The sequence below is a fragment of the Clostridium cuniculi genome, from assembly GCF_004353185.1.
GTDB lineage: Bacteria > Bacillota > Clostridia > Clostridiales > Clostridiaceae > Clostridium > Clostridium cuniculi.
This window is the reverse complement of the sequence record NZ_SMUS01000003.1, coordinates 1-115,343: the sequence shown is the minus strand read 5'-3', so window position 1 is coordinate 115,343 and position 115,343 is coordinate 1. Positions and strand designations below refer to the sequence as shown.

Below are 115,343 nucleotides of genomic sequence, written 5' to 3'. Positions count from 1 at the left end.
AATATCAAATAACATATCATTGTCTTCAATTTCAGGTATAAACTTATATGGTGGAATAATTTTATTATCTTCATCTAATAACCTTAATAAGCCTTCAAATCCAACTATATCTTTGTTTCTAGGATTATAAATAGGCTGATATTGTAATAAATACTTATCGCTATTCATTCTATATTTAATTTTTATTTTTATTTTCCGCTTTTTTATTTTAGGAATTATTAATTTTATAATTACAATTAAAAACAATATAATTAATATTATACTTAAAATTAATCTTCCAATTAATTTTTTATTATAGTCTTCATCGAAGTATTTATCCTGAAGTTTTTCAAGCGGATTATACTTTTGTGAAGTATATTCTTCAATGACTTTATCTATATTCTCTAAAATATCCGAACTCTTTTTATTACCACCTATATAAATTTGTTCACCAGCAAATTTATATAGCATTTTATATGGACTTTTTTTATACGCATTATCTACCATTAAATCAATTTTATCTTCTTTCATTAATTCTTCTAATATTTTGTAATTTTCACCATACACAATTTTAATATTAATATTACTTACTTCAAAGAATTTTAAAATCCACTCTGCATTATAATCAGCTTCAACTAATCCAAGTATTAATTCATTATTTGATTTTAAATCATTCATACTAATATTTTTTGTACTAAAAACTCCAAATTCTTCTTGAGAAATACTTTTATTGTTAAATATTATGTCTTTACTTTCCATAATACTGATAGGTAATCCAAGCATAATATCTATATCACCATTTTCTAACTTTTCTAGTCCATCAGAAATATTACATACAATATATTCATATTCAAAATCGTATTTTTTGAGTAATAAATTTAAAAATTCGTAATAATACCCTCTAATTTCACCATTTTCTTCGATGTAGACATAAGGCTCATATTCATATACACCTATCTTAACTACATCTTTTGATTTTATTTGTTCGGAATATGGATTTATTGAGAGCATGTCTAAAATTGAGATAATTAATATAATTGATATAAAGTATTTAAATTTTATTATAATCTCCTCCAATTCCTATAATATATATTTATTTTTAAAATTTTCCTTATTTAGTATAACTTATCACACTGTTTTAAATCAATATTTTTTCTTTATCGACAATAATTTCACATTTTCCTTTATTATAGTTAATATAAAACTATCTATTTTTATATGCTTTATAACTTATTTAAATAATTATAAATAAATGTTTTTTCTTTTACTTATTCTAGGATATTAATTTTTTGTCTTCTTTGACATAGTCGCTACTTAAAATATAAATTTAAAACAACCCCTTGTTTATAACAAGAGGCTGTCCATAACTAAAATAATATTCCTAAAATAATATTCCTAAAATAATATTCCTAAAATAATATTCCTAAAATAATTGTAAAAATATATGTTACATTTAATAAAACAAAATTTTTAACTGCTAATACAAAAGTATCCTTCTTTGATTGCACTGTATAAAATAATTTTATATTTTTATTAATTGGAATAAATACTAATAATACTAATAAAGATATTATAGGTAAAACTTTTAAAATAACTCCTATAATTATTCCAACAAACCCTATGTAATATAAATATTTAAAGATATTTAAGGCATTTTCTTTTCCTATGTATATTGGTAAAGTAAATCTCCTATTTATAAAATCATCTTCAATATCACAAATATTATTAGCTAACATTATATTTGCTATGCCAACAATTAATGGAATACTTATTATAAATATAGACATAATAACCTTTAAGTTAATGATTAATTTTAAATTACCTTCTAATATAGATATATTTAATATTTCTTTATCAAATATATGTATATATACTGCTAAAAAAGTTATAAAAAATCCCATTGTCACTCCTGAGAAAATCTCACCAAAAGGAGTTCTTGAAATTGGAATAGGTCCAAAAGAATAAAAGATTCCTATTGTAAAACATACTAATCCTACTAGTAAAATTATTATATTTGTATTTAAAAATAATATTATTCCTAATGATGCTGATAATATTAGCATACCTATAATAATTCCTAAAACAGTTTTAGGTTTAAGTCCATATTTTGTTATAGCATTATGTTCTTCATATCCAAATCCCTCTTTTTTTATAGCTTTAATATAATCAACATAATTATTTATTGCTGTTACAGTCATATCAAAAATTATCATTGATAAAAAAAGTAATATAGCATTTTTTGTATTAAAATTATCAAATTTGTATAAGGCAAAAGCTGTTCCTACTATGTATGGAATAACGCTAGCTACTTTTGTTTGAATTTCTACTAATTTTAAAAAACTTATTATCCCCATTAAAAACCTTCTCCTTGGTTATATTTTTTACCTATAAAATTATATCACATATAAGGCTTTTTTTACCATTCATTATCCTATTATTTTATCTTAATCATTTTTTATAAAATAAAATATACCCACGAAAATTATAATTTTCGTGAGTTTCATAGTGATAGTAAAGCGTAAGAATTATACTCACGATTAAACATTTATATAGAATTATTCTTCAATCAATCTATTTAAATCCAATAATACTTTGTATAATTAATAAGCTAAATATCTAAATTCTATACTAGTTATAGCTACTGGACCTGCAAAATCATCAGTAGTTGGAATACGAGCAATACTCAATAATGCAAAATCTTCTGCTCTAATAAAATCATCTAATTTGAACTCTAGAACATAATGATTATATTGTTGATTACCTGGTGAATTTTGAACTGGAATATTGTTTCTATTAACAATTTTTAAATCATCTATATCTATTACTCCATTAACCTTAGTAAATAATGATGAAAATCTAATTGAAAATCTACTTCCAGTTGGTGTACTTGAATTATCACTTATTAAATGCACAAATACTTTAGCATTTCTGCATCCCTTTTTAGCATCTCTTGGAACACTAAAAGTTAATGAATACTCATCTGTATCACCTTGAGGCATAAGCCATCCTAATATAAAAATCCCTGAATCTCCAAGTTGTTCAGTATCAGATCCAGTTGTATTAGCATCATTCATGTTTCCAGCGTTGAATATTAATGATTTATATTCTGGTTCTTTATAATTAAAATCATTTCCCATATTAAAATCCCCCCTTACTTAATATAATATATTCCGTATTTATAATTATGTTACTGATTTTATTAGTATTTGATTATTACTTAATATCATCATAAAGTGCCTCATTTTTTCCCCTTCATATTTACTAAAAAAGTAATACTGAGAGAAATAAAAACCTTCTCCTTGGTTATATTATTTATCTTTATATATCAAAAAGGAGAACTAATTTTAATTAGTTCTCCAAACACTCTCTAAAGTAATACTTTCTTATAATATATCTATTAAGCTATAGGTGCCATAAGAATTTTTCCTGTTCCACGATATACATTAACAAACCCTTCTCCTGAAACAGCTGATCCCACTAAACTTTTACTAGATTTCTCAACTCTAAAATCTAAAGATTTAGACCATGCAATAGCAAAATTACCATCAATTCTAACTTCATCATTTTCTAAATTAATTTCTATAAGTTCATCTCTTGGAACAGGACTTTCTAATACAGCTACCCCCTGTCCTTCAAGACATAAATTAAATAGTCCTTCATTTCCAAGCATTGCTGAAGAAATATTAGTTCTTGCTACTACTTTCTGCTTAATTTTAGACTCACAAGCAAGGAAAAGCCCATCATCAAGCACTAAGCCATTCCAATCAGCAACATCCTCAAGAAGTATATGTTTATAAGTAGGTTCTAAAACTAATAATCCACTTCCTTCATATTTAGGCTTAATTGCAGATTCCTTTGTTACTTTTGATGAAATAGCTTTACCAAAAAAATCTCCTATGCCTTTAACATCAGCCGCCATTTTTACATTTCCTGCTGTCCATTGCATTGCTCCAGCACTTATTGTATAAGCATTCCCATTTAATTCAATTAAAACCTGTCTCTTTCTAACATTCATTTCAGAAGCAAAGTATGCATTAATTGCACTTGCAGCATCAACACTTAAATCCTTTTTATATTCAAGAACCTTAACTCCACCCTTAGAAGAAATAACTTCTACATTTTTATTGTCATATAAATTTTTACACGTAATCATCATATACCTCCATATACCATATATTACTTTTAAACATTAACAATTATATAATCTTAATCTATAAACTTCAATCTATATAATTTAACAAATTTCTTTTTCATTTATCTTTTACCTATCTACTTTTCATAATTTTTAAATTATTATTATGAAATATTAATTTCAATATAGCAATCTTACTTTTAAAAATAATTGCTTAATTTGATGAAATTATACAGCTTTGATATACTATTCTAAAAAACATAATAGGAGGAAATAAAATGACTGAAGAATATAGCTATAAAGAAGATGTAAGCTTATTTACAAAAATTCTTTCTGAGGAAGCAGATAAATTATTATCTAATGAAGATTTAACTGTTGTATATATTGGTAGAGAAACATGCCCATACTGTCGTAAATTTGCTAAAAAACTTAGTGGATTAGTTAGTGAAATTAATACAACTATTTATTATGTAGATAGCAATAATTTTTCTGATAATGAACTTAATTCATTTAGAGAAAAATATAATATTGTAACTGTTCCTAGTTTTATTGTTCGTAAGAATGGAGAAATTGAAGTTCGTTGTGATTCTTCAACTCCTGAAGATGAAATTTTAGAAATGATAAAATAATTCAGAACTTGATGAGTTATTATTTATGTTAAAAGATTAAGAGCTTCAAATCTATGAAGCTCTCTTTTATTTAATTTATTATTTTTTCTTAGATAAATACTGAATTGCTATACGATTTTCCGGTTTATTATCAAATAAATAAATTACTATTAAAAAAATCCATTCAAGAGGTTTCATTAAAAAGTATACAAAATCAGCTGTATATTTAGAATTTATATGCTTTGCAACTGGATATCCATACTTATCATAAAAGCTTCTTACTACATAATGAAACTTAGGAGTTTTCTCCTCAATTATCTGCTCAAAGGCATTTGCAATACATAACTGTCTGTTTACTACAATATACTTTCCACCCCTTCTTCCAAGCCTTATTGGTTTTACAATTTCTTCATGACCTCCTGCTGCCACAGTGCATAAATAATGTCCATCATATTCAAGATTTTCAGCTGGTATCTTTGTAGACAAATTCCACTCTGCAGTTTCAGTAAATGCTTTTATTATACTATCAGGTGCTTGGCCAAACAATACTAATATTCCAATTAATATTCCAAGCAATGGCACCATAAAAATAAGTGCTAACCATGGCCAGTTTAGTGCATTATTTAATATTTTATTACATAAGTTAATTAATTTATTATCCTTTAAACCCCTTTCCTTATCCTTGTATTCTGAATTCCATTTAATAACTATATCTTTTATAACTTTAATAAATATTACTATAATGTTCAGTGGAAGTAATATAAGTATTAAATTTAAAGTATTAATCTTAAATACTTGACATATCCACAGTCCAGCTACAATTATTCCAATATATAAAGCCGACATTGATAATACTAGAACTAAAGGTGGTAGCTTATTTATTTTTGTAAATCTTAATACTAAGTATCCTAATATAGCAACTAATATAAAGATACATATGGTTAACATCATTTCTGTTGCAATAGGTGTATGAATTTCAAAGTGAAATATACTTTCATCCCAATCTTTATATGTTATATTGGGTAATCCACTAGCTAAATATATAAACATAAAACAGCTTCCTATTACCATGGTAGTAACTTCTACTTTAATTTCTTCCCTTTTAATTTCTTCATCTTTTTTCAAGTTAAATAAATATATTAAATTAAGTATTGATAATAATACTGGAAATACTGAAAATCCACCTACTAAAATTCCAATCATCAATATAGAAAACATAGTTTGAAGAATTTCATATAAGCTAAGATTGTTTGATATTAAAATAATATATAGTAAACAAATACCATAGCCAATAACAATACTACTACTTAATGCAGTTATTACAGGTTTATTTTTAAAAGCATTTATATATCTTTTAATCATTTTTTCTCCCCCTAATTTACTTACTATACTCTTATTATACATCATCTTTATCATTTGGGATATATTGTAAGTTTTTCACTTCTTTATTATCTTTGATTAATACTGATTTAAATCAGAAAACTTCATAAAAAAAGAGAACTAATTTTAATTAGTCCTCTAAACAAACTTTTACTTTAATTATCTACTTAACCCATTTAAAATTTTCTTTACCTGCACCTAACTCAAAATGATACTTAACAATTCCTAAATCTAACTTGCTATAAAATGCTGTTAATGCTTTAGCTCTTACTTCATTTCCTTCTAAAGTAATTAAAAACTTTTGTTGATTCATAGCTGTAGGTGCTAAACATGCTGCCTCCATACCTTTTTTAAACCAATCTGGCATTACTCCATCTACTTTAGAAAGCTCCTCTATAGATTTACTCTTGTGGGCAACCCCTTGAGTTTCTCCATAACCTAATGCTATTACACAGCATAGTTTTTCTCCTTTTTCAATTTTACAAACAGTATTGCCTTTACTAAAAGTAAGTGCTACCCAACATGTATTTAATCCTAATTCTGCTGCTTTTAGAACTACCTTCTCACCATAATATCCACACTTTTCTTGAAAATCATCACTCTTCTTACCTACTATAGCAATATAATTTTTTACATTATTAAATTTTCCATAGTGAGCCATAAAACTGTCAAAAGCCTTAGGTTCTTCTGTACATAATTGAATATTTAATCCACTCTCACTGTTACATTCTTTAATAACTTTTAATAATTCATTTTTTGTGTTTTCATCAATTTTTTTATCAGTATATCTACGAACAGAATGACGCTTTTCCATTACTTCAAAAATTCCCATTTTTAATTCCTCCACTATTTATATTCTTTATATAAAATCTTTATTAGATTCTATTTCTATCTCACTTTTAGAACATTCTTTTTCTGACATTTCATCAATTATTTCATTTATTCTATTCATTAAATTAGCCAACTGTTTCCATACAGTTTCATCAGCACTTGCATAATAATAGTTTTTTGTACCTTCTCTATACATGTTTATGATTCCAGCTTCTTTAAGTATTCTTAAATGGTGTGATACAGCTGGTCTTGAAAGATGGGTTTTCTCTGTTATTTCACCAACTCGAATTCCATGCACCTTGCTTTCAAGTAATACTATTATAATTCTTTGCCTTGTTTCATCACCCAAAGCTATAAAAGCCTTTTTACAAGCTTTTAATTCTTTAGCAAGTTCAAGTCTTCTTTCATAACATTTTTCCATCTAAAATTCTCCTTTTTGTATATCATTTTTTATAAAGTTATTAAACTTTCCTTTACTTCTGGATCATGAGTGGCGAACACTCCTACGCACTCTTTTTTATGCACCATATTCCTAATCCACTCTAATGATTTAATCATATCTTCTTTATTAACTAATGGTCCTGGCATCCTTAAACTTTCCCATGAATCCTTAGCATATCCACAATCTCCCGTAATTAAAGCAAATTTATTATTGTTTTTTACCATAACTACAATATTTCCTTTTGTATGTCCTTTTGCATCTATTAATAATACTGTTCCATCTCCATAAACATCATATGCTCTATTAAATGGACCATATTCAGATTCTTCCATTTTAAAACTTTCTATATTTACTCCACTCCAAAATCTCTTAGCATATCTTACATTTCCTTTATTTATTGCTTTAAATTCCTCTTCTGAAATCATTATTTTTTTAGCATCTTTCACTAATTTAAGACCACTTGCATGATCACAATCCATATGAGTAAGAAATACATAATCTAAATCTTTAGTTTCTATATTAAGATTTTTTAGCTGCTCATTTATAGCTTTACCTTCTGGTAATTTAGGCTTACTTGCCATATATAATGGTGCTGATAAATGTTTTATAGGGTTACTCCTAACATCAGTATGCCATCCAGTATCTATTAATATATTGCCTTTTGGATGCTCTATTAAATAAGCTGTAACAGGTAACCATATTCTTATTTTTTTACTTCTTCCTATGCCTGTATATGCTATAGGATTTTTAGATACATCTCTAAATGGTACTGCTGGATCAACTCCAACTTCACCACAATTTAGTATATGAAGTTTAATTTTATTTTTCATAGTTACTTTCTCCTTTGTAAATATATTAAAAGTACTTTTAAATGGTTTAATAATTTATACATTAGAACCATTATATCATTTAACCTTTTTTTATAGTTCAATGGTAAAGAAAATCGATACGAATAAAATTAACTTAGTATCTCTAAATGAAAAATACAAAAATCCTCGGCAACACATTTATGTATTGCCGAGGATTAAATTATATATTCAAAAATTACGTAAACTTTGACTAGAAGCATCCTTTTATCTTAGTTATTAATTCATTGTATTCTTCATCACTTAATAATACTTTACCTGGATTCATTTCAAACATTTTTCCCCAAGCAGGTCCATCTACATACTTAGGAACTACATGAAAATGAAGATGTTTCATTGTATCTGCAAATGCTCCATAATTTATTTTATCTGGCTTAAAAGCTTTTTGAATTGCTTTCGCAACTTTTCTGACATCATTCATAAATGCTGTTGCTTCTTCTTCAGTTAAATCTGTAATTTCACTTTTATGTCCCTTGAAAGCTACATTACATCTTCCTTTATAAGTTTGTTCTTTAAATAAATATACTGTTGATACCTCTAAATCACATATTTTAATCATTAAATCATCAAGTTCTTTACTCTTTGAGCAATAAAAACAATTTTTATCAAAATCCATATACTTATCCTCCTAATTATTCATTTAAATTTATTTGTTGAATTTCTATCTAATGATTTGCAACAACAACTTCCTTCCAAACTTTTTCATATTTATATCCAGTAAGATTTTCAACAATTGCTTTTGTTTCTGGATCAACATCATCTTTTGAACCACCAGCTTTTAAACTATCAATTTCATCTACTAATATTTGATGAGTACTTCTATTTAGCTTGAAAGTTATAGCAAATTAAATTTTTAACCCTTTTTAATATATTTCTTTCTATATTTATAGATAAACTTAACTAACACATAGCAACTTTTATTAATGTAAATATCATATATAAAACCCCGTGTATATGTTTATAATAGACTAAAAAATTATTTTCTTCTACTTCTTATTACTACTGTTTAGGCTATGCTTAATCTTAGTTAATTACTTCGATATTTACATTATATATAACAATTTATAATTTTTACTATTTTTCTTGCTTGAAAAATAACAAAAATTGCTATATTGTATATTTATAATAATTTTGGGGAGTTTTAAAATGAAAAGAAAAATATCAACATTTTCATCACGACAAGTAATGAACTCAGAGGATTTTGAATTTTTTCATTATTCCGATAATGTTCCTATAAACGTTGAATATCATAATCATGACTTTTATGAAATATTCTTTTTCATCTCTGGAAAAGTAAAATATGTTATTGAAGGGAAAACATATACCCTTAAACCTAATGATATTCTTCTAACTAATAATAAAGAGCTACATAAACCTATAATTGAAAATGGAATGAACTATGAACGAATTATTATTTGGATTAGTCCAAGCTTTGTGAAAACCATTGAAAATAATGAAACTGATCTTACACTTTGTTTTGATAGTTCATCAAAACACCATCACAATCTTCTTCGTCCAAATATTGATCTTTTTCATGTTATTAATAAAATATATGAAAAACTTGAAAAGGCTTGTAGTAGCAATGATTATGGTGATAAACTTCTTAGAAAAGTTTATATAACAGAACTTTTAATATACCTAAATAGAGCATATTTTGATACATCAAAAGAAATTGATATCGACATTGAACATAACTCCAAAATAAGTGATGTGTTGCAATATATAAATGAAAATTTATGTGAAGATTTATCTCTTGACACATTATCTAAAAAATTTTATATAAGCAAATATCACTTAAGCCGTCAATTCAAACAGTATGTTGGATTTACTATTCATCAATATATTATGAAAAAAAGACTAATTATTGCTAAAATTCATTTACATGATGGAGCTTCTATCAATTCTGCATATATTTATAGTGGATTTAATAATTATCAAAATTTTATAAAAGCTTTTAAAGATGAGTTTGGATTATCTCCAAAAAAATATGTTGCATCCCTTAATGAAAATAAATTATAACATACTACTTTATTATTATTCCTAAATGCTATTTACAAACAAAATAACCCAGCAAAATCAAATTTATTCTTTTACTGGGTTTAATAATATAAAGGATAAAGTATATGTTTTATCTAATTTTATGTTTAATTCAATACCTCTATTTTATTAATCTTTTAAATTCTCCTTACTCCACTCATATAATTCATCTAATATCGGAATAAACTTCTTTCCAAGTTCATCTAAAGAATATTCAACTTTAGGAGGTACTTCTTGATATACATATCTTTTTACAAAACCATCAGCTTCAAGTTCACGTAACTGCTTAGTTAACATTGATTCAGTAATATTATCTATTTCTCTATATAATTCTCCAAATCTCTTTGTACTACAATGTAATTTCCAAAGAATTATAATTTTCCATTTACCACCTATTAATTTTTGAAGCTTATTTATAGCACATCCTGTCTCTTGTTCATCTTTTTTATTTTTCATAAATATTCCCCTCATATAAAATATATATTTAATCTAACGATTACAAATGATTTTATATTATTTATAATAAAAACTCAAATACTATCTTTTTTAGTAGTACCTATTAAAAATATCAGTACTTGTACTAAAATTATGTATATGATAATATCGATGAATGATATTAATAAAATTTAGTTAGGAGAGATAATCATGCATTATACAGGACCAATATATAGACCTCCATATGAGGCATATACACCATTACTACAAATAACGATTGGCTGTTCACATAATAAATGTAAATTTTGTAGTATGTATAAAGATGTACAGTTCAAAGTATCACCTATGGAAGAAATTGAGGCAGATTTGTCTGAACTAAGAGATGCTAATCCAAATATAAAAAGAATTTATTTGTTAAATGCTGATCCATTTGTATTAAGCTTTGAAAAATTAAAACCTATTATTTTAAAAATAAAAGAATATTTACCTAAGTGTGAATCTATTTCAATGTTTGCTCGTATTTCAAATATAAAGAATAAATCAATTGATCAATTAAAAGAATTACGTAGTTTAGGTATTACTGACTTATATATGGGTCCAGAAAGTGGTGATGATGAAACTTTATTAATGGTAAATAAAAATCAAACATCTGCAGATATAGTAGAACAATGCCAGAAATTAGAAGATGCAGAAATTAAATATGTTGTTTCATTTCTTAATGGACTTGCTGGTTCTAAACGTAGTAAAGAGCATGCAATAGAAAGTGCTAAAATATATAATCAGCTTAAGCCTACATATATCGGCAGTGGCGGATTAACTCTATTCCCTGATACTGATTTATATAGAGCAAAACAGATAGGTGAATTTGATGACTCAACTGAATTAGAAAGATTAATTGAATTAAAAACTTTTATAGAACATTTAAATACAGATACTTATATACTTTCTCATCATACATCTACAGTATATCTTCAAGGAAAGTTCCCAGAAAACAAACAAAAAATGTTAGATCAACTACAATATGCAATCGATAATTTTGATTATGTTAAACATCAACAGCATAGAAATAGTACACATACATTATAGGATTTTTTAAGTTTATTGATTAAACTTTAGAATGACAATTAAACAAAAAAAAGAAGAGTACATTCACTCTTCTTTTTGTATCTAATTATTTTAATCTTCTTTTTTTATTTTATTCATTTTTGAATTTAAATCAAGTAGTTCTTCCTTTGTAACTTTAACTTCAGCTGCACTAAGAAGAGTTATAAGTCTAAGAACTGTAAAACTTCCAAGCATTTTCATCATAGCATTTGGTTCGTTGCTTTCTTTTTTCTCAGCACCCATCATACCTGACATTAAAGGATTGATAAAATCACTGAATATTTTATCAGCTTCTTCCGAGTCCATAATTTTAGATACTTTATCATTAAGAGAGAAATATCCTTCTGGTGAAGTAACATCAAACCAGTTTAAAATTGCTCCCTTTTCTTTTAAACGATACTCTTCATTAAAGGTTTCTACTTTACGAATGAAACTCTCATCCTTACACTCTCCAGCTATAGCTACTAAAGCTGTTTCCCCTATATTAGGTACTTCAAAATAGAAGAAGTGTTCAGGTGAACTTTTCTTACCAAGGCTCTTACCGTTAGCAAATAATTCTACTTCAGGTTGATTTGAGTAAACCGTAACTTTTGTAGTTTCTTCTACTCTATCAACATATCTTTTACCACAGATGTGTACAAAAGGTTCATCTGATAACCAAGCTTTATAAGCATAAAATGAATCCTTCTTATATTTACGATCAAAAGTAACTAATCCCTTATGGTTTTGACCATTTTCTCCACCTTCATTACGTGAATCTGCACCAAAGTCAAACATATTCCATACATGTGTTGCCCATAAATATTTTCTTGAGAATAATTGTTTAATTAACTCTTCATGATAATATGCTTGATATTCTTCTGTGTAATCACCTTGTTCTGGATTAGATGTATGCCAATTTAATGCTTCACAACCATATTCACTACATCCTATAGGAATGTTTGGGTATTTTTCATGGAATCTATCAAACCACGGTCCATTTTCAGATGTATCTCCACCATACCATCCGAAATAATGGTTGTAAGATACTGTATCTGGAATTTGAACATATGGATCATCCATACTACACATAGATACACAAGCCATTGTTGTAAGTCTTGTTTTATCCATTTCATGTGCTAAATCATTTAAAATTACATGATTTTCTCTTAAATCTTCAGTAGATTCTCCTGACATAGTAATTTCATTAGATAATCCCCATACAACAATTGATGGATGGTTATAATTTTGAATAATTAATTCTTTCATTTGTGAAATTGTATTTTCACGACCATTTATCATATGTGTAGAAATATATGGAATTTCAGCCCATATAACCATACCTTTTTCATCACATAAATCATAGAAGTATTGATCATGTTGATAGTGAGCAAGACGAATTGTTGTAGCTCCCATTTCACATATCATATCCATATCTTCTTCATGATGTTCTGGAAGTAATGCATTACCAATTCCCCATCTATCTTGATGACGAGATACACCTCTAAGCGGATATTCTTCACCATTTAATATAAATCCAAGCTCAGGATCGATTTTAAAAGTACGGCATCCAAATCTAGTGCTAACATTATCTAAAATTTCATCTCCTTTTAAATATACTTCTGCTGTATATAGATATGGATCCTTTTTACCATGCCATAGGTGAACATTTTCAATCTCAAAACTAACTTCTGTTTCTAAAGCAGATGTTTCTTTTTCAGCAATTGTATTTCCCTCTGCATCTTTTAATATATAAGCTAATCTTTGATTTTCCATTGCATTTGTTACAAATACTTCTACTGAAACCTTAGCATCTGTACCTATTACTTCTGGAGTTACCTTAATACCAGGTCCACCATAATATTCTAAATCAAAATGTGAATTTTTTACTGCAATAATATTTACATCACGGTAAATTCCACCATAGAATGTGAAGTCTGCATGTTGTGGATATACTCTATCATTTTGTGCATTATCTACTTCAACTACAAATAAGTTTTTATCTTCTAATACATCAGTGATTTCTACTCTCCACGTAGAGTAACCTCCATCATGATGTGCTAATTTATTTCCATTAACATATACTGTTGCAGAAGAATTTGCTCCTAGGAATTCTAAATAATATTTATCTCCATTTGGTAAGTCCATTCTTTCTAATTCTTTTGCATAATAAGCTGTTCCTCTATAAAGGTCATTTCCTCCATCTTGTCCATCAATATCATTCCAAGTATGAGGTAATGTAACCCAATACCATCTTTCTGGCATTACACTTGGTACTTCTTTAGCTTCTTTCGAAAATGCCCATTTAGTATTAAAATTATAAATTGCTCTCATATAGTTCTCCTCTCAAATCTTGATATTTAAAGCAAAGCTTTCTTCTCAAATTAATTGCTTTTACTTTATATCACTCCTTATAAAACAAATCTGAATACATTTTCATAAGTAGTGCCTTAATTATATCAAAAAAAATCTTTTGTTTATTCAAATATCCGTCTATAATATTTATATATCCGACATTTTTATTTTTTTATCGCTTTATTAATGTAAAATTTTAATTATATAAAGGAGCCTTATTTATGCAATTAGATATCGTAGATTTCGCAAAAAAATTACTTTCTAAATGTATTTCTGTTAAAGTTAGATATTTTCAAAAGTCCCAATTAGATTCTTTTATTTTTGAAGACTATTCGGACTTTTCTTCTATGAGAGACTACCATCTTCTTAAGTGTATAAAACAATATTTAAAAAAATGTAAAACTTCTACAATTACTAGTGTTATTACTCCATTTCATACTCAATATTACATATTATGTATCTCTAAAGAAAAAGATTCACATCTTATGATAGGCCCTTTTTTAGAAGATCCTATAAATGATAATTTATTTTTTTCTATTATGAATAACCTAAAACTTAACTTAGATTATACTTATAAATTAAAATCATATTATCAATCTGTCCCATATATTGATACAACAACAGTATTTGAAATTTTATCTACTATAAATGAATATGTTTCAGAAACTCCACTTGATTCTCATGTAAATACTATTGATTTAAGCATTCTTCCAAAGCAAGATTCTAGTTATAGTTTATTTATAAAAGATATAAATCGTAATTCTATGTACAAAACACTTGAAAGTCGATATGCTGATGAAGATAAACTGTTATCTTATATTACAAGTGGTGATATAGCTCTTGCCCAATCTCATATTGAAAAAAACTATTTAAAATGTTTAGAAATTATTCGTACTAAAGATTCAGTAAGGAACACTAAAAATCTATTATTAAGTGCTAATACTTTATTTCGCAAGGCTGCACATAATGCTGGTGTACACCCTATATATTTAGATGAATTATCGGGAAAATGGGCAATAAAAATAGAACATTCATTATCATTTGAAGAACTTAATACTATTCAACTGCAAATGATTAATTCTTATTGTCTTCTTACTAAGAAGCATTCTCTCTTAAAATATTCACCATTTGTAAAACAAACTATTGAATTTATTAATTTAAATCTTTCATCTAATCTTACAGTAAAAAAAATTGCTTCTGAAATAGGACTATCTCCTGATTATCTAACTCGTTTGTTTAAAAAAGAATTAGGAGTTAATATAATAACTTATATAAATCAAAAACGAATTTATACTTCTTTAAATTTATTAAAAACCACCAATCTATCTATTGTAGAAATTGGTGACTTAATTGGTTTAAATAATACTTCTTATTTCTATACTTTATTTAAAAAACAAATAGGAATATCTCCAAAACAATATAGAAGTAGTTTAGAAGCTAATTAAAATTCAAAATGGAGGATTCCAAATTAGAATCCTCCATTTTTTTTATCATCTAGTATCAAAAGTTATTTTGATACAGCCCCTTTATACTATACACTTAACATTCCCAATCCCATCCTCATTTATAAGTCAGCATATGGTATAACTTTAATTCATTACTTTACTCTTGTAACAATACTGAACTCAACTTTAATTATTTGCATATTGGTTCGGTATACGCTCTCTAAATATGATACTATTATAATTGATTTATATTGTTATAACCTCTTCAATTTTAATATCTTATTTAAATTAAATAACTTTATAGAGTTCTTATACATAATATTATCATACTCTTCTTTACTTATCATATCTTTTAAGTCATTAAAATATTGTTGATATAATGATGTCTCACCTTTAGGATTATGATGATAAGTATCAACTCCATCTATAGGATTATCACTACCAAATAATATTTTTTCACTACCAAAGATTTTTATTGCTTTTATAACACTTTCTATTGGTACCCATGCTGTATCACCATATAAATTAGGTAATTTTGAAATATAATTTATAGCATTTTCATTATCAGTTCCAAGTTCCATATGCCCCATTATAAAGTTAACCTTAGGGTATTTAAGAGCCATATTATAAACTCTTTCTGGACTTGCTTCATCACATCCACCAGTATGTATAAGTACTGGAAGATTAAACTCTTCTGCTAAATCTAAATATTCATATAAATTATTTGAATCAAATGCTAAATGTGAATGATATGGATGCATCTTTATTCCATATATAATATCTAAATTATCTATTATATATTGTTTAAACTCACCACTTAATCTTTCACTTTCTGGTCTAATCCATGGCATTACCCCTATTTTATCTGGATATTTTCTTGCAAAGTCTATACTTCTTTTTAATGATTCAATCTGAGTATGTTGCATTTCCTTTGGAACCTCTTTAAAATTGTGATCATATCTTACAGATTCAGTATTTGAAACTATACTAAAATCTATATTATACTTTTCCATAGATTCTAACACCATATCCTCTGTCATATCCCATCCTAGCGCATAACCTATATGCACATGCATATCTATTCTCATTTTTACTCTCCCCTATCTAGTACCAGATTATATTATCATATTTCATACATTAAACGTATTCATATTTTATATTTGTAATTATAAATGTAGAATTTTATCTTGTTCATAATAATAATTTTCTTAATTACTATATAAAATACTAGAAGCATTATAATTGTATTTTATTGTATAAACTTCATATTTATCTTATCATATTCTTATAGACTATTTATATATGGGGGGAAAAAATAATGTACTTTGATCCATTTTTTAATATTATGCAATTTTTAGTTCCTATCTTTTTTTTACTTATATTTCTTGTTATTATATTTACTCTTATTAAAGGTATTAAGGAATGGAACTATAATAACAAACAACCAATAGTTCCTGTAACTGCAACAATTGTATCTAAAAGAGCTTCAGTATCGCATAATCACCACACTGATAATCACATGTCAACAACCTCTACAACATATTATGTAACATTTGAATATACTAATGGCCAAAGACAAGAATTTCACGTAAATGGTAACCAATATGGATTGCTTGCTGAAGGTGATAAAGGAACTTTATCATTTCAAGGAACAAGATTTATAGACTTTAAAAGAGAGTTTTAACAATAAAACTTGTTAAATTCAGTGAATTAGAGTAAAACAACTTCTTTGACATATTTCAATAAAAAGTGAAAAAGATAAGAACAACCTTAATTTATTGTCCTTATCTTTTTCTTTTTATTTCTCCTGCAAGTATGAATCACAAATCATTTCAAGATTATCTGTAATGCAAGAGAAAACACGATAAAAGTTTTCTCTTTCAGCCTCATTTAAACTTCTAGAAGCCTTGCTAACTGCTTTAGCAATAACCTCATTTAACCTATTATTTATTTCTTTGCCTTCTGATGTAAGTATAATTCTTGTACGATATTTGCGCCCAGAATCTGTTTCAGCAGGTTCTACAAAACCTTTTTCAGTAAGGTCAACAATTGCTCTGGATACAGCAGCCTTATCTTCAATACACAGTTTGCATAATTCCTTAGCGGTAAGTCCTTCTGGATTTTTACCGAGATAGTACATATACATCACATAGTTGGCTTTTAACCCCATACGCTCTGTTTCAACAAATTTAATTTTTTGAATGCACTTATATGCTTTTGTGACAGAAGTTGTAAATTCCTCGAAACGTTCTATAAGTTCAATCATAAGTATCATACCCTTCTTTTTATTTTAAGCAACTTTTGAAAGAATAGTATATTTATTTTCTTTTAAGTCATTTGCAGAAGCATATATAAATAATGATAATGCAAGTACAAATTGACCTGGATAATATGTACCAAGACATAGATAATTTGTTCCTGGAATATTTCCAAACATGTTTAACATCAGCATAAAGTCTGATATAAAGAATAAAATACTTCCTATTACAATTGTTATATTTGTAGAGTTCTTATCCTTTAATAAATTTGAAATTGCCTTACCAACCATAAATGAAATGATAAGAGCATAAACGCAACATACACCTTGCATTAAAGTACTTCCAAAATCTAAAAATGGCGTAAATAATATAATAGATAATGCAAATACAGAAATAATAATTCCACATATTAAATCTTTACCATTTATTTTTCCCAACATACAATAAGCTACAAAATAAAATATGTGACCAATTGCAAATACTGCTGTACCAGCATAGAAATTAAGTACAAGTAATATATCGCCTAGCATAGCACATGTTAAGGCAACAATTAGCCATATTGGAAACTTTAAATTTACTTTATTTTTAATACAATACCAAAGATTTATAATTCCTTCTACAACAAACATAATACTAGCAATAGATTTAGCAAATAACCCACCGCCAAACATATACCAAACATCAAAAATTAATATAAGCATTAGCATAATGGCATTTGCCGTAATAAATGATTTTTTCATATTTTTTCCTTTCAATTCAATGTTAAATTATTTTTGTTGATTTATCAACAAAAATAATTTAACATCAATTTGTTGATTCGTCAACAAATTCATTTCTTTACTTTCTAGTTTTATTATTTATTAAAGGAGCCAAATAAATAAAATTTCTCAATTGCATCCGTTAATCCACTTGCTGCTAATCTACCTGTTTTTTCTCCGTCTACCATACCACAAATTGTAGCAATAAATAATTCTGTAAGAAAGGAAACATTAAAATCAATTTTTAAAACACCTTTTTTTTGTCCATTTAAAAAGAAGTAATCTAATGCTTCAATATATTTATTCCAATATTCTTCATCTATGCTAAGCTGAAATCCTTTTGTAAAACGTAAAAATTCCTTATTTTTATAATGAGCATTTATTAATAACTTAAACCCTTCCAAAAAATCAGAGTAATCATCTTTAGCTATAAATATAATTTCTTCAAGGGATATTCTTGCTTTTTCAATTAACATCTTTTCAAGATTATCTCTTGTACCACAAAATCTATGTAGCGTAGCTTTACTAATCCCTATTGATTCTGCAAGTTCTTTTATTGTACTTCTAGGATTATCAATTATTGTTACTGCTAAGCTTTTTAATAACTGTTCCTCTTTAGTTGTACTCATATTCACTCCTCCTACTATTAATTATAAATTCATTATATATTGTAGGCTCAAATCTCTCAATGACAACTCATTTTTTATTTATACTTAAAAAGTATTGAAGAAACAGTTAACTTTCATATATTAGCTGAATAGTAAAAAGAACTTATTTATTATTTAGCAAAACTTCTAGAATAGCAGACTCCCCTTGATTACCTAATCCTAAAGATTCAGCTTCTTTATATAAATCTACAATTCCTTCCAACAAAGTAGTTGGTATATTTGCTGATTTTGCTGTATTAACAGCAATTAATGAAGAATCTTTAAATCCACTTACTGTTGCTAATCCTTGACTATAATCTCTGCGAAGAAGATTAGGTAATACATACTCTGAACCTGGTACAAACATTGAAAGTTGCATTTTTAAAACTTCCTCTGGTATATTAAGCTTTATTGCCGCCGCAGTAGAGAATATTACTGCCATATTCATAAAAAGATTACTAAATAAAATAGGAGTTTCTGCCCTTGATGCATCACCTATTCGTCCAACATGATGTGTCTCTCCAACCCCACTTAAAATTTCTTTCCAAAACTCCTCAACACGTTCATCACAAGCTAAAAGAAAATACCCTTGACTATCTTCTACTTGATCTGCATTATTCATTATTGATAGCTCTGCTAAATTCCCACCAAGCTTAATAACTTCATTCGCAATAGACTCTATTTCTTCAGCATTTGTTGTAGCAACATTTAAAATATTTTTCCCTCTTATAACTTTTTTTGTTTCTTCATTAAATAAAATTTCTTTTACTGCATCCCCATCAATTACTACTAAAATAGAAGCATCTGCCTCTTTTATAGCTTCAGCTGGAGATAAGGCCTGTTTTGCTCCTAATTCAACTAATTGTTGTGTTCGAGCTACTGTTCTATTATAAACAATTAACTCATGCCCCTCCTTTAATAATCCCTTAGCTAGGCCTGTCCCCATTGTTCCAGTACCTAAAATTGCAATTTTCATTATTTGACCTCCTGTTAATTTAATATTTTAGAATTACTCACATTATACTTAAAAATATCTTCTGAGTCAATATTGTCTCAAAATATATTTTTTAGCATCACTTTTTTATAAATTAAAGTTACTATTCTATCTTTTCTTATCCAAATTTAGTAAAAACCTCATTTACCTATTGTACAATTCATTATTTTTGCTTATAAAATAGAATAAAAAGAAGAAGCTGTATCAGATCGAATTAATAAATCCAATCTGATACAGCTCCTTTTAATACTTTACATATAATTGATTATTTACTTTAATAAATTTAATTTAAAATCACAAATAAATCTTCTGGTTTAGCTTCCATAATGCTTTTAGCTAATTCTTGTCTTAATGATAATAATTTTTCTTGATCTTCTTTTTTCATTTCAACATTTTCAGCCTTACACTTATGTGCTAATTTAGAATACTCCATAAATTCATTTGGTATTATACCTTCTTTTAAATATAATTTAATTATTTTATCATTATATCCAATTTCAAAGTAGTATCTACCCCCACCTGGAGCTACTTGTCCCATTTTATCTTCAGCATATTCTAAATCTAATCTTAACTGATTATAAGTTTTTACACGCATAACCATTTCACTTGCATCTATTATTCCTCTTCCATTAGCACCTATTCCACTGTAAAAGCTAAAATTCCCTCTTGTTGGAATATCATCACTAAGCTTAGGAAAAGTCATTAACATAATTTTAAAGGCTAATGCTGCTCCACCTATCATTTGTTTTCCATGATATTTTAGTATATCTTCATAAGTAATTTCTATTATATCATCATTATCTCTAACTCTAATTTTTTCTTGTATCATTTTAGTTCACCTATTATATTAATCTAAGAAAAGCTTACTTGTATCAAGTTTTTCTTCAATCATTTCTGTCTCGTACATAAAGTCTGCTACATTTTGGAATGCTTTTTTATCTTCTTCTGTTATTTCAATATTGAAATCATATTGCTTGTACATTTCTTCAACTGCAGCTCTATCTAAATCAAGTTCCTTAGCAACAATATCCATAGTTTCATCATAATTATTTTCTATATAATCAATAATTTCAGCTTGAGCATTCATAAATATTTCTACTTCTTCCTTATGCTCATTGTAAAAATCTTCTCTAACTGCTACTGCAATGATAGCATCTGTTAATCCTTCTCCATTAGTAACTAAATTATATCCTTGTTGCTTTGCTTTATATGCCGTAGGACCTGCTACTAATGCTGCATCAACACTTCCACCATCTAATGCTGCTTTTGCATCAGCTATAGACATATTTACATAGTTAACATCCTCAATAGTCATTCCTGCTTCTTCAAGGTATGCCACTAATAATTGATGTAAATTTGTTCCAACTGGTCCTGCTATAGTTTTTCCTCTTAACTCTTCAGCAGATTTTATATTTTCATCAGCTGAGTACATACAAAATGCTTCTGGAGATCTACTATACATATTTAATACTTTTATATCAGCATTATTAGCCGCAGATAAAACTACAGATGTTCCTCCAACTGCATATAATATATCTACATCTCCTGATGCTAATGCTTGAGTTTGATCAGATCCTGAAGTTAATTCAGCATACTTAATTTCAATATTCTTACCATTCTTACTAAACTCTTCTTTAAAAATTTCTTTATTTTTTTGTATTATACTTGGCACATTTAATGGTGATGTTACATGTGTTAATACAAGTTCAGTTAAAGCCTCATTTGATGATACCTCACTTGATTTATTACTTGTACAACCTACCATAGATGTTATAATCGTTACCATAGCTAACGCTACTGCTACTTTTTTTCTTATTGCTTTCATTTTTATTCTCCTTTGTTTATTTAAACGACTTTTAAGTCATTCATTATTTTCTTTTTTAAATCTAAATACTTTTCTGATAGTAAATCTCTTTTATCACTTTCTTCATGAATTTCATACTCTGATTTAATAATACCCTTTTCAAGAATTACTATTTTATCTCCAAGAATAAGAGCTTCATCTATACTATGTGTTACAAATAAAATAGAACATAATGTTTTTTTATGTATTCTTAAAAGTTCTTCTTGCATCTGCTTTCTAGTAAAAAAATCTAAAGCTGAAAATGGTTCATCCATCATTATAAAATCTGGATTATATGCAAAAGCTCTTGCAATAGATACTCTCTGTTTCATACCACCAGATAACTGACTTGGATAAGCACTACAAAAACTTTCTAATCCAACAGTTTGAATTATTTCATCAATTTTTTTATTATCCACATCTTTATTTTTTATACCAAAAGTAATATTCTTTTTTACATCTAACCATGGCATTAATCTATCTTCTTGAAATACATATGCTTTTCTTTTTAAGTTAGCTCCTTGAATATCTCCTTGTTCAAATTTTTCTATTCCCGCTACAAGTCTTAATAAAGTTGTTTTTCCACAGCCACTTCTTCCTAAAATTACTGTTATTTTATTTGATGGTATATTCAAATTAATTCCATCTAAAACTTTTATACACTCTTTTTCAACATTATAAAACTTATTAACATTAACTAACTTAATCCCATCCATTTTTTTCAGATCCTTTCAAAGATTTATTAATTATAAATGCAAATAATCTATCAGTTAAATAACCTACTATACCTATTACTAAAATTCCAACTATTACTTTATCTGTTCTAGACATTTGTTGGGCAAATAAAATCATATGTCCTAATCCCGATGAAGCTGCAATCATTTCTGCACCTATTATTGCTCTCCAACTATATCCTAAACCAATTCTCATTCCAACCAATATATCAGACATAGCATATGGTAACATTATCTTAAAAAAACTATTTACTTTTGAATATCCATATACTTGTCCAACTTCTAATAACTTTTTATCACAACTTACAAATCCTTTTACTGTATTTAAATATATAGGGAAAAAGGCTGTTAATACTATAATGGCTATTTTTGTTGTTTCTCCTATACCAAACCATAAAATTAATAATGATATTAAACTTAATGGTGGCACATTCTTTAAAAATTGAACAATAGTTTCATAGTAATCATTACATTTAGGTAAAATAACTCTTACCATTGCAAGTAAAAATGCTGATAGTGTAGCTAAAAAGAACCCTTTAAAAACTCTTATGTAACTTATATAAATATCCTCAAATATTTCTCCTGTTTTAATCATTTTACATAAACTATCTAATACTTTTAGTGGTGATGGTAAAATATATGAGCTAACCAACTCCATTTCTGTAACTACTGCCCATATAAAAATAATTACTATAATAGAAATTGATGTTTTTATTGCTTTACTTTTATTCATTTATTAATACTCCATCTCCATTATTACATCCATTATCACAATAAAGCATTTCTACTAAATTGTTTTCATAATATAGATTATTTTTAAAACACTCTTTTATATTATCTTTACCAGAAATACTCTTAATTTTTACTCCTAAAGAATCAAAATATCCCAAAGGAATAGGACTACAATCAATATAATTATTTTTTAGATTTTCTTTACTATGTAAGCTACTTAAAAATTCCTTCCAACTTATAAATATAGTTTCATCTAAGTTTAAACGATTTCCATGAACTGCTAAACTTTCACATGGTGTTGTAATTATTTTTCTTTTACCTTTTAACTCTTCTCTATTTGCAATCTCCATAGCACAATGTATTAAAATAGGTTCAATTTTAGGTATTATAACCTTTTCATCATCTACATATTTTTCTATCTTTTCAATAGCTAATGGACATCTTCTATCTAAAATAGTTAAATTAGTTTTATTAATAACTTCCTTATATTTTTCCTTAACAATTCCATGCCAATCCTTTTCTACTCCTATTCGTTTATAGTTATTTTTAACTAAAACTTCATTTAATTCTTCTTTATTGTACATTTTATCCACAACAGGATTTATAAAAATATATTGCATAATATCACCTCTTTTGAATTACTTGTACATTATACTAGAGAGAATAATGATATTCAATATCAATTAATAATGTTTTTGTTAATTTTCTTTTAACGTTTATAGATTTTTATAAATTTTTTCTTTCTTTTACCACTTTACCCAATAACTCGAAACCTTATTTTTCCTTGATTTTACCTTTATATTTTCCAATTTTCCTGTAAATAACTATATTTTCTATATGGTTACATTTATAAGCAAATTAAATACTTTAAATACAATTGTATTATCAATTGATAATTAATGTATTAATTTCTATATTGTACTATCATAAATCATTTCTTCCTACTTAAGTAAATTAAGCCTTATTTCAATAAAAAAAGAACTAAACTTAATTAGTCCTCTAAATTAATAATTTCTTATGATATATATTAAAACTACATTAAGATATAGATAACATATGAATATTTATAGATTTTCATAAATTATACCTTCTCTAAGTCCTATGGCACTTATAATAAACTTTTCTGAATTAAAATATTTAAGCATTAACAAAATAGCTCCCAGAGGTGCTGCAAATATTTCAGCTCTCTTTTTTGATAAACCCTTAAATTCACTTCTTTCATTCATAGGTAATTTTAAAAACTCAACATATATTTTAGAAATCTCATCTCTTTTCATACTATAATTATGAAGTAATTCTTTGGGATAATCTTCATCACCCTTAGATACTCTCCCTATATGTTTTGCAATACCACCAATTCCAATTACATTCAATTCATTATTTTTCTTTAACCAAGATATTTCATTAAGTTTATCATAAATAAATTTATTCAGTTCAATCTCCTTTTCTTTACTTTCAAGATTATTAAACATCTTAGTAAGAGGAATACTTCCTAATGGTAAACTTATAGTTTCTTTAAGCTTTCCATTTTCCATAAGTGTAATTTCCATGCTGGAACCACCTAAATCTAATAAAATAGCATCTTTTTCTATCATTGAATTTTTAATTGCTAAATATCCATACTTCGCCTCTTCCAATCCAGATAAAATATTTACTTTTAATCCCAAATCCAACTTAACTTTATTACATATATGATGTTTATTTACAGATCTTCTAATAGCTTCTGTTGCAACAACATATATTTCTCCAACGTCATATCTTTCACATATATTTTTAAATACCCTTAGTACATTAAGAAGTATATGTAGTCCATTATCAGCCAAGTAATCACTTTCTGTTAAATAACTTCCTAATCTAATTGTTCTTTTTTCTTCATTAAGTACTTTAAATGTTGAATCTCCATTTATTTCATAAATTATTAACCTTACAGAATTTGATCCAATATCTATTATTGCTTTTATTCCCACCTTACTCACCTCTTATTTAACAAACCCCCAATTATTATCTTTTATTTAAAATTTTAACATAAATTTATTTTTTCTTTTATTAAATTTTATAATACTATATTTAATTTTATTTCTTATAAATAAAATTAAATATAAATATATTAAAAATGATATTCTATAGTTGCCGTATTCAAAAAAATATATCCTTTCTTTATAAAATTTTCAGATGCAAGTAAAAAGCTCAAGAACCTTAACTCTTGAGCTTTTTATATAACTACTTCAATCTTTATATAATAGAAATTTTTTGCAAATATTCAACTGTAAATAGTATATCTCCATATTGATCTGCAATAAACTCAACAACTGCATCCGAATTATTACCTATAATTCTTGAAAAAACTACTATATAATCTTTTATATTTTGTACTAAGTTTTCCTTATCTCCTAAAAACATTTTTAAAAATACACTGTATCTCACTAATATATATTCTAAAATTATAAGCTCTAAACCTATAGCTATTTCTTCTATATCTTCATTAATACAATTACCTAGAACCTTAGTTACAATACACTTTTCAATTAATTCATTATGCTTATTAAAGTAATTAATAAATTCATTCCACAACCCTATTAATTCACTAGTTTTTATTTGTCCTCTATAAATCTTCATAGAAACCTGTGAAATATCATTTAATGAACTTTTCAACACGGGAACATTTTTATAATTTTCTATTATATCTAAAAACAAGTTATTAATTTTCCTAAATATTTTATTATAATCATTATTATCTTCTAATGCTTCTTGTAAAATTATATTATTATACTTTCTAAGCTCATCTAAAACAATTTCTTCTGTAAGTTCTTCATTATCTAAAATGTTTATCAACATTCTGTAACTTATAAGAAGCTTACTTTCAATATTTAAATTTTTCTCTTTAATTATTTTTATAATAGTATCTCTTATTTTTATTTCTATTGGTAGGTCAGTATCCTCATCATTATCACATTTTACTAATATTATTTCTTCTTTAACTTTATCTATAATATCTACTACTTCTGGACATGAACATGATAATGTAAGCTCCCTTATTTCTTCAAATGTATTTTCTATTCTAGGAAACTTTTGACAGGTTAATGATAAATATTCATCTCCATTATTTTTTACAATATTACATAGTCCTTTACTATCTAAAAATGGACATGTTTCACTTGTTCTCTTATCAACAATTATATAATCTTCATCTACAAACTTTAATCTACTTAACATGTCCTTACATTTATTCTTTTCTTTATTCCATTTCTCATATGTATTACTATCTATATTAATATCCCATCCAGAACAACATGTAAATTTACATTTCTCTGCTATACATTTAAAGTTATTATAGCCTATCATTCTTTTTTCTATAGTATTCCTTTTATTTTCATCCATCGTATCTCAACTCCATTCATATAATTTCATCAATGGAACTATCTTATATTTACTTTTTATTACTATCATATTTAATAATTTTATTAATTCTCTTATTATAAGCTATATATGGCATAAAATTAAATATAAATACAATTAAATCAACTAAAAATAGTCCTTCAAGTAATACAAATACAGGTTTAATAGTAATTAATGATATAGTACTCATTCCAATTAATATTAACCCTATTATTAAAGAATATATTGATCCTTTTTTAGTAGTATCTCTAATTCTAGTATATTTATCTATCTCTGACTCTTTATCGCTATATATTGGTTTAGTGCCAGCTCGAGCAGAAAAAATGTGTATATAATTTCCTACAGAAACTACTTGATTCCAACCAGCTTCTTTAAATATGTTAAAATATTCTTCATCAGCTTCTCTTTGATAATCCAAATTATAAATTATATCTTGTGGTTTATCTTTTTTTAACTTATAAAAAAAGCCACCGGTAATACTTTCTAATAACCACCCCTCTTTAGCATATCTATTTAATTTTTCTAAATCTGTTTCTTCACTAAATGCTAATCCACTTATAATGACATATTTATTTCTCATTTATCCCTTACCTCTCTACTTTAAAAAATTTTCTGCAAACTTAATCATCATCCTCTTTCGTTCTATCTCTTTTAAAAGCATTTCTCTCCCTTTATCAGTAATTTTGTATACTTTTTTATTTTCATCACTTTCACAATTTAGTTTAACTAAATCCGCTAATAATAGTTTTTTCAATGTTGTATAGAGTGATGCTGGACCTATAGTGAACTTACCATCTGTCAAATTTTCAATAGTCTTCATAATTAAATATCCATGTTTCTCTTCTACTACACTTGATAAAATATAAAAAGCAGCATCTGTTAATTCACCAACATTAATAGAATCTTTTCTTGCCATATCTACCTCCGTCACTATATCATTAAATGATATATCAATAATCAAACTATATCATTAAATGATATAGTTGTCAAATAAATCCATTTATAATTTTTAAAACAAAAAAAATCAGCAAGTTATTATACTTACTGATTTTTTTAAAAAGTAAAATTACATTATCTCTTTATATCAATAACATTTTGTATTAATGCCTTACATCTTCCACAACATGTTCCAGCACCAGTTTCTTCTCCAACTCTTTCTACTGTTTCAGCTCCATTTTTCACAGAGTTTACTACATCTTCAAGAGAAACATTTTTACATCCACATACAGAAGCTAATATTTTTTCAATTTCTCCTGCACATCTTCCACAACCAGTAGCTGCACCTGTCATCTCTTTTATTTCTTCTAAAGTTCTTGCACCTGCTATCATTGCCTTTCTTATAGTTATATAATCTACATTTTTACAATGACATATTACTCTATTTCCTGCCATGATAAATCCTCCTGTTTTAATAAATATTCCCTACAATTCTAAATAATTCTACAAAATAAGTCAATATCCATATACATTTATTTCATTTATGCTGATTCACTATACTTATCTATAGTTAAAATCTTACTTCTATTAGCTTTTATCATAAGAATAATTGCCACTACTAAGGCAACAACCTCAGCTATTGGAAATGCAAGCCACATTATATTTATTCCATTTGAAAATTTAGAGAATAGCCAAGCAAGAGGTAATACAACAACACATAATCGTAAAAGTGAAACAACTAATGAACTTATTCCACATCCTAATGCCTGGAAAACACCTTGAATTGCAATGCTACATCCTGCAAATAAAAATCCCACTGAAATAACACGTATTGATAAAATACAAAGTCTTGCTGTTTCATCTGATAAACCAAATAAATTAACTAAAGGCACTGCAAAAATTTGAAGTCCTATAGTTCCAATAATCATTATAATACTAGTATATAAAATACCATATTTAATTCCCTGTTTTACTCTCTTATGATCTCCCATTCCATAGTTAAAAGCTACAATTGGAGTAATTGCATCCCTTAAACCTAATGCTGCAAATAATATAAATTGTTGTATCTTGTAAAATACTCCATAGGCTGTTACTGCTGCCATAGATACTGCTCCAAATATAATATTTACTCCATATGTCATAAATGACATTAAAGCTTGCATTATAATAGCAGGAAGACCTACAACATATATTTCTTTAACTATTTTTTTATCTAATTTTAAATAAGCTATCCCATTTGATATTTCTTTGTTCTTTTTATAATGGAAGTACATTGCTATTAACATAGATACTACTTGTCCAATTACAGTTGCATATGCAGCACCAGCAATACCCATTTTAGGACAACCAAACCATCCAAATATTAATATTGGATCTAGTACTATGTTTGTTATAGCTCCTACAACTTGTGCTATTGTAGAACATACTGTTTTTCCTGTTGATTGTAAAACCTTCTCATAAATAGAAAACATAATCATCCCAAATGATAATAGTGTACAAATCATTAAATAAGTTTTTCCCATTGATAAAATAACAGTATCAGCAGTCTGACTCTTTAAATAAATATCAATTCCCAATATTCCAAATATAAAAAAGCATATATAAATAATAATACCTAATGATACAGCATTTCCAGCAACTCTTGCTACTTTCTTAGGTTCATTTTGCCCAAGTGTTTTTGAAAGTAACGCATTAACACCTACCCCTGTTCCTATTCCAAATGCTACGATAAGCATCTGTATAGGAAATGCTAATGTAAGAGCATTTACAGCGTACTCTCCTGCATGAACTATTCCCCCTGAGTCTTGTATTCTAGCTACAAATATACTATCAACTATATTATAGCAAGCTTGTAATACCATTGATAAAACTATTGGTATCCCCATACTAAGCATAACTTTTGGAACTGCTATTGTTCCCATTTTGTTCATTTTAATTTCTTTCTCCAAATTTTCTCCTTTCATATAAAATAGCTTTTTCGGAAAGCTATTACAACCCTAGTAGTAACAACTTTTTCATTTTTAACGAAAAAAAGAAAGCGCAAATCCATCTGGATTTACGCTTTCTTGCTACTCGACTAAATTTATTTTATATTATATTCTAAAATTTGTCAAATATCTTTTTAGCTAATATCATTACTAATTATTTTTCTTATTATAAATATGTGAAGAACTGTCTCTAACTATCTATTGGATTAATAAATGATATATTATCCATTAATACAATATAGAAAGTTGGAGGTACATTATCATCTATTCCTCTAATCCATATTAAATCATTATCATCTGCAATAACTCTTCCCTTAACTGGATTATTAGAACGATCTATTGCATTAACCCCTATATCAAAATTTTTAGTATCTTGATTAAAAATAAATAATTCTAATAACTCTCTATTACTATTAAATCTACTTTTATGAGGTAATGGAATAAATGAATACACATTGTTTAATTGCCTTAAAAATTCATCTAGCTTATCAGGTTTTACTACTAATGCAACTGCCACTATATCTGTTACTGGAATAAAAGTTTCTCTATTTAAATTATCAAATTCACTTGTATAACCTACTGGTGTAATAATATTGGCAGTTAAATTCACTAGATTATTACATCTCACTAATTGAGGCATTTCATTTACAGCCTCTATTCTATTAAAAGCAGTATAAAATCTTAATCCATAATTAGAGGTATCAGAATTAATTGTTAAATCTAGAAAATCTGAATTTAAAATTAATTTTAAAGCTCGAATAATGCTTGTCTTCCTCATAATATCCTCCTTTTTATTTAAGAAATATTTTATAATAGGTAATATATATTATGTATAGCTTTTAATTATTGCTACATTATTTTTCTTATAAATAGCAAAAAGAGAAAATAACATGTTCGTTATTTTCTCTTTAACCTCTTATTTATTATTTTAAAAATCTATTTCTTTAAATTATCATTTAATCCTTTAGAAACTGAGTATTCTAACATTAACACAACTAATGCTAAAATTGATAATATAGGGTTAGGAAATCCTACTGTTTGTTGGAAGGTTAAAAAATCTACTAAGAAAAATATCCATATTATAGCTGTAATAATATGCAGTATGATTCTTGGCCACTTTTTACTCATTAAATTCATAAAAGGACCCTTTGCCTTTATATTATTTTCTTCTTTAATAACCTTTTTATTTTTTATACTACTAGCTTTTTTATTTACTGCCTTATTCTTACGTTTCTTACTTTTCGCCATTATAATGCCTCACTTCTAAATTCATACTTTGATGAGTTAATTATATAATTTTTATAGATTTTTTAAAAGTCAAAAATATTCCAATCTATTAATACTGCTGTCCTAACATAGATTTAGTAGTTAGCTTACTCTATACTTTTTAAATATTCTACAAACTGACGAGCAGTTCTACCTGAACGTCCTCCCCTTGACATAGCATGTTGCTCTGCTAACATATCAATATTCTCAATATCTTTAACTTCATATTCTTCAATCAATCCATGTATAATATCTAGATATTCTTTTTTACCTGGCTTTGAAAAACAAATAGACAATCCGAAACGATCTGATAATGAAATTTGCTCTTGGATTGTTTCATTTCTATGAATATCATCACCTTCACGTTCTGAAAATGATTCTTGAACTAAATGACGTCTATTACTTGTTGCATAAATAACAACATTTGATGTTTTTGCTGTTACAGAACCTTCTAAAATTGCTTTTAATGCACCTATTTCCTCATTATTCTTTGCAAAGGATAAATCATCAATAAATAAAATAAACTTTAATGGATTATTTGCAAGCTCTTCAATAAGCTTTGGAATTTCAAGTAAATCACCTTTCCTAACTTCAATCATCCTTAACCCTTCATTAGCATATTCATTTACAATTGCCTTTACTGTAGATGATTTACCTGTTCCAGCATCACCATATAAAAGAACATTAGCTGCTGGTTTTCCTTTTATAAATGCATATGTGTTATCTATAATCCTTTTTCTCTCTCTTTCATAACCAATATGACTTGATAGCTTAATATTATCAGGATATTTTACTGGAACAACTTTTCCTTTATTATAAGTAAACATTATATTATTTGAGTAAATACCATAGCCAACTGTAAATAACTTTTCCATTCTTTCTTCATACATTTCATTGAAATCATATTCTATGTTTGTCGACCATTCTGCCATGAATCCATTATATTCAATTTCATTTCTTATATCTTGTGATGTTATTGTAGCAATCTCCTGTAAGGTTTGTAGTTCATGTAGTACACATTGTTTAAGCATATTAGAAGTTATTTCTTTGCTAGCTAGTTTACGAACATATATATTTTCATCAAACATAATAAGATTCCATATATAATCAGAAAAATTTTCACTTTTTTCGAATAGCTTACGTGTAAAATTACTGTATTCTTCCACTTTTTTAATATCACTTTTTTCTTTAATATCTATCATATTAAGAAATGCCTTCATAACATCATCTTCTAATACATTATTAAATACTACAAATGATCTAATCTTCATATTTATTTCTTCTAATTTTTTCATATAATAACCCCCAATTTTTTCTTCTTATGAAATAGCCCCTATTTTTCTTTCTATAATATAAAGGATGTCCACTTAGACATCCTTTTAAATCTCCATATTATATATATTATAAAGTCATATATAATACAATTTCTCATCAGTTCTCGAATTAATTATACACTAAAAAAAGTAAAAATAGAATGTTTTTACCTCTTAAAACTAAAGAAAAAAGTGCTCCATCCTCCAAAGATTAGCACTTTTTCTTAATTAATTGTTGAAATTATTACTCTTCATCTTGTAATGCATCATATCCATGTTCATTAGTACGAATTTTAATTACATCTTCAACATCATAGATAAAGATCTTACCATCTCCAATATTTCCTGTATAAAGTACCTTTTGAACAGTTTCAACCAATGTTTGAACTGGTATCTTACATATTACAACTTCAACTTTAACCTTTGGAAGTAACCTAGTATCTATAGCCCTACCTAAGAAATAAGTTAATTGTCCTTTTTGCATACCATATCCAAGAACATTTGTAACAGTAACACCTGTTATACCAAGCTTATCAAGAGCTTCTTGAAGTTCTGATAACTTAGTTTGATTCATAATAATAGTAACCTTTGTCATCTTACTACCAGAATGTTCATTATGCACTACTGGTATTGCTTCATCAGGTAAAACAGTATTTTCAGATTTTGAAACAGTAGTAACAGCTGATTTTATAACTTCAATTCCAGTTGATAATCCTGTCATAGTAGTAACTGGCGCAAAATCTGGATAAGCAATATTTCCATGTTCACCAATATCAAGACCAGCAATTTCTTCTTCACGAGATACTCTAATTCCTATTGTCTTCTTAATTATAAACCAAACTAATAAAGATGCAGCAAATACAAATACACCTACAGCAATTATTCCTAAAAGTTGAATACCTAGTAATTTAAATCCTCCACCATAGAAAAGACCATTTTGAGTAGAAAGAGTTGTAACTCCTTCCTTTGCAAACAATCCAACACAAATAGTACCAAAAACACCACAACCAAGATGAACTGATGTTGCACCAACTGGGTCATCAACTTTTATTCTATCAAAAAACATCACTGCAAATACAACAATAACCCCAGCAATTGCTCCAATTATTAATGAAGCAGAAATACTTACATATGCACAGCTACCTGTAATTCCAACTAAACCTGCTAAACATCCATTTATAGTCATTCCTAAATCTGGTTTGCCTATAAAAATCCAAGAAGTTATAGTTGATGTTAATATAGCCGCAATTGCTGCTGTGTTAGTTGTCATAAGTATATGCATAACATCTGATGGATTTTGAAAACTCATTGTAGATCCAGGATTAAATCCAAACCATCCAAGCCAAAGAACAAATAATCCTATAACAGCTAATGACATATTATGTCCTGGAATAGCATTTACTTTTCCCTCTTTACCATACTTTCCAATACGTGGCCCAAGAATTAATGCTCCAGCAAGTGCTGCCCAACCTCCAACAGAATGAACAACTGTATCACCTGCAAAATCCATAAATCCAAGGTCAGCTAACCAGCCTCCTCCCCACACCCAATGTCCTACAATGGGATATATGAAAAGTGTAAGAATAAATGAAAATATAATAAAAGATATATATTTAACACGTTCAGCAACAGCTCCTGAAACTATAGTTGCTGCAGTACCACAGAAAACTAATTGAAAGAAAAATTTTCCCCAAAAGGGAACATTTGATGTTAATGTATCCTTGTAATAAGAAAGGTATGAGTCTCCTAAAATAAATAGATGTTGTGTTCCAATTAAAGGATTATCCCCTCCAAACATTAGTCCCCAACCGATAATTAGAAATCCTAAAGATGAAACAGCAAATACAATAAAGTTTTTTGATAGTATATTAACTGTATTTTTTGATCTTGCAAATCCAGCTTCAACAGCTGCAAACCCCAAATTCATAAAGAAAACCAAAATAGCAGTAAGAAACACCCACATAGTATCAACAATCATTGTATTATTCATATCTACACCCCCTAAAAAAATAAAAAAAAGGACAAAGGTCTTCTTTCTTAGAACACCTTTGTCCTTTTTCTTTATTATATACTATGCTATTCTATTTTTCAATATGATAAATATTAATTTTTTTCTCAATACTTTTTATCAAAGCAATAATTATTAGAATAATATATAACTAATTATAATATCCTCTCTTTATATCTATGATAATAAATATCATATTAAAAATAAAAGCTATAAATACTAATGATATAATTTGATCTAAAATTATATTACTATAAAAAATACTTATTATTGCTATAATAATAAAAGCTATTCCAAAGCCACTACTTATTAAACCCAATCTACTATTTAACTTACTTTTATCTATAATTGATTTAGCATTTCTATATGTATACCCAAATAATATAGTAAATAATTTTTCTTTAAAAATTATAAGATAAGCAGATATTAATAGATAAATACCTATAATCAACAATATAAGACTTTCTCCATTCATTTATAATTCCCCCCTTTTATTATTTTTTGTATTCATAAAACCTCCAACTTTTATTATTCCAACACAAATAGGAATATTGATGATTACCTCGATATTTTGTAAGCATTATACTATAAATTGTAAATTTAAACAACTGTTGGAATAAAAGATTAGGTATTGGAATGTGCATGACTATGGTCTGGCAGGGACTTATGGTTCAGGGAATCATCGTTGGAATTATAGGTATTATTATACTACTTTGCTTAATCCCATTATGTAAAGAAGTAAAATAATTAAAAGTATACATTTTATTATTATATTTTATTGATTTATGACAATAATAGAGATATAATATTAAATAATAATAATTATTCATAGAGGTGATTTTAATGGATATTAAAGAAACTATTTTAAATGTTATGAGAGAAGCTGGAAAACCAGTTAGCGCTGGAGAAGTTGAAAAATTATCAGGACTTGATCGTAAAGATATAGATAAAGCTTTTAAAGAATTAAAGAAAGAAGAAGCTATAGTTTCTCCTGTTCGTTGCAAATGGGAACCAGCTAAATAAAGACCGCACATAATACGGTCTTTTTTTGTATAATTTAAGGAGTGATAAAATGAAATTCTTTATTGTTGAAGGTACAATAAAAAACCCTGATTTAATTAATGATAATATTATGAAAGATCATATGTCTTATTCTCAAAAAGCAATGGATAAGGGACTTATATTAATGTCTGGTCTTAAGTCAGATATGAGTGGTGGATTATTTATTATGAAATCTGAATCTATTGATGATGTACATAACTATTTATCTGCTGAGCCCCTTAAAATTAATAATATACAAGATTATAATATTACAGAATTTTCTCCTCATTATTTTAATGAATCTCCTAGTGAGTGGTTTAAAGATTAAGATGATTTTATAACAGAAGAATTTAAAAAACACAGTAATTACTGTGTTTTTTGTAAATTTATTCAAAAGGATATACTAATCCTATTTGTTCTCTAATTTCATCCATTATTTTTGCTAAACATAAAGTTACATCATGTGATGCTATATCACTTTCTAAAACTTTATTAACTATACAATTATTAGCTTCTATAATCTCATATTTATATCCAGCTTCATTATATTTCTCTTCAAACTTTTCTTCACTTTCATAACTATACAAATAAGCTTCCTTTGCCATCCAAAAAGTTGGTATTACTATTTTACCTTTTTCTCCATATATAACAGCCGTATTATCTGTTTCAGCTGCAATAGAGCATGTTAATGATGCTAATGCTCCATCTTTATATTTTAAATTAATAACATCAGTTTCATCTACACCTGTTCTAGTCATTACTGCAGTTGCTTTTATTTCCTTAGGAATATCATTCATTATAAAATTTGAAAATAATATTGGGTATATTCCTACATCTAGCAAAGCCCCTCCAGCTAAATCTGCATTATATAATCTTGAATTAACATCCTCTTCACTTTTAAATCCAAAATTTGCTGTAATTAATTTAACTTTTCCTATTTTATTTTCTTTAACCCAAGTTTTTGTCTTATTTATTGCCGGTAAAAATAAAGTCCATAATGCTTCCATTATAAATACATTATTCTCTTTTGCTAAATCTAAAACTTCTTTACTAGTTTTGTAATTATATGAAAATGGTTTTTCACATAATATATGCTTTTTTGCCTTAATACATTTTATTGCATATTCCATATGATAATTATGTGGAGTAGCTATATATACAGCATCTATATTGTCATCACTTAAAAATTTATTTATATCACTATAATATTTTTCTATATTATATTTCTCTGAGAAGTTCTTAGCTCTTTCTTCATTTCTTCCAAATACAGCAATAACTTTTCCGCCTTGAGAGTTATTAACTTCTTTCGCAAAAGCATTTGCTATTGCACCTGGACCTATAATTCCCCACTTTACCATGATACATCTCCTGCCTTATATATAAATTTTCTTAATTTATTCTAACACAAATATCTAATTTATTTTATATCTTTCTCTTCTTAATTCAAACTCCTATATCTATAATGATTAATATTCTTTTTATTTAATTATATAACTCTTTATTATATAAAATATGGTGTTCCTCAATCTGAAGAACACCATATATATCATTATAATATTTTATTTTGAATTTTTAATTATACTCTTATATCCTGTATATGTTACATAGAAATATCCACCATATACTATTACAAGTATAGCTAAAGTAAGTAATGCTGTTGGTACTATATTAGTGTTTCCAAACAAACTTAAATACTTATTTACTACATTTATTCCTACTATAGAACTAACTATCGCAAGTCCTAATGGCATTATAAAATAAATTACTGTTTGAGCAAATATGGTTTTATTTATCATTTTTTCCGTTGCACCAATTTTCTTTAATGCTTTATATCTATCACTACTATCACTAGCTTCTGATAATTGTTGAAGAGCAAGAACTGCTGCACTTGCTATTAAGAATACAATTCCTAAATATAATCCAATATAAAGTATAATTGTACTCACTCCCTTGTTTTCATTATATACATCTTGTTTTGTATATACTATTAAAGGTAAATCATAAAGTTCTTTATTATCTTTTACATTATGAAATGAATTTTGCATATCCTCTTCTGCTGATTCATCACCTGGATTTTTATAATTAACATCCATATATGCATCACTTAAATATATATTTCCATCAAAATTATCATTTACAATAAGAGTCAATACATTATCTGCTATTACAGAATTATAAAGTGCATCATCTAAATAATCTGTATTTGCTACTTTATATTCTTTTCCATTTAAATTAACTGTTCCCTTAAGTTTTATCATATTTTCTATAGATGCTTTTGCAGATTTAAAATTTGAAAGAAGCATAACTTCATCATCATTCATAGTAAATGTGCTCTTTCCTTCTAATTCTCTTATTTTATTAAAATCAGATAATTTAATCACATCAATAAATTCCCATCTTTCTTTTCCATTATCTAAATCTTTTTTGAAACTTCCTACTGCATAATTTTTTAATATAGAATTTGCATCTGGACCATCCATTCTATAAGTATTGAAGAAAATAGCTTTATTATCCTTAACATCATACTTAGCTATATTTAGGATTTGATCAACACTAGTATACTTTTCACCTTCTTCTGTAAATAACTTAACTGATGCATCAAAAGGTGCTACAATTCCTGCTTCTAATGCACTTTTAAAGCTAAGTCCTGTTGATAAAAGTACTATAGTTATAAATAACATAAGAGAAATAACTGCCATTGAAAGAAAGTTAGTATTTACTTTACTGCTAATTTGTCTAGTTATAAATATATTTAGCTTTTTAAGATATATATTTTTACTTCTTTGAACCATAGATATTATAAAACCTGCTATACCAAAGAAGAATCCTACTGTACCTAAAATTCCCAAAACTATAGAAGCTTCAAATTCAATTTTTTGCATATTTAACCCAACTTTAGTAACAAGATAATATGCAAATACTAGTATTGCTACTGAAATAATAAATATTATTGAAGATACTATTGGATTTTTAATCTTTATCTCTTCATTTTTACGCCTTGCATTTAACATATCTATTAATTTGTATCTTGATACTATAGTTGTATTAAATATCATTAATACACCAAATATAATTGCAAAATAAAGACTTGTTTTACAAATTGCTCCAAATGATACTATAAACTTAAACTCCGTCATATCTACTTCAAAAAGTTTAGCTGTAAATAATGATAAACCTTGTGAAAGTAATACTCCAAGTAATAACCCTGCCACTAAAGATAAAATTCCAACTATTAAAGTTTCACCTAATAATATCTTTGATATCTTACTCTTGCTCATTCCAAGAGTCATATAAATTCCAAGTTCTTTTTTTCTTTTCTTTATTAAGAAATTATTTGCATATAAAATTAAACCACCCAAAATAAATGATACAAATATTGAAACATATGATATTAAAGTTGTTACAACTGTCATATATTCTGCTTGACTCTTACTCATAACTAATACTGCTTTTTGAGCATCTATAGCGTTAAAACTATAAAATATACAAACAGCAAAAGCTATTGTTAAAAAGTATATTGTATAATCTTTAAAACTCTTTTTTACATTATTTATTGCTATTTTAGAATACATTTTCTACATCCCCTCCAAGCAACGTTACTACTTCAATTATTCTATTGAAAAACTCTCTTCTTGAATCATTTCCTCTTACTAATTCATTAAAAACTTTACCATCCTTAATAAATAAAATTCTATGAGCATAACTTGCAGTAAAAGCATCATGAGTAACCATTAAAATTGTTGCTTCTAAATCTTTATTTAATTTTTCAAAAGAATCTAAAAGTAATCTTGAAGATTTAGAATCTAATGCCCCTGTAGGCTCATCAGCTAAAATAAGTGATGGATTTGTTACAATTGCTCTTGCAGATGCAACTCTTTGTTTTTGTCCTCCAGACATTTGATAAGGATATTTATTTAAAACCTCTAAAATTCCTAAGCTTTCTGCTACATTTTTTATCTTAGTATCTACTTCTCTAGGTTTAACACCTTGTATTGTTAAGGCTAAAGCTATATTTTCATAAGCAGTTAATGTATCTAAAAGATTAAAATCTTGAAATATAAATCCTAGTTCATCTTTTCTAAAATTCTCTAATTGCTTTGATTTCATTTTTGTAATATCTTTATCATTTATTATAATATTTCCTGTAGTTACAGTATCTATTGTAGAAATACAATTAAGTAATGTTGTTTTACCACTTCCTGATGGCCCCATTATTCCAACAAATTCACCTTTGTCTACTCTAAAACTAATATTGTCTATAGCTTTTGTTATATTATCTTTATTTCCATAATACTTTTCTATTTTTTCAACTTTTAATATATTTTTCATTTAATCTTCCCTCCAATTATTTTATCTATCTTACTTTAAGTATTTGTAATCATCGCTGTCTTCATTATTTATTTTATAGTAATGTTATTAAAGTACATATTGAATTACATTTCAGTAATCTTACAAAATCGTAATCTTTTAATTATAAATTTTTTATAAATATTTGAAAAATAAAACATATCTCTCTTAAGCATAATTCCACCATCTTATATCTATTTTTAATGTATAATTAATGAAAGATTAATAAATAATCATACTAAATTACTAATTAGTTGTTTATTAAACTACTTGATAAATAAGAATTTGAAGAGGAGATTATCATATGGAAAGTACACAGAAATTTAATGGATTAGCAGATGTTTACACGCTTGGACGTCCTGGATATGCAAATGAACTTATTGATTATTTATATTTGCAGCATGGATTTTCAGATCAATCTGTTATTGCTGATATTGGTTCTGGAACAGGAAAATTTTCTAAGTTACTATTAGATAAAGGAAGTGCTGTATATTGTGTTGAACCCAACAATGATATGCGAAATAAGGCTATAAAAGAATTATTTAAATACAAGAAATTCCATTCAATTAATGGAACAGCAACAGAAACAACTTTAGATGAGAGTTCTGTTGATTTCATTACTGTAGCACAAGCTTTTCACTGGTTTAATGTTCCTCTATTTAAAGAAGAATGTAAAAGAATCTTAAAAGAAGATGGAAGGGTATTTCTAATTTGGAATCTGCGTGATACATGTAGCGAAATAAATCTACACAGCTTTGAAATATTTTCTAAATATTGCCCAAACTTTAAAGGATTTAGTGGTGGTATCGAAAAAGATGATGTAAGAATTAAGGAATTTTTTAATGAAAAGTATAATTATGTAGAGTTTGATAATCCAATTTTATATACTACCCAAGATATTTTTATTAACCGTTGCTTATCTAGCTCATATTCATTGAAAGAAGGAGATAAAAACTATCAGAAATACCTAGAAGAGTTATCCAAATTATATGATAAGCATGTAGATAATAATATACTAACTATGCCAAACAAAACCGTTGCGTATTTTGGAATGCTGAAATAAATAAATTCTAAATTTAATCATTAAATTTAAATCATGAATTTTATAATATATTGAAATTCAAAATGATGTCCATAATGGACATCATTTCTGTTATACATATTTCCACATTATTTTAAAAGAATATCATTAAATTTAAAAATTACTAAACTTTCCTTTAGGGAAAACTATATATACTTTAGTCCCTAAACCTTCTTTTGAAGATAAGCTTATTCCAATACCAAGCTTATCACAAAGCTTCTTACATAAATATAGCCCTATCCCCGTTGATTTTCCAAACTTACGTCCATTTTCACCTGTAAATCCTTTTTCAAATACTCTATCTATATCTTTTTCACTTATTCCAACGCCATTATCCTCTATAGTTAAAATAATATTATTTTCGTTTATCTTTGAAAATATTGAAACCTCCCCTTTATTAGGTATAGAAAATTTCACTGCATTTATTATAATTTGATTTATAATAAACTCTACCCATTTTTCATCACTAAAAATAGTTCCTTCTACTTCCTTAATGTTTAATTTAATATTTCTATTTATAAAATCTCTACTATTATTCTTAACAGCTTTCATTACAACATCTCTTAATGAAAACTTTTTAATTATATAATCTTTACTTACATCACTACTTCTAGCATAATATAAAACTTGTTCAATAAAACCTTCTACCCTCTTCATTTCATAATTAATTCTTGAACTTAAATTACTATCATCATTTTCTAAAATAAGCTTAGCTGAGGCAATTGGAGTTTTTATTTCATGCACCCAGGTCTCTATATACTCTCTATACTCAATTTGCTCATTTTTATAATGCTTAACATTTTCATGCATAGATTTATTACATTCTTTTAAAACTTCATTAATAATTCTTTCTTCTTGAAACCTAGGTTCATTAATAACTTCTGGCAATAAATATTTTTTATCTAAACCATCTATAGTATCAGTTAAGTTCTTTAAATATCTATTATATTTAATAAACTCTAAAAACATATATATTACTACTGGTCCAAACCATATTAAAAACAATATAAGTATTATATTTATTGGTACCTCTACTATTCTCATTAATATTCCTATTAATAAAAACATAATTAAATTAACCATAAGGAATAGCATTCTTTCCTTTATAAAGGTAATTATACTCATGACATTATATACCCTAATCCTCTCCTAGTTTCAATTATATTTTTAAGCCCTATCTCTTCAAGTTTCTTTCTAATTCTTGTAACATTTACTGATAAAGTATTATCATCTATAAACATTTCACAATCCCAAAGATAATTCATTAACTTTTCTCTTGAAACTATTTTCCCCTTATTTTTTATTAAATAAGATAGGATTTTCAATTCATTTTTGGTTATTTCAATAGTTTTATCATCATAAGTTACTGTTCCATTTGATAAATTAACCTTCATATCCTTATACTCTAATACATCTTGTGGTGTTGAACTTCTATTTACTCGCTTTAAAATTGCTTCAATTCTCGCCAGTAAAATTTGAGTATTATAAGGCTTAGTTACAAAATCATCCGCTCCTAAATTCATACTCATAAGTTCATCTATATCACTATCTCTACTAGTAACAACTATTATTGGAGTTTCTGAAAACTTTCTAACTTCTCTACATATATAATATCCGTCAAATATAGGTAAGTTTATATCTAATAATATTAAATCTGAATTACTCTTCTTTATTTCTTCTATAATATTTTCAAAACTCTCTGGTGCTTCTACTTCATATCCATATCTAGCTAAAAAAATACTTAACTCATCTCTTATGGTATTTTCATCTTCAACTATAAAAATTTTACTCATCTTGTACTCCTCACATAATTATTCATTTTAAATTTCCTTAAAACAAAAAGCTTTGTTAATATTTTTCTCTATTAATCAAAGCTTCATTACACATTATAATACATTTTATTTACCTTTTTATATATTCACCATAATTTTTAAACTTTTATTTCTGACATAAGTTAAACTTCTCTTCATCATATCCTGCAAACATAACTAGTCCAACAACTTTTATTAATTCAATTAATTTTTTCATTAATAATCAGCTCCTATTTTGTTTTTCGTTATGCTTTTATTATAGTAATTATAAAATTAAATTCATATTTAACTTCATTACATTTACCTTACATTATTGTAACTGTTCCTAAATTTATTATTAACAAAAATAATACACCATAAATTTCCTGTGATTTTTTAACTTCTAAATATGAAATATTATAACTATATTCATCAATTTTTGATATAATATTACGAAGAATATAAAAGGAGGATAGTAATGAATATAATTGTTTGCCTAGATGATAAAAATGGACTTATGTTTAATAAAAGAAGACAAAGTCAAGATAAAGTTCTTAGAACTAACATAAAAGAACTTGTAAAAAATCAAAATCTTTTTATGAATGAATACTCTTATAAATTATATAAGGATATTGATGATGGCAATATAAAAGTCTGTGAAAACTTTTTAAATGAATGTCCTGATACCGACTTTTGTTTAATAGAAAACACAGAAGTAAAAAATTATATAAATAATATAAATACTATAGTTGTTTATAAATGGAATCGTCTTTATCCATCAGACTTCTATTTTGATATTGATCTAAACACTAACTTATGGGAACTACTTGAAGTAGAAGAATTTCAAGGATCCTCCCATGAAAAAATAACAAAAGAAACTTATAGGAGAATATACTAATGAAAAATATATTTAAATTAAAAAAATCACTAATTATGACTTTAGGGGTTTTAGTATGCTTATTGGGATTTATTGGTTGCTCTTCAACTAATATTTCCTCTACAAACAACAGTGGACAAGTAATTGAAAACTCTAATTCTAATAATATACTTTTAACTAACCCAAATGGAAACACTGATGATAATAATATAAGTGTTTCAGATATTTCTGATATTCCAAAGTACTCTGGCGAAGACTATATAATATTAAATAATAATGTTCCTAATTTTTCTGAATCAGATTTAACAACTACTTCTTTTGAGGAATATAGTCCTTTAGATAGCTTAGGAAGATGTGGTGTTGCATATGCTAATATAGGGACAGATATAATGCCAACAGAGAAAAGAGAATCTATTAGTTCTGTTAAACCAAGTGGTTGGCAATCAGTAAAATATGATATTGTTGAAGGAAAATATCTTTATAATAGATCTCACTTAATTGGTTATCAATTAACTGCTGAAAATGCAAATGATAGAAACCTAATTACTGGTACAAGATACTTCAATGCGACATTAATGTTGCCATATGAAAACATGGTAGCTGACTATATAAAAGAAACAAATAATCATGTTTTATATAGAGTAACACCTGTATTTGAAGGAAATAACCTTGTTGCAACTGGTGTTCAAATGGAAGCAAAATCTGTAGAAGATAACGGTGAAGGAATTGAATTTAATGTATTTGTATATAATGTTCAACCTGGAATTACAATAGATTATGCAACTGGTAATAGTGCCCTTAGTGGTGAAGAAATAGTAGAAACTGAATCATCAAATAATACAACTAATTCTACAAATTCAAGTAATAACTCAAATAGTACTAATAATACTACTTCTTCTAATGAAGAAACTGTAATAAGAGGAAACTCAAAATCAAAAATCTATCATTGCCCTGGTCAAAAAGATTATGAAAACATGGCAGATTCTAAATATCTTGTTAACTTCAATAGTGAACAAGAAGCAATTGATGCAGGATATCGAAAAGCTTCTAGATAGTTTCTAATTATATCTAGAAAAGCTAACTACTTAATATTTAGAACTAAAAGAAGCAATAACTTTAGTTAAAATAAACAAAGGTCTTAATAAATTTTTTGATTTATTAAGACCTTTTGCTTTATTTCAAATTACAAAAATAATTCAAATTTTAAATAGAACTAATATGAAAACTGACTATTATATAAATCATAATAGAATCCCTTCTTTTCTAAAAGCTCCTTATGATTTCCTTGTTCTATTATATTTCCTTTATTCATGACTAATATCTTATCAGCATTAACAATAGTTGAAAGTCTATGGGCAATAACAAAGCTAGTTCTTCCTTCCATAAGCTTTAAAAATGCCCTTTGTATTCTAACTTCTGTTAAAGTATCAATAGAACTTGTAGCCTCATCTAATATAAGAATTTTAGGCTGTGCAAGCATTACTCTAGCTATAGTTAATAATTGTCTTTGCCCTGCTGATAAATCTTCATCATTTATTACAGTATCATATCCATCCTTTAACCTTTTAATAAAAGAATGTGCATGAGCTGCTTTTGCAGCATTAACTATTTCTTCTTCCGTTGCATCTGGTTTTCCATAAGCAATATTTTCTTTTACTGTGCTATTAAAAAGCCATGGATCTTGAAGTACCATACCAAAATTCTTTCTTAAACTATCTCTTGTTATACTCTTAATATTAGTACCATCTACATATATTGCCCCTTTATCTATATCATAAAATCTCATTAATAAATTAACTAATGTAGTTTTTCCACATCCTGTTGGACCAACAATAGCTACTGTTTCACCAGCCTTAGCTTCAAAAGAAAAATCTTCTATCAAGGAAGTATTTTTATCATAAGAAAAATATACATTCTCAATTTTTACATTACCCATGCAGTTGTTTAACTCTATAGCATCATTTTTATCTGGAGCTTCTGGTTTTTCATCTATTATATTAAATATACGAGTTAATGAAGCAAAAGCAGTTTGTATCTGAGATGTTATTCCTGATATTTCATTAAAAGGCTTTGCAAATTGAGCTGAATATATTAAAAAACTCGAAACTATTCCAACAGAAACTCCTTCTTTTATAGCTAAAATTCCGCCAACAAGCCCAACAGCTATATAAGATATATTGTTTATAAACCTTGTACTTGGATTAATAAGTGCTGAAGCAAACATAGCATTTGTAGCAGTTGCACAAAGATTGTCTGAAATTTTTTCAAATTGTTCCATTGCTGTTTTTTCTCTATGAAATGCTTTTACAATTTTTTGATTCCCAACTATTTCTGATACAAATGAAGATAATTCCCCAACTGATTGCTGCTGCTTTAAAAAAGATCTTTGACTAAATTTACTTATCATTGAAGCAATTAAAAAACATATAGGTGTTACTACTAATATAGCTAAAGTAATTTTAACATTTAAATATAGCATACATATAAGTGCTGTAATTACAGTAACTGCTCCTGAAAATACATTAGTAATTGATACTGCTAAAGCATCACTAACATTATCTAAATCATTAGTAAAACGACTAATAATATCCCCATGTGGATTATGATCATAATAAGCTAATGGTTGCTTATTCAAACTTTCAAAGGTATCTCTTCTCATATCTCTAACTATTAAATATGAAACCTTATTTGCATATCTTGATATAAACCATTGAAATATAGACGAAATTAAATAAATAAGTCCAAGGGCTATTAGTATTATAAATAGACTTTCAAAATTAACATTCCCTACTCCACCAATTTCATCTATTGCTAATCCACTTAAATATGTTGCAATAACTACTCCAATATTAGTAATAAAGGCACATAAAATTGCTAGTATAACTTGAACTTTATATTTATTTACATATGTTAATACTCTTTTAAAATTACTCATAAGTACTCTCCCCCTTTACTTAACTTGAGATTCGTATATTTCTCTATAAGTAGGACAATTTCCTATTAACTCTTCATGAGTTCCAAGTCCCATACATTTTCCATCATCTAATACTAAAATTTTATCTGCGGAAATTATTGAACTAATTCTTTGAGAAATTATTATTGTAGTAGTATCTTTTAAATTTTCTTTTAAAGATTCTCTAAGTTTTTTATCAGTTGCATAATCTAAAGCACTTAAACTATCATCTAAAATAATTAATGAAGGCTTTTTAACTAAGGCTCTTGCAATAGCTAAACGTTGCTTTTGTCCACCTGAAAAGTTCTTTCCACCCTCATAAATAACAGAATCTATACCATCTTGCATTTTACTAACAAAATCATAGGCTTGAGCAGCTTTTAATGCCTCTATTATTTCTTCATTAGTTGCATCTTCTTTTCCCCATTTAATATTTTCACTTATTGTACCTGTAAATAATACTGATTTTTGAGGTACTATCCCAATTTGATCATGTAAAGAATTTTGTGATATCTTTCTTACATCTTTACCCTTAAATAATACTTTACCTTTTGTTGTATCATAGAATCTTGGTATTAAATTTGCCACAGTAGACTTACCACTACCTGTTGTTCCCACTATACCAAAGACTTCACCTTTTTTAATTGAAAATGATAAGTCTGATAAAACTTCTTCTGAGTTATATTTAAAAGTTACATTATCAAAAGTCACTATTTCTTTATTTATTATTATTTCTTCTGAAATATCTTCTAAACATTCTTCATCTTTAATACTTGGTACATATTCTAATACTTCATTTATTCTTACTGAAGATGCTGAAGCCTTAGTAAATGTAACTAATAAATTTGCAACTACTATTAAAGCTAATAAAACTTGCGTTATGTAATTTATTAAAACAACAATATCTCCTTGAGTTAAAGTTCCGATATTTACATTAATTCCACCTACATAAAGTAAAACTATAATTCCTATATTCATTATAAGTGAAGTTATAGGATTCATTAAGGCAGATAAATTTGTAACTTTTATATAGGCTTTAGACACCTCTTCTGTTGCATCCTTTATACGTTCACTTTCATTTTCATGTCTTGCAAAGGCTCTAATAACACGAACTCCAGTTAAATTTTCTTTAAGTACATGACCTAAGTTGTCCATTTTTCCTTGAGCATTTTTATATAATGGTATAGTTCTTTTCATAATTACAGCTATTACCAAAATAAATATTGGAATTAAAACTAAGAATATTAATGACATTTTTGGAGCTATGTATATTGACATTACTATAGCGCCAATACATAAAAAAGGTGCTCTACTTACAAGTCTAATTAACATAGCAACTGCTAAAACTACTTGATTTACATCATTAGTCATTCTATTTATTAACGTAGAATTGCCAAATCTATCTATATCTGCATAGGAAAATAAAGATATCTTTCTTAATAATTCTTTTCTAATATCATTACCGACATTTTGACATGTATAAGAAGCATAATATTGACACAAAGAAGCTGATGCTAATCCTATACTTATTACAACAAACATTATCAAGGCCATTTTACCTATATATGGCATGTCCTTATTTACTATTCCAATATCTATTATTTTTCCCATAAAAATAGGTAATAATAATTCTAAAATAGCCTCAAACAATTTGGCACCTGAACCTATTACTGTTTCTTTTATATATGGTTTAAGAAACTCCCTTAACTTAAACATCCTATATCCATCCTCCCATCTATTATTTTTTATATTCTAATCTATAAATCATTATAATAAACCCACTTAATAAGTAAAGTTTTTAATTATTTTTCATATATTTCAAAAATAGTTTTTTTATCATATTTTAATCTAAATTTAACATTTTATCTCATTTAGTAATATTTTACTGAATTTTTAATAATTGAAAACAACTACATATTAACAATAGAATAATTTAAAATATTTTAATTTAAATTTCATTATTTCTTAACACATTGTTTTTATATGGTATTAGTTGTATAATCTAGCACAATATATATAATATATACTTTTTTGAAAAGGAAGTTGAATATGGAGTCGATTAATAAAAAAAATAATATTTCTAAATTAACCTTGGCTGGAGTTTTAGTAACATTAGGTGTAGTTTATGGAGATATAGGAACATCTCCACTTTATGTAATGAGATCTGTAATACATAACAATGGTGGCCTACAAAGTGTTTCTGAAGATTTTATTCTTGGAACCTTATCCTTGGTATTTTGGACACTTACTATTCTAACAACAATAAAATATGTATTAATAACATTAAAAGCAGATAATAAAGGAGAAGGTGGAATTTTTTCTCTTTTTACTTTAGTTCGTAAACAAGCTAAATGGCTTATTATTCCTGCTATGATTGGTGGTTCTGCATTACTTGCAGATGGTATGCTAACCCCTGCTGTAACAGTAACTTCAGCTGTTGAAGGTTTAAAATTAATTCCTAGCTTTAATAATTTATTTGGTAATAACCAAAATAATATTATTATAATTGTAATTTGCATTATAAGCCTTCTTTTCTTTATACAACATTTAGGAACTGATTTTATCGGTAAATTATTTGGTCCAATTATGCTAATTTGGTTTTGTTCACTTGCATTCTTTGGTATTATTAACCTTTGTAATGATTTTAGTTTATTACGTGCACTTTCACCACATTATGCAGTAAAGGTTCTTTTTAGCGATGAAAATAAGTTAGGATTTTTTATTCTAGGCGGTATATTCCTATCATCAACAGGTGCTGAAGCCCTTTACTCAGACCTTGGACATGTTGGGAAAAAAAATATATATGTAACATGGCCTTTCGTTAAAATATGTTTATTAATAAATTATTTTGGACAAGGTGCATGGATATTAGCAGCAAAAAATAATCCGGCTATTCTTGCTATAAAAGATTTAAATCCATTTTACCAAATGATACCTAAATCTCTTTTAATGTTTGGTATAATAATTTCAACATTAGCTGCAATTATTGCTTCACAAGCATTGATTTCAGGATCTTTTACCCTTGTTTCTGAAGCAATTAAATTAAATTTATTTCCTAAACTTCATACACTATACCCATCTCATTCTAAGGGACAATTATATATCCCTTCTATCAGTAGAATACTATGGGTTGTTTGTATAGGAATAGTACTTTATTTTAAAAGTTCTGAAAGTATGGAGGCAGCTTACGGACTTGCAATTACAGTTACGATGCTAATGACTTCAATTTTATTATTTAACTATTTATTAAAGAAGAAAACACCTTTTATTCTTTCTTTAATTATTTTTATTTTCTTTGCTACATTTGAATTTTCATTCTTTATTGCAAATGCAGTTAAATTTGCACATGGAGGATTTGTTGCTGTCTTAATTGCTTTTATTATTTTGTCAGTTATGTATATTTGGATTAAAAGCTATTATATTAAGATGAGCTTGTTAGAAAATGTTAGAATTTCTGATTATAAAGAACAATTAAATAATTTACGTAAAGATGAAGCTAGACCAAAGTTTGCAACAAACCTTGTTTATTTAACTAATAGTTGTTCTAGCAAAAAGGTAGAAAAAAAGATAATGTATTCTATTTTAGATAAAAGACCTAAAAAAGCTGATGTTTATTGGTTTGTTCATATATCTGTTACAGATGAACCTTATCAGGCAGATTATACAGTAGATACATTTGGAACATCTTATATTGTAAAAGTTCAACTTAATCTTGGATTCAGAGTAGAACAAAACTTAAATGTTTTCTTACGTCAAATTTCAACTGAATTAGTTGAAAGTGGCGAAATTGAACTTCAATCTCGAACTTATACAACAATAAAAAATAGAATAGTTGGTGATTTTCGTTTTATATTAATTCAAGAACAACTTTCACAAGAATCAAAATTAAACTTTTGGGAATCAACTATACTTAAACTTAATTTATTTATTAAGAAATTTACAGTTTCACCATCAAAATGGTTTGGACTTGATACTAGTGATGTTTATATTGAAAAAGTTCCTCTATTTTTAGGACATAGTAATCCTACTATTTTAACAAGAAAATATCCATTAAATAAAAGAACTTCTAAAGTTTAAATATAGATAAACTTAATTTTAAAAGTCGATATCAATAAATACTAGATATCGACTTTTAAAATAAATATTTATTCTTAATTACTCTAAATCTATTCCAACTAATATTGAATCAATATTTTCCTCAGCCTTTTTTATAGCATTTTTTCTTTCTTCTTCACTTTTCCCTGTTCCATCTACCTTAAGCTCTTGAACATGCTTAATTCCAATAAACTTCATTATTTTAGCTACGTAATTTTCTCCCTTATCCATTATAGCATCTAATACCCAAGGTATATTTCCGCCGGAAGACTCTATATATACTAATGCCCTATTCTTATCATTTAGTAATCCTTTTGGCTTTTTTCCTTCTTCAAAAGAAATAGTCTTATCTGTTTGAACTATACAATCAATATACTCTTTTAAGGGTGCTGGGAATGATAAACTCCACATTGGAGCTGCTATTACATACATTTGTGCACTTATAAATTGGTCACATAATTCTCTTATTCTTCTTATTTCTTTCTGATCCTTTTCAGGTAACTTCTTCGCATCTTCCTCACTAATTACGCAATTTCTATCTTTAAAATATTGATATTCTAATCTTGGTATGTGTTCCTTATATAAATCTATTTCTTCTACTTCAAAATCACTATACTTTTCTAAGAACCTATTAATAAAAGTCCTTGCTACAGTTTTAGATGATGATAATTCCTCTGGTTTTGAATTAACGCTTATATATAATAATTTTTTCTTCATATATGCACCTCTTTTCTTTAATATTATTTACTTTTTATATAAATTTAATAACTAAAAAATCCTACAGTAAAATTACTGCAGGATTTTTAGTGTTAAATATTATCCTAAATCACTTACTATTTCAGCTTCAACGTAAGGCACTTCATTTTTCCCATACTCTTTTCTAATGACTTCAGTATCAATATCTATGCCGCCAAACTCTACTTCAACCTCTTTATCTACTATCGATACATCTATAACTTGTACTCTATTTAAATCAATAAACTTTTGCTCTTTATAATATTTATTTACTAATGTTGCTACTTCTAATTTAAAGTCATTTCCTTCAAATGTAACACCTTCTATATCAGTAAAAGCATTGATTACATAATTAAATATTTTTTTAGATATTGGATTTACTATATTCATTTTTAAAAGTTTAAAACTCTTTATATTTAAATAGATATTATTGTGTTCAACTTTAGAAAAACTTAATTCTGTTTCTATATTTATATTCATTCCAAATACTTGAACATTTCCTATTAATCTTAAATAATCATTAATAAAAATATCACTTATATTAAGCTTATCTTGTAACTTCAAAAAGTTTCTTATATCTTTCTTTGTTATACAAACAACCATTTTTTTCAGTTTCATTTTTATCCCTCCCTAATAATTATATAAAAATTATAATCAAGTTATATTATTTTTATTATAACTATATATCTATTTTAATACTAATTTTATATTAATAAATCACTTTATTTATTTTTTAATATTCCCCTTTAAAATATATATTTGAATACTATCTACAATTAAATAAATATAAAATAGCCTTACCTAAATTAAATAGGTAAAGCTATCTATTAAATTCTTTTTTTTATTTTGTATGATTCATAATAAAAAATTAAAATCACTCTCTATCACATTATCCTTGTCTATTTGCTTCAATGATTTCTTTAAGTTCCACATTTTCATTACGATAACGTGCTAGTGGATTTTTCTCTGGGATATTTAACTGTATTGCCTTTTTAGGACAGTTGTGAATACATGCCATGCAGGTCTGACAATTTTTCATGTTATATGATACCTTACCATCTTGCAAACTGATACAACCAGCAGGACAGACCTCTGTGCATATTCCACATTGAATACAGTCATTATTAACCTTATATAAATGCTGAAATATATCTACAGGCATTTCACTTCGTATTTCCAGATATTTCTGGTGCACCTGTCTATCTGTATCTGTAACTAAAGGAATATAATTTCTTTTCCTTTGAATATCATTTATAATTGCTGATAAATATTTATCTACTTTCTTGTCTATTTTTCTCTGTTCATCCATATCAAATACCGGTAGATAATTATCAACCATTTGAATCAAATTTAAGTAGTTTACTTTGATTCCATATTCTTTACAAAAGTTATTTATTAATTCAGCAGCTCCTCCATGACGATTTCCAAAAGTCAATACCATATAAAAATAATCTGTTTGAAACTTAGACATTTTAAGAAACTCTTTAACCATTTCTGGAAGTTCATGTCCGTAAATAGGAGCAACCACTCCAATTCTATCCGCTTTATAACTCTGTTCTTGTTTATTTATAATCTGCGGAATACTAATTGGATTATTCTCAATATTTTTAGCAACATAAAGACTATTTCCAGTTCCTGTGAAATAAAATAACATTTAATATCCTCTCCTTGTTATATATACTCTTTTTTGATATAATGCTATTTTAAAACCCGGGTGTTACACACGGTCAAGAGTTTTTTTGAAATTTTTAACTTTTTAGGGATATTAATATATATATTAATATTATTTATTACTTCTTCTATTATGCTCCCATTCCTATTATCATTCCAACAATATAAGGTACAAGCCATACTATCCAAACAATAATACTAAACTTATGGAACTTAGCTTTTTGCTCCTCATTATTTTTATATAATACCCAAGTTGCCCATACAGCATGAAATAACATTAAAACAATTGCTAAAACCCCTGTTACTCCATGAATCATTTGACTTGTAGTTCCTATTGATTCTATACCTGATTTTGCTATTTGAGACATTGTTAATGTACCTGTTGTATCACACAATAATCCTAACCAAAATATTATGACATGTTTTTTGTTTAAAGTTTTTGATTTTCTTTCTCCAAAAACTCCAATTGTATAAAATAATAATGCTAGTGTTATAGTAATTATTGCAAATATTAACATTCCATTCATTTTCCTCATCCTCCAATAATATTAAAATAAATTATCTAATTCATTTTTATTTTATCTCTTAAATATGTTAAATTTTTCTTTAACTCTATAACTTCTTCTTCTGTAAAGTTTTTAAATATATTATCAAAACTATCATTTATAGTTTTTCTAAACTCTTTAGCAAATTCTTCTCCCTTATACGAGAAAGTAATATAAGTATTTCTTTTATCTTCATCATTTTTAATTTTTTTAATATAACCCATACTTTCCATTCTTGAAACTATTCCAGAAACTGTTCCTTTTGCTAAAGACATTTCCTCACACAAATTAGATACAGTGACTTGTCCCCTATGAGCAATTAATTTAATGATCATTATTTGTTGATGTGTTAATCCACTTTCCTTTAAGCTTTCACTAACTATCCCCATGGTATTAGAATATATTTCTTTTATAAGCATAGCTATTTCAAATGAATCATAACCTTTCATATAATTTACCTCCAATGTTACATACTATATTTAGCTTTAGTTTCTTCAAATTTTATTGAACTTATTAAAAATGTTAAACCAGCTAAAAATAACGCTGCCCCTAGCCCCATATAAAAGTTTCCTAATAACGTAGGATTTAATACCCCAAGATTTCTTATGACTATTCCAAATGTCATCATACATCCCATTACTATATATCCCTTTATATCAAAAAATGAAAATAGACATTGCTTCTGTAATTTACTATTTATAATTCTCTTAGCATGCTTTATAAATATTTTTTTAAATATAAAATTAAAGAATATATAAAATATAGCAATTGAAAAAACTACACTTATAAATATATTGCCTTTATTTAGCACAACATCTCCTCTTCCTAATGTAAATACTCTTAATCCTGCAAATCCCCATACCAAACCTGCTACAAGTAATAACGTTCTTTTATTAACTGCTAAAAATCCACTTTTAGACTTGTCCATCACTATCCCTCCTCATTTTAGTTCCTATGCGAACCTTTTAGTTCCTATGCAAACTATTATACAACTATTATTCCTCCTGTCAATAAAATATTTGATATATCTCTTTTATTTTTTAACTTATTGAAAATCCCCAATAAAAAAATAGCCCTATCCAAATAAAAATAATGGTTAAGGCTATAAATAATAATTTACAACTATATTAAATATATTTATTTTTTTAATATTACTTCTTAATTATTTTACTTTCATAAGAATTAAAAGTAATTCCATTAAACTCTTTTGTTAATGCAGTATGATTCATAACAAAATAATATTCTTCATCATTTACTAATCTCTTAACAACTTCTATACCAGATTCTGATTCAATAAATTCTATGTTAGCTTCTGATAATATCTTCTTAGCTATTATATTCATGGTATTATTATCTACACCTGTACCAATATAATAAGCTTCCCCATTACCATATTTATTTAAAGTTATAGCTGATAATTGATTATAAAATTCATCATCATACATAAATAAGCTTTCTGCTGTAGTAGTCTTTAACATATCTCTAAATACAGTTCCAGTACCTTCTATACCTTCAAAGTTATTTATCCCCTTAATCTTAACATCTTGTCCTTCCTGAAGAGATTCTATTTCTTCAACAAATCCTCCAATTAACTCATTATAAAAACTTGGATTTAATTCTCCTAATACTAAATTATTATAATAATCTTTAATTGCAGTTCTAAAGCTAAATACTACTTTACCTCCATTTTTAACGAATTCTTTAATCTTTTCTTGAACTTCAGTCTTAAATACAATCATTGTTGGTATTAATAAAACTTTATATTCATTAAAATCTACATATGATGGAATAACATCTATATTAATGTTATTTTCATAGAAAGGCCTATATAATCTATATACTTCATTTTTATAATCCATTAAAAAGCTTTGTTTTTGTATTCTAAATGATGCCATAGATTCATAGTCATAAATAACTGCTACTTCTGATTTTATTTCACTATTTATAACATTTTCATTTTCTTTCATATCTTTAAAGAAATCTTGAACTTCATAGAACTTTCTTCTTTTTTTATTATCTTGATCTATTATTCCATAACAATATTGCTCTGCCCCTTTAGTTGCACCTCTATATCTGAAATACATAAGAGAATTACATCCATGAGCCATTGCTTGATATGACCACATTTTAGCTTGATTTTGCCTTGGAAGATATCCTATAACATCATGTCCCTGTGCTCCCATTATGGCTTCTGTAATCCAAAAGTTTTGTCTTTTAGCACCTCTCATAAAATCTAAACCACAAGCAATTTCATGTGGAGGAATTGGCTCTCTTTGCCCACCCCATACTGGATAATTATTATATGCAACTACATCTATATGTTTTGCTACCTTTGAAAAGTCAAAGCTTTTATCAAAATATCCACCTGAAAAATCATGAATTATAATAGAATCTTCTCCTAATATTTCTTTTAAAATATCTACTTGTAATTTTGCATAATTTTCAACACTTATACTTCTAAATCTTTCCCATTCCATTCTTAAACTTGGATTATGAGTAGTTATTGTTTTTGCTGGAACTGGAATTTCATCAAAGTCATTGTAAGTTTGAGACCAAAATCTAGTACCCCATATTCCATTTAACTTATTTATATCATTATTATAGCTTTTTCTTAAGTAATCTCTAAAAGCATTCTTACATTCATTACAAAAACATACATCACTACCTTCATGCCCAAATTCATTATCTATTTGCCAAGCTACTATAACTTCTTCATTCTTGAAATGATTTGCAAGTTCTCTAATTATTATTTCACTATATTTATGATAAGTTTTGCTATTAAAACAATATTGTCTTCTTCCGCCAAAAACTCTCTTAGTATTATTTTCAAATTCACCTAAAACATCTGGATGCTTTTTTGCAAGCCAAGCTGGCATTGTTGCTGTTGGCGTACCAAATATAACCTTTAATCCTTTTTTCTTAGCTTCATTTATTACATTATCAAAATATGAAAAATCAAATTTACCTTCTTCACTCTCCATCATGTGCCATGCAAATTCACCTATTCTTATTACATTACTACCTAAATCTATAATATTATTTAAGTCTTCTTCTAACATATCTTCATTCCAGTGTTCTGGATAATAATCAACACCTAAAAACATTTTATTTTACCCCTTTTTACTGTAAATTTTACTAAAATATTATATCAAATTTATTTTTATAATAATATATTCTTTAAATAAAAATGACAAATTGAGAGTTGAACCTTCAATTTGTCATTTATTAAATTGTTGTTTATAATTATTTATAATACCTAAACAACTTCTAACTCAATTTCTCTCTTATTATTTAACTCATTCATTATCTTTTCTTGATATTCTCCATGTAACTTATATCCTTTAACATATATAAAGAATCCTAATAATGTTATTACTGAAGGTACTGCTACCATAAGTATTCTCATACCAAATATTGTTCCTGCAGTTTGTGTTATATTTGGAACATATCCTACTATTGTTAATCCAACACCTATTAACCAACCTGAAACTGCTGATGCTGTTTTAACTAACAATGTTTGAAATGAAGCTATTATACTTTCATTTCTTGAGCCAAATCTTACTTCACCATAATCTATAACATCTGCAAGCATAACAGTTGTAGCTCCTAAAGTGAATCCTGAACCTAACTTAAGTATTATTCCTGATAAAGCTATAAGTGCTGCATTTCCTGGAACAAAAATTCCTGCAAATAATAGTATTATTAAGCCCACCGCTGGTAAATAACATGCTAATCTAAATACACCTTTTTTACTCATTCTTTTTGAAAGCATAGGGAATATCATAAGTGCTGCTATTTCAGCTAATCCAGCAAATGCTGTAAACACTTGATACATATTTTCATTTCCAACAACATACTTGAAATAGTAAATTGACATTCCTCCTGATAATTGAGCAACTAAATTGTATGCAAGTACTACTCCTATAAATACCATAAGTTGATCATTTTCTTTTATAACTTTAAATGCTCTCTTTAAACTTATTTTTTCTGATTTTTTACTTATCTCTGTTGTTTTACAACTGCTATCTTTAACGTTTACAACAGTTATAATAGAAGTTATCGCAAAAATTATTGCTATTATTATTGCAAAAGATCCATATCCTTTAGTTTGATTCCCATTTCCTAGTGTATTGACTATAGAAAGTCCAAATGCCCCCATTATTAACCATGCACAACTTGCAAATATTCTTGGTATAACTGACATCTGAGCTCTTTCTTCATTAGTTTTAGATAAAGAAGGTAACATTGACCAATAAGGAATATCCATTACTGTATAAGTCATTCCCCATAATATATACATCACTGAATAATAAGCATATAATGAAGTTCCTTCTAACCCTTCAGGTCTTTTAAATAAGAACACCAATACCACTGCATTCATCAACGTACCTATTAAAATCCACGGTCTAAATTTTCCCCATTTTGTCTTAGTATTGTCAACAATCATTCCCATCGCAGGATCATTAATTGCATCCCATAATCTTGCTACTAAGAATAGACTTCCTACAAATGCTGGAGCTAGTCCAATTGAATCTGTAAAATAAATCATTAAATAACTAGATACAATTGCATAACATAAATCCTTTCCTAGTGCACCAATTCCAAAAGAATACTTCTCTTTAAATGATAATCCCATAATTCTCTCCCTCCAAATACTCCATGTATTTTTTATTTTTTGTAATTGTTTTCACATTTCATGTTTATATATTAACATAACAGGAAACCTTTTACAAGTATTTTTACAGTAAAATTTTATATTATTTTACTAAGTTTTTATCTGTTTATTTCAGCATATTTTTAAAGATGTCAATTTACACAATAATTTATTAATTACATTATTATAAAATATATAAAAATAGATTATTAAACCCTTAAATAACCTATAAATTAAATTTGGAATTTAATAATCTACTTTAAAATAATATTTTTTTAAATTTCACTAACTCTTATAATATCACTAGCATAATCTCCATTTAGCCTTACATCTAACCCTCTATTCATTAAGTAATTTCCTGCTTTAATTACTTCTTCTCCATTAATTTTTATTAGATATTTAGAATTCTTTTTCAATCCTCTAAGCTTAACATTAACTCCTCTATGTCCAATTAAACTTTGAGGTAAAAATACAAATAATAAACTTTCAGTATCTTTATTATATTGATAAATTTTATAATTATTTTTTGATGTATTTTCTAATCTATAAAAATCACCTTCTTGGATAATATGCCTTATTTCCTTATATTCTTCTATTAATTTTTGTGATAACTTTACTTCATTCTCATTAAACTTTAATATATTGCATCCAATTCCCAATGTTCCCATCATAGCACTATGATATCTAAATTTCATTGGTATAATTCTTCTTGATAAAAAGTTTGGACAATCTGTTACCCAAGCTCTCATAGCCTTAATTGGATAGATATATGAATAAGTATCTTGAATAAACAATCTATCATAAGCATCAGTATTATCACTTGTCCAAAAATCATCAAATATACCTAAAATACCATAATCAATTCTTCCTCCACCAGATGCACAGGCTTCAAATAACACATTAGGATGTTTAAGTTTTAACTTTCTTACAATATCATAAACTCCTTCTATATGCTTGTACCAGATATCCTTTTCAACTGCTGTTTGTGATATAGGTCTATTGGCATCCCACTTAATATAATCAATATCATAAGTTGATAACAAGTTATCTAGCATATTATAAATAAATTCTTTTACTTCTTTTTTAGTTACATTTAATACATATTGTCCTCTTGATGTATCACTTTCTCTAGTTTCAAAATGATATATCCACTCTGGATGTTCCTTATAAAGCTGAGATAACGGATTTACCATTTCTGGTTCAACCCATATTCCAAACATCATATCCATATCTTTAACTTTTTTTATCAATGGATCTAACCCCTCAGGGAATTTATCTCTATTTACATACCAATCTCCTAATCCATTATCTATTCCGTGTCTTTCTCCAAACCATCCATCATCTACTACAAACAACTCTGCCCCTATTTCCTTAGCTTTTTCTGCAAGTTTTATTTGTTCATCACAACTTACCTTAAACTCAGTTGCTTCCCATGAATTATATAATACTGGCCTTAATCCCCTTCTTAATATATTATCTTTTGCAAAATTATGAAGGTTATGAGTCATAATTTCAAAACCTGAATTACTATATCCAGCTATAATTTCAGGAGTAACGAACTCCTCTTTTGGTTTAAGCTCCATTAGAAAATCATGTGAATTAATTCCCATTTGAACTAATGTTTCACCATACTGAGTTTGCTCTATTATTCCACTAAAATTTCCACTTAACTTTAAAGCCCCAAAGAATACTTCCCCTGTAGTTTCAGTTGCATCCTTATCTAATATAAAATAGGGATTATGATTATGAGTTGATATTCCTCTTCTATTTTCTATAACAATCTTTCCATAGTTGACTTTTTGAATAAATCTTTGTTGTTCTGCTCCCCAATGACCATGAACATTTGAAAAATTTAGTCCTTCATAAGGAATATGAAATTGTCCACTATGTATTTTTTCAATTTCAATAATATCATTAGAATTATTTTTAATGCTTACATATCTTTCTATTAAATCATACTGTTCATAAACTTTATAGTGAAGATTAATATTAAAATCATAGTAAGAATCTTTTAACTTTATTATTAATTCATCATCATTAATATCATATCCACTATATTTATAAACTAACTCTCTACTTTTATCTGAAAATGTAACTTTCAAACAATGCTCTTTATATCTTAAACTTCCATATACAGGATACTCTTCCCTGGTAATTTCATATACCGGGTCATTTGTTGATACTTCAGTTAATATAGGCATATCAAAATCTTCAATATCTTGAATTTTACTTCCCCAATATAAATTTCTTAATAACCCTTCACTATCTACCCCAAATACATATGAAGTATTTTTACTTTGAAGACTAAATATATTTTCTGATTTATTAATTAAAATTCCCATAATTCTACTAACTCCTTTTACTACAATATTTTTAGATAACGTTTTCTTATAAAGATTATAATATATTTACAGTAAAATTTTCAACGTTTTTAGTAAAATTTATCTAAATTTATTTTTGTATTTTTATTACAATAAAAAAGAAAGTATCTTATATCATTAAAAATACTCTCTTTTATATAGTTTTCTATTATATTTTTCTTACACTATTTCTTAATACAAATTCACTAGGTATTATAACTTTTTTTGCATAATTTCTTCCCTTTAATTTTTCAATCATAAGTTCTACTGCAACCTCTCCTAAATACTCTATATGTACTCTTATAGCTGTTAATGGCGGATTAGTATATTGTGATATTATTGTATCATTAAATCCTATTATACTTACCTCCTCAGGAACCTTTATATTTCTTTCATATAATCCCTTAATTAATCCACTTGCAATAGCATCATTAGCCGCAAAAAAAGCCGTTGGCATTTCATTTTTGCTATCAATATAATTAATTATAGCTTCATGTCCACCCTCTGCCGTCATATCACTATTAATTATGAATTTTTCATTTAGTATTTTATTACTATTCATATATTCATAAAAATATTTTAATCTATCATCAAAAGTAGGAATTTTATTATCACCTAATGTATACTTTTCCCCAATAAACCCAATATTTTTATGACCAAGCTTAATAAAATATTCTAATCCTTGTTTTACACCTAACTTATAATTAACCTTTACGCTATCATATAATTCATCATTAGGTGCAGAATCTATGAACACTATATTCTTAGTCCTATCTGATAATTTTTCTACTTCTTCAGCAGTAAACTTTCCTATAGCAATAATTCCTTGTAATTCTTCCTCTTCAATATATTCATAATCATTCTCTTTTTTAAAAAGTCTAACAAGTTTTATATCATTTTCAAAGGCTTTTTTCTCAACTATATTCTTTAAAAGCAAATAATATGGATCCTGTAATTGTTTAACTACATCATACATTTCTACAATTCCTATAGTAACTATTTTTTTATCTAAATTTTTACCTTTTCTTTGCTTTGCAGTCTTATAATTTAATTCTTCTGCTACCTTTAATATTTGTACCTTAGTTTCATCGGCAACTAAAATTCCACTATCATTATTTAAAACCCTAGATACTGTTGCTAAGGATACCCCTACCTTATCTGCTATTTCCTTTAACGTAGCCATTCTTACCATTCACCTCAATATTCTTTTTGCATTTTATTAACATTATAATATAAATTAATTTAACTTTATAGTATTATACTTATATATTTTTGCTCTTCTTATAAACACAAATTTAATATAAAAATACGTTAAAACAATAATCAATAGACTATCCTTTTAACGCATTTTATATAAAGTTTATAAATCTATACCTGCACTAACTTCTTTAATATCATTAACTTTTTCTTTAGTCATAAATTTTATCTCTTTCTTCATCTTCTTTAATACACTTATATAGCCTGGTATCAAGAATGCATCTGCACATATCCACGCAATTGGACTAGCTAGGCATACTGCAGTAAATCCAAATATAGGAACTAAAACAAATCCACATACTGTTCTAGCTACCATTTCACATACTCCAGCACATATTGCAAATGTTGAATATCCCATTCCTTGAATAGTAAATCTTACTACATTTACAAAACACAATGGAATATAAAATGCTGCTGTAATTATTAATTGTTTACTCACCATTGAAAGCAATTCTGTTTGATTTCTATCTACAAAAAGTAAAGCTATAGTTTTTCCAAATAAAATAGATATTACAAAAGCAATTATAGAATATACAGATCCTATTATTATACTCTTTTTAATCCCTTCATTTACACGATCTAATTTTTTTGCACCAACATTTTGACCTGCATATGTTGCCATCGTTGATCCTAATGCATCAAATGGACAACTTAAAAACATAGATATCTTACTTCCTGCAGTTACTGTTGCAACAACTAGTGAACCTAATCCATTTACTGCTGTTTGAAGTATTACACTTCCTATTGCTGTTATAGAATACTGTAAACCCATAGGTATTCCCATATAACATAATCTTCTCATGCAATGTCCATTAACCTTAAGTTCATCCTTTTCAAACTTAAGAATACTATATCTTTTTTTCATAAATATCAAACAGCATATACCTGATACAGCTTGTGATATAACAGTTGCCCAAGCAGCTCCAGCCACTCCCATTTTAAAAATAATTATAAATGCTAAATCTAAAACAATATTAATTATTGATGACATAATTAAAAATATAAGTGGTGTTTTACTATCTCCAAATGAACGTATTATTCCAGCTAATAAATTATATAAATAAGTAACTGGTATTCCCAAAAATATAACGAATATATAGCTATATGCACCCTCCATTATATCATCAGGTGTATTCATCCACCCTAAAATTTTTCTACAAAGCAAACATACTATTATAGTCATAGTAATTGAAAATATGGCTGATAATATTGCACTATTAAAAACATATTTACGTAAAAGTTTATAATTACGTGCTCCAAATTTTTGTGCTACAGGTATTGCAAATCCATTGCAAACTCCCATACAGAAACCAATTATCATAAAACTTATTGACCCAGTTGAACCTACTTCTGCCAAAGCAGTAACCCCTAAGTACTTACCAACAATAATTGTATCTACCATACTATAGAACTGTTGAAATAGCATTCCAAATAATAGTGGAATTGAAAACCCTAAAATTAGTTTGAATACATTACCTTGTGTTAAGTCTTTTACCTTATTCTTCTCCATACCTTTTTCCTCTTTATAATTATAATTTTAACTTAATGAGTTTTCTCTTTTTACAACTAAATTTCTTTCCATAAAATTCTATATCTTTTTTTACCAAGCTATATATTATTACAAATCTAAAATAAATTCCATGTATTTTCTTATACTATTTTTTTATTTTTTTATAATAAAAACCATCTAGAAAAATTTACGCCTTCACTAGATGGTAATCTATAATTATATTATTTTATCCTAAGCCAAACTTGCATTTCTCCAACTCCTCTATTTCCCCAATAGTGATATGGAACTAATGTTATTTTTTCATTTTCTAATGTGACATTATTCTCATGATATAAGCTATCGTCATTATCTATTTCTCTATATCCATCAACTATTATTTTAAATAATTCTAAATCATTATGGGTAAATGCTTCTCTTTCAAAATTCTTTGAATCCTTAAGTAACAAATTATATAACATATCTCCATTATCTATTTCTTCTGTACAATATACTAATGGTCCATATGTTATAGCAACTTTTCCTGCATCATATCTTACTCTTTTATTAGCTTTTATAACTTTTAATTCAGAATTAAAACTTAAATATATAGAAATATCATTTTTAGGTATATTTCTTAAATATATATATCCATTAATAATTTCATAATCTGCTTCATTATTAAATATCTTTACTGAATGTCCAGAGCTCCAACTAGGTATTCTTAATGCTACATTTTTATTTTCTAAATCACTACCGCCTATTTTGATTTCTATTTCCTGAGACTTTAACAAATCACATTTCATTTCTATATTTACAAAAGACTCTCCTATATTAAGCCTTGAATTATTTGCAATATATTGATGAATATATACTGTATCATTATTAGAAGAATATATATAATCTCCTATGTTTAATAAAAATCTGGCTACATTTGGTGGACAACATGCACAAGGATACCATTTTTGTCTTTCAACCTTTACTTGCTCTAAAACAGGATTAGTATGATTTTTAGGATATACTTCTAATGGATTTACATAAAAGAAAGACTTTCCATCCATTGCTATTCCTGAAATTATTCCATTATATATTTCTTTTTCTATTACATCACTATACTTTGAGTTTATTTCCGTATTTAACATTCTCTTAGCAGCCATAGCAAGTCCTATTGAGGCACAAGTCTCTCCATATAATGAATCATTAGGCAAATCATAGTTTCCTGTAAATGCTTCTCCCACATGTGTAGACCCTATTGCTCCTGTTATATACATCTTTTGATTCACTATATTATTCCATAACTTTTGACAAGCTTCTAATAAACTATTATCCTTTGACTCTCTAGCAACATCAATCATTCCACATAACATATATACAACTCGAACAGCATGTCCAACAGCTTCATCTTGTTCTCTTACTGGCTTATGAGTTTGATTATATTCTGCACCTATACAGGAAATAAAATCTTTTGAGGCATTTGGTGATTCACAAGGATTCCATCCATTCCAATAGCTAATTTTCCCTCTTGCTTCCCATTCTACTTCAAAGAAATGTGGTAATTGTCCTCTTTCATCAATAAAGAATTTAGCTAAATCTAAATATCTCTTTTCCTTTGTTACACTATATAAAGACATAAGGCCTAATTCAACTTCTTCATGGCCATCATATCCTTTTATTTTTCCCTCTTCAACTCCAAAATTATTATAGATGCAATCAGCTAAATTCTTAGCTATTTCAATAACTTTTTCTTTTCCAGTCGCATTATAATAAGCTGTAGCCGCTTCAAAAAAATGTCCTGCACAATATAATTCATGACATTCCCAAAGATCTTTAAACTTCATATCTGGTCTTTCTATTATAAAATAAGTATGAAGATAGCCGTCATCCTGTTGTGCTCTTCCTATTAAATCTATAACTTCATCCGCACATCTTTCTAACTCTTTATTTTCTTTTAAATGCAAACTATATGCAACTGCTTCTAACCACTTATAAACATCACTATCTTGAAAGATAAATCCATAAAAATTCCCTTCCATTTCTTTTGCTGCTATTTTAAAATTTTTTATTGCAGAGCTTTTTTCTACACCTTCTAATTCATCATTTAATACCTTCCATTGATAAGGTATTACCTGGTTAATTATCAAGTTTTGATAATATCTAAAAAACCTATCTGTTATATTTACATTATTAAATTTTATATTACTTGCCAATTCTTTAGTAATTATATTATCCATAATTTTAACCTCCATATTCTCACTACTTTTATTACCTTTAGTACAACTTAATTATAATTTAATACCATTTATTAACTCCATTGACTTTAATGAGAAGCTCATGTAAAATAATGCACATGTTATATACAAATTTAAATTCAAACTGTTTTAGAAAAGTTGATATGTGCAGTAAATTAATCTTTAATAATACTATTGCTCATCCTAATAGAACTTTACCTTTTCACGATTTAGTTTACGTTTTAAGTGGAGGTTTTAATGTAATTGTTGAAAATGAACTAATTGAAAGTCGTGAAGGTGATATTATGTTTTTACCAGCTTATAAACACCATTATCCACATTCAAATAATCTTAACAACACATCTTGTTATTACATTCATTTTTCTTCTGACATTAAAGATGATGTTATTTTTAATAAACCAGATAAAATTATTGATGATTTTTACTGTATTCCATCAAAATTAAACCTTAAAGATAATCCTAAATTACCCTATTACTTTCACGAATTATCATCTTTATGTAATATAAGTAATACAGATAATACAAAACTAAAAAATTCAATTTTATCTAGAATTTTAGCTGAAATAGACTTAGAAGTTAATAAAATTGATACACTTCAATATAATCAACTTACAAAAGATATAATATCAATATTGGAAGAAAATATTCAAAATAAAATTAGTATTGATGATTTATCTAGATTATTAAATTTTTCTTCTAGAACTATACAAAAACATTTTAAAAATAATACTGGAAAAAGTATTCATGAATATCACTTAGAGCTTAAACTTAATAACTCTAAATATTTTTTAATTTCTTATCCCGATATGAAGTTAAAAGAGATAGCTGATATGTTTGGCTTTTACGATGAGTTTCATTATAGTAAAGCATTTAAAAAACTATTTAATACTTCACCTAATGGTTTTAGAGATAAATCTAATTAAGAGTTTCCGTTGGAAACTCTTAATTTATTCAAACTAACAAAGCTAAGTTCAAATCTTAACTTCTTAATTATAAATTGGTAATAATAGACCAGATTTTTTTAGTATTGGTCTTATTGCATTGTATATGATTGCCACTAAAATTACTGATACTGCTGCATTTATAAATGTAGTTGCTGCACTTAGTTTAGCTAGAATCATAGCTGCATCTTGAGGTTGTCCAAGTATATACTGCTTATAAAAGAATCCAACTATAGGATCAGCAATTACATTAAAAGCAAGTCCAGCAATTGATGCTATTAAACTCCATTTAAAAATATATTTATTATCATTGCTTTCACCTATTTTTGCTATTTTATGTGCAATAAAACCTGTTATTAAACCTATGCATAATTTTAAAATAAATGTCTTAGGTGCTACTAGTATATATACAGGATCAATTAAGTCTGCAATTGTCATTCCTATTGCCCCTGCTAATCCCCCATACCATCCTCCAAGTAATAAAGCTGCTAAAACGCAAAATGCATTACCAATATGAAGTGAAGTTGCATCTCCACCTGGTACTGGAATTTTAATTTGTAAGTAAGTGAAAGATACAAAGCATAATGCTGCAAGTAAAGCAGTTTGTATTAATTTTTTAAATCTAATTTGCTTATTCATTAATATTTGCCCCCTTGTTATAAAACTTTATATCCATTTTATACCTACTAATACAAATAAATCAATTGTATCCATACAAATATGTACTCTATATAAATTTATTTAAATATAATAAAAATGAACTATAGTCTATTGTGTCTATAGTCCATTTTCACCAATTATATTAATTTAAAGTTTGTAAATACTGATCAACATACTCTAAGAAATAATCCATACCCTTTATTCCTACTAAAGGTATATGATTAGCTATTTGACTTCCGTACAATATAGGCATACTAACTCTGAATTTTGTATTTTTATCATTAGCCATTCTTAATGTTACATCATCCGCTATAATTAATTGATTACTTTTATTTTTTAATAGCTCTATTCTTTCTTTTTCTGAATTTAATGTAGTAATATCTTTATCATCTATATCTTTAATATTATGACTACATATAAAACTATCTATATTAAATCCAATTTCTTCTGATATTTTTCTAAACCCTAATAATCTATTATATTCAGAATATATACTCATAGTTGGCTTAGAATTTTTAAGCATTCTTTTATACATAGGATAATGCTTAATATTCATAATACGCTTCATTAACTCTTTAGTAACATTATTATTAATACTTATATCCATAGTTTGTGATATTTCCTTTAACCACTCTAATGTTCCTACATATCCATATGGTGCCCCATAAATATATGGTATATCATAAACTTCCTTCATATACTTTGCCAACTCTAAAGCTTCAAAAGAAATAACAATATTAAGCTTAGCTTTAGTAGTATTTCTAATAACCTCTTCACTAGTATCTACACATAACGTACCTATTACATCATAATTAAAGCTATTTTTCATTAACTCTTTAATTTCATTAATATCAGAACGCATACGATAACTATATAATGATGCCCCTAATATGTTATAAGTATTATCTATCTTTTCTGTTTTTTCACCTAACATACTTTTAAACAAAGTATCATAAGCAATTTTTATTCCAGTTGTGTAATCACCCCTAAAGCCACCATTTTCTAAAGCATATAATTCAGCTGATACCTTAGGCTTAATAGCTCTGCATACACCTTTTAAATCAGTTCCAATTATTGCACTAACAGATGATGCTACTATAAAAATAGCTTTAGGGCTTATCCACTTATCAACTTCAATAATGGCATCTTCTAGAGTTTCTGTATAACCCATTATTACATCATCTTCTCTCATATGTGTTGCAAACAATCTATTTTCTTGTTCTACCCCAATTTTCCCAAAAAAGCCCATACTAAAATGTGTTGTTCCCGTTGGTCCAAATTCTATTACTACAGTATCATCTATAGATAAAAGAGTCCATAAAATTCCCATTCTATCTGATGGAGTCGGCAAATATCTACATAAGCTCATTTACTGTACCTCCTTGATATTCTTTTGATTCTTTATATGCTCTAACTAACTCTTCTACAAAGAAATTAACTACTTCCATTCCAGCCATTGCTGATGCCATATCACTTCTGACAATTGCAATTCCCTTTTTAGCTAACCTTGTAGCATATTCATGTCCTAAGTATAAATCTGGCTTTAATATATCATATACTCCTTGTAATGGTGCTATATTAGCACTCTTACATACATAAGGATTTTCTTTACTTAATATATCTTCTATATATTTATCATCATTTTCTGTCATATAAGATACTTGTATAAGCTCCGGTATCATCCCTAACTTTGTCATAAATGAGTTTACTTCAAAACATTGGAATGGTGTATTTCCATATATATATTTAGCACCTTTTAAAACTTCTTTTCCAAAATTCACAGCATCATTAGCCTTATTATAAAGCTGTATAACTTCTTTTGGTAATTCTAACTGTAATGTATCAAAAAGATTATTATATGCTTCTAATATATATTCTGGGTCAGTAAATTTTTCAAATAATATATATGGTATATTAAATTTACTTCTCATTTTTTTAGCCAATGGTAATCCTATTGAGCTTGTAACAATATTTATATGTGCTTGTGGTGCTTTACGTATATCTTCTACTGTACAACCTGGTAACATTAAATTAATATCTACATTAGAATCATTTAATATTTTCCCTAATTCTGTTTCAGTAAAATTTCCACTTCTCTGACCTATAACGTTTACTGATATATTTTCTAATTTAGCTTGCCTCTCCATTATACCTATACATGCTGATAAGGTTCTTTCTAAACCTATAATATGGTTTTCTGATTTGAAGTGCTCAGTATGCACAGTTACAACTGGCACTCCATACTCATCTCCTAATGTATCTCCTAAAGATTCAACATCATCACCAATTAATTCAACAACACATGTTGTTATAAGAAATACTGCATTAGGCTTATATTCTTCCATCAGTTCACTAAAAGCTGATTCAATTTTCTTTTGACATCCAAAAGTTATATCATGCTGATTAAGAATAATACTGACGCATCTTCCATCTATTCCACCATACACCTCTGATCTCATAGTCATTTGCTTAGTATAATAAGAGCATTCATCTGTTCCTATTACTACAAATACAGCATCTTTAATTTCTTTAAGTAATAAGGCCGACCCAAATAGAGGACAATGTGATCCTGGAAATGATGCATATGTTAATGGTTTTATATCTTTCATATTATTTATACTATCTAACTTAGATAATTTATTAATTATTTCTAGCGAATTTATCATGTCTCCCCCTTTAAACCGCTGCAATTTCTTTATATGCAATAATTGGTTTATCTCTTCCTTCTATATTTATAATTTCACAATCTACGTTATAAACTTCTTTCATCATTTTAGAAGTTATTACATCTGTTGGTTTTCCCTCATCATACTTCTTACCATCCTTTAAAACTATTATTCTATCACTAACCTCTAAAGCATGTGATAAGTCGTGTAATACCATAACAACTCCAATACCATGCTCTTTATTCAGTCTTTTTACTAAATTCATAGTTTCTAATTGATGAGAAATATCTAAATAAGTTGTAGGCTCATCTAAAAATAGTATCTCTGGATTTTGAGCTAATACTGTAGCTATCCATACTCTTTGTGATTCCCCACCTGATATTTCATTAATAGACTTCTTTTTTAAATGACTTATATTAGTACATTCCATTGCCCAATTAACAATTGGATCATCATAATCATTTTTAGCATCATACCATTTTTTATGTGGCATCCTACCATAGCTTACAAGCTCTTCAACCTTAAAATCTGGTGGAGCTGAATGTCTTTGAGGAAGAACTGCTATCATTTTAGATAGCTCTTTCCCTTTATAAGATTCAAGATTTCTATTATTTATATGAACAGTTCCTCTATCATATTTTAATAATCTAGTTATAGATTTTAAAAATGTAGATTTTCCTGATCCGTTAGGACCTATAATAGTTGTGATAACTCCTTTATATAATGATGTGTCTATTCCCTTTACAGCCTTATATTCCCCATATTTAACCTCTATATCTCTACAATTAATTTCCACTTATTTTCCCCTTCTTTCTAAGCATGTATAAGAAAAATGGTCCCCCTACCATAGACATAATGGTTCCTACTGGAATATCCATTCCTGGTACTAATGTACGACCTACAGTATCAGCAAAAAGTAATACTACAGCTCCTAATAGCATACTGGTTGGAATCATAATTTTATAATCTGAACCTACTATCATCCTTGCAATATGTGGCACAACAAGTCCTACAAATCCAATCATTCCTGCAACACTTACTGTAGCTGCTGCTAAAAATGCTGAAACAGCAGATAAGAATATTCTACTTAGATTTACGTTAATCCCCAGATTTTTTGCCATTTCATCCCCAAGCTGTAATGCATTAGCACTTTTTATACATATTATAGCTAACAATAACCCTATGATTACATAAATGACTAGAGTTTTAACGTCACTCCATGAACGACCAGATAAACTTCCATTCATAAATCCTAAAACCCCTTGTAAATTATCTGAATATAACATTTGTAAAAATCCATTATATCCTCCTAACACAGAGTTTATGGCTACCCCTGAAAGAATTATCCTTACAGGGTCTATTCCACCTTTCCAGGCTAATAAATATATTAGTCCACAAGCTAATGCAGCTCCTCCAAAAGCAAATATCGGAACTGCCGTTGTCATATGTGGAAATAATAGTAATATAGTAGTTGCAGCTGTACCTGCTCCAGCTGATACACCAATTGTTCCTGGATCAGCTAAAGGATTTCTCATAACAGCTTGCAATAACGCCCCAGCAACTGATAATGCTGCACCTATTAAAATAGCTGAAATTATACGCGGCAATCTTAAATTATATATTATAATCTTAATAGGATTACTTTCTTCAGTTAATAAATTAGTGATTATATCACTTAAAGAATATCTTGCACTTCCTATAGATATAGAAATAAGAGCTAATGCACATAATATGCAGCTAAGAATTAATATAACTGAAGTAACCTTTATTATAGATTTTGCTTTTTTCTTCATCTATTACTCCTACTTCTTTATTTAATTAATTATTAATTTCTAGCTTTTCATAAACAAAATCTATAAGATCTGATATTTGCTTTACTACACCTATCCCTGTACTTGGCATATAGCTTGATGGTAAATAAATAACCTTATTATTCTTTATTGCTTCAAAACTTCCCCAATATTCACTATTTTCAGCAAATGCCGCTTCAAAAACTGCTTTATTATCTTCTTCTGACATACTGCTTCCTATTGCTAATATAACGTCTGGATTGTATCCAAGAGTAGTCTCCTGATCAAGAGGAACCATTCCAGCTTGTTCATTCTCATATACATTAGTTAGACCTATCATATCTGCCATAGACCCAGCAGTACCACTTTTTGATTGTATATATTCAGTTGTAGCAATTATCATAACTGTTTTTCCTTCTAATGCTTTCTTACTTTCCTCCATCTTTTTATCTAAATCATCAAATGATTGTAATACCTTCTTTGCATTTTCTGAGTCCTTCCCAAAAGCATTTATAATTACTTCTGCTTCTTGAACTACAGATTCATATGTTGCTGAATGTCCACTATTTGTATAATAAACTGGAATATTTGATGATTCTAAAGCATCTCCATATTGTTCTTTAGATGAAGATGGAATTATAACTAAATCTGGATTAAGAGCAACAACTGTTTCTATATTAAAATCATCAGACATAAGTGATTGTAATTTTTCTCCAGTATAATCACTAGGCGTTTCAAAAACTGTTGATGTTGGAATTCCAACAAGTGATGCACCTACTTCAAATAATAAAGGTGTTGTTGATGTTGATACACAAACTACTCTCTCTGGTTTACTTTCTAATACTACATCCTCTGTAAAACCTTGTTGTTTCATTATTTCTGTATACTCTAATCTAAATTCTTTCTCTACACTATCTTCAGAAGCTACTACTTCAGAATCGTTAGCTCCTGCTACTCCTGTACTTTTTGCTGAGCAACCTGCAAGCATCCCTATCATTAAAATTGTTGAAATACCCATTACTAATACTCTTGTTTTTTTACTTATCATAATATAAATCCCCCTATTTTCATAACCTTTAATTTTACGCAATAATTTTATTTGCTAATTCTATATATACTTCTTTCATTTCTGATTCTTCTAAAAACTCAAATACTGTTCCTCCAGCATTTTCTGCAAGCTGAATTTCTCCACTTCTTGGTATTACGTGAACTATTTTTGTCTTTATTTCTTCTACTGCTTGTTCCACAATACTAATTTCATTTTCTATATTTTTCGAATTTAATATTAATCCTTTTAATTCTGCATATCCTCTACTTCTGAAATTTTTAATAGCTGAGCTAATATTTGATGCAGCATATAGAGACATCATTTCACCAGATGATACAATATATACTTCCTCTGCATATCCTCCTCTTATAGGCATTGCAAAACCACCGCATACTACATCTCCAAGAACATCATATAAGACAATATCTGGCTTATATGTTTCAAAAGCTTCTAATTCTTCTAACTTTTCAAAAGCTGATATAATCCCTCTTCCAGCACATCCTATTCCTGGTGTAGGACCTCCAGACTCTACACATAACACTCCGTTATAACCTGAAAAAACTATATCCTCTAATGATAAGTTATCTCCCTTTTCCTTAAGTTGCTCTAAAACAGTTGGAATTCTTTTCCCACCCATAAGATTTTTAGTTGAATCAGCTTTAGGATCACATCCTATTTGCATAACTTTTAGACCTAATTGAGATAATGCTGCTGATAAATTAGATGTTGTAGTTGATTTTCCAATACCACCTTTTCCATATATAGCAATCTTACGAATTTTTTTATCTTCCACAATTACTCCCCCTAAACTATTGTTAATCTTTCTTTAAATAATATAGATGCACTTAATATTTCAGCTTCATTAGGATGAAGCTTAGCAATTTTATATCTTCTTAATTTTTCATCTGTTATAGCATGATAATTATTAGAATCTAACTTTTTGAAAGCCTCAATTAAATTAGAATCAACCGCTCCCTGACAAATATATTTTCCTATTATTTCATTATTTTCTTTTAAAAGATCTTCTCCTTTAACTAAACTATTGAATCCATGATTTGAATCTGGATATGCACCTAATGTAGCAAATATACCCACTTTTTTATTTTTAATCCTTTTCATAAATTCTTTAGTCTCCTTATTAGGACCACCCTTATCTACCCAATATCCAATTAATATAGCATCATAATCTTCTATACATTTAACCTCATCAACAGGCTTTATTGATACATTAAGACCGCATTCTTCATATATATTATTGTAAATACCCATAGCTAATTTTTTAGTGTTTCCTGTTTTACTTGAATAAGCAATTAAAATATTCATATTCTCCCCTTCTTAATTGATAATGATTATCATTTTTACTTTATAATTGTATCATGGTATAATTAGGTAGTCTTTAACTATATTCTCTTGTTTTTTAATTATTTTACACTTTTTTTAAATCAAATTTTAAGGTAAGGGGAATTTTATGGAAAAAAATACAATAAATCATCTTCATATTTGCTCATTAGTATACTGTGGAAATACCAACCTAGCACTTAAACTATTTGATAAAAATTTAAAAAGTCTTATAGAAACTACCGGTTTTAAGCATTGTGATACCTTTATTTCATCTCTTAACTTTAGTATTTATAATTATATTCTTGTTAAAGAGGGAATTTCTTTACACAAATGTTGTTTTAAAAATACTAAAGAAAATTTTGATAGTTGTAATCTATCTTCTTTATTACTCACTGGCCATAAAATAATAAATTCTTATAGCTATTGTAAAGATTATTTAGGTGAAAAGTATCCTCATCCTGAAATTAGAAAAGCTATTTATTATATTCATAAACATATAGATGAAAATATTTCTTTAAATGATATTTGCTCTATTGTAAATATGAATAAAACTTATTTTTGTAGAGTTTTTAAAAATTATACAAATTGTACTTTTAGCGAATATGTAAATTTAAGAAAAATAACTGCTGCAAAACATCTATTATTAGACCCACAATTTTCTTTAGTTGAAGTTTCATTATGTTGTGGCTTTAATAATTACTCATACTTTTGTCGACTATTTAAAAAGGTTATTGGTATAACCCCATTAGAATATAAAAATATGAAAAATAAAACTAAAATTCTAGATATAAAAAACTGATAAATTAAAAATGAGCTGTAATTTATCATATCTACAGCTCATTTTTAATACTAAAATTCTAAGTTTTCTCCATTGCTTTCTATAACTTTTTTATACCAATAAAAAGATTTTTTCTTTTTTCTTTCCAATGTTCCATGTCCATCATTATCTTTATCTACATATATAAATCCATATCTCTTCTTCATTTCTCCACTTGATGCACTTACTAAATCAATACATCCCCATGTAGTATATCCTATAATTTCTACACCATCCTTATCAATTGCATCTCCCATAGCTTCTATATGCTCTTTTAAATACTCTATACGATAGTCATCATTTATTTCTCCATTTTCATCAACAGTGTCAACTGCTCCTAATCCATTTTCAACAACAAATAATGGCTTTTCATATCTTTCATATAAAGCATTTAATGTAGTACGGAATCCTAAAGTATCTATTTGCCATCCCCACTCACTAGTTTTTAGGTATGGATTTTTTAATGTTGGAAATGCATTACCTTCTGTAAATTTATTTACCTCTGGATCGGCACTTACCAATCCTGTTCCATAATATGATAATGATATAAAGTCTACAGTATTTTCTCTTAATATATCTTTATCATGGACCTCCATAATAGGCATTATTCCCTTACGTTCCATTTCTTTAAGTGCATAGTTTGGATAATATCCTCTTGATTGAACATCTATGAAGAAATATCCCTCTCTCTCAGATTTGTATGCCTCCCACACATCCTTAGGATCACATGTATTTGGATATACGCTTCCTGCTGCAAGCATACACCCAACTTTGTTATTCTTATCAACTTCATGTGCTATTTTAGTTGCTATAGCACTTGCAACAAGCTCATGATGAATAGCTTGATATTTATCCTTTTCAAAATTTCTACCTTCTTCTTCATAAAGCCCTGCTCCCATAAATGGAAGATGTAAAATCATATTAATTTCATTAAATGTAAGCCAATGAGTTACTAATCCTTTGTATCTATTAAATATAACATTACATAGATTTTCATAAAAGCCTATCATTTTTCTATTTTTCCAACCACCATACTTCTTTATTAAATGTATTGGACAATCAAAATGTGTAATTGTTACTAATGGTTCTATTCCATATTTATGACATTCTTTAAATATCTCTTCATAAAACCTTAATCCCTCTTCATTTGGTAATTCTTCATCACCCATAGGAAAAATACGTGTCCAGCTAAGGCTCATACGAAATACTTTAAAGCCCATTTCAGCAAATAAAGCTATATCTTCTTTGAATCTATGATACATATCAATACTTTCTTTAGCTGGGTAATAATGCTCATTATCAAAGTCTAACATTTTCATTTTTCCAGCCATAACTGCATAGCGATCCTCTCCATATGGAATAACATCTACATTTGCTAAACCTCTACCACCTTCATTATATCCACCTTCACATTGGTTTGCAGCTGTAGCTCCCCCCCATAAAAACCCTTTCGGAAATCTTGTATTACTCATAGCTAAACTCTCTCCTTTTTAATAATAGTAAGTAAATCATCATTATTATTTTCACTTAATCCAACTTCAACAATTTCAAAGTAATCATCATAGTTAGTAACAACAACAGGAGTAATAGTTGGATATCCAGCTTCTTCAATTTCTTTAATATCAAATTTAAGTAATTCATCACCTATATTAACTGAATCTCCTACCTTAACTTTAGGTTCAAAATATTTTCCTTCTAATTGAACTGTATCCATTCCAACATGAATTAATATTTCAACTCCACTTTCACTAGTTATTCCAATTGCATGATACGTTGGAAATACTGTTGCAATTGTTCCTTTTACAGGTGACTTAAGAATCCCTTTATCAGGCTTAATAGCTAATCCTTTTCCTATTATCCCTGTTGAAAATGCATCATCTGGAACCTCTGATAATGGAAGTATTTCACCTTCCATAGGTATTTTTATACTTTCTTTTTCTGAAGAAAAAACTTTAATTTCACTTTCATTAGACTCACTCTTCTTTTGATTATCTTCTGTTACTTCTTCCTTATCTTTAAATAAAGTTATTGTTAAAACAAATCCAAGTACCATAGCTATTACAGCACCAATTACACCAACAATAACATTATCCATACTACCTGTAGCTGGGTCAATCATAGCTGGGAACTCAAATATTCCTAATCCACCCATTATGAACTCTCTTAAATTTGCGAAGCCAAAAAATGCTCCTGCAACTGCTGATGAAATACAGCTTATTATAAAAGGCTTCTTTAATGGAAGTACTATACCATAAATTGCTGGTTCAGTAACTCCAAATATACCTGAAACTGCTGCTGGTAAACATAATTCTTTTAACTTCTTATCCTTAGTCTTAATTAGAATTGCTATTACAACTGCAGTAGTTGCAAAGGTTGTACCAAAGAATGGCATCATAACATTGTCATAACCTAATGTTGAAACATTATTTATATAAACAGGAATAAGCCCCCAATGAATACCAAAAATAACAAGTATTTGCCAAAAACCTCCTACTATAGCACCTGATAACATTGGTGATAAATCACGAACATATAATATAGCATTAGTTACTAATGTAGATGCATAAGTCGCAATTGGCCCAATTACTATAAATCCAATAATTAATGAAAATAATATTGTAAGCATTGGTTCTCCAAAAAATCTTATCATTTCTGGAACCACTTTTCTAAATAACTTTTGTAATTTTGATGCTAGATAGCATATTAAAATTACAGGAATTACAGTTGATGTATAGTCTATTGAAATAATAGGAATATTAAAAAACTCCATGTATACTGGTGATGCAAACATTGTACCATCAAATAATGTATACAATGGTTGTAATGTTGCTGATAAATTACTTTTCTGAACAGCAGGGTAACAAAGTGCAAGACCTATTATTAATCCAACGAATGGTTTTAAATCAAACTTCTTTGCAGCTGTATATCCTAAAACAACTGGTAGATACATAAACATAGCATCTGCTATTGCATTTAATATTTCATATGTCCCAGTTCCTGACATAATCCATCCCATAGAACTACACATTGCAAGAAGTCCTTTAATTATACCAACAGCAGTCATTACTCCTAAAAGCGGCTGAAAAATTCCTGAAATAACATCAATAGCTCTATTTAACAAATTAGTGTTTTTCTTTTCTGATTCATCATTCCTAGACTCCATTGATATGCCTGCTAATTTGCATATATCCTCAAAAACTAAACCAACATGATTTCCGATAACAACTTGATATTGCCCGGCTGATTTCAACACGGTTACAACTCCATCCATCTTCTTAATCACTTCATCATTTGCTTTTGATTCATCTTTTAAATAAAAACGTAATCTAGTTACACAATGTGTTAAGCTACTGATATTCTCCTTTCCGCCTATATTTTTAATAATTTCCTTTGCTAATGGTTCATATTTTCCCATTTTTAATACCTCCAATAATTCATTTATTTAATATGAAATCTGAAGGTTTGGCCAACTAAATGTCACCATCCATTTTAAATTTATATATATTTAATTAGCTTGTTTACTCATAATTTTTGCAATATGAATTGTTAAATATACTTTTTCTTCATTTAAAATTACATATTTATATTTTTTATTAATAAACTCACTAATTCTTTCAACACATTTATATGCTTCTGCATATTTGACCTTTATTATTTCTAATAAATTATCATCATTTTCATCTTCATATGTTTTTCCACTTATAAGTCTTTGTGCAAAGTACTTTATATGTGTTACAAATCTATAGTAGTATCCAGATTCTTCGTCAATACCTGTTTTTAGGCAATACTTCACTATATTCACTACTTCTTGCATAATTTTAGTTATATCATAAATATTCTCCGAACACTCATTAGTTAAACTATTTACAATATGAATTGCAATAAAGCCTGCCTCATCTTCTGGTAATGAAACATTTAATTTTCTTTCTATTATCTTTAATGCTTCTAATCCAATATTAAATTCTTCACGATAAAATCTTTTAATATCCCATAATAAAACATTTTTCATATTTATTCCATCAAGATGTCTTTCTACAGCAGTTTGTATGTGATCACTTAATGGTATAATAACATTTTCATTCAATTTTTTATCTAGCTTTTCTGTTGCATATTTTATAATTTCATCAGCAATTTCTATATATTCAAGAGATAATTCCTTTAATATATCAGTAAATTTATTAGATGAATTTTTGTCTGTTAAAGTAAAAACCTTATCTATAATATTATCATCTATATAATCCCCAATCTTTTTCTTATATGCAATTCCTTTACCCATAACTATTTGTTCTTCATCATTTTTTCCCAAAATTACAACAACATTATTATTAAGTATTTTATGAATTAACAAATAATCACCTCTTTCTTTTTTAACATAAAAAATCCTACACAAAATAATCATAATATATCAATGTAAAAAATAACATAATATACCATAATTAAATTTGTGTAGGTTTAGCTTGAATGCACAATCACTATCCCATGTACACTAATATTCATTTCTATAATTTAATATTATCATAAATTTCATGTTATTGCAAATGTTTACTTTGTAAAATTTTAATATTTTTTCATATATTTCATATAAACATTACCAATAAATCTGTCAAATTATTTTTCAAATATTTCTTTATATCTTTCCAACCCTCTTATAGCATCAAGTTCTTCATCTTCCTTCATATACTCTTCAAAGAAATCATTTAACTCTATTGATTTAATAACATCTTCCAATGCTAACTCTAACTTATTTATACCTACATAAAAGCAAGCTCTATTATAATATAAAAACCCTTCATCTTCATTTTCTAAGATACCTTCATTTATTATTTCAATGGCTCTATAGTAATCTTCTTTTTCTCTATACATTACTGCATAATTTAAATAACTATATGGATAATAAGGATTTTCTTCTATTGATTTCTTATAATACTCTTCTGATAACTCTAAGTTACCTAACTTTTTATTAAATACTCCCATATTAAATAGTATTCTAAAATGATTTTTATCTATTTCAAGTGCTTTTTCCATATATTCTAAAGCTAATTTAGTATCTCCTAATTCATCATAAATACATCCTAAATTAGCATTTGCCCATAAATCCTTTGAATTTAGCTTTAATACCTCTTTATAATTTTTTATTGCCTCTTCTTTATTCCCTAATTCATCATAAGCATTAGCTAGAAAGAAGTATGCTTTTTCATATTTTTCATCATATTTTATAGCTTTCTTATAATACTCAATAGCTTCTTCATATAATTCATCATCATCATAAATTATACCTAATCCATAATAGGCTATAGCATTAGTTTCATCTAATTCTAATACTCTTCTATACATTTTTTCAGCCAAATCAAAATGTGCTATTTTATCATAAAGAAATGCTAAATCTAATATTAAATCTATGTCATCTTTTCCTTCCGGACAATTATATGCCTTCTTAAAAAACTTTAGAGCTTTTAAATAGTTCTTTTCAGTCATAAAGTTACGTCCTATAGATATATAGTTATCAAACATGTATGTCTTTTCCAAAGTAAATCCTCCAAATTAAATAAGATTGCACCTTATTTGGTACAATCTTATTTTTACACTAATTTCATTATATCTAATTTATATTATATTAAATTACTGTTGCTCCATCAACAGAATTGCCTTTATCATATTAAAAAATTGGCTCTTGATTATTCATTGAATATCCGTCATTTCTAACATCTTTCATATCCACTATAGTATCTTTTACTTCAACTTTGCTAAGCTTTTTAACTACACCATAAGGTTCCTTTAATGAAAGCTTATCTCCTCTTCCTGAAATAACCCATAAAACTTTATATCCTCTAGGTTTAACTTGTAATTTATCTTCACCCTTACCATCAGTAAAATAAACTAGTAAATTAATATTTTTACTGTTAGCATATTCAAAAACAGGTGTAAATCTAGTTCCTCCACCAGAAGAACATCTTTCTTTTATATCATTCATATTTTTTGCTTTATATGCACGTTTAACTTCTTTATCACATTCTATTATAGTTATTTCATGATTATAATTTTTTACTATAGCCAGAACTTCCTTAATAGCTTGCTTAAATTCCTCATCACTAATGCTTCCACTTATATCAATAGCAACTGCTATTTCTGCCTTATGATTTCTAAGTTCACCTCTTAAATCTAATCTATTAGGCTGCCTTCTATTTCTTCTTGTTATAGTTTTTTTCTTATTACTTTCTACAGTACCCATTAATCTCTTAAGATATAAATTCCAAGGAAGTTCTCCTTTACTTTTTCTTAAGGCAGATATCATTCCTTCTAAATGAAGAGGAATTGTCCCCTTTTCAGCATTACTTATGAACTTCTCAGTAAAATCCTTAAGCATTTTTTCATCTACGGCTTCATTTTCATCCCATAAATCATGAGTTTTCTCTGGATCAAATCCACTATCAGTATCTTCTCCCCAGCTATCATCTTCCTCACCTTCATCATCCTCTTCAAGCACATTTAATACATTTTGAATATTTTCTGCATAATATTCAAAGGTATTATAAGGCTCAAGATTTAACTCATACTTTAAATTTATTCCTTTTAAAGTAATTGCATATGGTGGTAAATTATTAAGATATTGATTTACTACTATATCCATAGCTAAGTTAATAGCAAGTGTACTAAACTTACCTTTTAATTCTTTAGCTCTTATTAAGTGCATAGATAATACATGATGAATTTCATGCTTAATAGTACTTTCCATTTGTTTTATATTAAGCTGTAAAAATATTATCGGATTAAAATATATAACATATTTAGCACCTTTGAAATTTATACCAGTAGGAGTACTTATATCAAAGCGTATTTCTCTTCCCATTTGAAATAAGAAATAGCCATAGAAATTATCCTTTTCTTCCATAAGACTTAAGTTTACTTTATCTATGAGTTTAAAAAATTCCTCTTCAAAATCTTTAGGAATATCCACATCAAACTTTTCACCAGCACGTAATGCCTTAAACATAGCTGAACTATTTACTATTTTATCAGCCTTTATATAAAGTTCCTTTTTTAACTTTTCAAAATAACTTTCCATATGCTATCCCCTTATTGCACTATAAGCTTCAAAATAACTTTCTACAAACTCTTCATTTTCTAAAGCTCTTTTGTAACTTTCAGGATAACTGCTTTTTATATCCTTCATAATTCCTACCATTAAATCTACAGGATACGCCTTTAAAAACTCAATGAATCTATTAATATGATAAGCATCTTGGTCATTACTATTTTTTATGTTTTCTTCTAAGCTCTTTAAGATATTCATTGCACTTAAATAAAGTCTAGTATGACTTTCACTTTTAACTTTATTTATAACTTCTTCACTTAGAGTATCACCTTGAAAAACTTCATCAAAAGATATTAAAGGACTATGGTCTGATTCAACAAAATTTATAAATTCTTCTGCTATAACCTTTCCAACATTACCTTTTATAACATTTAAAAATACTGCTCTAGGTATAGAATCTCTCTTATCTTTATAAACCTTAAAAGCCTTAGATACTCTTTCATAACTTCTTGGTGTTGCTCTTACATCATCTTCATTTATCTTATGTAAGTATTCTGGGAAAACTCCAATAAACTCTATTACCTTTTGCTCAATTCCAGCTTCCATTGCCCATTTTAACCAAGCTTTATGATCACTTTCCATATTAAGCCATACAAATCTATTTTCTTGGGCTGCATCCATATCAACTACTTGATAATCAAAATCTGAACCATATTTTCCTGATGGATTCATTGCTGCTAATATATTTACATCATCATGCAATTTATATCCATTAATTTCTCTATTTAATATTAAGTTCATAAGTTCTTGTTGTACTGTATGCTCACAACGATTTATTTCATCTATAAATAAAAGTACTTTATTCCCCTTAGCTATTTCTTCATCAATTTCTCTAAGCTTTGTATGTACAGCATATATTGTTGTCTTCTTTTCAATCTTATTCCCAGTAGAATCCATAGACATATATGATTCTACTGTAGGTAATCCCCCTATTTCACCTTCTTTAAGAAGATTTCCATCAATAACTATTAAACTCCAATTATTTTCCTTTGCTAATTTATTAGCTAAAGCTGTTTTTCCTATCCCACTTTCACCAACTATTAAAGGAACCTCTTCAGTTGCTAATACTAACTCCACACTTCTTAATGTATCTATAAAATTCATTTTACCTTCCCCCTATATCATCTTTAGTTTTTCATCCACTGCAATTTTTTTTGCTTTCTTACTTCCATATTTATAAATAAACATAATCTTATCAATAGCTATAACATCACTTTCTTTATCAATAATGCTACAGTTTAAGAAATCTCTCACATACTTTTCTTCTACATCATCTTTTGATAATACCTCTATTAATACCCCATTTATTTCATCTTGAGATATTTCATTTAACATACTTTTAGTAACATATCTAATTACTAAAATATTAACCTTTAAAAAACTTAATAATTTATCTTTATCTAAATTGTTTATAAACTTTACAGCTGCTTCATTATTCTTAATAGCTGCAACTTCAGCTTTATAGCATGGCGTATTAATATATCTTAATGCATCATAACTTATATTCACAGCAGCTTCCTGTACACTTTCATAAGGCTCTTTAATATATTTAATTGAATCGTAATCTTTTCTTACAGCTAATAATTGTAACTCTTCATTAGGATTTTTAGCATATCTAATAGCCCATCCTCTTTGTTCTATAGCTAATTTAATTACTTCATTACTAGGATTTTTAATATAATTTAAATTACTCCATCCATTCTTTATAGCCTCTACCATCATTTCCTCTGTAGGATTATCTATAAACTCAATAGCCCTAGGATTACTCTTCATAGCTAACTCTTGCATTTCTATAGTTGGATTTTTTATATATCTTAATAAAAGTCCATCTTTTTCTATAGCTATTTTTTTCATTTCCTCTGTAGGATTACTTATATTTTTTATAATAATTGGATTTATCTTTATCATTTCAATTACTTTTGCATCATCCATAAAATTTCCTCTATCTCTATTATTAATTTTAATTTTTATTTAATAATAATTATTACCTATATTTATTATAATACTTTTTTAAAATTTTTAAAGTAGATAAATATAGTAGGATTTATTATTTTTTTTAATTATATCTATAATAACCTCTTATGCTTATTCTTTTTTATTATATTTATAAATATTAAAATACCTATCAAAACACTATAGTACTTGATAGGCATTTTATAACTTCATTATTAAATTATTTTATAAAATTATAGTTCTTTTGCAATCTTATTTATCTTATCTTTTAATCCCAATAAATTATTTCTAATTTCAGTAAAGTCACCGCTTATTAATTTTTTATTTTTAACAACTACCTTTCCATCAACAATTACGGTATCAATATTACTAGCATTTGCAGAATAAACTATCGCTGCATAATAATCATATATCGGTTGCATATTCACAGATTTAGTTTCTATTAAAGCCAAATCTGCTTTCTTTCCAACTTCAATTGATCCTACTTCCTTATCTAATCCTAATACTTTTGCTCCACCTATAGTTGCCATCTCAACTAACTCTATTGATGGTAATATTGTTCTATCATTATTAAATAATTTATGAATCTTTCCTACTTGAACCATTTGTCCAATTACATCTAAAGTATTTCCACTCATAGGTCCATCAGTACCAAGACCTATATTAATTCCTTCTTCTTTCATCTTAATTATAGGTGCAACCCCTTTTGCTCCTTTTGCATTAGCTCCTATATTATGAGATACCCCTACCCCTTTATCTTTTAATATTTTTATATCCTCATCATTTACTAATACTGTATGAGCTGATATAAAATTAGAGTCTAGTATACCCAACTTATTTAAATATTGAACAGGTGTCATGCCATGTTTTTCTATACATTCTTTAAACTCATAGTCCATTTCAGCAACATGCATTGTCATTGGAACATTATATTTTTTACTTATTTCATAAGCCTCTTTTAATGATTCATCACTATTAGTATAAGGTGCATGCGGTGCTATTCCAGGAATTATAAGACTATCATTTTTCCACTTTTCAATAAACTTTCTTGAATAATCTAATCCTCCAAAAGGCTCCTTAGCATCGGGAGCTGAAAAATTCACTATTGTTTCACATAATACTCCTCTCATATTAAGCTCTTTAGAAGCCTTAGCAACTTCATCTTCAAAATAATACATGTCACAAAAAGTAGTTACACCACCTAATAGCATTTCTGCTATAGCATATTTAGCTCCAATATAAGTTAAATTTTCATCTACTAATTTTTGCTCTAAAGGAAATAAATATCTCTTTAATCTATCTTTATAATCATCAGCTAAACTTCTAAAGGGAACCATTGATGCATGAGTATGACAATTTATCATTCCAGGCATTAATATTCCTTCTTCACCATCTATAATCTCAACTTCATAATTATCTTTATTTATAAAATTTTCTTTTCCCTTATTATCACCAACATAAATTATTTTGTTTTCTTCAAACACTACTACTCCATTTTCTATGATATCTCTATTTTCATTCATAGTAATAACTGTAGTATTTTCAACTATAGTAATCTTTTTTTTCATTTTAAATCCTCCAACCTGCAGTAAAAGACTATGCACATACATAGTCTCTTCTACTTATTTAAATAGTGATACCACTTTACACTTTTTAACATCAATAAGCCCTTTATCCGTAATTTTTATAGCTGGACTTACTGGTAAAGATAAGGTGCTAAATGACATTATTTCATTCATATGATTATAACCTAATTCCTTCATAGCACTTCTAACTTTACCTAATTTTTCTCCTACAACTTCAATTGGTTCATCACTAACTATTCCACCTATAGGTAACTCTAATTTTGCTAATACATTATTATCCTTTACAACAATATATCCTCCATTAAAGTCTATTAATTTATTAACAGCTAAAACCATATCTTCAACATTTCTTCCCATAACCATAACATTATGATTATCATGAGCCCAAGTTGTAGCTACTGCTCCTTCTTTAATAATCTCTCCTTGTACTAATCCAAAAGCTACATTATTATTTTTTCCGTATCTCTCAAAAACAGCAATTAAAGCACAGTTACTATTTTCCCATTTTAAAAGGTTATTTTCTACATCCAAAGAAACTTCCCCTTCTTCCGTAAATGTAGTATTCTTCATAATATTCATAGTTCTACAAGTAACTTTATTATTATATTTTTGTGGTACCCTAACTAATAAATTTTCATTAGTAATTTGATTTAACTTTATGCTATTATAAAATTTCTTATGAAAATTACTTTTTTTCATAAAATACTTTTCTTTTAAGCCGTTACATCTATTAAATACAACTTCTCCATTTTTATACACTTCATAAATATCAAAGTTTTTTATATCATCAAGTAAAATAAAATCTGCTATTTTTCCTGGAGCTATTGTTCCTCTATCAAAAAGCCTCATTCTTTTAGCCGGAGTATAAGTAGCTACATATATTGCATTTTCTATAGACATACCTAAATTTACAGCTTCTTTTACTAATTCATTAAGGTGTCCTTTAGTTAATTTATCAGCCATAACATCATCTGTAGCTAAAGCAAAATGTTCATATAAATTATTTTCTACTAAAAATTTAATATTTTCTATAGTCATTGATTTATGTTGCATTTCAATAAACATGCCATTTTTGATTTTTTCTTCAAGAGAGGCTACTGACTGTTGTGTATGATCTCCATCAACACCTCTGTAAATATAAAATGATAAGTCAACTCCATCTATTTTAGGGCAATGCCCTTCTAATGGAATTTTCTTATCTTTACTAACATTAATAATATTATTTATAGCTGAATTTTCATCTTCTATTAAGTCTTTAAAGTTCATTACTTCCCCAAGACAAAGTATATTTTCATAAGATAATAATTCTTTTACTTCATTAACAGTTATTTCTCCTCCAGTAGTCTCTAAATGATTACTAGTTGAAGGTACAGAACTTGGTATACCATAAAAAATATCAAGCTTTTCTTTAGACTTAATAAATTCCTTTATTCCTTCAATCCCAAAAACATTTGCAATTTCATGAGGGTCAGCTACAACTGTAGTGACCCCCTGTTTTATTGCTGCTTTAGAAAACTCACTTGGTATTGTCATTGAGCTTTCTATATGCATGTGTATATCTATTAATCCTGGAATCATGTACTTATTATTTCCGTCTATAATATTTTTAGAGCTTAATCTATCCTCATAATTATTTCCTATATGAATAAATTTCCCATCATTTATTACAACGTCACCTTGTATAAACTTTTTAAAATAACTGTTATATACTTTTAAGTTTTTAATAATTAATTGTACTTCCATTTTTATACCCATAATACTAGTTCATTATTCTGTTCCAAGTATTAACCCATTCATCCATTAATGTATTAACAAATTTAAAATCAATTATTTTAGCATTATCAACTACTGAACCATATGTTAAATTTGTAGCTTCTTCCTCTGTTAATTCAACGTCAGTATTAACTGGTGATTCACTTAAAGCCTTAGCAGTTCTTTCTTGAACTTCTTCACTTAATGCATAGTTAATAAATTCATAAGCTAACTCTTTGTTTTTTGAATTTTTGTTTATATTAATTGTATTAAAGTTTAAGTAAGTTCCTGATTCTGGCACTACATAAGTTACTTCTGGTTTTGCTTTTGCAATATTTCCATAAGCGAAATCTGCTGCTATTGCTGCCACTATTTCACCACTTGCAAACATATTTGCTAAATCTGAAGACTTGCTATAAGTTTTAACAATATTAGGTTTCAAAGCTTCTAATTCTTTAAATGCAGCTTCTCCATTGTCTGTTTGTACATCAACACCAGCTTTTTCTGCTGCTATTTCAACTATTGCAGGTCCATTAGTAGTTGTTATATCTGGAATAGCTATTTTATTAGCTAATTCAGGCTTCCATAAATCTTCCCATGAATTAATCTCTATTCCTGCAGATGGATCTACAACTATTCCAATACTATTTAATGTATAAGCTGGACCAAATCCTCTTTCTACAGTAGTTTGCGCTTTACTATTAAGCTTTTCAGCATTAGGAATCTTTGAATAATCTAACTCTTCAAATATTCCAGCCTCTATTCCTTGTTCTGCAAAAGATTCTGCTAAATAAGTTATATCTATTTGAGAGTTTGGATTGTTTTTCATTTTAGTTAATCTCTCAGAGTTATTTCCCACTTCTAAAACAATTTCTACTCCATATTCTTCTTCAAAAGGTTCAAATACTGTCTCTTTTAAAACATCTTCATTTAATCCCCAAGTTGAAATTACAAGTTTTTTATTTGATGATTCTCCTTCTGCACTTCCACATCCTACTAATGCTGTTGCAGATAGAACTCCTGCTAATAATACTGATAAAATTCTCTTTTTCATAAGTAAACTCCTTAATATAAATATTTTTATAATATTACAATTTTATTTGATGGTAATTGAAGTTTTATTTTCTCACCTTTCTCATATACAACATTATTTTCACTATTTACAATAATGTTACCCATAGCTGTTTTCACATCATATTGATAAGCTTTCCCTAAGAAAGTTCTTATCTCTATAGTACCTTCTACTGTATTTTCCAAATCATCTTCAACTATCTTTATATCATCTGGTCTTATAGTTCCTTTTGCCTTAGAATTTTCCTTTGCTCTTGTAACCTTTAATTTAATTCCACCTTCATTTTCATAAGTATCTTCAGATATCTTATTTAATTCAAAGAAATTTTCAAATCCTACAAATCTTGCAACAAACTCTGTTGCTGGATTTGAGTATATATTTTCTGGAGTATCAAATTGCTCTATCACTCCTTTATTAAGTACCGCTACTCTATCAGAAATTGAAAAACATTCTTCTTGATCGTGAGTAACAAATAATGTTGTTATTCCTAGTTTTTGTTGAAGCTTTCTTATTTCAACTCTCATTTTTAATCTTAATTTAGCATCAAGATTACTTAATGGCTCATCTAAAAGTAAAAGGCTTGGTTCAATAACTAAAGCTCTTGCTATAGCTACTCTTTGTCTTTGTCCACCAGATAACTCCTTAGGATATCTCTTAGCTAAATGACTCATATCAACCGTTTCTAATATTTCTGCTACTTTTGTTTTTATCTCTTCTTTAGGCATCTTTTTCATCTTTAATCCAAAGGCCACATTTTCTTCTACAGTTAAGTGCGGGAATAAGGCATAACTTTGAAACACTAATCCAAAATTTCTATTATGTACAGGTATTTTGGTATAATCTTTATCACCTAATAAAAATTTACCTGCTGTTGGCTCTATAAACCCTGCTACAACTCTTAAAGTAGTAGTTTTTCCACAACCACTTGGTCCAAGTAGAGAAACTAACTCTCCTTTTTTAACCTTTAAATTTAAATTTTCTAATATATTATTTTTCTTATCATATGAAACATTTATATTTTGTAAATTTATTAAATCCATCTTTATTGTCCTCCAACTAATTATTTAGTTCTAACTTTATCCTGCAAAATTATTAAGACCTAATGTTTTTTCTAATATGTACATAATTCCAATAGTTAATATCATTAATATTACTGACAATGCTGATACTGTTGGGTCATAATTATATTCAACATAATTCATCATTGTTATAGGTAATGTACTTACCCCTGGTCCAGTTAAGAACATAGATACTGGAACATTATTAAATGAATTTATAAATGCTAACATAAAAGCTGCCATTACACCTGATGTTATGTTAGGTAATACTACCTTAAAGAATGTTAATGACTTTTTACATCCTAAACTCATAGCTGCTTCTTCTATAGAATAATCAAACCCTTCTAAACTCGATCCTACAACTCTTATAATGTAAGGAATAATTACTACTGTATGTCCAATAAATAAACTCATATATACTGAAAGACTTAATTTTACTAATAAGAATTGGAAAAGCGAAAAACCTACTACTATTCCAGGTACTATTAATGGTGAAAAGAAGAAGCTTTTAACAAGAGCTTTTCCTTTAAAGTTAAATCTACTTAATCCATAGGCTGCTGGCATACCTATTATTAATGCTGCTAATGTAGCTATTCCAGATATTATAAAGCTTGTCCCCATACTCTTTATAAATGATTGTGATTCAAAAACTGTAATAAACCACTTTAAAGAAAATCCTTTTGGTGGAAATGCTATATAATTTTCTGTTCCTATACTTGTCATTGCAATAATAACTAATGGTGCAAATAAGAATATATATGTCAATATAACAAACACTGTTAAAACTTTATTTTTTTTCATCTTATGAAACACCTCTCTTATCTAATCTTGATGCTAGGAAATTGATTCCTTTTATCACTATTAAAGTTACTATAATCATTATAGTTGCTACTACTGCAGCACCTTGCCAATCTCCTAATGTCATAGTTTTTTGATATATTAATGTTGCTAAAACTGTATTTTTATTTCCTCCTAATAATTGTGGAGTTGTGTATGCAGTTAAAGAACCTGTAAATACTAAAACCGTTCCAACTATTAATCCTGGTAAACTTAAAGGAAACACAACCTTAAAGAATGACTTTAATTTATTTGCTCCTAGGCTTTCTGCTGCCTCTAATAAATCATTATCTATATTTTCCATAACACCTACTAATGAAATAATCATTAAAGGTAAGAATATATATACAGTACCAACTATAATTGCTCCTTCTGTGTATAAAAGAGATAATGGTTCATTTATTATATTTAATTTCATAAGTAAATTATTTATTATTCCATTTTTTCCTAATATACTCATCCAAGCAAATGAACGCACAACTGAATTTGTTAATATAGGAAACACTGTTAATGCAATAAATAATCCTCTTATTTTTTTAGATACCCTTGATATATAGTAAGATACTGGCACCCCTATAATCATACAGATTACTGATGATATTACTGATATTTTGATTGTTCTCAAAAATATAGACATCATATATGAGTCTGTAAAAAATTCCTTATATGCACTAAACATCCCATCTTTTGTGTTTGTAAAGGTAGGAATTATTATCTCTACTAATGGAACTATCATAAAATAAGCTACCAATACTATACAGGGAATAAATAGTAAATAACGTCCTTTTCTTTTCATACTTTTCCTCCATCTTAAATAATTTATGTTCGACTTATTTTAACTTTATTCTTTATATTTCACTTTTATTCTATTCCCCGTTACGAATATTGTCAATGTTTTTGTTATTATTTTTCGTAATATTTAACTTAACTTCTTTCAAATACGAAAAATAAGAGATTAAATTCAATAATTATACTCAATTTCTTATTCAACTGTTATAGATTTTAACTCTTATGTAAAAACAAAAAAACTCTCTATGTATTGTAACTTAATCAATACGTAGAGAGTTTTTATTTAAACCACGCTTCTATAGACTTCATACAATTTATCCCAAGTTAATTTTCCTACTATCCCATCATCTACTAACCCTGCCCATCTTTGAAATATCATTACAGCTTCTCTAGTTCTATCTCCAAATATTCCATCAACAGTAACTGCTGGAATAAATGGATATTTTGAATTAATTGCATCTAACCAAGTTTGAATAAGCCTTACTGATTCACCCTTCTTTCCCTTCTTTAGCACATACCCTGGATATTTAATTAATTTCCCTGAAGAATCTAGTATATAAGGTTCTAAAGTTTTATAAACTTCTATCAGCTTACTCCATGTTTTAGGTCCAATAATCCCATCCACAGTTAAATTAAATTGCCTTTGGAATGATCTTACTGACTCCTCTGTTTCATTATCATATTTTCCAGTAATTTTTACCGGTAATATTTCATCATAAAAAGCTCCTATAACAGCTAATAAGTATTGTGCAATCTTTACGTTTTCTCCTTCAGCACCTAATCTTATTGTTTCTGTTGGCGCAGTTTCAGGTAAAGGTAACTTTTCTCCCTCTGAATTAAGTTCTGCTAGTTTTTTTACACCTACATAAATTTGTGATATCTTATACCATGTTTGTTTTCCTACTATTCCATCTTGAGTTAAATTAAAAATCTTTTGAAAGGTTTTTACAGCATTTTTAGTTGCCTCATTAAACTCTCCATTTACATTTGTTATTTCAGGAATTTCAGGATAATTTTTTCTTATTCTATTTAGTTGCATTTGAATTGTTTTAACATCCTCACCACTATCACCTACTCTTAGTGCCTTACCAGGATAGGATTGTATGGTGCCATATTCATAATTAGCTGTTCTTAATTCAATATTATTACCATAATACACCTGTAATATTTTAAATGCATCATATCCTTGATCTGCATAACTTACTGTTCCCCATTGAGATAATCCATCACAAGTAACAGTTGTCCCATTACAATATTGAGCCAATAATGGTTCTTTAAATTGAATTCTAGATATATATTCGTTGAATATATCATCTACAACTTCACTTATAGTATCATAAATATTTCTTCCATTTACAAAATAATGGTCATAAGCTGTTGAATTTGTAATATCAAAATCATATCCTCTACTTCTATACCATTCAGTGTATATTCTATTTAAAGTAAATGAAATTTGAGCATAAATGTTACTTTCTAATGCCGCTCTTGGCCATGTTGGATATATTTCACTTGATGCAACATTTTTTAAATAATCAGTAAATAATACAGTCACATTTTGTGCACTTGAATTTGGAGAACCTAAATGAACAGTTATATATTCAGGTATAACAACTTCCTTTAGTATTTTTGCACCTTTTTCATTACTAGCTTCCATTGCAATATTTTTAACCCCTATTTTTTCTTCAGCTATTACTTCTTCACTTGCAATTAACCCATTTGGTGGTATATCTATAATATCAATTGCATTTAATCCCCTTGCTTTTGGAGTCATCTGAACTTTTTGAATAGATGTTATACCAGCAAAAATAGGGATATTTTTTATATATTTATTTTGTAGTGTATTACTAATAATAATAGCATCATAAGTTTTATATGGCTTGATAGATGCATCAGGTTCTTCTGATAAATATCTCTCATAGGTATATAAACTCACAGGTTTACTTTTACCATTACTATCTACCTTTAAAACCTTATTACTAAAAATATCTGCCGTATCTGTATTCAAAATAATTATTTCAGCATCAGTAACTGGTAACGCCTCTTCCCCCACATATAAAATAAATTCTAATTTTCCAAAACTCATTTTACCACCTTAATTTAATACTTCGTTATTAATATATTAAATCTGTATTATTATGTGAGTATACATCCCCTATATTAAGGCTTTTATCTAATATTTACATTTATTATATCAAAACTATTTTTTAAAATATTGTAATTATACTAAAATTTCCATAAATAATATGCACTATATTTTTTATGTTGAGTATACTATAGTATAAAACAAATTTAACAGAATATGAATTAAGTTTTCATATTTCATAGGAGGAAAATTTATGGGAAGATCTTGTAATAATCGTAACAGAAATTGTTGTAGAAATAATTGTGGTAGAAATAATTGTAGTAATTTTAATAACTGCGGCTGTAGAAATTGTGGCTTTAATAACTGTGGTTCTGGAAACTGCGGCTTTGGTAACAACTGGCTAATATGGCCATTATTATTCTTATTTTTCTAGCACACTAAGCTAATATTAAACGCAATTCTTATATAACTACTCTATCTTTGGTACTATTATTTTTATTTATATAATTTACAGAAAAAAAGTTAGGATTATATCTCCAATCCTAACTTTTACTTATTTATACTTATATTTCTCTTGTTTCTCTTTTTAATAATTCTTTCTCTTCTGAGTTTAAATAAGGTGAAAGCTTATCATATACTTTCTTATGATAATTGTTTAACCATTTTTTCTCATCCTCATTTAACAATTCTACTTTAATTCCATTTAAATCTATAGGACAGTATGATATTGTATCAAATTTATAAAATTCTCCACATTCATTACTTTCATCCTTAACTACTACCATAACATTTTCAGTTCTTATTCCAAATTTACCTTCTTTATAAACACCAGGTTCATTAGTTAATATCATTCCTGGCTCTAATGGAACTGTATTTCCATTAGGTCTTATACCTTGTGGCCCTTCATGAACATTTAAGAAAAATCCAACTCCATGCCCTGTTCCACACTTATAATCTAAACCATATTGCCACAATGGACCTCTAGCTAAAATATCTAAATTACAACCTGTAGATCCCTTTAAAAATTTAGCTTTTGCCAAATTAATGTGACCTTTTAATACTAAAGTAAAGTCTCTTTTCTCCTCTTCTGTAATATCTCCTAATACAAAAGTTCTTGTTATATCAGTAGTTCCATCTAAATATTGTCCACCTGAATCCACTAAAAATAATCCCTGTGGTTTTAATTCATAATCACTTTCAGGAGTAGCACTATAATGCATCATAGCCGCATGTTCTTTATATCCAGCTATTGTTCCAAAGCTATCTCCCTTTGCTAGTTCACCTTGACTTCTCAATTCTGATAACTTTTTACTAGCTGATATTTCAGTAACTTTTTCTTTACCAATATTATCTTTTAAATATTTTATAAATTTAACCATTGCAACGCCATCTTTAATATGAGCATTTTCAAAATTAGCTATTTCAATCTCATTTTTTATAGCCTTTAATTTAGTAGTTACATTTAGCTTTTCTATTATTGTGCAAGATAATAAAGAATAAAGTTTAGCATTAACTTTAGCTGGATCTATTAATGTATTTCCATTAAGATGTTTTACATGCTCTTCAATTTCACTATAATCATATATAATAACCTCTTGTGCTTTTAAGGCTGCTTCTACTTCAGCATCAACTTTAGTTTTACTAATATAAAGCTTTGCCTCATTCTCTGTTATTATTGCATAACTTAACGCCACCGGATTAAACAAAATATCATTACCTCTAATATTAAAAAGCCATGCTATATCATCTAAAGAAGTTAATAAGTAGTTTTGAACTTCATTTTCCTTCATATATTTTCTAACTTCATTTAGTTTTTCTTTTACACTTTTTCCACAATATTTTTCATCATGAACAAAAATCTTATCTTCTGGCAAGTTTGGTCTATCATTCCATATTTCTTCTAATAAATCCTTGTCCATATTTATATTGAACTTATTCTTCTCAGCTATCTTTAATAAATCTTTATATTGATTAGTACTATAACATCTTCCATCAAAACCTAATGTTTTATTTTCTTTAATGTTCTTTTCTACCCATTGATTAATAGTATCATATCCTGGTGTTGCCATTTTCATTAAATCAATTCCACTACCTTGTAATTGCTCTGCTGCTTGTATAAAATATCTTCCATCAGTCCATAATTTAGCTTCTTTTTCTCCAACTAATAATGTACCAGCAGAACCAGTGAATCCTGACATCTCTGCTCTTCCTCTATAATATTCTGCTACATATTCACTTTGATGAGGATCTGCACTTGGAATTATGTAATAATTAATATTATATTTTTTCATAACTTCTCTTAATTTCTTAAGTTTACTCATTTTTTCTTTCCCCCTAATTTATAATAATCTTATTACTATTTGTATAATATTTACTTTAATAGCAATTTTGTAATATTTCAATTGTTTTAAAAAATAAATTTATCCTATTTTAATTATTATTTTCTTTCTCTAACCTGTTACAATAAAATTTTATCTTATTTATAACTTTATTATCTCCCTTTAATACATAAGTGCATATAAAAATACTTATTGGAATTATAAGTAAACACCCTATATTAGAAATAGCCAAACTGAATAAATTTTGATAAAATTCTTTTGAATTAATAACACTTTCAAGAGTATAATTATTTTTCATAAATAAAATACTAATCATCATAGTTTCACCTATTGTAGCAAAGAAAAGAGTGTTAACTGTAGTTCCTAATATGTCTCTTCCTACACTAAAGCCCATCTTTATTAACTCTTTAATAGTAATATCACTATTAACTTCATTAAATTCAAATAGTGATGATGTTATTGCCATAGCTGTATCCATTATTGCTCCTAATAAACTTACTATAATCATACATATCATTAATTGATTCATATTAATATTTACATTAGGAGATAAGTAAATACTAATATCTGAGCTTAAATCTAATTCACTATATCCTCCAAAGCTAGATTTACTTCCTACAAAAGCAATAATTAAACTTAATAACAAAGTAACAAGAACAACTGAAATAACTGCAGCATATGTTTTTAAATTATGTCCATTTTGATATATCAATGTTATCTGACAAAAAATTATAACACCTAAAATAGTTATTATTATTGGATTAATTCCTAAAATTATAAGATAAATACCTATTACTAAAGCAAAAATATTACATATCAATGCAATAAATGACTTCGCTCCCCTATCTCCTCCTATTAGAATCATTAATACTAACAATATTATCGCTAATATCAGTATCATCTTTCTTCATCCCTTTCCTAAAAAATAATACCGCAACTAAAGCAGATATAGGTACAGCAGCAACTATTCCTATAGAACCAATTAGAAATCTAACTATTTCAAATGAAATATCAAATTGAATCATCCTAAACAAGCTATATCCATTTATTATTTTCAATATAACAATAGCCAAACTTCCCCCTATATAAGAAAACATTAATACATTTATCATAGTTCCCATAATATCATGTCCAATTTCTCTTATAGATTTAACTAATTGCTTTACAGTAATAGACTTTGTTGAATTAACAATTTCATTAACAGCAGAATTAATTGTTATACTTACATCCATAACGGCTCCTAAACATCCTATTATTACACCTGATAAAAATATATTTTCTATATCATTAGGTCCTGCTATATAGTCCATTAATTCATAATGCAAATCCCCACCAAACTCTATAGTTAGCTTGTATAATACATATATCAATGAAGTTGTTATTAATGTTGATATTATTGCCCCTATATTTTTTCTTGAAAAGCCTCCAAGTAACAGTAATGTTACAACACTAAAGAATATTATCATTAATAAATTTATTAACATAAAATCTTTTCCTAAAATATATAACTTTATAAAATATATAAATGCAGATATATTAACAACTAATGTAGCTAATGTGTATACTCCAAATTTTCCAGCTATAGCAACAATAGTAAATATAAATATTTCTATAAATAAAACTATAAATTTATCTCTTTTTAACCCACTAATACTACCTGTAAGTTCTCCATTATTATTCTTTACACCTACAAATAAATCATCACCTTTTTTATATTTTTCATTTTTAAGAACAGATGATGAATATGTATTTTTTAAGATAACTGTTTCTCCTTTAAACTGTCCATTTTTCACTTTAGCAGTAATAACCTGATTATAATAATTTTCTTTCCTTCCATCTGGTCCTTCCTCAGTTTTATCAAGAGATTCACTAACACTTATAACCTTTGCTATGGTTGATTTGTATATACTATAATTATTATTAGTCCATATAAATACAGCTACAAAAATAATAAATAATATTAATAGACTAAAAACTCTTATTTTATTGCTTCTAATATATTTTTTTGCTTCTTCCATAGTAACTCCCTTCTTAATATTAACAGTATCATATCAACTTAAAGTTTTATCCATTATAAGTATAACTCAAATATAAAAAAGTTGAGAATAATCTATCCCCAACTCTTTTCTATAAATTTATTTTATTAACCTAATATTTGTTTTACCATTGGATTAATTTTAGATCTATCAAATTTACCATTTACCATTGGCATTATTTCTTTCATTATTTTACCCATATCTTTAGCTGTATAGTTTCCATTAGTTATAATTTCTTTTAACATAGCATTAACTTCTTCCTCAGTTAATTGCTTTGGTAAATATGGTGTTAAAACTTCTAAAGCAAACTTTCCTTCTGCAATTTTTTCTTCATCATTAGCTTGAACTGCATATTCTAAAGCTTCTTTAGTTTGTTTTATGCTTTTTTCTATTATTTTAATAACATTTTCATCTGGAATATCTTCTCTATTATTAACTTCATATGCTTTAATTTCAGAATTAACTAATCTTAAAACACTAACTCTTGCCTTATCTCTTGCTTTCATTGCAGCTATTTCATCTTTTTTTAATACTTCTTTTAACATATTTCTCTAATTAGTTTAAATAAACTAATATAACCTCTCTTTCATAATAAAAATTTTATTAAGTAAATTATACCAGTTTTATGCTTAAAATCAAAGAAATCAAATAAATAATTCTATGAGTCTTTAATAGCAACTCAGTTGTAACTAATTGCTTTTCCAGAACATAAACATGTTTAGATAGTGTATAATTAATATAATTATTGATTAAGAATCGTATTATTATAAAAGTTAGTTGTTTATTAAACTAATGCATAAATAGGAAAAGGTATTGCTACTGCCATTTGTGGTAGATTGGAAAAAGCAGTTCAAAAGAAAGTTATTACCCAAGCTTCCATTACAGCAAGACCTTTCTTCGAAAAAAGAGGTTACAAAGTTATTAAAGCGCAACAGGTTGAGATAACGCTTACTATCTGGATATGTGTGAAAAATATAACTGTAATTATATTCTGATTGATGATTGTTATCAAGTGGAAACTAATTTATAAATTCTAATTTATCGATTAGATTCTAGTAACATTAAAAGGATGTCCGAATTAGACATCCTTTATCTTATATTACTGTTGCCAATGATAAAATCCATAAGACATTATTAATATACTTAATACTAAACCTATATTTCCTATCATTATTACAGAGGATACATCTGAAACACATGCCATAAAAGAACTTATTCCCATAATAATAATACCAATAAATGCACTAATCTTATACTTCCTCATAAGATGATCCTCCTTTTATCTTTTTATTTTTAAATATAATGCTTAATATAGGGAAAATTATTATTGATGATATCAAACTTGTTAGAGCTGGTAATCCAACTGGTATTATAAATGATAATATTAAAGAAATAGCCCATGTTAAAAATGCATATATGTTCCACTTCTCAAATTTTACAGATTCCAAAGATTCATATCTACCTTTATTAAGTATAAAATAATCTGCTATTATAATTCCTGCTAATGGAGGTATTACATTTCCTAAAGTCTCTAAAAATGTAAAGAATACTGATATTTCATAAGGTTTAGTTAAAGTTGCTAATGCTGCTACTATTAAAAGAATTATAATCATTTTCTTACGATCCATATTAAATGAATTTGAAAGATTTAGTGAATTTGAATAGAGATTAGCTGCATTTGTGGTAAAAATATTGGTAGTCATTAGTATTATTGATGGAATTAATAATCCCATTGATAATAAAACTGCTGGTAAATCACTATTATTTACTGCTATCGCTGCTAAAGCACCACATATTATCATCAATGAATTTCCTAATAATAATCCTGTAAGAGCACTTAAAATTGCTTCTTTAGTATTTTTAGCATATCTCATTATATCTGCTATACATGTTGCTGATGATAAAATCCAAGTTCCTATAATAGCTGTGACCCCTGTACTTATAGTCATAACAGTTGATGGAGTATATGCAAATATACTTGATAATCCACCACTAATATTTATTGCTCTAGCTGATGTTGCTAAAGATAAAAATACTATTGCTGGTATTGATACATATCCAAGAACAGAAATAGCTTTTATTCCTGCAAATGCAAATATACCCATTAATATTGCACTTAATATCATACAAATTCCTTCTCCTATAGAGCCAAAATTAAATATAAGTGCAATAAAGTGACCATATGTTGCTGCTTGAATTATATACCAACCTAAATTTACTAAAGGAACAAAAAAAGAAGCTATTCTTGATCCATTTATACCAAAACTATATTTTGTAAGTAGGGCAAAGCTCAATCCATTTTTACTTGAAATAATACTAACAAGAGTTGCTATAATTCCTAAAAATACATTACCTAAAACACAAACTAATAAAATATTACTAAATTTTAACCCTTCAGCAAGTCCGCCTCCTGCCATCATACTAGTAACAACAAATACATAGCCAGTCCAAACTATAGTCAAACTTGCATAACTCTTTCTTTTATCCTCTGGAACAGCACAAAACTCATAATCATTAGTAGTTGCATTAGTTTGTTTTTTTGAAGCCACTTTCCCAACCTCCCACATAATTAAATTTTTTATTTATTCCAAAAATCTTTATGAACCTCTGCTACTTCTTCTTCAATTTCTTTAAAAGGTCCTATAACCTCAATATTTTTTTGTCCTTTTGCAAGCACTTCTCTACATGGCAGATCAAATGTTGGATTTTTAGGATCACTTCCCGTTATCTTTAATAAGTCCTTTTCAGACATTCCATACACTATTCTTCCAACATTTCCCCAATATATAGCACCTGTGCACATAGCACACGGCTCTGCTGTTGAATATAAAGTACATCCCCATAAAAAATCTTTTGTATACTTCATAGATGCCTTTTCCATCAGCTGTGTTTCAGCGTGTCCTGTACACTTATAATTTGTCCCTTCAATATTCATTTGTTCCAGTAACACCTCTCCATCATTACTTACTAGAATACATCCAAATGGCATATTTCCAGAATCCCGTGAACGTTTAGAAACTTCTACACACTTTTTCAGATAGTATAAATGACTTTTATACCCCATGTTTTCTCCTCCCAAACAATATTACAACGTTTTCACATTATACCATACTATATATTGGTATTTTATATGTTTTATGACATAAATAAAAATATAATTTGTATTCATATAAAAAGCCATGATGAAATCCCATCACGGCTTTTTAATATCTATATATTTAATTTCTTTTTTTCTTCTTCTCCATCTTTCTTTTTAAACTCTTTAAATAATTATAAGTTTTATACAGCGTTGGATTCTTTACTTCCTCTTCCTTTTTATGAACAAATTTCATTAATTCCATAATAGGTTCCATCTTATTAAGTGTATCATTATATCCCTCAATTATTCTTACTCGTTTGGCAGTAGCATCTAGATTTAATGTACCTGTTATAGTATTTTCAGCTAAATTTTCTGGAGCTATTATTATAAGTCTTGAATTTGGATAAAGGGATCTATCAATTTGTGCATCCTTAGATAGTAAAACTACAATTATAATATCACATTTTTCTCCATATACAGGTTGAATTGGAACATTATCAGATATTCCTCCATCTATATATTTTTCTCCTAAAACTTCAGTACTATCATATATTAAAGGCAATGATGCTGATGCTAAGACAATTTTTTTAGCAGTTTCATTATCATAATCATTTATTTTAAAATACTTAGCATTAAAATTAGGAAGCTTTGTACACGCTGCATAACATATCTTATTCTTTTCTTTAATTTTATTAAAATCTAAATACTTTTCTACCATTTCAATAGCACCATTATTGCTAATGGCTCCATATTCTAATTTATCTGTTAAAAACTTTTTTGCTAATTGTAGGTTCTTTCCTCCAATGTATAATCCAATTCCTCTTTTAATTAATTCAGTTTTGCTAATTGGGAGCAATTTTTCCATTGTTACTTCTTCCCACAGCTTATCTGCCTTTTCAAGTTCATCCATAGCAAATAATATGGAATTAAAGGCTCCAATAGAAGTTCCAGAAAAAACTGATATGTATTTAGTTAAATTCAATTGCTTTAAGGCCTTCCAGACACCAAGTTCGTATGCACCTTTACCGCCACCACCAGCTAATACTAATCCAATTTTCATAAATTCTCCCCCCACCTTTTTCCATTTTTTATTAAATAAATTATACTATAAAAAATAAAATTATAGAATATTCATGAAAACTTTTCATATCAATAATTCTATTTAATATTAATAGATTTGATTTTAAAACTTTAATTTTTATATAATAACTATTATTATGTATGATATACTATTTATGATATTTCATTTAGGAGCTGATTAACTTGAAGAATAAAACATTTAATATAATTATTTCGCCTGCAAAAAAAATGAATATAAATAATGATGATATTATAAGCGAATCTATGCCTTGTTTTATGGAGAAAACAGAATGTTTATATAATAATTTAAAAGATTATAGCTATGATGATTTAAAAAAACTTTTAGCTTGTAATGATGAAATTGCAGAACTTAACTATTCTAGATATAAAGATATGAATTTATATAAAAATTTATCACCTGCGATTCTTTCCTATGAAGGTATTCAGTATAAATACATGTCACCAGACTCTTTTAGCAATTCAGAATTTGATTATATATCAAATCATTTAAGAATTTTATCTGGTTTTTATGGTATTTTAAAACCATTTGATGGTATTGTTCCTTATAGATTAGAAATGCAAGCAAAATTAGCAATAGGAACTAACAAAAACTTATACTCTTTCTGGGGAGATTCTTTATATAAAGAACTTACTAAAGATACTAATACTGTATTAAATCTTGCCTCAAAGGAATATAGTAAAACTATCGAAAAATATTTAACTAAAGATGATACTTTCATAACATGTGTTTTTGGAAGTTTTGTTAACTCTAAAATCAAGGTAAAAGCAACTGAAGCTAAAATGGCTCGTGGACTTATGATACGCTATTTAGCTGAAAATAATATTACTGATATAGAAAAAGTTAAAGATTTCAAAGAACTTGGATTCTCTTATTCAGAAGAGCATTCAAAACCTAATGAATTTGTTTTCTTAAAATAATTATAAAAAACTATACAATAAAAGCGCCTGTGTTTCCACAAGCGCTTTATCGCTAATTTATTTTAACTACATTTCGTAATTAAAGGCTAATTTTATTAAAGTTTACTTTTTTAAACTTCCACCATTAGTTGCTATGACTTCTTTATACCAGTCAAAGCTCTTCTTTTTATATCTTTCTAAAGTTCCTGTTCCATCATCATTTCTATCAACATATATGAAACCATATCTTTTCTTTAACTCTGCAGTTGATGCAGATACTAAATCTATACATCCCCATGTAGTATATCCCATAAGTTCAACACCATCTTCAATTGCTTCTGCTACTTGAACTAAGTGATCATTTAAATAATTAATTCTGTAATCATCATTTACAGTTTTATTACCATTCTCATCAGTAATTAATTCATCAACAGCTCCAAGTCCATTTTCAACTATAAATAATGGTTTTTGATATCTATCATAGAAGAAGTTTAGTATATATCTTAACCCTTCTGGATCTATTTGCCATCCCCAATCAGATGCCTTTAAATATGGATTTGGAACTCCTGCAATTAAATTTCCTTTACCAGCCTTTTTCGTTGGGTCTGCAGTTGCACATGAACTCATATAGTAACTAAAAGAAATAAAATCTACTGTATTCTTAAGTATTTCTTTATCTCCTTCTTCAAACTTAATTTCAATATTATTCTCCTTAAAGTATCTGTTCATATACTTTGGATATTCTCCTCTTGCATGAATATCAGCAAAGAAAAGATTTCCTCTATCTTGCTCCATAGCCTTTAATACATCACTTGGCATTGGAGTTAAAGGGTAATTAGGAACTCCTAAAATCATACATCCAATTTTAAAATCTGGATTTATTTCATGACCAATTTTAACTGCTAATGCACTTGCAACTAACTCATGATGCATTGCTTGATATAAATCTTGTTTACTTAACTTTTCTTTTGGAGTCCATATTCCTGCACTCATTAACGGGAAATGTAACGCTGAGTTAATTTCATTAAATGTTAACCAATATTTTACCTTATCTTTATATCTTGTAAATACTGTTCTAACATAGTTTTCAAAAAATCCTATAAGTCTTCTATCAACCCATCCATCATAATTTTTAGCAAGTGCTAATGGAGTTTCATAATGAGATAAAGTAACTAATGGCTCAATTCCATACTTAGCTAATTCATCAAAAACTTTATCATAAAATTCTAATCCCTTTTCATTTGGTTCTTTATCATCACCATTAGGGAATATTCTTGACCATGCAATAGATAATCTAAAAGTCTTAAAGCCCATTTCTGCGAATAACTTTATATCTTCCTTATATCTATGATAAAAATCAATACCAACAAGCTTCATATTATCTTCTGTTGGCTCTTCAGTTGGTGCCCCTGTTATTCCTCTTGGCATAACATCTTGAATTGATAATCCTTTACCGTCTTCATTATATGCACCTTCAAATTGGTTGGCAGCTGTAGCCCCACCCCATAAGAAATTCTCTGGAAACTTAATCATTTTATATACCTCCACTTATCTCATTTAATAGTTAAGAAAATATAACTAGAATTTATCTAACTATTCTCCTAACTATTAAATTTTATTATTATATATTATTTAACTGCTTTTATAAGCTCATCTTTTTCCTTAACATCTTTATCAATTAATGCTAGTACATCATTATAGCTATCTACATTTGTAACAAGTACTGGAGTGATTGTTTCATATCCCTCTTCTTTTATAGCCTTAATATCAAATTCTACTAATAAATCACCAGCTTTTACTTTATCTCCACTCTTAACATGAGCTGTAAAATGCTTTCCACCTAATTTAACTGTATCTAATCCTATATGAATTAATATTTCAGCTCCATTATCAGCAGTTAATCCTATAGCATGCTTTGTCTCAAATAATGCTGAAACTGTTCCATCAACTGGTGCCACAGCTCTACCTACTGTTGGTATTATAGCCGCACCTTTTCCCATTATTTCTTCTGAAAATGTAACATCATTAACTTGCTTTAAAGAAACTGCTTTACCTTCAATTGGAGATAATACAACTGAACTTGATGTAACCTCTACTCTATCAATTGATACTTCTTCAGTTACTTCTTCTTCATCTTCTTCATTAGCAGGATCTTCAAATCCAAATATCCAAGTCAATACAAAAGCAATAGCCATAGTCATTCCTGCAACTATTAATGCATTTACAAAGTTAGAACCACCTGCTGGATTAATAAATTGAACTATTGATAAAAGTGCTGGTGTAGCAAATACATAACATTTTAATCCAACAAAACCTGCATATAAACCTGAAATTCCCCCTGCAATCATACAAGCATATAATGGCTTTTTATATTTTAATGTTATACCATACATAGCTGGTTCAGTAACCCCTGCAAGGAACGCTGAAATACTTGAAACACCTGCAACTTGTTTTAAATCTTTGTTTTTTGATTTAAAGAATACTGCTAAACAAGATGCACCTTGTGCTAAATTAGAACATAACATTCCAACTAATAATAAAGTATCAAATCCAACATTAGGATTATTTATATTCATTATTGATAATGGAACAAACGCCCAATGCATACCTGTCATAACTAATAATGGCATTAATGCACCCATTACCATTATAGCAAACCATCCTGCTTTATCGTAAATAAATACCATAGCTGTTGATAATGCTTCACCTATATAAAATCCGATAGGTCCTATAGCTACTAAAGCTATTGGAAGTGCAATTAAAAGTGTTAACATTGGTCTTAAGAAATTCTTTGTAACTGCTGGAGTAATTTTATCTGTAAACTTTTCAATATATGTCATTATCCATGCCATCATAATTACTGGAATTACAGAATAAGAATAACTTGCTGAAGCTACTGGTAATCCAAATAATGAAATCTTATCTCCTGAATCAACTAATCCTATAAAATCAGGATATAGCATAACACCAATCACTGCTGCTAATGTATACGGATTAATATTAAACTTTTTAGATGCTGAAATACAAAGTAATAATGGTAAGAAATAGAATGTTGCATCTCCTAGTGAACTTAATATTGTATACGTCTGACTAGTTTCTGATAATATTCCTATCATCGGAAGTATTACAAGTAGAACCTTTATCATACCTGCTCCAATAATGGCTGGCATTGTTGCAGACATACAACCTGAAACCACATCTAATATACTTGTAACTATTCCTTTCTTTTCTTTAACTTCGCTTGAATTTCCTTCTTTGAAATTTCCAAGCTTAATTAGTTCCTTATAACATGTTCCTACACTGTTTCCAATGATTACTTGATACTGGCCACCTTGTTTAGTGACACCCATTACACCTTTTATCTTCTTTATAGCTTCATCATCAGCCTTGCTTTCATCTTTTAAAACGAATCTAAGTCTTGTCATACAGTGCTGTACACTATTAACATTACTTTCTCCACCTATTTTTTCTAGTATCTTTTTTGCAACTATTGCATAATCCATTTTATTATTCCTCCATTTAAAATATATAAATTTTAATGAAGTAAAGCCCATAATACAGAAAATCTCTGCTTACAGTAACTACCTTTCATAACTAAGCTTTTATTTATAAAAAAACCTAAGAATTATAGATGAGCGCTCAAATCCATAATTCTTAGGTATAGCCTACATTACTAGTAACAATCCTAAGTAATATTCTAAATCTTTGATTTAATTAATCGAACTTACTCAGCAAACTAAGAGAGCTGAGCTTCCTTTTAATCTTCTTTTATTATTCTTTTTATATGTACTGTTAAATACATCATTTCTTCATCTGAAAGTTCATGATTAAACTCTTTATCAATATACTTCTTTATTTTTTCTGCACATAAATATGCATCCTTATATTGTCCTTTTATCATTTCACAGAAATTAGTATCATCACTTTTCATAACTTTTCCACTAAGCATTCTTTGTGCAAAAAACTTTAAATGAGTAATAAACCTTTCATAATGAAGTGAGTATTCATCTAATTCTATATTGAAATGAAACTTAACTATATTTAAAATATTTTGAATCATTTTCGTTATATCTAAGGTATCATTCATATCTCTAGAATTTAATTGTGCATTAACTATATGTAATGCTATTGATGCTGCTTCATCTTCTGGAAGCACAACATTTAAACGTTTTTTTATAATAGCCAAAGCTTCCTTACCAATTAAAAATTCATGATTATAGAATCTTTTTATTTCCCATAATAAAGCATTCTTAAAGGTTAATCCTTGCTTATATCTTTCAATTGCAAAACTAATATGATCTGTTAATGAAATATAAATATTATCATTTAATCTTTTACCTAATGAATATTTTGCATAAGAAATAATTTCGTTAGAAACTTGTATATATTCTAAAGGGATTTCTGATAGTAAAGTCATTAATTTATTAGAATCACTTTTATTCTCAATAGCATATATCTTTTCTATCTTGCTTTGATCTATTGTATCTCCAATTTTCTTTTGAAAGCCTAGTCCACATCCCATAACAAGTACTTCTTTACCGTTATTATCAAATGTTCTAATCAAATTATTATTTATTATTTTATCTATCTTCAACTATTTCTCCCCCTTTTCATCTGTTTTAAAGTATAAAAAAAGACCATACTCAAATAAAATAATATTTTCTTTCAAAACATTATAAATATTTTGGTAAAGCCTGCATAACCAGTAACAACCCATGTCCTTTATTAACTTTATGATAATGATATCATAAAGAAATTTCAATGTCAATAACTAGAATTATAATGTTGTTTTTTGCAATAACATAATGTATATTTTTATCAAATTAACTTGTACAAAAATTACTTTTCACTTGTTTACTTTATTTTCCATAAATGTTATTATATATAACTGTAGGGTGGCCAAACTACTTTTAATTAAATGAGAAAATAACTAAAATTAATAGATAATTAATTTTATAAAAATATATATTTAAATGGGGAGAGATTTTTTTATGAGATATTACATTTTAAGAACTAACGCTAAATCGGAGAACAGTACCCACAAATTACTTAACGGGTATAACTTTAAAATAAATAATTTAAATGCAGAAAGATTAATTAGTGATGCTAGAGATGAAGAAATATTTTATTTACTATATAACATTTCTGAAAAAAAATTCGTAGAACAAGGATTGATTAGAACTGTTGAATCAAATAGACCTTCAGCTAAATACGAAGCTTTATTTGCAGAAAGAAAACCTTTAAATATTCGTTATTTACCATATTCAACTCCTAATTGTGGAATAATTCCAACTTCTAAAAAGAAGGTAGAGGAAATTCTTAATGTTGCAGTTTAATAAAAAACTACTCAACATTTTATATTATTTTAAGTAATACTAGTTTAAATCTTGGAATAATAAAGGAGCTCATCTATGATAAGCTCCTTCAACTTTTTCTATATTTATTATATTATTTTAATTTCCAGATATCTTCATTATATTGAGCAATTGTTCTATCTGATGAGAAGAATCCAGCTTTACTGATATTTATTAAAACTTTTCTATTCCAAGTTTCTCTATCTGAATAATCTTCAAATACTTGGTTTTTAGTCTTAATATAATCTTCAATATCAAGTAATGTCATGAACCAGTCTTTAACAATTAATTCATTGTGAAGTCTATTTAAGTTAACTTCATCTCCAACCTTTAACATTTCATCACTTACTATAAAGTCAACTAATTCTTTGATGTTTTCTTTTTCATAATATTCTCTTGAAACATAATCAGCCTTCTTATAGTGTTCAATTACTTGTTCACTTGATTCACCAAAGATATAGATGTTATCATCTCCAACTAATTCATGAATTTCAACGTTAGCTCCATCTTCAGTTCCTAAAGTTAAAGCACCATTTAACATAAACTTCATATTACCTGTTCCTGAAGCCTCTTTAGATGCTAAAGAAATTTGTTCTGAAACATCACAAGCTGGTATTAACTTAGAAGCCTTAGTTACATTATAGTTTTCAACCATAACAACTTTTAAGTGTTTGCTAACAACTGGATCATTATTTATAATTTCTTGTAAGCAAAGAATTGTATGGATTATATCTTGTGCTATTATATAAGCTGGTGCAGCTTTTGCCCCAAATATCATTGTAATTGGAGTTGTTGGAATGTTTCCTGCTTTAATATCTAAATATTTATGAATGATATATAAAACATTCATTTGTTGTCTCTTATATTCATGAAGTCTCTTTATTTGAATATCGAAAATAGAATTTTCATCTATTTCAACACCTTGAGTATCTTTTAAATATTTCTTTAATGCAATTTTATTATGCTTTTTAATTTCTCCAAGTTTCGCTAATACTTCTTTATTATCAATATACTTAGCTAAATCTTCTAACTTAGTTGCATCAGTTTTAAAGTCTTCACCGATAAGTTCTGTAATATAGTTAGTTAACTCATTATTACAGTGTATTAACCATCTTCTGAAAGTTATACCATTTGTTTTATTGTTAAACTTTTCTGGATATATATCATAGAATGGTCTTAATTCTTCTTGTTCTAAGATTTCTGTGTGAAGTGCTGCAACACCATTTACACTGAATCCATAGTGAATATCCATGTGAGCCATATGAACTCTATCATCTTTATCTATAATATAAACTCTTTCATCTTCATATTTTGCTTTAACTAAGTTATCTAATTCTCTAATAATTGGCATTAATTGAGGCACAACTTTTTCTAAGTAAGCTATTGGCCATTTCTCTAATGCTTCAGCTAATATTGTGTGGTTTGTATATGCACAAGTTTTGGTAACGATACCGATAGCTTCTTGCATTTCAATACCCTTTTCCCCTAATAATCTTATTAATTCTGGTATAACCATTGAAGGGTGTGTATCATTAATTTGAACAACTACATGCTCATGTAACTTGTGTAAGTCATATCCATTTTCTTCTGCTTCTAAAAGAATTAATTGTGCAGCGTTACTTACCATAAAGTATTGCTGATATATTCTTAATAAGTGTCCTGCCTCATCACTATCATCTGGATATAAGAATAATGTTAAATTCTTTTTGATATCTTCTTTATCAAAGTTTATTCCATCTTTTACTAAAGTTTCATCTATAGAATCTATATCGAATAATCTTAATTTATTTGATGCTTGATTATATCCTGTTACGTCTATATCATATAATGTTGAAGTTACTTTAAATCCACCAAATAATACATCAAATTTAATGTTAGATTTATTTAACCAACCTTCTGAAGTTATCCATGGATTCTTTTCAGCTGTTTGTTTATTGTTCTTAAATACTTGTTTAAATAATCCATAGTGATAGTTTAATCCAACACCATCTCCATTTAATCCTAAAGTTGCTATTGAGTCTAAGAAACATGCAGCTAATCTTCCTAATCCACCATTTCCTAATGAAGGTTCTAATTCTATTTCTTCTATTTCAGTTAAATCTTTTCCATTAGCAGCTAATACTTCTTTAACTTCATCATAAAGTCCTAAATTTATTAAATTATTTGATAGTAATTTACCAATTAAAAATTCTGCTGAAATATAATATAATTTTTTATTTCCTTTATTTGTACCTTTATTTTTAATGCATCCTTTTGTCATTTCTAACAATGCTAAATATACTTCTTCGTTTGTTGCTTCTTCTATTGTTTTTTGAAACCTATTTTTTAAGATCTCAGCTAAATTATTTTTTACCATAATAAATTATCCCACCTTAAATTCATTATTTTTAATAATATATAATTTAATAATTTGTTTTATGATTAAATCATTTACACTTATATAATAACAATTTTTCAAAATAAGCTTTGTACATTTTTTTTATTTTTTGTATATTTTTTATGCTACTTTTAAAAAGCATTAGTTTTTTTTATTTTTTTGCTCACTTTCTGTAAACATTTTCAATTTATTTTCTAGAATTTCCAGAAAAAAACAGGTATACCTTCAAGTATACCTGTTTTAAAAATAATTATTTTAATTAAATGTTATTAAAATAATTTATAACTGTTTCTTTATCACTAAAATGATGTTTTACTGTACCAATTATTTGATAATCTTCATGGCCTTTTCCGGCTATAACAACTATATCATCTTTCCCTGCAATTCTGCATGCATATTCTATAGCTTCTTTTCTATCTTCAATAACAGTGTGACTATCTCTAATTCCCTCTAATATATCTTCTATTATTCTATGTGGATCTTCTGTTCTTGGATTATCAGAAGTTACTATTGTAACATCACTATATTTTTCAGCAATTGCTCCCATTAAAGGTCTCTTTGTTTTATCTCTATCTCCACCACAACCAAATACTGTTATTAATTTACCTTTAACAACTTCTTTCATAGTTTCTAAAATATTTTCAAGTCCATCTGGAGTATGAGCATAATCTACAACTATTGTAGAGTTCATTTTATCATGATAAACTCTTTCACATCTTCCAGCAACTGCTTTCATTGTATCGAAAGCCTCTACAACCTCTTCTACACTTACATATCCACCAACAACAAGCATTCCTATAACACCTAATGCATTATAAATATTATAAAGCCCTGGAATATGAAGTCTAACATTACCTTTAAATTCTTCACCAATATATAAATCAAAAGTTGAACCATTAGCTTGTAAATCTAAATTTTTAGCTCTAACATATCCATTATCTACTCCATAAGAAGTAACAACTTTATCATCATTACTATCTTCATGTAATGTATTTAACATTTTCTTTCCATATTGATCATCACAGTTTATAACAGTAGTTTCAGCACCCTTAATAAATTTAAACTTTGCATTATAATAATTTTCAAATGTCTTATGATAATCCAAATGATCTTGAGTTAAGTTTGTAAACATTCCTCTACTAAAGTTTAACCCTTCTACTCTTCCCATTGCTGAGGCATGTGATGATACTTCCATTAAGCAGTATTTACATCCAGCTTCTCTCATATCTTTAATAAGCCTAAATAATTCTATAGCTTCTGGAGTTGTCATAGATGTTGGAATCATCTTATCTCCAATGTAATTTGCTATAGTACCTATAAGTCCAACCTTATTCCCCGCATGCTCTAATATGTGTTTCATCATATATGTTGATGTAGTCTTTCCATTAGTACCTGTTACCCCTAAGAACGTTAAATCACCATCTTGTATATTAAAGAATGTCTTTGCAATAATAGCCATGCATTCTCTTGTATCACTTACCTTTATGTAAGCAACTCCCTCTTTAATATCACTTATATCTTTACTATGAACAATTACCTTTGCGCCTTTTTCTATAGCATCATTTATCAAATCATGTCCATCTACTTTTAATCCTATAACAGCAATAAAAAGACTTCCCTCTATTACTTGTCTTGTATCTCTTGTAATATCTATAACATTTATTTTTGTATAATCTATTTCATTTGTAGAAGTATAATCTAAATTTGAATTTTTTAATATTTCACTTAATAACATCTAAAATCTCCTTATCTTAAATTGATTTTTATCGCTCACTTATAACAATATATTTTATTGTCCCATAATATTGTACATCATTTAGAGTTCTTTATCTATAAAAAGTAAGGTTAATAATACAATAAAGTATTACCTATAATTTTAACCCATTATTCTTATATTAATCATTATCTAAAGATTGCTCCTACATTCTATTTTTTTAAGTTTTGTTGCATTTTTATACCATTTGTAATATAATTTAAAAAATGGTTTTTTTAATAAAATATCATCAAAGGCGATGATAAAGTTAATCTAAAAATTTAAAATTATATTTTAAATTTTTATTTCTTATCTTTGAGCCTTTGTGCAATTAAGAATTATTTATAAGGCTCGCTTTTAGCGGGCCTTTATTATTTTATAAAGGGGGACTAAAAATTGTGTAGCTTTGTTGTATTTTCTTCTAATAAATTAACCTTATATGACTTCTCAAAAATTTTAAAAAAGGTTGAACACAGGGGACCAGATAATAGCTATGCTGCTATTGAAAATGGTTTATCTTGGGGCTTTAATCGTTTATCAATAATGGACCTATCTTCTAACGGAAATCAACCATTTAAATATAATTCCTGTGAACTTGTATGTAATGGAGAAATTTATAATTATAAATCTCTAAGAGAATTACTATCTAATGAATATAGTTTCCATTCTAATAGTGATTGTGAAGTATTAATACCACTATATTATAAATATGGTATAGAAATAATGTGTAAAATGCTTGATGCTGAATTTGCTTTAGTTTTATATGATACTGAAACTGACTCTATAATGGCCGCTAGGGACCCCATGGGAATTAGGCCTATGTTTTATGGTTACACAAAAGAAGATCATAAAATCTGCTTTGCAAGCGAAGCCAAAGCTTTAATAGGTTATTGTGAAGATATTATGCCATTTCCTCCAGGGTATTATTATAAAAATGGTGAATTTATTTGTTACAATGATTTATCTGAATCAAAATTCATTAATAATGATGATTTAAATGTTATATTTACTAATATAAAAACTAAACTTATATCTGCCGTAGAGAAAAGACTTCATGCAGATGCACCTATTGGATATTTATTAAGCGGAGGATTAGATTCTTCCCTTGTATGCTCTATTGCTCAAAAATTTATGAATAATCCAATCAAAACTTTTGCCATCGGAATGGATACTGATCCAATAGATTTAAAATATGCAAAACAAGCAGCTGATTTTTTAGGTACTGATCATACTGAAGTTATAATAACTAAAGATGATGTTTTAAACTCACTAGAAGAAGTTATATATCATTTAGAAACTTTTGATATTACTACTATTAGAGCTAGTATTGGAATGTACTTATTATGTAAATACATTCATGAAAATACTGATTTAAAAGTTATTTTAACTGGTGAAGTAAGTGATGAACTATTTGGTTATAAATATACTGATTTCGCACCTAATCCAAGTGAATTCCAAAAGGAATCACAAAAAAGAATAAAAGAGCTTTATATGTATGATGTTTTAAGGGCTGATAGATGTATTTCTGCTCATGCACTAGAAGGACGAGTTCCTTTTGCTGATATTGATTTTGTAAATTATGTGATGAGTATTAATCCATCTAAAAAGATGAATACTTATAATAAAGGCAAATATTTATTAAGAAAAGCATTTGAAGGAGATAACTATCTACCTGAAGATTTATTATATCGTGAAAAAGCTGCTTTTAGTGATGCTGTTGGACATTCCCTAGTAGATTACTTGAAAGAATATGCTGATGAAAAATACACCTCTCAAGATCTTGAGTTTGCTAAGGAAAAGTATAAGTACTGTACACCATTCACTAAGGAGTCTCTTCTTTATAGAGATATTTTTGAAAAATATTATTCTGGAAATGCTAAGTGGATTAAAGACTTCTGGATGCCAAACAAAGAATGGGAAGGATGCAATGTTAATGATCCTAGTGCTAGAGTTCTTTCTAATTATGGTGATAGTGGAAAATAGTTTAAAATTTAAGGAGCCTTCTATCAATAGGCTCCATTTTCTATGTAATAAAATATAACTTTCCTAAACTCTATCTGTATTATATTAAATATTTATTAACACATACTTCCTTTTCTTTAGTGATATAATTAATATAAAAATTATATTTTAGAGGTGAGTACATGAAGGAAATCATAATAATTTTATTATGTATTATACTTATAGCTTTAATAATAACGATTTTCTATGTTGGAAATTATTTATATAACTTAGGTATAAACCCAAAGTATCCAAAGGATCTTATATTTAAAAGCAATACTGATGAAGAGACAAAACAAAATGAAACTAGTGGTGTTTCCACTATTGATAGTAAAACATGGTTGCTTAAACATAGTAACTATGAAGATTTATTTCTTAAATCTAAAGACAATTTAGAATTACATAACTACATAATAAAAAATAAAAACAACTCTAATAAATGGGTTATTGCAGTTCATGGTTACACTTCTCAAGGAACATATATGGCTTCATATGCTAAAAAATTTTATGATATGGGATATAATATTATAATTCCTGATTTAAGAGGTCATGGAAAAAGTGAAGGAACTTACATAGGAATGGGATGGCACGAAAGACTTGATATTGTTGATTTAGCAAATTATATTACTAACAATTATAAAGACTCTCAAATTGTTCTTTTTGGTGTTTCTATGGGCGCTGCAACTGTTATGAGTGCTTCTGGTGAGAATTTACCTAGAAATGTTAAGGCAATAATAGAGGATTGTGGATATACGTCTACTTGGAATCAATTTGCTTATCAATTAAAATCATTATTTAAAATACCATCATTCCCGCTAATGCACACTGCAAGCATTATTTGTAAGTTTCAAGCTGGATATTTTATTAGTGAAGCATCTCCTATTAAGCAAATAAAAAAATCAACAACACCAACACTTTTTATTCATGGTGATAAAGACGGATTTGTACCTTTCTTTATGCTTGATAAACTTTATAATGCTTCACCAGCTGAAAAAGAAAAATTAATTATCCCTGATGCAGCTCATGCTAGAGCTAGCTACGTTAATCCTAAACTATATTGGGAAACTGTAGAAAACTTTCTAAATAAATATATTAACTAAATTCTTCGTTACGTGGAAGCGAAAAAATGAAATATTTATTTTCCAGTAACCGTGAAATTTTCACCTAGAATTTATATAATTGATTCCGTAAAGTTTGCTAAAGTTTTTAAACTCGCTATTCGCTCAAACAGTAAAAACTTCTTTACGCAACTTTACTCCATCAATTATTAAATTCTACGGCTTAATTTCAATGGTCCTTCCAAATTAATATTT

The 115,343-nt window shown here is 27.3% G+C and carries 105 protein-coding genes and 1 pseudogene (1 of these 106 running past the window's edge); 19 read left to right on the top strand and 87 right to left on the bottom strand.

Annotation, left to right across the window (positions count from 1 at the left end; translation table 11 throughout):
* From EJJ37_RS02085 to EJJ37_RS02070, 4 genes are all read right to left on the bottom strand, one after another.
* Positions 1-1,056: the 5' portion of an EAL domain-containing protein gene (locus EJJ37_RS02085; RefSeq protein WP_133013940.1), read on the bottom strand. 567 nt of this gene lie to the left of the window's left edge; the window shows 1,056 of its 1,623 coding nt (coding positions 1-1,056); it begins with the start codon at positions 1,054-1,056; its stop codon lies beyond the left edge, outside the window.
* Positions 1,057-1,388: 332 nt separating this feature from the next.
* Positions 1,389-2,333 carry a 1,4-dihydroxy-2-naphthoate polyprenyltransferase gene (locus EJJ37_RS02080; RefSeq protein ID WP_133013939.1) on the bottom strand — a complete coding sequence of 315 codons (945 nt, stop codon included), beginning with the start codon at positions 2,331-2,333 and terminating at the stop codon, positions 1,389-1,391.
* A gap of 246 nt (positions 2,334-2,579) precedes the next feature.
* Positions 2,580-3,116 (bottom strand): hypothetical protein, encoded by a 537-nt coding sequence (locus tag EJJ37_RS02075; protein ID WP_133013938.1) that lies wholly within the window; start codon positions 3,114-3,116, stop codon positions 2,580-2,582.
* 260 nt (positions 3,117-3,376) lie between these two features.
* On the bottom strand, positions 3,377-4,132 hold the full coding sequence (locus EJJ37_RS02070) for an AIM24 family protein (RefSeq protein WP_133013937.1): 756 nt from the start codon (positions 4,130-4,132) through the stop codon (positions 3,377-3,379).
* 257 nt (positions 4,133-4,389) lie between these two features.
* Here EJJ37_RS02070 and EJJ37_RS02065 point away from each other — a divergent pair, with 257 nt between their 5' ends.
* Positions 4,390-4,740: a DUF6568 family protein gene (locus EJJ37_RS02065; protein ID WP_133013936.1), complete on the top strand. Its 351-nt coding sequence runs from the start codon at positions 4,390-4,392 to the stop codon at positions 4,738-4,740.
* A gap of 78 nt (positions 4,741-4,818) precedes the next feature.
* On the opposite strand, the gene EJJ37_RS02060 is transcribed toward EJJ37_RS02065, so the two are convergent.
* From EJJ37_RS02060 to EJJ37_RS20740, 6 genes and pseudogenes are all read right to left on the bottom strand, one after another.
* A complete protein-coding gene (locus EJJ37_RS02060) occupies positions 4,819-6,081 on the bottom strand; it encodes a DUF6688 domain-containing protein (protein WP_133013935.1) in 1,263 nt (420 codons plus the stop codon).
* 181 nt (positions 6,082-6,262) lie between these two features.
* On the bottom strand, positions 6,263-6,931 hold the full coding sequence (locus EJJ37_RS02055; RefSeq protein WP_133013934.1) for a nitroreductase family protein: 669 nt from the start codon (positions 6,929-6,931) through the stop codon (positions 6,263-6,265).
* A gap of 27 nt (positions 6,932-6,958) precedes the next feature.
* Positions 6,959-7,351, bottom strand: a complete 393-nt coding sequence (locus EJJ37_RS02050) for an ArsR/SmtB family transcription factor (RefSeq protein ID WP_133013933.1) — start codon at positions 7,349-7,351, stop codon at positions 6,959-6,961.
* Between the two features lie 29 nt (positions 7,352-7,380).
* Positions 7,381-8,202, bottom strand: a complete 822-nt coding sequence (locus EJJ37_RS02045) for an N-acyl homoserine lactonase family protein (protein ID WP_133013932.1) — start codon at positions 8,200-8,202, stop codon at positions 7,381-7,383.
* A 229-nt stretch (positions 8,203-8,431) separates the two neighbouring features.
* Positions 8,432-8,854: an HIT family protein gene (locus EJJ37_RS02040; protein ID WP_133013931.1), complete on the bottom strand. Its 423-nt coding sequence runs from the start codon at positions 8,852-8,854 to the stop codon at positions 8,432-8,434.
* A 49-nt stretch (positions 8,855-8,903) separates the two neighbouring features.
* A pseudogene (locus tag EJJ37_RS20740) lies at positions 8,904-9,080 on the bottom strand (MFS transporter); the annotation flags it as partial.
* 304 nt (positions 9,081-9,384) lie between these two features.
* Here EJJ37_RS20740 and EJJ37_RS02030 point away from each other — a divergent pair.
* Positions 9,385-10,257, top strand: coding sequence for an AraC family transcriptional regulator (locus EJJ37_RS02030; protein ID WP_133013930.1), 873 nt, complete (start codon positions 9,385-9,387; stop codon positions 10,255-10,257).
* A gap of 147 nt (positions 10,258-10,404) precedes the next feature.
* Here the strand turns inward: EJJ37_RS02030 and EJJ37_RS02025 are convergent, their stop codons facing one another.
* Positions 10,405-10,731, bottom strand: a complete 327-nt coding sequence (locus EJJ37_RS02025; RefSeq protein WP_133013929.1) for a winged helix-turn-helix transcriptional regulator — start codon at positions 10,729-10,731, stop codon at positions 10,405-10,407.
* A gap of 189 nt (positions 10,732-10,920) precedes the next feature.
* Between EJJ37_RS02025 and EJJ37_RS02020 the strand changes: the two genes are divergently transcribed.
* Positions 10,921-11,796 carry a radical SAM protein gene (locus tag EJJ37_RS02020; RefSeq protein WP_133013928.1) on the top strand — a complete coding sequence of 292 codons (876 nt, stop codon included), beginning with the start codon at positions 10,921-10,923 and terminating at the stop codon, positions 11,794-11,796.
* 90 nt (positions 11,797-11,886) lie between these two features.
* On the opposite strand, the gene EJJ37_RS02015 is transcribed toward EJJ37_RS02020, so the two are convergent.
* Positions 11,887-14,127: a glycoside hydrolase family 2 protein gene (locus EJJ37_RS02015; protein WP_133013927.1), complete on the bottom strand. Its 2,241-nt coding sequence runs from the start codon at positions 14,125-14,127 to the stop codon at positions 11,887-11,889.
* 242 nt (positions 14,128-14,369) lie between these two features.
* On the opposite strand from EJJ37_RS02015, the gene EJJ37_RS02010 reads away from it, so the two are divergent.
* Complete coding sequence (locus tag EJJ37_RS02010) at positions 14,370-15,593, top strand: AraC family transcriptional regulator (RefSeq protein ID WP_133013926.1); 1,224 nt, start codon at positions 14,370-14,372, stop codon at positions 15,591-15,593.
* A gap of 254 nt (positions 15,594-15,847) precedes the next feature.
* Here EJJ37_RS02010 and EJJ37_RS02005 read toward each other — a convergent pair whose 3' ends face one another.
* Positions 15,848-16,681: an amidohydrolase family protein gene (locus EJJ37_RS02005; protein ID WP_133013925.1), complete on the bottom strand. Its 834-nt coding sequence runs from the start codon at positions 16,679-16,681 to the stop codon at positions 15,848-15,850.
* A 230-nt stretch (positions 16,682-16,911) separates the two neighbouring features.
* Between EJJ37_RS02005 and EJJ37_RS02000 the strand changes: the two genes are divergently transcribed.
* Complete coding sequence (locus tag EJJ37_RS02000; RefSeq protein ID WP_133013924.1) at positions 16,912-17,277, top strand: DUF2500 domain-containing protein; 366 nt, start codon at positions 16,912-16,914, stop codon at positions 17,275-17,277.
* Between the two features lie 114 nt (positions 17,278-17,391).
* Here EJJ37_RS02000 and EJJ37_RS01995 read toward each other — a convergent pair whose 3' ends face one another.
* From EJJ37_RS01995 to EJJ37_RS01900, 20 genes are all read right to left on the bottom strand, one after another.
* A complete protein-coding gene (locus tag EJJ37_RS01995) occupies positions 17,392-17,859 on the bottom strand; it encodes a MarR family winged helix-turn-helix transcriptional regulator (RefSeq protein ID WP_133013923.1) in 468 nt (155 codons plus the stop codon).
* A gap of 24 nt (positions 17,860-17,883) precedes the next feature.
* On the bottom strand, positions 17,884-18,591 hold the full coding sequence (locus tag EJJ37_RS01990; protein WP_133013922.1) for a lysoplasmalogenase: 708 nt from the start codon (positions 18,589-18,591) through the stop codon (positions 17,884-17,886).
* 113 nt (positions 18,592-18,704) lie between these two features.
* The gene (locus EJJ37_RS01985; RefSeq protein WP_133013921.1) at positions 18,705-19,238 is read right to left on the bottom strand and encodes a winged helix-turn-helix transcriptional regulator; all 534 of its coding nucleotides are present in this window, start codon (positions 19,236-19,238) and stop codon (positions 18,705-18,707) included.
* A gap of 142 nt (positions 19,239-19,380) precedes the next feature.
* Positions 19,381-20,232, bottom strand: a complete 852-nt coding sequence (locus tag EJJ37_RS01980) for an NAD(P)-dependent oxidoreductase (protein WP_133013920.1) — start codon at positions 20,230-20,232, stop codon at positions 19,381-19,383.
* 301 nt (positions 20,233-20,533) lie between these two features.
* Entirely contained in the window at positions 20,534-21,079 is a 546-nt protein-coding gene (locus EJJ37_RS01975; protein ID WP_133013919.1) for a hypothetical protein, read from the bottom strand.
* Positions 21,080-21,097: 18 nt separating this feature from the next.
* Positions 21,098-22,075: an ABC transporter substrate-binding protein gene (locus EJJ37_RS01970; RefSeq protein ID WP_133013918.1), complete on the bottom strand. Its 978-nt coding sequence runs from the start codon at positions 22,073-22,075 to the stop codon at positions 21,098-21,100.
* Between the two features lie 20 nt (positions 22,076-22,095).
* On the bottom strand, positions 22,096-22,809 hold the full coding sequence (locus tag EJJ37_RS01965; RefSeq protein ID WP_133013917.1) for an ABC transporter ATP-binding protein: 714 nt from the start codon (positions 22,807-22,809) through the stop codon (positions 22,096-22,098).
* Positions 22,796-23,560 carry an ABC transporter permease gene (locus tag EJJ37_RS01960; protein ID WP_133013916.1) on the bottom strand — a complete coding sequence of 255 codons (765 nt, stop codon included), beginning with the start codon at positions 23,558-23,560 and terminating at the stop codon, positions 22,796-22,798. Before EJJ37_RS01960 ends, EJJ37_RS01965 begins: the two co-directional genes overlap by 14 nt.
* Complete coding sequence (locus tag EJJ37_RS01955; RefSeq protein WP_133013915.1) at positions 23,553-24,179, bottom strand: hypothetical protein; 627 nt, start codon at positions 24,177-24,179, stop codon at positions 23,553-23,555. The genes EJJ37_RS01960 and EJJ37_RS01955 overlap by 8 nt, the downstream gene beginning before the upstream one ends.
* 444 nt (positions 24,180-24,623) lie before the next feature.
* The gene (locus EJJ37_RS01950) at positions 24,624-25,526 is read right to left on the bottom strand and encodes a Ppx/GppA family phosphatase (protein ID WP_166484637.1); all 903 of its coding nucleotides are present in this window, start codon (positions 25,524-25,526) and stop codon (positions 24,624-24,626) included.
* 265 nt (positions 25,527-25,791) lie between these two features.
* The gene (fliB, locus tag EJJ37_RS01945; RefSeq protein WP_133013913.1) at positions 25,792-26,937 is read right to left on the bottom strand and encodes a flagellin lysine-N-methylase; all 1,146 of its coding nucleotides are present in this window, start codon (positions 26,935-26,937) and stop codon (positions 25,792-25,794) included.
* 49 nt (positions 26,938-26,986) lie between these two features.
* Entirely contained in the window at positions 26,987-27,535 is a 549-nt protein-coding gene (locus EJJ37_RS01940) for a DUF2812 domain-containing protein (protein ID WP_133013912.1), read from the bottom strand.
* Positions 27,536-27,550: 15 nt separating this feature from the next.
* Positions 27,551-27,871 carry a PadR family transcriptional regulator gene (locus EJJ37_RS01935; RefSeq protein ID WP_133013911.1) on the bottom strand — a complete coding sequence of 107 codons (321 nt, stop codon included), beginning with the start codon at positions 27,869-27,871 and terminating at the stop codon, positions 27,551-27,553.
* A 155-nt stretch (positions 27,872-28,026) separates the two neighbouring features.
* Positions 28,027-28,347, bottom strand: a complete 321-nt coding sequence (locus EJJ37_RS01930; protein WP_133013910.1) for a (2Fe-2S)-binding protein — start codon at positions 28,345-28,347, stop codon at positions 28,027-28,029.
* Between the two features lie 86 nt (positions 28,348-28,433).
* A complete protein-coding gene (locus EJJ37_RS01925) occupies positions 28,434-29,840 on the bottom strand; it encodes an MATE family efflux transporter (RefSeq protein ID WP_338032234.1) in 1,407 nt (468 codons plus the stop codon).
* A gap of 229 nt (positions 29,841-30,069) precedes the next feature.
* Positions 30,070-30,657 (bottom strand): hypothetical protein, encoded by a 588-nt coding sequence (locus tag EJJ37_RS01920; RefSeq protein ID WP_133013909.1) that lies wholly within the window; start codon positions 30,655-30,657, stop codon positions 30,070-30,072.
* Between the two features lie 158 nt (positions 30,658-30,815).
* Entirely contained in the window at positions 30,816-31,127 is a 312-nt protein-coding gene (locus EJJ37_RS01915) for a hypothetical protein (RefSeq protein ID WP_133013908.1), read from the bottom strand.
* 125 nt (positions 31,128-31,252) lie between these two features.
* Entirely contained in the window at positions 31,253-32,440 is a 1,188-nt protein-coding gene (locus EJJ37_RS01910; RefSeq protein WP_133013907.1) for an ATP-binding protein, read from the bottom strand.
* A gap of 262 nt (positions 32,441-32,702) precedes the next feature.
* The gene (locus EJJ37_RS01905; protein ID WP_133013906.1) at positions 32,703-34,448 is read right to left on the bottom strand and encodes an ammonium transporter; all 1,746 of its coding nucleotides are present in this window, start codon (positions 34,446-34,448) and stop codon (positions 32,703-32,705) included.
* A 169-nt stretch (positions 34,449-34,617) separates the two neighbouring features.
* A complete protein-coding gene (locus EJJ37_RS01900; protein WP_133013905.1) occupies positions 34,618-34,941 on the bottom strand; it encodes a hypothetical protein in 324 nt (107 codons plus the stop codon).
* A 368-nt stretch (positions 34,942-35,309) separates the two neighbouring features.
* Here EJJ37_RS01900 and EJJ37_RS01895 point away from each other — a divergent pair, with 368 nt between their 5' ends.
* Together EJJ37_RS01895 and EJJ37_RS01890 are read left to right on the top strand one after the other, a co-directional pair.
* Positions 35,310-35,489, top strand: coding sequence for a transcriptional regulator (locus EJJ37_RS01895; protein WP_133013904.1), 180 nt, complete (start codon positions 35,310-35,312; stop codon positions 35,487-35,489).
* Between the two features lie 49 nt (positions 35,490-35,538).
* The gene (locus tag EJJ37_RS01890; protein WP_133013903.1) at positions 35,539-35,835 is read left to right on the top strand and encodes a YciI family protein; all 297 of its coding nucleotides are present in this window, start codon (positions 35,539-35,541) and stop codon (positions 35,833-35,835) included.
* A 58-nt stretch (positions 35,836-35,893) separates the two neighbouring features.
* Here EJJ37_RS01890 and EJJ37_RS01885 read toward each other — a convergent pair whose 3' ends face one another.
* From EJJ37_RS01885 to EJJ37_RS01875, 3 genes are all read right to left on the bottom strand, one after another.
* A complete protein-coding gene (locus EJJ37_RS01885; RefSeq protein WP_133013902.1) occupies positions 35,894-36,865 on the bottom strand; it encodes a Gfo/Idh/MocA family protein in 972 nt (323 codons plus the stop codon).
* 201 nt (positions 36,866-37,066) lie between these two features.
* Positions 37,067-39,079 carry an FtsX-like permease family protein gene (locus tag EJJ37_RS01880; protein ID WP_133013901.1) on the bottom strand — a complete coding sequence of 671 codons (2,013 nt, stop codon included), beginning with the start codon at positions 39,077-39,079 and terminating at the stop codon, positions 37,067-37,069.
* Positions 39,069-39,836: an ABC transporter ATP-binding protein gene (locus EJJ37_RS01875; protein ID WP_133013900.1), complete on the bottom strand. Its 768-nt coding sequence runs from the start codon at positions 39,834-39,836 to the stop codon at positions 39,069-39,071. Before EJJ37_RS01875 ends, EJJ37_RS01880 begins: the two co-directional genes overlap by 11 nt.
* A 322-nt stretch (positions 39,837-40,158) precedes the next feature.
* Between EJJ37_RS01875 and EJJ37_RS01870 the strand changes: the two genes are divergently transcribed.
* Positions 40,159-40,917: a class I SAM-dependent methyltransferase gene (locus tag EJJ37_RS01870; RefSeq protein WP_133013899.1), complete on the top strand. Its 759-nt coding sequence runs from the start codon at positions 40,159-40,161 to the stop codon at positions 40,915-40,917.
* Positions 40,918-41,049: 132 nt separating this feature from the next.
* Here EJJ37_RS01870 and EJJ37_RS01865 read toward each other — a convergent pair whose 3' ends face one another.
* Positions 41,050-42,060, bottom strand: a complete 1,011-nt coding sequence (locus tag EJJ37_RS01865; RefSeq protein ID WP_133013898.1) for a sensor histidine kinase — start codon at positions 42,058-42,060, stop codon at positions 41,050-41,052.
* Positions 42,057-42,728: a response regulator transcription factor gene (locus EJJ37_RS01860; RefSeq protein WP_133013897.1), complete on the bottom strand. Its 672-nt coding sequence runs from the start codon at positions 42,726-42,728 to the stop codon at positions 42,057-42,059. The genes EJJ37_RS01865 and EJJ37_RS01860 overlap by 4 nt, the downstream gene beginning before the upstream one ends.
* Positions 42,729-43,203: 475 nt before the next feature.
* Here EJJ37_RS01860 and EJJ37_RS01855 point away from each other — a divergent pair, with 475 nt between their 5' ends.
* Positions 43,204-43,623, top strand: a complete 420-nt coding sequence (locus EJJ37_RS01855) for a ribonuclease Z (protein ID WP_133013896.1) — start codon at positions 43,204-43,206, stop codon at positions 43,621-43,623.
* The gene (locus tag EJJ37_RS01850) at positions 43,623-44,657 is read left to right on the top strand and encodes a DNA/RNA non-specific endonuclease (RefSeq protein WP_133013895.1); all 1,035 of its coding nucleotides are present in this window, start codon (positions 43,623-43,625) and stop codon (positions 44,655-44,657) included. The genes EJJ37_RS01855 and EJJ37_RS01850 overlap by 1 nt, the downstream gene beginning before the upstream one ends.
* A gap of 158 nt (positions 44,658-44,815) precedes the next feature.
* Here EJJ37_RS01850 and EJJ37_RS01845 read toward each other — a convergent pair whose 3' ends face one another.
* Both EJJ37_RS01845 and EJJ37_RS01840 read right to left on the bottom strand, forming a co-directional pair.
* Positions 44,816-46,537, bottom strand: a complete 1,722-nt coding sequence (locus EJJ37_RS01845; protein WP_133013894.1) for an ABC transporter ATP-binding protein — start codon at positions 46,535-46,537, stop codon at positions 44,816-44,818.
* A gap of 15 nt (positions 46,538-46,552) precedes the next feature.
* Positions 46,553-48,271, bottom strand: a complete 1,719-nt coding sequence (locus EJJ37_RS01840) for an ABC transporter ATP-binding protein (protein WP_133013893.1) — start codon at positions 48,269-48,271, stop codon at positions 46,553-46,555.
* A 333-nt stretch (positions 48,272-48,604) separates the two neighbouring features.
* Here EJJ37_RS01840 and EJJ37_RS01835 point away from each other — a divergent pair, with 333 nt between their 5' ends.
* On the top strand, positions 48,605-50,632 hold the full coding sequence (locus EJJ37_RS01835) for a KUP/HAK/KT family potassium transporter (protein WP_133013892.1): 2,028 nt from the start codon (positions 48,605-48,607) through the stop codon (positions 50,630-50,632).
* Positions 50,633-50,710: 78 nt separating this feature from the next.
* On the opposite strand, the gene EJJ37_RS01830 is transcribed toward EJJ37_RS01835, so the two are convergent.
* From EJJ37_RS01830 to EJJ37_RS01775, 12 genes are all read right to left on the bottom strand, one after another.
* Positions 50,711-51,367, bottom strand: a complete 657-nt coding sequence (locus EJJ37_RS01830) for an FMN-dependent NADH-azoreductase (protein ID WP_133013891.1) — start codon at positions 51,365-51,367, stop codon at positions 50,711-50,713.
* A 99-nt stretch (positions 51,368-51,466) separates the two neighbouring features.
* Complete coding sequence (locus EJJ37_RS01825; protein WP_133013890.1) at positions 51,467-52,003, bottom strand: hypothetical protein; 537 nt, start codon at positions 52,001-52,003, stop codon at positions 51,467-51,469.
* 271 nt (positions 52,004-52,274) lie between these two features.
* Positions 52,275-53,039, bottom strand: a complete 765-nt coding sequence (locus EJJ37_RS01820; protein ID WP_133013889.1) for an EFR1 family ferrodoxin — start codon at positions 53,037-53,039, stop codon at positions 52,275-52,277.
* Between the two features lie 148 nt (positions 53,040-53,187).
* A complete protein-coding gene (locus EJJ37_RS01815; protein ID WP_133013888.1) occupies positions 53,188-53,583 on the bottom strand; it encodes an HsmA family protein in 396 nt (131 codons plus the stop codon).
* Between the two features lie 35 nt (positions 53,584-53,618).
* Positions 53,619-54,050, bottom strand: a complete 432-nt coding sequence (locus tag EJJ37_RS01810) for a MarR family winged helix-turn-helix transcriptional regulator (RefSeq protein WP_133013887.1) — start codon at positions 54,048-54,050, stop codon at positions 53,619-53,621.
* A 17-nt stretch (positions 54,051-54,067) separates the two neighbouring features.
* Complete coding sequence (locus EJJ37_RS01805; RefSeq protein ID WP_133013886.1) at positions 54,068-54,529, bottom strand: hypothetical protein; 462 nt, start codon at positions 54,527-54,529, stop codon at positions 54,068-54,070.
* A gap of 223 nt (positions 54,530-54,752) precedes the next feature.
* Positions 54,753-56,705 carry a beta-galactosidase gene (locus EJJ37_RS01800; RefSeq protein WP_133013885.1) on the bottom strand — a complete coding sequence of 651 codons (1,953 nt, stop codon included), beginning with the start codon at positions 56,703-56,705 and terminating at the stop codon, positions 54,753-54,755.
* 152 nt (positions 56,706-56,857) lie between these two features.
* A complete protein-coding gene (melB, locus tag EJJ37_RS01795; protein WP_133013884.1) occupies positions 56,858-58,237 on the bottom strand; it encodes a melibiose:sodium transporter MelB in 1,380 nt (459 codons plus the stop codon).
* 293 nt (positions 58,238-58,530) lie between these two features.
* Positions 58,531-60,597 (bottom strand): alpha-galactosidase, encoded by a 2,067-nt coding sequence (locus EJJ37_RS01790; RefSeq protein ID WP_133013883.1) that lies wholly within the window; start codon positions 60,595-60,597, stop codon positions 58,531-58,533.
* 187 nt (positions 60,598-60,784) lie between these two features.
* Complete coding sequence (locus EJJ37_RS01785; protein WP_133013882.1) at positions 60,785-61,798, bottom strand: LacI family DNA-binding transcriptional regulator; 1,014 nt, start codon at positions 61,796-61,798, stop codon at positions 60,785-60,787.
* Between the two features lie 177 nt (positions 61,799-61,975).
* On the bottom strand, positions 61,976-63,382 hold the full coding sequence (locus tag EJJ37_RS01780; protein ID WP_133013881.1) for an MATE family efflux transporter: 1,407 nt from the start codon (positions 63,380-63,382) through the stop codon (positions 61,976-61,978).
* Between the two features lie 221 nt (positions 63,383-63,603).
* Positions 63,604-65,589, bottom strand: a complete 1,986-nt coding sequence (locus tag EJJ37_RS01775; protein WP_193553905.1) for a glycoside hydrolase family 127 protein — start codon at positions 65,587-65,589, stop codon at positions 63,604-63,606.
* A 161-nt stretch (positions 65,590-65,750) separates the two neighbouring features.
* On the opposite strand from EJJ37_RS01775, the gene EJJ37_RS01770 reads away from it, so the two are divergent.
* Positions 65,751-66,530, top strand: a complete 780-nt coding sequence (locus EJJ37_RS01770) for an AraC family transcriptional regulator (protein WP_166484636.1) — start codon at positions 65,751-65,753, stop codon at positions 66,528-66,530.
* 63 nt (positions 66,531-66,593) lie between these two features.
* Here EJJ37_RS01770 and EJJ37_RS01765 read toward each other — a convergent pair whose 3' ends face one another.
* From EJJ37_RS01765 to EJJ37_RS01730, 8 genes are all read right to left on the bottom strand, one after another.
* On the bottom strand, positions 66,594-67,187 hold the full coding sequence (locus EJJ37_RS01765) for an ECF transporter S component (protein ID WP_133013878.1): 594 nt from the start codon (positions 67,185-67,187) through the stop codon (positions 66,594-66,596).
* A 163-nt stretch (positions 67,188-67,350) separates the two neighbouring features.
* Entirely contained in the window at positions 67,351-68,577 is a 1,227-nt protein-coding gene (locus tag EJJ37_RS01760) for a nitrogenase component 1 (protein ID WP_133013877.1), read from the bottom strand.
* Positions 68,564-69,874, bottom strand: a complete 1,311-nt coding sequence (locus EJJ37_RS01755) for a nitrogenase component 1 (protein ID WP_133013876.1) — start codon at positions 69,872-69,874, stop codon at positions 68,564-68,566. Before EJJ37_RS01755 ends, EJJ37_RS01760 begins: the two co-directional genes overlap by 14 nt.
* Before the next feature lie 10 nt (positions 69,875-69,884).
* The gene (locus EJJ37_RS01750) at positions 69,885-70,670 is read right to left on the bottom strand and encodes an ABC transporter ATP-binding protein (RefSeq protein WP_133013875.1); all 786 of its coding nucleotides are present in this window, start codon (positions 70,668-70,670) and stop codon (positions 69,885-69,887) included.
* Positions 70,660-71,667 (bottom strand): FecCD family ABC transporter permease, encoded by a 1,008-nt coding sequence (locus EJJ37_RS01745; protein ID WP_133013874.1) that lies wholly within the window; start codon positions 71,665-71,667, stop codon positions 70,660-70,662. The genes EJJ37_RS01750 and EJJ37_RS01745 overlap by 11 nt, the downstream gene beginning before the upstream one ends.
* A 25-nt stretch (positions 71,668-71,692) precedes the next feature.
* Positions 71,693-72,712, bottom strand: coding sequence for an ABC transporter substrate-binding protein (locus EJJ37_RS01740; protein ID WP_133013873.1), 1,020 nt, complete (start codon positions 72,710-72,712; stop codon positions 71,693-71,695).
* 34 nt (positions 72,713-72,746) lie between these two features.
* Positions 72,747-73,490, bottom strand: coding sequence for a nucleotide-binding protein (locus EJJ37_RS01735; RefSeq protein WP_133013981.1), 744 nt, complete (start codon positions 73,488-73,490; stop codon positions 72,747-72,749).
* Positions 73,491-73,516: 26 nt separating this feature from the next.
* A complete protein-coding gene (locus EJJ37_RS01730) occupies positions 73,517-74,035 on the bottom strand; it encodes a flavodoxin family protein (RefSeq protein WP_133013872.1) in 519 nt (172 codons plus the stop codon).
* 145 nt (positions 74,036-74,180) lie between these two features.
* On the opposite strand from EJJ37_RS01730, the gene EJJ37_RS01725 reads away from it, so the two are divergent.
* Positions 74,181-74,852, top strand: a complete 672-nt coding sequence (locus tag EJJ37_RS01725) for a helix-turn-helix domain-containing protein (RefSeq protein WP_133013871.1) — start codon at positions 74,181-74,183, stop codon at positions 74,850-74,852.
* Positions 74,853-74,902: 50 nt separating this feature from the next.
* Here the strand turns inward: EJJ37_RS01725 and EJJ37_RS01720 are convergent, their stop codons facing one another.
* The 14 genes from EJJ37_RS01720 to EJJ37_RS01655 form a co-directional block, all read right to left on the bottom strand.
* A complete protein-coding gene (locus tag EJJ37_RS01720; RefSeq protein ID WP_133013870.1) occupies positions 74,903-76,342 on the bottom strand; it encodes a 6-phospho-beta-glucosidase in 1,440 nt (479 codons plus the stop codon).
* Between the two features lie 2 nt (positions 76,343-76,344).
* The gene (locus EJJ37_RS01715; RefSeq protein ID WP_133013869.1) at positions 76,345-78,285 is read right to left on the bottom strand and encodes a beta-glucoside-specific PTS transporter subunit IIABC; all 1,941 of its coding nucleotides are present in this window, start codon (positions 78,283-78,285) and stop codon (positions 76,345-76,347) included.
* Between the two features lie 90 nt (positions 78,286-78,375).
* Positions 78,376-79,218 (bottom strand): BglG family transcription antiterminator LicT, encoded by an 843-nt coding sequence (gene licT, locus EJJ37_RS01710; RefSeq protein WP_133013868.1) that lies wholly within the window; start codon positions 79,216-79,218, stop codon positions 78,376-78,378.
* A 260-nt stretch (positions 79,219-79,478) separates the two neighbouring features.
* Positions 79,479-80,381: a tetratricopeptide repeat protein gene (locus EJJ37_RS01705; protein ID WP_133013980.1), complete on the bottom strand. Its 903-nt coding sequence runs from the start codon at positions 80,379-80,381 to the stop codon at positions 79,479-79,481.
* 145 nt (positions 80,382-80,526) lie between these two features.
* Positions 80,527-81,933, bottom strand: coding sequence for a vWA domain-containing protein (locus tag EJJ37_RS01700; RefSeq protein ID WP_133013867.1), 1,407 nt, complete (start codon positions 81,931-81,933; stop codon positions 80,527-80,529).
* Between the two features lie 3 nt (positions 81,934-81,936).
* On the bottom strand, positions 81,937-83,067 hold the full coding sequence (locus tag EJJ37_RS01695) for an ATP-binding protein (RefSeq protein ID WP_133013866.1): 1,131 nt from the start codon (positions 83,065-83,067) through the stop codon (positions 81,937-81,939).
* A 12-nt stretch (positions 83,068-83,079) separates the two neighbouring features.
* Positions 83,080-83,895 carry a hypothetical protein gene (locus tag EJJ37_RS01690; protein WP_133013865.1) on the bottom strand — a complete coding sequence of 272 codons (816 nt, stop codon included), beginning with the start codon at positions 83,893-83,895 and terminating at the stop codon, positions 83,080-83,082.
* Positions 83,896-84,149: 254 nt separating this feature from the next.
* Positions 84,150-85,484: an amidohydrolase gene (locus EJJ37_RS01685; protein WP_133013864.1), complete on the bottom strand. Its 1,335-nt coding sequence runs from the start codon at positions 85,482-85,484 to the stop codon at positions 84,150-84,152.
* 54 nt (positions 85,485-85,538) lie between these two features.
* Positions 85,539-87,245 (bottom strand): adenine deaminase C-terminal domain-containing protein, encoded by a 1,707-nt coding sequence (locus EJJ37_RS01680; protein ID WP_133013863.1) that lies wholly within the window; start codon positions 87,243-87,245, stop codon positions 85,539-85,541.
* Positions 87,246-87,261: 16 nt separating this feature from the next.
* Positions 87,262-88,308, bottom strand: coding sequence for an ABC transporter substrate-binding protein (locus EJJ37_RS01675; protein WP_133013862.1), 1,047 nt, complete (start codon positions 88,306-88,308; stop codon positions 87,262-87,264).
* 26 nt (positions 88,309-88,334) lie between these two features.
* Positions 88,335-89,366 carry an ABC transporter ATP-binding protein gene (locus EJJ37_RS01670; RefSeq protein WP_133013861.1) on the bottom strand — a complete coding sequence of 344 codons (1,032 nt, stop codon included), beginning with the start codon at positions 89,364-89,366 and terminating at the stop codon, positions 88,335-88,337.
* A gap of 36 nt (positions 89,367-89,402) precedes the next feature.
* Positions 89,403-90,185 (bottom strand): ABC transporter permease, encoded by a 783-nt coding sequence (locus tag EJJ37_RS01665; RefSeq protein WP_133013860.1) that lies wholly within the window; start codon positions 90,183-90,185, stop codon positions 89,403-89,405.
* A gap of 1 nt (position 90,186) precedes the next feature.
* A complete protein-coding gene (locus EJJ37_RS01660; protein ID WP_133013859.1) occupies positions 90,187-91,017 on the bottom strand; it encodes an ABC transporter permease in 831 nt (276 codons plus the stop codon).
* Between the two features lie 276 nt (positions 91,018-91,293).
* Positions 91,294-93,093, bottom strand: a complete 1,800-nt coding sequence (locus tag EJJ37_RS01655; protein WP_243124822.1) for a peptidoglycan-binding protein — start codon at positions 93,091-93,093, stop codon at positions 91,294-91,296.
* Between the two features lie 253 nt (positions 93,094-93,346).
* On the opposite strand from EJJ37_RS01655, the gene EJJ37_RS01650 reads away from it, so the two are divergent.
* A complete protein-coding gene (locus tag EJJ37_RS01650; RefSeq protein ID WP_133013858.1) occupies positions 93,347-93,526 on the top strand; it encodes a hypothetical protein in 180 nt (59 codons plus the stop codon).
* A 130-nt stretch (positions 93,527-93,656) separates the two neighbouring features.
* Here EJJ37_RS01650 and EJJ37_RS01645 read toward each other — a convergent pair whose 3' ends face one another.
* From EJJ37_RS01645 to EJJ37_RS01630, 4 genes are all read right to left on the bottom strand, one after another.
* Entirely contained in the window at positions 93,657-95,414 is a 1,758-nt protein-coding gene (locus tag EJJ37_RS01645; protein WP_133013857.1) for an aminopeptidase P family protein, read from the bottom strand.
* A 109-nt stretch (positions 95,415-95,523) separates the two neighbouring features.
* A complete protein-coding gene (locus EJJ37_RS01640; protein ID WP_133013856.1) occupies positions 95,524-96,333 on the bottom strand; it encodes a YibE/F family protein in 810 nt (269 codons plus the stop codon).
* The gene (locus EJJ37_RS01635) at positions 96,275-97,450 is read right to left on the bottom strand and encodes a YibE/F family protein (protein ID WP_133013855.1); all 1,176 of its coding nucleotides are present in this window, start codon (positions 97,448-97,450) and stop codon (positions 96,275-96,277) included. Before EJJ37_RS01635 ends, EJJ37_RS01640 begins: the two co-directional genes overlap by 59 nt.
* Before the next feature lie 125 nt (positions 97,451-97,575).
* Complete coding sequence (locus tag EJJ37_RS01630) at positions 97,576-98,013, bottom strand: GatB/YqeY domain-containing protein (protein ID WP_133013854.1); 438 nt, start codon at positions 98,011-98,013, stop codon at positions 97,576-97,578.
* Between the two features lie 291 nt (positions 98,014-98,304).
* On the opposite strand from EJJ37_RS01630, the gene EJJ37_RS01625 reads away from it, so the two are divergent.
* The gene (locus EJJ37_RS01625; RefSeq protein ID WP_420808508.1) at positions 98,305-98,463 is read left to right on the top strand and encodes a hypothetical protein; all 159 of its coding nucleotides are present in this window, start codon (positions 98,305-98,307) and stop codon (positions 98,461-98,463) included.
* A gap of 104 nt (positions 98,464-98,567) precedes the next feature.
* On the opposite strand, the gene EJJ37_RS20030 is transcribed toward EJJ37_RS01625, so the two are convergent.
* The 4 genes from EJJ37_RS20030 to EJJ37_RS01610 all read right to left on the bottom strand — a co-directional run bounded on the left by EJJ37_RS20030 (position 98,568) and on the right by EJJ37_RS01610 (position 101,607).
* Positions 98,568-98,732 carry a hypothetical protein gene (locus EJJ37_RS20030; RefSeq protein WP_166484635.1) on the bottom strand — a complete coding sequence of 55 codons (165 nt, stop codon included), beginning with the start codon at positions 98,730-98,732 and terminating at the stop codon, positions 98,568-98,570.
* On the bottom strand, positions 98,719-100,017 hold the full coding sequence (locus EJJ37_RS01620) for a cytosine permease (protein WP_243124821.1): 1,299 nt from the start codon (positions 100,015-100,017) through the stop codon (positions 98,719-98,721). Before EJJ37_RS01620 ends, EJJ37_RS20030 begins: the two co-directional genes overlap by 14 nt.
* 29 nt (positions 100,018-100,046) lie before the next feature.
* Entirely contained in the window at positions 100,047-100,532 is a 486-nt protein-coding gene (locus EJJ37_RS01615) for a nucleoside deaminase (protein ID WP_133013852.1), read from the bottom strand.
* Positions 100,533-100,686: 154 nt separating this feature from the next.
* Positions 100,687-101,607, bottom strand: coding sequence for a patatin-like phospholipase family protein (locus EJJ37_RS01610; protein WP_133013851.1), 921 nt, complete (start codon positions 101,605-101,607; stop codon positions 100,687-100,689).
* A 203-nt stretch (positions 101,608-101,810) separates the two neighbouring features.
* Here EJJ37_RS01610 and yaaA point away from each other — a divergent pair, with 203 nt between their 5' ends.
* Entirely contained in the window at positions 101,811-102,566 is a 756-nt protein-coding gene (gene yaaA / locus EJJ37_RS01605; RefSeq protein ID WP_133013850.1) for a peroxide stress protein YaaA, read from the top strand.
* A gap of 102 nt (positions 102,567-102,668) precedes the next feature.
* On the opposite strand, the gene EJJ37_RS01600 is transcribed toward yaaA, so the two are convergent.
* From EJJ37_RS01600 to licT (EJJ37_RS01590), 3 genes are all read right to left on the bottom strand, one after another.
* Positions 102,669-104,078 carry a glycoside hydrolase family 1 protein gene (locus EJJ37_RS01600; protein WP_133013849.1) on the bottom strand — a complete coding sequence of 470 codons (1,410 nt, stop codon included), beginning with the start codon at positions 104,076-104,078 and terminating at the stop codon, positions 102,669-102,671.
* Positions 104,079-104,173: 95 nt separating this feature from the next.
* Positions 104,174-106,048, bottom strand: a complete 1,875-nt coding sequence (locus EJJ37_RS01595; RefSeq protein WP_133013848.1) for a beta-glucoside-specific PTS transporter subunit IIABC — start codon at positions 106,046-106,048, stop codon at positions 104,174-104,176.
* A gap of 254 nt (positions 106,049-106,302) precedes the next feature.
* A complete protein-coding gene (gene licT / locus EJJ37_RS01590; RefSeq protein WP_133013847.1) occupies positions 106,303-107,139 on the bottom strand; it encodes a BglG family transcription antiterminator LicT in 837 nt (278 codons plus the stop codon).
* A gap of 397 nt (positions 107,140-107,536) precedes the next feature.
* Here licT (EJJ37_RS01590) and EJJ37_RS01585 point away from each other — a divergent pair, with 397 nt between their 5' ends.
* A complete protein-coding gene (locus tag EJJ37_RS01585) occupies positions 107,537-107,881 on the top strand; it encodes a hypothetical protein (RefSeq protein ID WP_133013846.1) in 345 nt (114 codons plus the stop codon).
* 112 nt (positions 107,882-107,993) lie between these two features.
* On the opposite strand, the gene EJJ37_RS01580 is transcribed toward EJJ37_RS01585, so the two are convergent.
* Positions 107,994-110,255, bottom strand: coding sequence for a glycogen/starch/alpha-glucan phosphorylase (locus tag EJJ37_RS01580; RefSeq protein ID WP_133013845.1), 2,262 nt, complete (start codon positions 110,253-110,255; stop codon positions 107,994-107,996).
* A gap of 280 nt (positions 110,256-110,535) precedes the next feature.
* Positions 110,536-112,011: a UDP-N-acetylmuramoyl-L-alanyl-D-glutamate--2,6-diaminopimelate ligase gene (locus tag EJJ37_RS01575; protein WP_133013844.1), complete on the bottom strand. Its 1,476-nt coding sequence runs from the start codon at positions 112,009-112,011 to the stop codon at positions 110,536-110,538.
* 414 nt (positions 112,012-112,425) lie between these two features.
* Between EJJ37_RS01575 and asnB the strand changes: the two genes are divergently transcribed.
* Both asnB and EJJ37_RS01565 read left to right on the top strand, forming a co-directional pair.
* Positions 112,426-114,012 carry an asparagine synthase B gene (gene asnB, locus EJJ37_RS01570; RefSeq protein ID WP_133013843.1) on the top strand — a complete coding sequence of 529 codons (1,587 nt, stop codon included), beginning with the start codon at positions 112,426-112,428 and terminating at the stop codon, positions 114,010-114,012.
* 161 nt (positions 114,013-114,173) lie between these two features.
* Positions 114,174-115,130, top strand: a complete 957-nt coding sequence (locus EJJ37_RS01565; RefSeq protein WP_133013842.1) for an alpha/beta hydrolase — start codon at positions 114,174-114,176, stop codon at positions 115,128-115,130.
* Positions 115,131-115,343: the final 213 nt, after the last annotated feature.

Bases quoted from the DNA above. Each gene is read 5' to 3' on its own strand.
- EJJ37_RS02080 (WP_133013939.1), bottom strand. From the start codon at position 2,333: ATGGGGATAATAAGTTTTTTAAAATTAGTAGAAATTCAAACAAAAGTA.
- EJJ37_RS02075 (WP_133013938.1), bottom strand. From the start codon at position 3,116: ATGGGAAATGATTTTAATTATAAAGAACCAGAATATAAATCATTAATA.
- EJJ37_RS02070 (WP_133013937.1), bottom strand. From the start codon at position 4,132: ATGATTACGTGTAAAAATTTATATGACAATAAAAATGTAGAAGTTATT.
- EJJ37_RS02065 (WP_133013936.1), top strand. From the start codon at position 4,390: ATGACTGAAGAATATAGCTATAAAGAAGATGTAAGCTTATTTACAAAA.
- EJJ37_RS02060 (WP_133013935.1), bottom strand. From the start codon at position 6,081: ATGATTAAAAGATATATAAATGCTTTTAAAAATAAACCTGTAATAACT.
- EJJ37_RS02055 (WP_133013934.1), bottom strand. From the start codon at position 6,931: ATGGGAATTTTTGAAGTAATGGAAAAGCGTCATTCTGTTCGTAGATAT.
- EJJ37_RS02050 (WP_133013933.1), bottom strand. From the start codon at position 7,351: ATGGAAAAATGTTATGAAAGAAGACTTGAACTTGCTAAAGAATTAAAA.
- EJJ37_RS02045 (WP_133013932.1), bottom strand. From the start codon at position 8,202: ATGAAAAATAAAATTAAACTTCATATACTAAATTGTGGTGAAGTTGGA.
- EJJ37_RS02040 (WP_133013931.1), bottom strand. From the start codon at position 8,854: ATGGATTTTGATAAAAATTGTTTTTATTGCTCAAAGAGTAAAGAACTT.
- EJJ37_RS02030 (WP_133013930.1), top strand. From the start codon at position 9,385: ATGAAAAGAAAAATATCAACATTTTCATCACGACAAGTAATGAACTCA.
- EJJ37_RS02025 (WP_133013929.1), bottom strand. From the start codon at position 10,731: ATGAAAAATAAAAAAGATGAACAAGAGACAGGATGTGCTATAAATAAG.
- EJJ37_RS02020 (WP_133013928.1), top strand. From the start codon at position 10,921: ATGCATTATACAGGACCAATATATAGACCTCCATATGAGGCATATACA.
- EJJ37_RS02015 (WP_133013927.1), bottom strand. From the start codon at position 14,127: ATGAGAGCAATTTATAATTTTAATACTAAATGGGCATTTTCGAAAGAA.
- EJJ37_RS02010 (WP_133013926.1), top strand. From the start codon at position 14,370: ATGCAATTAGATATCGTAGATTTCGCAAAAAAATTACTTTCTAAATGT.
- EJJ37_RS02005 (WP_133013925.1), bottom strand. From the start codon at position 16,681: ATGAGAATAGATATGCATGTGCATATAGGTTATGCGCTAGGATGGGAT.
- EJJ37_RS02000 (WP_133013924.1), top strand. From the start codon at position 16,912: ATGTACTTTGATCCATTTTTTAATATTATGCAATTTTTAGTTCCTATC.
- EJJ37_RS01995 (WP_133013923.1), bottom strand. From the start codon at position 17,859: ATGATTGAACTTATAGAACGTTTCGAGGAATTTACAACTTCTGTCACA.
- EJJ37_RS01990 (WP_133013922.1), bottom strand. From the start codon at position 18,591: ATGAAAAAATCATTTATTACGGCAAATGCCATTATGCTAATGCTTATA.
- EJJ37_RS01985 (WP_133013921.1), bottom strand. From the start codon at position 19,238: ATGAGTACAACTAAAGAGGAACAGTTATTAAAAAGCTTAGCAGTAACA.
- EJJ37_RS01980 (WP_133013920.1), bottom strand. From the start codon at position 20,232: ATGAAAATTGCAATTTTAGGTACTGGAACAATGGGGACAGGCCTAGCT.
- EJJ37_RS01975 (WP_133013919.1), bottom strand. From the start codon at position 21,079: ATGATACAAGAAAAAATTAGAGTTAGAGATAATGATGATATAATAGAA.
- EJJ37_RS01970 (WP_133013918.1), bottom strand. From the start codon at position 22,075: ATGAAAGCAATAAGAAAAAAAGTAGCAGTAGCGTTAGCTATGGTAACG.
- EJJ37_RS01965 (WP_133013917.1), bottom strand. From the start codon at position 22,809: ATGGATGGGATTAAGTTAGTTAATGTTAATAAGTTTTATAATGTTGAA.
- EJJ37_RS01960 (WP_133013916.1), bottom strand. From the start codon at position 23,560: ATGAATAAAAGTAAAGCAATAAAAACATCAATTTCTATTATAGTAATT.
- EJJ37_RS01955 (WP_133013915.1), bottom strand. From the start codon at position 24,179: ATGCAATATATTTTTATAAATCCTGTTGTGGATAAAATGTACAATAAA.
- fliB (WP_133013913.1), bottom strand. From the start codon at position 26,937: ATGGATGAAAATAAAAGGAATACTATAGAAAAAAGAATGATAGGCTAT.
- EJJ37_RS01940 (WP_133013912.1), bottom strand. From the start codon at position 27,535: ATGAGAAATAAATATGTCATTATAAGTGGATTAGCATTTAGTGAAGAA.
- EJJ37_RS01935 (WP_133013911.1), bottom strand. From the start codon at position 27,871: ATGGCAAGAAAAGATTCTATTAATGTTGGTGAATTAACAGATGCTGCT.
- EJJ37_RS01930 (WP_133013910.1), bottom strand. From the start codon at position 28,347: ATGGCAGGAAATAGAGTAATATGTCATTGTAAAAATGTAGATTATATA.
- EJJ37_RS01920 (WP_133013909.1), bottom strand. From the start codon at position 30,657: ATGAGGAAGACAAGCATTATTCGAGCTTTAAAATTAATTTTAAATTCA.
- EJJ37_RS01915 (WP_133013908.1), bottom strand. From the start codon at position 31,127: ATGGCGAAAAGTAAGAAACGTAAGAATAAGGCAGTAAATAAAAAAGCT.
- EJJ37_RS01910 (WP_133013907.1), bottom strand. From the start codon at position 32,440: ATGAAAAAATTAGAAGAAATAAATATGAAGATTAGATCATTTGTAGTA.
- EJJ37_RS01905 (WP_133013906.1), bottom strand. From the start codon at position 34,448: ATGAATAATACAATGATTGTTGATACTATGTGGGTGTTTCTTACTGCT.
- EJJ37_RS01900 (WP_133013905.1), bottom strand. From the start codon at position 34,941: ATGAATGGAGAAAGTCTTATATTGTTGATTATAGGTATTTATCTATTA.
- EJJ37_RS01895 (WP_133013904.1), top strand. From the start codon at position 35,310: ATGGATATTAAAGAAACTATTTTAAATGTTATGAGAGAAGCTGGAAAA.
- EJJ37_RS01890 (WP_133013903.1), top strand. From the start codon at position 35,539: ATGAAATTCTTTATTGTTGAAGGTACAATAAAAAACCCTGATTTAATT.
- EJJ37_RS01885 (WP_133013902.1), bottom strand. From the start codon at position 36,865: ATGGTAAAGTGGGGAATTATAGGTCCAGGTGCAATAGCAAATGCTTTT.
- EJJ37_RS01880 (WP_133013901.1), bottom strand. From the start codon at position 39,079: ATGTATTCTAAAATAGCAATAAATAATGTAAAAAAGAGTTTTAAAGAT.
- EJJ37_RS01875 (WP_133013900.1), bottom strand. From the start codon at position 39,836: ATGAAAAATATATTAAAAGTTGAAAAAATAGAAAAGTATTATGGAAAT.
- EJJ37_RS01870 (WP_133013899.1), top strand. From the start codon at position 40,159: ATGGAAAGTACACAGAAATTTAATGGATTAGCAGATGTTTACACGCTT.
- EJJ37_RS01865 (WP_133013898.1), bottom strand. From the start codon at position 42,060: ATGAGTATAATTACCTTTATAAAGGAAAGAATGCTATTCCTTATGGTT.
- EJJ37_RS01860 (WP_133013897.1), bottom strand. From the start codon at position 42,728: ATGAGTAAAATTTTTATAGTTGAAGATGAAAATACCATAAGAGATGAG.
- EJJ37_RS01855 (WP_133013896.1), top strand. From the start codon at position 43,204: ATGAATATAATTGTTTGCCTAGATGATAAAAATGGACTTATGTTTAAT.
- EJJ37_RS01850 (WP_133013895.1), top strand. From the start codon at position 43,623: ATGAAAAATATATTTAAATTAAAAAAATCACTAATTATGACTTTAGGG.
- EJJ37_RS01845 (WP_133013894.1), bottom strand. From the start codon at position 46,537: ATGAGTAATTTTAAAAGAGTATTAACATATGTAAATAAATATAAAGTT.
- EJJ37_RS01840 (WP_133013893.1), bottom strand. From the start codon at position 48,271: ATGTTTAAGTTAAGGGAGTTTCTTAAACCATATATAAAAGAAACAGTA.
- EJJ37_RS01835 (WP_133013892.1), top strand. From the start codon at position 48,605: ATGGAGTCGATTAATAAAAAAAATAATATTTCTAAATTAACCTTGGCT.
- EJJ37_RS01830 (WP_133013891.1), bottom strand. From the start codon at position 51,367: ATGAAGAAAAAATTATTATATATAAGCGTTAATTCAAAACCAGAGGAA.
- EJJ37_RS01825 (WP_133013890.1), bottom strand. From the start codon at position 52,003: ATGAAACTGAAAAAAATGGTTGTTTGTATAACAAAGAAAGATATAAGA.
- EJJ37_RS01820 (WP_133013889.1), bottom strand. From the start codon at position 53,039: ATGTTATTTTATTTCACAGGAACTGGAAATAGTCTTTATGTTGCTAAA.
- EJJ37_RS01815 (WP_133013888.1), bottom strand. From the start codon at position 53,583: ATGAATGGAATGTTAATATTTGCAATAATTACTATAACACTAGCATTA.
- EJJ37_RS01810 (WP_133013887.1), bottom strand. From the start codon at position 54,050: ATGAAAGGTTATGATTCATTTGAAATAGCTATGCTTATAAAAGAAATA.
- EJJ37_RS01805 (WP_133013886.1), bottom strand. From the start codon at position 54,529: ATGGACAAGTCTAAAAGTGGATTTTTAGCAGTTAATAAAAGAACGTTA.
- EJJ37_RS01800 (WP_133013885.1), bottom strand. From the start codon at position 56,705: ATGTTTTTAGGTGTTGATTATTATCCAGAACACTGGAATGAAGATATG.
- melB (WP_133013884.1), bottom strand. From the start codon at position 58,237: ATGGGATTATCATTTAAAGAGAAGTATTCTTTTGGAATTGGTGCACTA.
- EJJ37_RS01790 (WP_133013883.1), bottom strand. From the start codon at position 60,597: ATGGGAATTTTAATTAATAAATCAGAAAATATATTTAGTCTTCAAAGT.
- EJJ37_RS01785 (WP_133013882.1), bottom strand. From the start codon at position 61,798: ATGGCTACGTTAAAGGAAATAGCAGATAAGGTAGGGGTATCCTTAGCA.
- EJJ37_RS01780 (WP_133013881.1), bottom strand. From the start codon at position 63,382: ATGGAGAAGAATAAGGTAAAAGACTTAACACAAGGTAATGTATTCAAA.
- EJJ37_RS01775 (WP_193553905.1), bottom strand. From the start codon at position 65,589: ATGGATAATATAATTACTAAAGAATTGGCAAGTAATATAAAATTTAAT.
- EJJ37_RS01770 (WP_166484636.1), top strand. From the start codon at position 65,751: ATGTGCAGTAAATTAATCTTTAATAATACTATTGCTCATCCTAATAGA.
- EJJ37_RS01765 (WP_133013878.1), bottom strand. From the start codon at position 67,187: ATGAATAAGCAAATTAGATTTAAAAAATTAATACAAACTGCTTTACTT.
- EJJ37_RS01760 (WP_133013877.1), bottom strand. From the start codon at position 68,577: ATGAGCTTATGTAGATATTTGCCGACTCCATCAGATAGAATGGGAATT.
- EJJ37_RS01755 (WP_133013876.1), bottom strand. From the start codon at position 69,874: ATGATAAATTCGCTAGAAATAATTAATAAATTATCTAAGTTAGATAGT.
- EJJ37_RS01745 (WP_133013874.1), bottom strand. From the start codon at position 71,667: ATGAAGAAAAAAGCAAAATCTATAATAAAGGTTACTTCAGTTATATTA.
- EJJ37_RS01740 (WP_133013873.1), bottom strand. From the start codon at position 72,712: ATGATAAGTAAAAAAACAAGAGTATTAGTAATGGGTATTTCAACAATT.
- EJJ37_RS01730 (WP_133013872.1), bottom strand. From the start codon at position 74,035: ATGAATATTTTAATTGCTTATTCAAGTAAAACAGGAAACACTAAAAAA.
- EJJ37_RS01725 (WP_133013871.1), top strand. From the start codon at position 74,181: ATGGAAAAAAATACAATAAATCATCTTCATATTTGCTCATTAGTATAC.
- EJJ37_RS01720 (WP_133013870.1), bottom strand. From the start codon at position 76,342: ATGAGTAATACAAGATTTCCGAAAGGGTTTTTATGGGGGGGAGCTACA.
- EJJ37_RS01715 (WP_133013869.1), bottom strand. From the start codon at position 78,285: ATGGGAAAATATGAACCATTAGCAAAGGAAATTATTAAAAATATAGGC.
- EJJ37_RS01705 (WP_133013980.1), bottom strand. From the start codon at position 80,381: ATGTTTGATAACTATATATCTATAGGACGTAACTTTATGACTGAAAAG.
- EJJ37_RS01700 (WP_133013867.1), bottom strand. From the start codon at position 81,933: ATGGAAAGTTATTTTGAAAAGTTAAAAAAGGAACTTTATATAAAGGCT.
- EJJ37_RS01695 (WP_133013866.1), bottom strand. From the start codon at position 83,067: ATGAATTTTATAGATACATTAAGAAGTGTGGAGTTAGTATTAGCAACT.
- EJJ37_RS01690 (WP_133013865.1), bottom strand. From the start codon at position 83,895: ATGGATGATGCAAAAGTAATTGAAATGATAAAGATAAATCCAATTATT.
- EJJ37_RS01685 (WP_133013864.1), bottom strand. From the start codon at position 85,484: ATGAAAAAAAAGATTACTATAGTTGAAAATACTACAGTTATTACTATG.
- EJJ37_RS01680 (WP_133013863.1), bottom strand. From the start codon at position 87,245: ATGGAAGTACAATTAATTATTAAAAACTTAAAAGTATATAACAGTTAT.
- EJJ37_RS01675 (WP_133013862.1), bottom strand. From the start codon at position 88,308: ATGAAAAAGAGAATTTTATCAGTATTATTAGCAGGAGTTCTATCTGCA.
- EJJ37_RS01670 (WP_133013861.1), bottom strand. From the start codon at position 89,366: ATGGATTTAATAAATTTACAAAATATAAATGTTTCATATGATAAGAAA.
- EJJ37_RS01665 (WP_133013860.1), bottom strand. From the start codon at position 90,185: ATGAAAAAAAATAAAGTTTTAACAGTGTTTGTTATATTGACATATATA.
- EJJ37_RS01660 (WP_133013859.1), bottom strand. From the start codon at position 91,017: ATGAAAAGAAAAGGACGTTATTTACTATTTATTCCCTGTATAGTATTG.
- EJJ37_RS01655 (WP_243124822.1), bottom strand. From the start codon at position 93,093: ATGAGTTTTGGAAAATTAGAATTTATTTTATATGTGGGGGAAGAGGCG.
- EJJ37_RS01650 (WP_133013858.1), top strand. From the start codon at position 93,347: ATGGGAAGATCTTGTAATAATCGTAACAGAAATTGTTGTAGAAATAAT.
- EJJ37_RS01645 (WP_133013857.1), bottom strand. From the start codon at position 95,414: ATGAGTAAACTTAAGAAATTAAGAGAAGTTATGAAAAAATATAATATT.
- EJJ37_RS01640 (WP_133013856.1), bottom strand. From the start codon at position 96,333: ATGATACTGATATTAGCGATAATATTGTTAGTATTAATGATTCTAATA.
- EJJ37_RS01635 (WP_133013855.1), bottom strand. From the start codon at position 97,450: ATGGAAGAAGCAAAAAAATATATTAGAAGCAATAAAATAAGAGTTTTT.
- EJJ37_RS01630 (WP_133013854.1), bottom strand. From the start codon at position 98,013: ATGTTAAAAGAAGTATTAAAAAAAGATGAAATAGCTGCAATGAAAGCA.
- EJJ37_RS20030 (WP_166484635.1), bottom strand. From the start codon at position 98,732: ATGAGGAAGTATAAGATTAGTGCATTTATTGGTATTATTATTATGGGA.
- EJJ37_RS01615 (WP_133013852.1), bottom strand. From the start codon at position 100,532: ATGGGGTATAAAAGTCATTTATACTATCTGAAAAAGTGTGTAGAAGTT.
- EJJ37_RS01610 (WP_133013851.1), bottom strand. From the start codon at position 101,607: ATGAAAATTGGATTAGTATTAGCTGGTGGTGGCGGTAAAGGTGCATAC.
- EJJ37_RS01600 (WP_133013849.1), bottom strand. From the start codon at position 104,078: ATGATTAAGTTTCCAGAGAATTTCTTATGGGGTGGGGCTACAGCTGCC.
- EJJ37_RS01595 (WP_133013848.1), bottom strand. From the start codon at position 106,048: ATGGATTATGCAATAGTTGCAAAAAAGATACTAGAAAAAATAGGTGGA.
- EJJ37_RS01585 (WP_133013846.1), top strand. From the start codon at position 107,537: ATGAGATATTACATTTTAAGAACTAACGCTAAATCGGAGAACAGTACC.
- EJJ37_RS01580 (WP_133013845.1), bottom strand. From the start codon at position 110,255: ATGGTAAAAAATAATTTAGCTGAGATCTTAAAAAATAGGTTTCAAAAA.
- EJJ37_RS01575 (WP_133013844.1), bottom strand. From the start codon at position 112,011: ATGTTATTAAGTGAAATATTAAAAAATTCAAATTTAGATTATACTTCT.
- EJJ37_RS01565 (WP_133013842.1), top strand. From the start codon at position 114,174: ATGAAGGAAATCATAATAATTTTATTATGTATTATACTTATAGCTTTA.